The organism is Rhodopirellula sp. J20-39 (genome assembly GCF_057365095.1).
In genome coordinates this window covers 854,560-969,902 of sequence record NZ_CP195123.1, presented here as the reverse complement: position 1 = coordinate 969,902, position 115,343 = coordinate 854,560, and the positions used below count along the sequence as shown (strand labels likewise).

Sequence of the window (115,343 nt, the reverse complement as noted above, 5' to 3'; positions counted from 1 at the left end):
ACCCCACCAAGACTCCGATGATCGCTATCACCACCAGCAGTTCAACGAGAGTGAATCCAAACCTATTTCGAGAAATCTTTAACACGTTCTTCCTCTTTTATTCACTGAAAACTCAAGGTTGTTAGACAAGCATCAACTCGGATGGAAATACCGACATAGGCTTGCCGAACAGTAGGTGCCGTCTCGCATACCAAAGGAGTCGGACCAGAAGACCTACTGCACTCGTCTACATGCGCGACCTGATAGTTCTGGACAACGAAAGCAATCATTTTTTGAAAAAAGTCGGTTCAGTAGTTTTAGATATAAAGAGCAGACTGTGGCAATGTAATGTGAGATGAAATAACTCGTTAGTGGATGCCGCTTAGATTCAGTCATTGTCGCTTACGTGATCTTGCAATTTTGACAACGGAGCAACAAATCACAGGTCTTTGTTAAGCCTGACGGTCATGTCGTGGCATATGAAGTTTTGATGAATCACGTTTGAATAGGTGGAGAATTTCTTCACTGCTATCTGTATTACTGATGGCGGACGCACTTATAAGAAAACAAAGGGCAAGTCAGACAGCATTGTTTGTTTAATGGCAACGGTGTCATTATGCCGGTGGCGGCATCGCTCTCCGGTCAATCACCCACTTGGCACTCAGGTAAAAATGCCCGCAGTTCTTAACTCAAAACAGATCAAGCTTGCCGACTCGATGAAACGAAGTCGGTCGTGAACGGCACTCCGGATTCACGGCAATGACATTGACGTGTGGTGACTTTTCTATTCGTCCACATCATCGGGACATGCGACGTCATCGTTGTGATACAGAGGATCAACGTTGGGACGAGCGGCAGCCTCGAACGCGTCTCGGTCACTTTGATCGTGACGTCTTCTCGATCTAGATTCCATTTGGGATCGTCGTACAGCTCATCCAAACGGGCGACGAATTTGCCGTCAACAACTTAGAGGTGGCCGTCCTTGATCCAGATGCCGCTCTTGTCCTTGCCATCGCCCTCGTGTTCGGGGCCCCAAAGGCCGACCTGATGCTCCGTTGGAACCGTAGCACAGGGAATGACATAGCATTCCACTTCGCCACCGTGACTCAGCGTGCGCATCTTCTTGAGGATAGGCTTAACCAGATTGTCCGCATCCATGAATTCCAGTTAGAGCGACTGATCGACGTCTTGCGCAATCGTCTAGTGGAGGACGGAAAAGTACTGACATGCCCCCAAAACTTGGTGCACGGCTATGAGAGTAGGGATTGGGTAACAGGTTTCGCATTGGGCTGCATCCGCGCAGGGAGCGTAGCGACCGAAGCGGATTCAGCCCAATGCGAGGCAAACTCCGCCGGGGTAAGATCGCTAGCCTCACAGGAGTCTGCTTCGACGCAGCTCCCAATCCCAGGCGGACGGTTGGACGTACACGACGCCGCTAGAAGCGATATCCTCGATTCTGCACCGAGAGCCAATCCTTTTCGGACGAGATGTCCTTACCAGCTACGAGCTGGACCCACGGCCTCGTCCACAAAACGATTAGCAGCGTGACGGCAGCCGAAGTCACGCGACGCCGCAGTCCCGACCGTGCAACGCGGTAAGAAAATCCTTTTCGAGCCGGAATCCGCCGCCGTCACGTTCTCTGCTTCGATGACACTCACACCGCCTCGTAGGACACTCATGTTGGCGGAATGATTTCGAACTTCGCAGCCGGCCATGTGACCGCTCCAAGCTCACTGATTGAACTAACTTATAGGCTGATTCAAACCACTGCTTGGCCTGACCGAGCGGCTAAATTGTTTTCGCCATCTTTTGGTGCTCAAGCTTGATCAACTGGAAAGGTTCACCTTTGGGTTCGTACCCATGGCGTGCGTAGAACGGCACGGCGTCCGCACGGGCATCAAGTTGAAATTCGCGGTAGCCTTCTTTCACCAACTCAGCTTCCGCTTGGGTAAGAAGCTGCGACCCCAGTCCTTTTCGTTGATGGTCAGGATGGACGGCCATCTGTCGGAAATGCACGAGGCTTGAATTTTTGGGACGCGCAACCACGACAGCGATGACCGCTTCGGACCCATCAACGATGGCGTAGTGTCGCTGACTGTGTTCGCCATCTAGTTCTTCGGCCGTCAATTTCAGGCGCAACGGGGCCCGTAGCACGAGGTGCCGCAATTCCAAAGCATTCTGGTACTCTGGCGAGCACCATTCCAGTTCACTGAATTTCAAACCGTCGTCCGCCCTGGATTACAAGGTAGTGATTTTCACCCCCAAGCTAGCGAAAAACGCTCGGTAATTCGACCCGCCCTGAGTAGCGGCAGGTGGTCTTTCCTAGGACCTCAATTATCCTTGGAACCCGTCTGGGGGGACAATTAGCCTCATTTTTCACACGAGACCGGATTCCATGCAAGTCCTTAAGGCGGTCATCACCGCAGCGGCCCCAAATCAGAACACGCTTCCTTTGCAGCGACTTGTCGACCGCCATGGCGAAGAGAAGACGGCTTTGCAACTGATCGTCGAAGAAACGCTTTCCGCTGGTGTTGAAGAAATCGGCGTCGTGATCCAGCCCGGAGACGAAGAAAACTACCGCCGGGCTGCGGGAAATGCGATCGGTTCGCTACGATTTTTGCACCAGGAACGCCCGCTCGGGTACGCCGATGCCTTATTAAAAGCGGAAGAGTTCTGCGGCAATGACGCTTTTTTGCATCTCGTGGGCGATCACTTGTACCTCTCCGCCGCGACGACCAGTTGTGCGTCACAATTGGTTAGCATCGCACGCCAACATGAGTGCCCCGTTTCAGCCGTGCAGGCGACACGCGAGCATCGCTTGCCGTACTTTGGAATCGTCGCGGGTGCCAGCGTGCCCCGTCACGAGGGACTCTACGAAGTCCGCACTGTGGTCGAGAAACCCACACCAACCCTAGCCGAACAGGAACTGATCACACCCGGTCTAAGAAGCGGACATTACCTAGGCTACTTTGGGATGCACGTCCTGACACCTGCAACGTGGGGTTGTCTGCACGACCTGATGCAGGACGAAAGCTTTGAAACCCCAACCCTTTCTGATGCCGCCGCGATGTTGCCCTCCCGCGGCAAGTACCTCGCGTTTCAAGTCAAAGGCAAACGCTTCAATATCGGTGTCCAGTACGGTGTCCTGATCGCTCAACTTGCCATTGGCTTGTCCGGCCGTGACCGTGACCTATTGCTGACCGAAATGGTCGAGCTGCTTGCGACTCGCCCCGACCCAATGGTCGAAAATTGCGAGGACGAGGCAACCGATATGAATGATGCAGGTGACGCTACGACTGAATCTGCTGCCAACGGAGGCGTTCACTAATGCCGGCAACGCTATCTCAGAATCCGTTCATCGAAACCATTCTGTGCGAGGACGGTCCACAACGCGACCGCTCGTTGGAATCGCTTTGCGAAGGTTGCTCGCTTGATGCGTTGATGCAGCATGTTGAGGCCTTGGACACTTTCCGCCGGCAAGAAAGCAACTTGTACCGACGTGTTCGAGCATTGTTCTTTCTGTCGTCGATCTATCGCTATCAACTACCACCTCGTCTCGATCCCAGCTTAGCCGGCAACATTCCGTTTGATGGATACGAGCACCTGCTTGGCCGTCGTTTCCAAGAGGCAATCGATTCCTTCCTGGCGGAACAGTCAAAGTCGGGACCGACCGACTCGCTGGCCAGTGCTCTGGCACAAGCCTATCACCAACTTGGATTCCAAACGCTCGCCGATCAGGTTCGCCACAGCGTCCGGACGGTCCGCGGTAACCAATGGATGTTCCGCCTAGGCCACGTTGCCGAACACCCACTGCGGCTTCGCAAAGAGCTAATCGAGAGTACCGATAGCGAGACGCCCCAGCCGGTGCTGCGTGAGACGACTGCGGTTCGAATGGATGTATCGCATAGCGCCTGGAGCGATATCTTCTTCCTAGGGATGGACTACCCCCAGGGTGCTCGCGTGGTCAACGTATCGGTCGACCTGGGAGTCCGAGGCCGCGACGACGAAATCGTGCCACCCATCGAAACCTATCTACGTGTGATCGATCGTCCAGTGTTCCGCTTGGTTAGTGTCGACCTGGGTGCATCAACGGAAGTCACGACCGTTGCAGAGATGTTTGACTTTGCACGAGACTACCTGGGCTTGTTGAAAGCCGCCGTGATCGCCTCAGGCGTGGTGCCTCCCGGACTGGAGGGCTGCGGTTCGTCGATGGAAGCTTTGCTTGAACAGATTGTAGGACGCGGCAAGGGGCTCGAATTGGTCAGCAAGATCAATGACATCCCCAAGGGCTCCCGACTGGCTGTTTCCACCAATTTGCTCGGTTCGTTGATCAGTAACCTGATGCGAGCGACGAACCAAATTGCGTCACTCGAAGGGCCACTCACCGAACGAGATCGCCGACTGGTAGCCGCTCGCGCCATTTTGGGTGAGTGGATCGGCGGCAGCGGTGGTGGCTGGCAGGACTCAGGCGGTGTTTGGCCAGGAATCAAGCTGATCTGCGGTCAAGAAGCGACCGAGGATGACCCTGAGTTTGGGATCAGCCGTGGTTGCCTGATGCCCAATCACGAAATTCTAGAGCAGGACCAAGTGAGTCTGGAAGCGCGTCAGCGATTGCAAAATTCACTGGTATTGGTGCATGGTGGCATGGCTCAAAATGTGGGGCCCATCCTGGAAATGGTTACCGAGCATTACCTCGTCCGCGGCGACGCCCAGTGGAAGGCTCGCCAAGAAGCGATGTCCATCTATGACGATGTTGTTGACGCACTACGCCAAGGTGATATCCAACAACTGGGGGCCCTAACCACTCGCAACTTCGAAGGACCACTGCAAACGATCATTCCGTGGGCAACCAATCGCTTCACCGATCGCATGATTCAAAGTTGCCGCGACCAGTTCGGAGACCAGTTCTGGGGCTTTTGGATGCTCGGTGGGATGTCCGGCGGTGGCATGGGTTTCATCTTCGATCCTACGATCAAGCAAGTTGCGCAAGATTGGCTCGCGAAAGAGCTCGTTCAAACCAAACGCCAACTCGAAACGGCACTTCCTTTTGCCATGGATCCGGTCGTGTACGACTTCGCGATCAATGACCATGGCACATCGGCACAGCTACAGACAGGCTCCGATGCCCGGTTACCACAAAAGTACTACGCCTTGATGTTGCCACAGTGGCTTCGCACGCCACTGCGTGAATTGTCAAATCAAACTCGTAACGAGCTCGCCCGAATCGGAACATGGTGCAGCAACCCAAATGATTCTAAGGCCGATGCGGCTGTTCTACTGCGAAGCGTCCTGCCAACGGAAAACAGCGTTTCCTCAACCCAGCCGAATTCGGCGGGTGGCGGTAACAGCCTCAAAGAAATCCTGCGAGACAATGGATTCGACCGTAGCCAACACGAACAAATTCGTGACAACACTCGTTCAGGTCGATTCGGTTTGGCTTCCAATCGGTTGGCTGCGGACCTCAAGATCACTGACGTCAGCGAACACCATGTCACCGACACTCGCGGTGGAATCGACGATCGCTACAAAACAATCGGCGAACATGCGATCGCCGACGGACAAGTTGCAGTCGTGTCACTAGCCGCCGGGGTCGGAAGCCGTTGGACACAGGGGGCCGGTGTATGCAAGGCATTGCACCCATTCCACCGTTTCGCAGGCCGACATCGCAGCTTCCTGGAAATTCACCTAGCCAAAAACCGAGCCATCAGTCGGCGATACCAAGCGACGATCCCGCATGTTGTCACCACGAGCTGGATGACGGACAACGCGATTCGAAACGCACTCCAACATAACGACCAATTTGGGCACGACGGACCATTGCACGTTTCCAGTGGTCGCAACATCGGCTTGCGAATGGTCCCCATGGTCCGCGACCTGCAATTCCTGTGGGAAGAAACTTCACAACAGGTTCTCGACCAACAACAGCAAAAGATGCGTGAAAGCGCCCGATCCGCGATCGCGAACTGGGCACGCACCACCGGGGAAGGAAGTGACTATGTCGAAAACACGCCTTCCCAGTGCGTGCATCCAGTGGGTCACTGGTACGAGGTCCCCAATCTGTTTCGCAACGGTGTGCTGCTGAAAATGCTTCAGGACCAACCGTCGCTGAAGTATCTGATGTTGCACAACATTGATACGCTGGGTGCCAACGTTGACCCTGCAATGTTTGGTCTCCATATCGACTCCGGAGCCACCCTCAGCTACGAAGTCATTCCCCGACGATTGGAAGATCGCGGTGGTGGGTTGGCCCTGGTTTCGGGACGTCCACGACTCGTCGAAGGCCTGGCGATGCCAAACGAACGTGCTGAGTTCGGTCTACGGTTCTACAACTCGATGACGACCTGGATCGAGATTGACGGACTGCTGAATTCCTTTGGCTTGAATCGGCAAACACTGGCCGATCCCAATGCAGTCGACATCGCCGTCCGTGAAATGGCGGCCCGCTTACCGACTTACATCACATTGAAAGAGGTGAAAAAACGATGGGGACATGCCCAAGAGGATATCTTCCCAGTCGCGCAGTTTGAAAAATTGTGGGGCGACATGTCGGCACTTCCCGATATCGACAGCCGTTTCATCGTCGCGCCACTGCGTCGGGGTCAACAGCTTAAAGAACCCTCACAACTGGATGGTTGGAACCGCGATGGCGGTTCGGCGTACGTCGACGCGCTGTGCGACTGGAGTTAATAGACTGTGCCATACAGCGAATCGGCAAAATCGATTCGCACAATGCCTTTTTCTGGGCCTTATTCCGGTGGATCCGCAAACATCTGCGAAGCGGCTACCTGAATATCTTCCGATGACATCTCTTGGGTTTGTGTGGCGATCCCCCATTCATGCCCGAATGGATCACGGACTCTACCAAACCGTTCTCCCCAGAACATGTCTTCGGGTTCCATCAGTACAGTGGCACCGTGCTGGACCATCCTCTTGATCATGGCGTCACAATCATCGACGTACAAGTGAATCGCGACGGTCGTGCCCGCCAACCGAACTGGACTGGGCGTTCCACCATGTTCAGGAAGATCTTCACTGACGAAAAACCTCGCACTGCCGATGCGAAACTCGCAGTGCATCACCCGCCCATCTGGCATGTTTAACAACAAGTGCGGTTCGACTTCGAAAACGTCCGAGTAGAACGCAACGGCCTGACTGGCGTCTTGAACGCTTAGGTAAGGCACAAACTCACAAGTTTGCGGTGTGGGCATAGTGGTTGATGACCAGTTCTAGATGAGATAACGGAAACGATTCTTGCGCGAATCAGACTTGATTGGGCACCAGCAAGCCAGCCAACGAAGCAATGGCGAGCAGCATTACCAAAAGTGTTCCGAGTATAAACAGAATCGGTCGCAACCACTTCCCTCGATACCCGAGCCACCTTGCGTAGGACTCGACAACCGGGCCGGCAAAGTAGCAGACGTTCGCCACAATCGCGCCTTCGACAATGGTCACGAGCGTTTTAACCTGGGCCAGGTTCGGTCCACTGATAACGATCACCACGATACCTAGTACCGCGACAAACACGATACGAAGCTTTTCCCAAGCGATAAACGTGCGACGCAAGATTACGGATACCGGATCAATAGCCTCCGTCAAATCTGGCGGAATGATCTGACTGTCTGTTGAAGTGGATGCGGAATAAGGGTTTTGCACACCACGATTGTAAAACATGTTCGCATCGGAAGCACCGCCGAACGCTTCCGCACTGAAACAAACACTCAAGGTCAACGGAGTCGTCAAAAAGTGCAAACCAAAATGTTTGCACTCATTGACTCTTACCGATACCCAAACTGACTGCGATCAAACCCTACTGCGAACTAGGTGATCAACAAGTGATCGCTTGGATCAGACTCTTCCCATTCGCGACGAATTTCTCGTAGGCCGTAGGCACAGAGTTCGAATTGATCACTCAACCGATCGAGCAAATCACAAGGCGGACGATCCGCCTCCGCTTCGATTGTCGAAGCGATCTTGTACGAACGCTTGCCGTGATGGAAGTAATCGAGCAATTGATCGGGTGAGCCAGGCGCATTGCCGCGAACGCTTTCGGGAAACATGCCAGACCAAAACAAGGTCACATCACCGATGTGGCGATGGACTTCACGACGGGCGGTACCGATCCGACGCTCAGCTTCGCAAAGCATCTGGAAAACCTCGGTTGCCGGACGCCCGTCATCACGACGAACTCGCTGGATCGCATCCACGCGAGTAAACCGAATCATCAACCCGCTGACGTATTCAATCAGTTGAACATCAGCGATGCCGAGCTTCGATTGGAAGATGTATTCCGAGAGACCGCTAAGAAAACGATCCAAGGTGGAACGCTTGTTTGGTTCTTGTTCAGGCATGTTAAAAGCTCCTTTAGTCGCTTTGTTTCAAAAAACCTGAAATCCAGAGTTAGTTGCTTTCTAACCACATGTCAAGATAAATACGTGGGGAAACCAAAGTCGGTTCACCCACCCCCCTACGTCTTTTCTTCACCTAAACCAACCATTTCTAATAGTCGTAGTGCGTTCGTCGTCGGCGAGACCCCTGATTGCATTTTATAGTCAAATGTCATCCGTTCGTCCCCGCTGGCGTCCGGCGTGATGGTTTCGCGAAAGTGAACCGTGTTGGCAACTTTTAACAGCTCGGGTTCGTCCGCGAGCTCCAAATCGTGAGTCGTGATTGCTCCGATAGCACCGTTGTTGATCAACATTCCCAACACTCGCGTAACCGCAATTTGCCGCTCCCGACTGTTCGTGCCCTGCAAGATTTCATCCAACAAAAACAGCAACCGCCGGTCCGGTTCAGCCGACAACTCGCGAGCGTGCTGCACAACAGCGGCCAAACGATTCAGCTCAGCCATGTAGAACGAAACCCCTTGGCTCAAGTCGTCACTGACTCGGATGCTGGTTGCCATTTCAACAGGCGGTAGTTTCATCGCCCGGCAACAAACCGGACCGCCAGCCATTGCCAATGAAACATTCAATCCAAGACTACGCAACATCGTACTTTTGCCCGACATGTTGCTTCCGGTGACGAGCAACAACGTGCCTGTTGGACCAATCGAAACATCGTTGCAAACACGAGCGGAATCCGGCAGCAATGGATGCCCTAGACCTTCACATGTCACAATCGAGTCTGCATCGCTGGCACTTAGCCATTGGGGTGATACCCAGTCCGGATACTCATCGCAAACGGCCGCCAAAGACAACAACGCCTCCAGTTCCCCTAAAGCATGAAACCAACGTTGAGCTTGTTCGCCATGGCGTTGCTTCCAACCTTCCAACCGCCGCAAGACTTCCACATCCCAAAGCCCGAACGCTTGGAGTGGAAGATAAATCAAAAACGTAGCGGCCGAATGTTTTAGAGTCGCCGCTTTCGCGATCCCCGCCAATTCACGCATCGCAGTACTGGCCGAACCATCCTCGTTCCTTTCGGATCCCAGCAAACTTGCTCGGAGATCGGAAGCGAGATCATGTTTCGATACGACGCCTACGTTTCGTTCACCAATCTCCGGTGCATTGTTTTGTGATTCGGCATCGGTTTCGGGCAGCAGCTTCGCTGCCTCGAACAACTCCGCATAATCATCCACGCTTCGTCGAGACGTGATCGCAACACTGAAGATCTGAGCAACCGGGCCGAGCATCATTGCGGCGAGCGACAGATTGACCACCGCGATGGCGATCAAGGTAAAAAACGAGATGCGAGTCAGGTCGCGGTTCTGTGTGAGGGTGGCAAACACAAGTGCCACGATTGCAGCGACCGCAACGATTGCAGTCACACGGCCCCAAGCCAGCAACCACCATCGTGCTGGCAACCAAAGCGAGCTTCCGGCCCACTGAACGAAAGAGTCTGGATCGCCGGTTGAGGTGCCGACTTCGCGAGCCAATGTGTAAAAGCGAATCCGTTCGTCCCGGGCTGGCGCCAAAGCGGTAACGGCGGCATGCCGCTGCTGAGCAACATTGGCCAGCACAGGCTGGGTTAGCCAATCCGCAAGTGTTCGTTTTCCCGGCGTGGTCGCAGCCATCGATACGAATTGAAACAGCGACGAATCACCCAACAAATCGAGGTCGCCAGCGAGTGCCTTCTGCCGATCGTCGAGTTGTAGGATCGAGTTTTCGGACTGAGGCGAAGTCGACGCACCAATCGAATCTGACGACAGCGATTTCCAGTCTCGATCCAGGCGACGCGTTAGACGCCGCAACGTTCGCGAACGGTTCTGCAGTACCTCGATCTTTTCACGAACCGTTTCGTTGCGAACGACGACAACCAAAAATGCCAAGAAGCCGCTCGCTGCGATCACCGCCCAAAACGATTGCTGGGTAGTTATCGCGAACCCCAACCCGATCACGAATAGAAAGAACAAGCTGACTCGCAGCGTTCCCATCCGGATATCGGTGGATTGGTGCGTTAGCAGTTCCGCATCGAGACCAGCAAGGTGATCGGTATAGCGGGCACGCGCCGCTTCACAGGACGACGTGCGATCAGAAGAGGTAGGAGACATCCGTGTCAGGCTGTATCAGGTTGAATGATCGGGCGTGCGGTGGCGCTGCTATGCGCGTGTACCACTTTCAACGCAATTCGATCTTGGAGATTGGGGCGGAAGACGGTCAACAACAACAACGGCAAGAACCACCCCATATAAAGGCCGCCGCCGTAGCCGTGCCAGAACTGGGCGGCGATCATCAAGGCCGATGAACAACTAAGCAAAATGCCGAGGTTCTTTTGAGCAGGCCAAATGGCAAGGAAGATGCTCAGGATGACGAAGGCAACAATGACTGGCAGTCGCCAGATCGGATTCCAACCCAGCTCCCAGATCCCACGTGGATCTTGCGTCGGGAAGAACAAACCAAACATCCGCCGCAGGTGTTCCAGGAACGTTTCGTTGCCATCGAACGCCAATAAAACCATCAACAGACAAAGAACCGAAAGCACACCAACGGCGAACCGACGAGCACCACGTTGCCAATAGAAGCTGAACCAAAGTGGCAGCAAAAACAGCGGGTAGTAAACCAATCCAGCCGCGGCACCCACGAACAAACCGGAAAAGAACGGTCGACGATACATCAAGATCGCCCACAAGATCAAAGCCGCGGGCACAACGTGATCCACTCGTCCGGTCATTTGGGCCGTGTAAGGCATCAACAGATACAACGTGGCACATCCCGCTCCTGAGCGGAGGTTGCCGAAATGTCGATTCCCAATTAGCAGGATGCCGATCAAGACAGCCGACTGACCAATGATTGCGATAATCTTGGCAATCGCGGCGCGACGTTGTTCCGCCGGGGCAAGTTCCGCTAGGGTGGGCGGTTCGGCACCAGCGAGCCCATCGCTGACCGGACGCACCGGAATGGTTGGCAACATGTTCATCAACGCGTAGCCAGGCCCCAGTTCAGGGCCTTGTTCACGCTGGATTTCGGGAGTACTTGCGACCACATTGGCCATCATGAAGATGAACAGCGAGATCCCGATGAAGTTCAAACCACCGGTCGTCAGATTGGGGTCCAACAAGGGTCGCCGTACCATCAGCGGGTCCAGCAGCATGCGAACCAACAGCAGGACTTCAATCCCGAACAGCCAAATGAAGCCCGTTCGTCGTAGACCGATTGCCGATTCATAAGCAGCGACTTCGGCGGGTGAACGAAGCTCACCCGCTGTCGGAAAGGCAAGCACCGCAGACGCGTTCGGGGCGGCTTGGCTCGCTGTTGCCTCAACAACAGGCTGGTCATCGGTAGCGGACTCGCCGGCTACCGACTCGTCCGGTGCTTCTTCATTCTCGGCAAGTTCGTCCGACGTGCTTTCGTTGCTGGAAAGGTCATCCGCTTCGTCAGGAGATTCCTCCTCAATATCGGAATCCGATTGTGTCGGGCTGGGATCTGTTTCTTCGGGCGTCAGTTGCGTGATCCAGGTTTGGCGAGAACTGGGCGTGTAACTCGCTTGCGGATCAGCCAAGTTAGCCGCGCGAACAGTGATCGCCTTCGCAAGATCTCGGTCCAAGCGGGTTTGCCGCCGGTACCCCTCATTGACCATCAACAGGCCTGGAGCCAGCAAGATCAACAACACGATATCGAGGTTACGAATACTCCAAAATCGCCGAAAGACGAAGAACAGCCCGATCGTCAAGAACGACGACATGTAAACCCAGGTCGTCGGGTCGGGGCGGCGATAATAGAGAAGGAATTCGCTCATCGTGACAACAATTCGAACGGAATAGCGAACTACCTAGGATAAACGCGCCAAGCCGGCGAAGATATCCCTGGGTTAAATCGTGCTTTTAGAAGCGTAAAGTTCGGCATACTCGATCGCCCAGGTATCAATCAATTGAGTGAATTCGGTCGGATCGACTTCCGCGATCTTGGCGTAGTGAACTCGATTGAAAATTTCCCGGTTCATGACGGTTCCCTTGCCCTTGAGGTCCAAAACCCGCAAGTCGCTGTAAGGGCGAATCACCAATTCCAACCGGCTATAAAGATTGGTCCGACGTCCAGCATCGAGACGCAAGTCGTCTCGGTAACACGCCGTTCCCCAGCCCTCTTCGCCAAACACGGACTCGGTTCGAAAACCAGGGAAGTGGTCCGCAACTCGATGGACCGCCGTTTCGATCTGTTCAGACAACGACAATCGATACGACGTGTGCAGGCGTTTAAGCTCTTCCTCAGAGAGTTCCTTTCGTCGCTCTTCGGACGCTTGATGCTCGGCACGTTGGCGACCGCGTTGGATCGCCGACTCTAAACGTGATGTGAAGTCATCACTCATCAGGTCGCTTCTCCATCAGCTTGACCCGTCGCTTCGGACGGACTGGCTGCTTCCGGCTGACTCGACGATGCGGGTTTTACCTCAGTCGGCTCGGCAGGTGCCGCTTCACTTCCAGCAACAGCCGAAACTTCCACTGCCTCACTGACGGGCGCTGGATCAGCAACCGGCTTTTCCTTTGCAGGCTTGCTTGCCGGCGGCTTACTGGCGGGAGCCTTTTCCTTTGTGAACATCTGCATCAGGTCGCCGAAGGAACGCATTGGCTCTTTGCCTTCCTGCATTGCATCGGTCAGCGTTGGCGAATCGGGTTCCTTACCGACGACTTCGTAGACTTCTGGACGACGTGGTCCACGCGATCCGCCGCGATTGTCACGACGACCGCCGTCACGACCGCCCCGGTTGCCGCCTGTCGGTCGACCACCTCCGCGATTGCCTTGCCCCGATCCACCACGCTGCGCACCACCGCGTTGACCGGAACCCTGTTGTCCCGATCCTTGACCTGGGCCGCGTGATCCGGCACCGGCTTGGCCTGAGCGTGACTGCGGCGCACGTCCGGCATCCTGTTGACCGCGTTGGCCACCACCGCCTGGTCCGCGACCTCGCCCGCCGCCACGTGATTCCTGGCGTTCTCGTGTCAGTTCGGCTTCTCGTTCAGGCGACACGGCACTGAGTCCGACTCGACGTCGCTTGGAATCGATTCCGGTAACCCAAGCGGTGACAACATCGCCGACCTGAACCGCTTCGTGCAAGTCTTCGACATAGCCATCGCTGATCCGGCTAACGTGAATCAAACCGCTGCATTCAGGCGACAGTTCAACAAAGACGCCGAAGGGCATTACGCCAACGACAACACCGATTACGCGATCACCTTGCTTGAGGTCATTGCGACTGGGCATGGAGGTCATCACGGCGGGTGATTCCCCTTCTTGCATGCCTTCACCGAACGGATCACAAAGCCAATTCACGATCTGGTAAGAGCGGCGAACACCGACCTGCCATTCTTTGACGAGCTTATCGACCTTGGCTTTTTCAGGCTTCTCGCGTCGCACCGGTTCAAGAGCTGCCGGCACGGATGCTTCGGCGGCAGGTGCTTGGTCGGCTTCAGCTTCAGCCGCTTCGGGTTTGGTTTCCTCGCCCTCAGCAACCGGCGTTTCTTCACCAGATTCAGCAGCAGGTTGATCCGATGATGCTTCTTCCGTGGCAGCCTCGGCGGCAGGTTGCGACTCAGCCGGAGCCTCTGCACCAGTTTCTTCACTTGATACGGGTTCAGCGTTGGCTTCTGGCTCGCTACTTGCTTCCGCTTCGGGGCTAGCTTCAACCTCTGCACTGGCTTCGGTTTCGGATTCAGCGTCTACAACGTTTCCAGCGAACGCCGATTCCGTTGATTCCACCGCACCGGTAACTTCGGTTACAGCAACTGACTCCGGTGCAGTAACAGGTGCCTCAGCTTTGGCTTGCGGCTGGCTGTAATCTGGGAGCTCGTAACCGGGTGGGCATTCCGGTGGCAGTTCAATTTCCAACGCAGTGGCAAGTCGTTTCGCCAGCGGGTAATCGTCCGGGTGAATAAGTGTTCCGTCGAGTGGCTCTGCGCTAGAAAAGACTCGCAGGAACGGCAACGCTTGGCGGCTATTTACTTCCGATGGCCATGCGACTCGTCCGAGCAACTCATCCCGCGAGCCAACCAGTTTTTCACGACGCGATTGGCTGATCGTTTCAGCAATCTCATGGTTCATGCCGGGCAAACGTTCCAGCCATGACGAGGTCGTCGAGTTCACATCAACGCCACCACGCGACATCCCACTGACCAGGACGTCTTCGAGAGCAGCAAGAACAGCTTGATCCGGCAATTCACGCTGGAACGAACCCAGTCGCAACTTCAGTGGATCGACCTTCACCATCGCTTGCGAAGGCTTCAAGGTCGCGAATGCAATCCAAGCAGCCGATCGAAAACGACGCGGCGTTTGCTTCATTTCTTGGTCGCCGGCGGGACTTCCCGCGTACGCGTCCGCACCACTACGGTCGGCAAGCGTCCAGCGGACCGATTGGTCGTTGGATTGCTTGATCAATTCACCGACCGCGATCATGCAAGCACGGCGAGCCGGCCCGTTACTGATCACGATCAGGTCGACGTGATGCTTGTGAATCAACTCGCCCATCTTGGTAACCGCGAGGGTTCGCATTGCGGCGGATAGCTGGCAAGGAATGTCTTCACTATGCAGCAAACGTCCGTCTGCGGACACAATTGCCGTCGCAGCGGTGCGTGGCCCCACGGCGTCGATCGACATGACGACCTTGGCTTCAATGCCGCCGCGATTGATCTGACGGTTCAAGTGTTCGGCAGCGATCGAGACCAAACGGCCCGAAGCTTGTTCTTGAATTTCGTCCCACCAGGCACCTTCGGCAGCGTCACGAATCGCAGCTTCGTTGGCCAACAGAACGCCAGCGAGTCGCTCGCCAAGATTGCGGTTGAACCCAGAAACCGTCTTTTGCAATTCGGCAACCAACTTGGTCGCGTCGTAGTCAAACGCACATTGAGCGACTTGGCTTCGCAAAGCACGACCCAACATCACGACCTGGAACGCACTGAGTTTGGCGGCAGGCATCTTCTTGCCAGCGAGTGGCTTCAGCGTGCTAACCAACCAACGACGTCGACGTTGTCGTGGCGAGATCTTCTTGGCCTTTTTAGCCTTGGCTGCCTGCTTTTCTTTCTTGGCTGGCTTCTTGGACTTAGTCGCACCATCAGGCTTCGCGCCTTCTTCTGCCTTGGCAGCGTCTGCGGACTCAGCAGCAGGTTGTGTCTCAGCAGTAGGTTGGGCTTCAGCAGCGTCACCTTCAACAGCAGTCACTTCCGCGTCAGCAGCTTCGGTGCTGGCAGCCGGAGTCGCTTCAGCAACCGGCGTTTCACTTGCCGGCGTTTCACTTGCCGGGGCTTCACTTGCCGGCGTTTCACTTGCCGGGGCTTCACTTGCCGGGGCTTCACTTGCCGGGGCTTCACTTGCCTCAGCGGCTTGCTGAACAGGCGTGGTTTCTTCAGCGGCAGCCGTTTCGGCAGTTTCCGGTTCAGCAACAACCGCTTCGGCCGCGGGTGCAGTTTCCGGCGTGGCTTCTTCGGCAACGGCAGCTTCAGCAGATGCCGGGGCACCGTCCGCAGTTGCTGGAGTCTCAGTCGCTTCGGCAGCCGGTGTTTCCGTCGCTACCGCGTCGATTGCTTTATCAGCACCAAAAGCGGGTGCTTCAACAGCCTTCAACGGCTTCGCTTCTTCCGCTTCCGTACTGTCGCTGGCGTTATCATCGTCACCCGAACCATGTGGGTCGGAAACGTCGATGATGTGAATCTTGGCGTTGCGTGACAACCAGCGAACGGCGGCACCGATGACTCGCGGGTCACCTGAAAGCCGTCTCGCGAGAGCTTCGTCAATCTTGGCGACCGCTGCCGAAACGTCACCGGCCGAAGGGGCTGGGGCTGCTTCACTGGTCGCACCTTCTTCGGTCGCTGGTGCTTCATCGGCGGGTGATGCGGCCAGAACTTGCTGGGCCAATGCATCCAAATCGTCGCCGTCACCCTTTTGAGGATTCAGGACACGAACGGCAAGCTGGTTGCTGATGTTGTTCGCTTCACCGGACTCGTTCTTGATGCGACGGGCCAGACGGTCCAACAGACGTCGCGACTTTGCCTGCGAAACGGCTCGGCCGATCGTCGGATCCGTTAACGAGGTCGCCTGCCAGGCCGCGTGCAATTCGTCGCGATATTCTTGCAATCGCCGTTCGGTACGCACCGCGTGGGACAACGCCCACAAGCTGCTTTCGTCCAATCCACCCAGTTCATCACGACGATATCTCGCCAAGAATGGGGGAGTGTAGCCCTGCTCAATCAATGGCAGTGCTAAGCGTAAACTCGAAACCTCGCAACGCCCACGTTGGGCGATTGCGTCCAGATCAACGTTCATCAGATGTCGGTCGCTTTACTAGCTGGGGAGGGCGGCCGGTAGTCATCCGGACGCACGCGAACACGCGATAGTGATATATCCAAACAAGCGGTCGCCGTCGCGAAAAGGTGTCCCATCATCTTTGAACCAAGAGCAACTTCATTCGTTGTTTCGTTCAAAAACCATCGGACGCCGCGAGGACCAGAGGCAAACCGCTCAGCATCGAGCTTCGGAAGAATAGAGGCGACACTGGGAAACTGTCAACCGTTGAGGCACTCTCACCCTTGCAAACGCGGCATTTTTCAGGAATCGATGGGTCGTTTCGGCTCGATGTCACTCGATAGCAGCGAAATGGATGTCCATAACGCTCCAATCCGAATTAATCAGCGGTGATTCAAAGACCGCAAACCAGCGAACTGAAACCTCGTAAAAAGGACAAGGGATTGTGCCTGTGAGTGCCTGTCACCTACGATTATTGCGAGCATCCGTGACCCTCGATGAAGCTGAGTGATCCTTTGAGCGACTCGCCCTTGCCGCCTATTTTGCCCAGCACTCCGTCGCCGGGTGATGACGATCCCCATTCAGGCTCCAGGGCCAGCGGATCGAATCCATCCAACTCCGTATCCGGTCAACCTCAACCGGTGCTCTCTGAATCAGCTAGACCTGCGGCGGCTCAGCGTCCCACCGTGGATCCTGCTTTTGTCTCGATTGGGAACCTGTTCAAGAAAATCCAGGCTGAAGTCAGCAAACTGTATGTCGGCCAAGACGAACTTGTCCTGGGTACACTGACGGCCTTATTCGCCGGCGGCCACGTTTTGATCGAATCGGTCCCCGGACTGGGGAAGACGCTTTTTGTCCGAACACTGGGACGCATCTTGGGATGCGAATTTGGGCGAATCCAGTTCACCGCCGACCTGATGCCGTCGGACATTACCGGTGCACCTGTTTTCGACATGCAAAAAAGCGAATTTCGATTCCGTGCCGGGCCCGTTTTCACCCAATTGCTGCTGGCCGATGAGATCAACCGCTCGCCGGCGAAGACACACGCCGCACTGCTGGAAATCATGCAGGAATACAGTGTCACGATCGACGGAACAACGCACCCGGTACCGCGTCCCTTCCTAGTGCTGGCGACCCAGAACCCACTGGAAAGCGAAGGCACGTACAATTTGCCGGAAGCCCAGCTCGACCGGTTCATGTTCAAACTTCGAGTCGACTACCCATCGGCAATCGAAGAGACCGAGATTCTCAAACTGCATTCTCAGCAGATCGATTTCAACAAGCGACTGGAATCTGAAATCCGACCGATCACCACGCCTGACATGGTGAACAAAGTCATCGCGATGTGCGGCCGAGTGCGGGTGGAAGAAAGTCTTGTGCAGTACATCAGTGCTTTAGTAAGAGCGACCCGGACGTGGCCCGCTTTTCACATTGGTGCCTCACCTCGAGCCGGAATTTCGCTGATGCAGTCAGCCCGTACGCTCGCTGCGTTTTCGGGACGGGACTTCGCGGTCCCTGACGATGTCATCCAGATCGCGCTACCCGTCCTGCGGCACCGAGTGGCGATGACGGCGGAAGCGGAAATCGAAGGCAAGAATATCGACGAAGAACTGCGAGCCATGATGCGAGGCATCGAAGTGCCACGATCTTAGATCTGTGTAAGATAGTGGTATGAATACCGATCTCGCCTCGACCTCGCCCGCAGCATTTGATGCCGCCGTGCACGCCAAAGAACTCCTTCAAAAGCCCCAGCCCACCGGGGGCGATGGATTCTCGATGACGCAGCACCAACCGATCGAGTCCGGCGAAGCGATGACGCCTGACTTGTCGATCGTCGTCCCGGCGATGAACGAAGAAGACTCGCTGAAAACATTGCATCAGCGAGTGGTCGATGTTTGTCAGGCCAACCAAAAGTCCGTCGAGATCATCTTTATCGATGATGGCTCCACTGACTCGACCTGGGCTCAAATGTGTGAACTGGGCAGCCTCGAATCTGATGGAACGCACCTAACGCGAGCGATTCGCTTTCGGCGGAACTTTGGCAAGGCGGCAGCGTTGTCGGCTGGCTTCTCGGTTGCCCGTGGTGAAATTGTCTTGACGATGGATGCGGACCTTCAAGACGACCCCAACGAGATCCCTCGATTCATCGAAGCGATTGAAAAGGGCCCAACCGATGGACAGAACCCTGGCAAACCAGGCGATGCACCTGGGCAAGATGTCGTCAGCGGGTGGAAGCGAGTTCGGCACGACCCTTGGCACAAGGTGCTGCCCAGTCGTGTATTCAATGCAATGGTCAGCAAACTAACCGGCGTTGCCTTGCACGACCACAATTGCGGCTTCAAGGCTTATCGACGTGAGGTCCTACAAGAGGTTGACTTGTACGGAGAACGGCATCGATTCATCCCCGTTCTGGCAGCAGCCCGAGGATGGCGAGTCGGCGAAATTGAGGTACTGCATCACCCGCGAGAACACGGCGTATCAAAGTACGGCTTGTCGCGGATTGGCAAGGGTTTTCTCGATTTACTCAGCATCTACCTGGTCACCGGTTACGGACGGCGACCACTGCACCTGATTGGGTCAGCGGGCTTGGTCTGTTTTGGGCTAGGAACCGCGGGCATGTTTTACTTGAGTGCCAAGTGGGTGATCTCACGCATTGGCGAAGGCGAACCCTTGCACCTGCATGCCACCGCCATCTTTTACTACTGCATCTTAGCCGTGTTACTCGGCGCCCAGTGCGTACTAGCTGGACTTATCGCGGAACTGATCGTGTCGGCTTCAGCGGCCCGCGATCGCTCGCTGCGATGGCTACAGGTTTCCAACCATGGCTCTGACGCTGCCTCGGATCCAGCATTACCACCGGCTTCCTATAGCGTATCGGCGGTGGCAGGGTTTCAACCCAGTTCACGATCCGCAACTAGTCCCGAGCCCGCAGATACAACCAACGTGAATGCGACCTCGGAGTCAGATTCCTGATGGGATCGCAAGACAGTTCACAAACCCGGCGAGTCCAAATGCACGCGATCTTGATCTGCGTGACATTAGCCTTGGTCGCCGGGCGAATCGCGACAGTGATCAACCCGCAAGGTACCGCAGCATTCTTGAGCGCGAACGATCGCAGTCGCTGGGTTAGCGTGGCGGCGTTAGTTGAAAATGGCACCTTCGCGATCGATGATCTAATCACGTTGAAGTCATCAACCGGACACCGCTTATGGGACACGATCGACAAAGTCCGCCATGTCGGCGACGACGGGAGGCTGCACTATTTCAGCAGCAAACCGACGCTGCTAACGACCTTGATCGCGGGTGTGTATGCGTTGTTCTACAGCGTGACCGGACTGGCGATGACCGCCCACCCGATCTACGTGCCTCGAGCATTGTTGATGTTGATCAATGTGCCAACGCTGGCACTGTTTTTGATCACGATGATGCGATCGATCGAACGGCTGGACGTATCTGATTTTGCGAAACGATTTTGCGTGACCGCAGCTTGCTTCGGCACCATGCTGACTTCGTTCGCACTATCGCTGAACAACCATCTATTCGCTGCCGCCGCGACATCACTGACCCTGTATCTGTATCTGAAAGCCAGCGACCGACACGCCGAACACGTCTCGCGGGATCATTCGAATCGCTCGCGCGGTGTACCGTCATCTCATTCAATCCGAAGCGATAGGACTGACCCGAAAAACCGAACTCGAAGCCTCGGCCAACCGGGGTTTGGAACCTGGGCTTTGGCCGGCGTTGCGGCGGCGATGACGGTTGCGTGTGAACTACCTGCCTTGTCGATGTTTTGTTTGTGGGCGGTACTGTTCGCTTGGTTGACGCCGCGATCGATACCTGGGTTCATCTTAGGTGCCACACTGGTCGCAATCGGGATCTTTGGCACCAACTATTGGGCACATCAAAGCTGGAAAACTCCCTACGCGCATCGTGGGTACGGCGACGTGGTTGCTGGCTACGATTGGCACGAGGACCTGACCCAATCGGACTTTGCGAGAGCTGAATCTTTGCGAGAGGAATTGAGGAAATCCCAACCGTTCGCCGATGCCGACAAGATCCTGCTCCGCCCTCTGACGCTGGGTGGTTACGCGGTCATTGCGGAATTCGAATCCAGCAGTGGGTCGGTACGCCAGCAACAGTTCAAGTTTCAACCCAATTCGCTTGGCAAGTCACCCGCCAATTGGCAGCTCGTCGAGTGGGACGATTGGTACGAGTACCCCGGAAGCTACTGGCGAACGAACAAACGTCGGGGCGTCGACCTAGGCGAACCCAACCGTGGAACTTATTTGTTTCACGCCACGCTCGGGCACTACGGCCTGTTTTCACTCACACCAATCTGGCTGCTGATTCCAACCGGGCTCGCGTTCCAATGCGTCCGCGGACGCCACGAACATCGCCGACTGGCGGCAAGCATTTTGCTAGCAACTGTCGTTTGCATGGCGTTTTATGTCGCTCGACCGGAAATTGACCGCAATTACGGCGGCGTGAGCGTTTGCTTCCGCTGGATGTTGTGGTTCACGCCATTGTGGATCTTCGCAATCGTGCCGGAAGTGAACCAGCTAACAAAGCATGCGACGGGCCGATGGTTTGCCATTGCGCTGCTCGCGGGGAGCGTTTTTTCGGTTGCTACGAGCCTCGATTCGCCCTGGCAAAGTCCGTGGCTGTATCGTTTTGCCTCGTTTTTGGGCTGGTTGGGGTAAGAATGTTGCGAGTACCATCGACCGGCGCACACCGTCGCATCGATTGAGCTCTCAAGGACGAGAACTGCCACGTTGCCCCCCAGGGAAACTGTTTCGGATCAGACCACGAAGCCAGGACGTTTTAAATCGTTCGTGGTGCTGGTGGTTGTTTGCCTAGCAATTTTCTTCATCGTCCGAACACTCGCCCCACAAACAATCGGCGAACAAGCCCGCCGAGTTTTCGAAAAACAACTTAGCGATCACTACGCCAATTGGGACGTTTCGATCCGCCGCGGTGTCTACCGCCCCGGCGTGGGTCTGCAGTTTGAAAACATTTCGCTGAGACCCAAGCAAGGCGACTCGGTTGCCACTCGCTTAAAGGCAAAGATTGGCGACTGGGTGAAGCCCGCGCCCGTGACCGTAGATTCGATCACCGTCTTTGCGGATATCCATCCAGAAAAGTTTCTGGGCGAAGGCAGCCCGATGACAACGCGGCGTGTCGTCATCGACGGCGTCCACGCCAAAGCCGACATTCGCAACGACGGGTCTGTGTCGCTGGCTGGCCTTTGGCCTCCGCCGCAACTGGGCCCCATTTGCCCGCTCGTCGAATTGCATTCCGTTGTCGTCGACCTGGGCGTTGAAGGCGACAACCAACATCCCATTCAACTTCGCTGCCAAGACATTGCGGTGTCGTCCACGATGGGCGCCGATCCGATGCACGCGATTAAGAAGCTGATCTCCGTTCAAGGCGACGGAGATCTATGTGGCGACTTTGACCTTCAGATCCACCAGCGGGAACTTTCCACCACTCGCTCAAGTCTCTCGGTCCAGTGCTCGCTTCAGCACTGGAAGATCGACCAGACACTACTCGCACGAATCGGAAGATGGATTCCAGCAAGCGTGCTGAAATCCGGCGTGCTTTCATCCACCACCAAGTTCCAACTTCGGGGCAACAGCCAATTACGTTTCGACCGCGTCGTCGACGCCGGCCAGACCGCCGGGCTGGACTACTCGTTGGATTGTGAAATTCAAGACGGCGACTATTCGGATAACCGACTTGCCGGTGGCGTCAGTGATGTTCGAGGACGCTTCCGAGCAACGCCACAGCGTTTTGAGATCTTGCCGAGCACCGCCATGGTTGGAGACGCCCGAGTTTCCATCGAAGCGGCGACCGACATCCGGCTGAAAGTGTTACCAACGACCGTCCTCGATGTATCGAACATCCCGATTTCCGCCATTGTGGTCCCAATGGGTGAGTCCAGCGTGGTGGCTTCGGTTGAGAACTCGGACATCACCTTGGCAGCTACGGACTTCCTGATCGACGATCGATTCCGGTCGATCCTGCCTAACGCAACCGTGGTCCTGCTCGATCGCTTTCGCCCCCAAGGCCGCATCGATCTTCAATCACGGTTTCGAAACGCGACCCCAGTACGTCCGAGCAATGCAGCCGACCGTGGCTGGAACATCGAAGCCGGCGTCTTATGCAAAGGCGTTGACGTTCAGTTCGACAAGTTTCCCTATCCGGTCAAACAGCTATCTGGACGCATTGACGTTGCAAACGGAATCATTCAGTCCAGCGGGATTGTCGGTGTAGCGGGTGGCCAACGAGTTCATTGTGACTTTCGGTTGCCGCTAAAACTACACCCTGATGCCATCGTGTCGCCCGAGAAGTCGATCTTGGTACGAACCGAAGGCGGCGTCCCAATTGACAACGCCTTGGTAGCGGCACTGACACCCCGCGACATCCCAGACGCCAACTCGCCTCGCCCTCGTCCGCAACGCCTGGGGGTTGGATTCGCACAAGCGAAGCCTAACCCTGTAGTGGATGCACAAGGCCCAAAGTCAGGTCTCGAATCCTTCGTGCGGTCGCTGCAGCCCCGCGGTGCGATCGAACTGGCTTCCGCGTTAATACAAACGGATGCCAATGGCGTTACCAATCGCCAGTTTGACTTGCGGGTTACCGGTGGCACGCTGCGATACGAAAAGTTTGCCTACCCGCTGTACAACGTCGAAGGTCGGATCCAGGTTCGCGACAGGATGGTCCGCATCATTGGGTTCACAGCGAACAATGTGGGTGCCGCTCGGATTGCTTGTGACGGACTCTATGAAATGCCAACGCCTGAATCAGACGGTCAAGATTCAGAACTGAATTTGCGTTTCCGAGTCGCTGACTTGGCGATGGACCATTCGCTGCGGGTATCGCTACCTGAATCGACCCGTGCCATTTGGGACGAGATCAGTCCAGCAGGCACACTCGACCAAGTCGACGTGCAGATCCATCAGCGTGGGCGAAGACCGATTGATCTTGCCATGTCGGCGACTCAACAGGCTACCGAATCCGCCAACCCCAACTCGCTTAGCATTCGGCCGAAAGCTTTGCCGTACCGAATCGATGTCGTAGGCGGTCAGGTCAAGTTCCGTGACAACCTGATCGAAATCAAAGATCTAAAAGGCCGACACGATGCATCCCGTTTGATCGCCGACGGTCGTTGCGAACCGGATGAAAACGGTCGCTGGCAATTGTCTCTGGACCTGCACTCGGGATGCCGACTGATCCCCGATGATGAACTCATCGCAGCATTGCCAGCACAAATGAGCGACGCGATGCGAGGGCTCGATCTACGGGGGCCACTGGGGATTCGAGGACGCACTCAAATCCGTTTACCCGATCAACGTTCGGGCGAACCGGCGATCAATTGGGACGTGATCGTCCAGCTAGAAGGCAATCGAATTGGAGACGTGGGACCAGTGCATTCGTTGCGAGGTCAGGTTGAAGTTCGCGGCCTAAAAGACGGCGTTGTGCTAAAGACGTCTGGTAAGTTGGACATCGATTCGCTGCACGCATTCGGCTTCCAAATCACCGGGATCCGCGGTCCGTTTTCGATCGCTGGCGACCTGCTGCAAATCGGCACTCTTTCCAGTGGTGTTGACCCAATTGAGGGACTTACGGCGTTGCCCAATGGTGAAACAGCATCACCCGATGGTACGAACCAAAATCAAGCAAAAAGCCAACCGCCGCTTGTCGGGAGTTTATTCGGCGGCATCGTCGACGCCAGCGGCACGGTCGCGTTGTCGACCGGTGATTTCGATGTGGGTGCATCTTTAGCAAACGCAAAAATTGCGACCGTCTTAGCGGAACTGGGACAAACAAGAACCGGCATGACCGGGCGATTGGAAATGAACACTCGCCTTGAAGGCCGACTGGGCGATATTGACCTTTTGAAAGGTTCAGGAACCGGGCGGATCAGCGGCGCGAATCTGTACGAACTTCCGCTGATCGTGCAAACCCTGAACCTGCTTCGCATCACACCCACCGAAGACGTCGCCTTCACCGATGGCGAAACCCAATTCTCGCTGTTTGGTGAGGACGTGCACTTCAACCGACTGACGCTTTGGGGCGACTTGGTCGCACTGGATGGCAGCGGCACGTTGTCTCGCCAGGAGTATCTGGACCTTTCTTTCAACACGCGAGTCAGCCCGCAGAACTTGTTCAGCAAAGTGCTGCGACCTTTGCGTGACAACAGCTACACGTTCTGGACAATTGAGGTCGACGGTCCGCTTTCCGCACCGACGATCCAGCGACGGGCACTCTCGGGTGTTAGCCAAACGCTGGAAGGCATCTTCCCTGGGATGGTCCGATCCACGACCGCAGACACGTCCACGATCTCGCGTTAGCGTCGCATGCGATCACTGTCGACATCATCTTTCGGCAGAGGACCAGAAGCGGTCTTAGGTAGACGACTTACCGGATGGATGTTGATACGGCGCACGATAGGGTCGTCGCAGCTTGGCCGTTGCCTCTTCATCGCCCGGGACGGTGTGCGTTTCGGGATCAAAGGCGAGCGATCGTCCCAGGTCCAACGAGAGGTTTGCCATGAAGCAAGAAGCACTGCTGATATGACCTTGCTCGATATCAGCGACTGGTTTGGACCGTTCATCAACCGCTTTCAGGAAATCACGCATGTGTCCGCGAATGGCCGACGCGACATGCAACTCCATATTCCAATCCTTCTTGTCGTCAACATCCGTGGGATACTTATCGAGTTCTAGCAACGGTTCGCCGCTAAGTTTATTGCCACTGCCGCGTGGTATGAAATCGTATCGATTCACACTTAGCTTCAGCGTGCCTTTATCGCCATACAGGATGGCCGCCCAAGGGTATTGTGGATCAGGTGCATCGCCCCACGTTCGGTGCGTCCACACGACATCGAGTTCATTGAAGTCGAAGGTTGCTGTTTGCGTGTCGGTCGTATTGGCTATCGATTCGGTCTGAACCAAAATGCCACCAGTGCTGTGGATTCGCTGAGGCCAACCCAGCCCAAGTTGCCAGCGAACGAGATCGAGCATGTGAACACACATGTCCCCCATGATCCCGTTGCAGTACTCCATAAAGAGTCGCCACGACCTGGGATGGATAAGCTCGTTATAAGGCCGCAACGGAGCCGGACCGGTCCAGGAATCAAAGTCGAGGTGCTCGGGTGGCTGAATGGTCGGTGGATTCTTGTTCGCTCGCATGTGGTAGTAACAACAGACTTCCGCAAATGCGACGTCACCCAATAATCCTTCTTCAACAACACGCTGCTTCGCCTCGATCAAGTGCGGGGTACTTCGACGTTGGGTTCCGACCTGCACCACGCGTCCGGTAGCTCGCGCAGCATCGAGCATCGCCTTGCTTTCCAGGGTATCGACACCGGTTGGTTTCTGGACGTAGACATCCGCGCCCGCCTGCACCGCCGCGATCATCGGCAACGCGTGCCAGTGGTCTGGTGTGGCGATCAGGACGATGTCCACATCTTTCTCGGCCAGAAGTTCTAGGTAGCTCGCATAGGTACGCGGACGCTGCTTCGATCGCTGCCGACTTTGAATCAGATCGGCGCATTCGTTGAGCTGCTTCGAATCGACATCGCACAGTGAAACCACTTCCACCGGTTCAACGTTCAAGAGCTGCAACAAATCACACTTGCCGTACCAACCGCAACCAATCAAGGCCACTCGCCGAGGCTTCGACGTGCCCGCCGCGTAAGCTTGGGAATGCAACGAAGTCGCCAATGCCGTCGTCGCTGCGGATCGTGCCAGAAATGATCGTCGGTCCATGAGATTTTCAAATTGCCTAGGAAGGGATTCAAGCTAGAGGTTACTAGGATAGACTATCCGCTACCGTGAATCATGGTTTCGTCGTCTGGCGTACTCATCCTTTGGTTTTCAGATCGCCCGGTTTTCAGATCGCCCGGTTCCCTGGTCGCTTATATGCCGCTTACCCACTCGCCCAATCCGTTCGCCAGTCGCTTCGTGCGTCCAGGGCAACTGCTGTATCGGCAGTCGGATTCGCAAAGTCGGAGTGGTGATGACGTCTCGAATCATGCGAACTGGGCTCGTGGGTTGATCGCACGGTTACAGCAATCCAGTTGTGGAGCGATCGTGGGTCCGCATGGCACGGGCAAGTCAACGTTGCTGCACTGCATCGCGGCGGAACTGACAACAAGCATGCCAGGCGGGCAATGGGTTCAATTGCACCGATCCACGGATTCCAATCGTGACGGCATTTTCGGTGCAGCAGCCCGATTAGCTGAGCTGCGTGAAAACATGCTGGTGACGCTCCGTACTCAATCGGCTGTTACGCCGGGCGGTGTGCTGGTCATCGACGGTGGTGAGCAAATCCCCGCTTGGGGTCGCTGGTTAATCCGGCGGCGTGCGATCTCGCGACAACACGCATGTTTGCTAACCAGCCATCGCCCAATTCGCGGCTTTACGACGCTGCACGAAACAACACTGAATCCGCAGGTGGTTCAGTCGCTGGTCACCGAGTTGCTAGAGACGAGCGACGACGAGCCACTCAACGAGTGCATTCGCCAACACATGCTGAAGCTGGATTTCAAGAAGCTCGACAATCTTCGCGATCTCTGGTCAGACCTGTATGATCTGGCGGAACATCATCTATCCACAACCACTTTCAATTCCAATCCCAGGTAGTCCAATGGCAGTCCGAATGAATGTTTTGGTGCTGCGTCCGGGCGGCAGTGGAGGACGCTTTCATCAACAATTTGACGATGTCATCGGCCAATTGCTTGGCCGTCCAGGACTGGATGTGACGCTGCTAGAGCGACTGCCAGCGGCGGACGATACTGGCACCGAACGACTAGCACTAGAAGCATTGGGCGGTCACATCGCTTGTTTAGCTTGGGCCGAACCAGATGCCTTTCAGTCGGAACTAAAGACCGCCGGTAAACCAATGGTCCGGCGTCCACACCAGAACGATCCGGCCGCCAGCCAGGATGACATCAAAGCGTCGCAGGAGAGCTTGGCGAAAGAATGGGGTACGCCTGCCGGCCGAATGTTTTACTTCGACATGCGACAAGACGGTGCAAACACGACGATCTTTGCGTCGTTGCAAGAACTGCTAAAAACGCTCCAAACCCCGATGTTCCAAATACAATCGCTTGGAACCAGCAAGCCAGCATCACGAGCTGCGACACCCGCCAAAGAACCCTCCGGCTCAGCCGCTACCAACGGGTCACCGGTGCCAGCGATCTCAAAACCAATAGCGTCGACAACCGCTGTCACTGAGTCGGTCTCACCCAAACCGGTCTCGACTAAGCCGGTCTCAACGAAACCGGCCAGCCAGCCCAGCGTCACTCGCCAAGATTCCGCCGCTGGTGCGGACACCGTCACCAGCGAAGAGTCCGCCGTCGACAAGCATCTCGACCAGCTCGTCGACGAACTGGATGAACTGAACCTGTAACCGTTTCAGGCTACTTCCTATTCCGGACGTAGAACCGGGAACAAGATCACGTCGCGGATCGATTTCGAGTTGGTAAGCACCATCACGAGACGATCGATACCAATGCCAAGGCCACCGGCGGGTGGCATTCCGTATCGCAATGCTCGAACAAAGTCGTGGTCCATCTTGGCCATCGAGTCTTCATCATCCTGACCATCCAATTGAGTCTTGAACAACTCTTCTTGCAGGTCTGGATCGTTCAACTCGGTGTACGCGTTGGCGAGTTCCATCGATGAGATAAACAATTCAAACCGCTCAGCGATATCAGGATTGTCCGCCTTCCGCTTGGTCAGCGGACAGATGCTGGCGGGATAGTCGATTACAAAGATCGGACCTTCCAACGAGTCTTCCACCTTCTCTTCGAAGATCTCATTGCGAATCACATCCGGGTGCTTGCCCTTGGTTTCGATGCGAAGTTTACCGGCCAATTCGATGACCGCGTCGTCGTCCGCCGGATCAACGTTAGTGGCCTTTTGGAACAAGTCCGCATAGGTCGCACGCTGGAATGGCGGAGTGAAATCAACAACCTTGCCGTTGAACTCTCGCTTGTAGCCGCCACCAATCTTATCGATCGCGTCGCAGATAATCTTCTCGGTCAAGTCCATCATCGATTCGTAATCGCCATAGGCTTGATACGTTTCGAGCATCGTGAACTCGGGATTGTGTCGCGGCGATAGACCTTCGTTGCGATAGACGCGTCCCAGTTCGTAAACCCGTTCCATGCCGCCAACCATCAATCGCTTCAGGTGCAGCTCCAATGCAATCCGCATGGTCAGCTTCATGTCCAACGCGTTGTGGTGCGTTTCGAATGGACGGGCCGCGGCACCACCGGGAACGGTGTGCAAGGTCGGGCCTTCAACTTCACAAAAGCCTTGTTCGTCCAACGTGTTGCGGACACTCTTGATGATCTTCGTACGATCCAAGAACGTTTGCATGACGCCGTCGTTGAACGCCAAATCGGCGTACCGCATCCGTTGACGCAAATCGGCGTTGGTCATACCGGCATGCTTTTCCGGTGGCACTTCCAACATTTTCGTTAGCAGCGTCAGCTCTTCGGCGAAGACGGTTAGCTCGCCCGTGTTGGTGCGCCCCAAACGTCCTTCCACGCCAATCAAATCACCCAAGTCGAATAGCTTGGCGAGATCAAAATTTTCTTCGCCGACCTGCTTCTTGCCGACAAAGATCTGAATGTCGCCAGTCCAGTCGCGGATGTTCATGAAAATCAGCTTGCCAGTCGGACGGGCAAGTTGAATTCGTCCAGCGACTCGTACCTTTGGGCCGATTTCTTCCCCGGGACCGTTATCGGATTTCCATTGACGGTAGTCGACGTCGTCGGATTCCACGTCCGGTAATTCCAACGTGTTGCCGTCCGCAGTTTGGAACTGGATTTCGCCAATTCGGTCGCGGCATTGGCTGACCAGCAAACGATCATCGAAACGGCTGCCCCAAGGATCGATTCCCTTTTTGACAATTTCGTCCAGCTTGTGCCGCCGGGCCGCATGGGGGTCAGTCAGGTCGTTTGAGTTCGGATCGTTGGGTGAATCAGCCACGGCAAGGTAGGTCGCATGAAGGAAGATGGAGAGATCGTCAACGAAGATTGTGGATTTCAGGCCGAAAGCACGCAAGGCGACCACCCATGTCCCCTCGCTTTGTTTTCGGGGGAGTTGGCAGTTTCTACTGGAACTGAGATTCCCGCAGCCGTCGGCCCGGCTTCCTTAAGCCATTTTGGGCTGTCTTTGGGCCGCCTTTGCTTGGTCTAACGAGTGTTTTTGCCAACCAGACCACGGGATGGACCAAACGTGTCCGGGTACTGGCCGATAGTAGTCACGAAGCCTTCGGGTTCGCCCAATCCAAGGACGAGTCACCCGATTCCCCGCTTCTCCACTCAGATATTTTCTCCACTCAGGCAAAGCGAAAACATCATGTCGACCGCAACACTGACCCTCGATCCCGTTGATTCCGCCGCCCTTGAAGTCCGCCCTCGCCGAATCCGACGCACGATGTCGCCCCAGCATTTGCTGCGAATCGCGATGGAAGACAGCGATCAGTGGGTGGTCGAAATGGAATACTCCGACTCAAAAGGAAAACGCACCCGCCGGACGATCAGCCCCGTTCGTTTCACCGCATCGGACCGTTTCTTGGGACTTTGCCTCTGCCGCGAAGAGCCTCGCCAGTTCCATCTGGCTCGCTGCAGCGAATTCCGCCTGATTCCTGCCGGCGAAGTCATCATGCCTGTGAAAATGGTTGAACTTTCATAAGCCGCCCCATTCATGACCCGATTGGATAACTGGTGAACCAATTGGCTGAAAGTTCCAGTGTCATTGTTTCGAAACCGCTGTTGCCGGATACTTGGGGTGCCGGATCCTCAGGCCGGTCGAATGCTCTCGTTTCACTGACTTTTCACGATTTTGATCATGCTGGACTCGGCTACCTCCATCCTCGACGCTCTTCAATCCGGTGACGTGACGGCTAGCGAAGTCGTCCAGCAGTCACTTGCGGCGATCGACTCGACCCAATCAAGCATCAACGCCTACACCCACGTCGCTCACGAATCGGCATTGGCAACCGCCCAACAGGTCGATGCGGATCGCAAAGCGGGAAAAACGCTCGGCCCACTGGCTGGATTGCCCGTCGCCGTGAAAGACGTGCTCTGCACCAGCAATATGCCGACCACGTGCTCGTCGGAAATGCTGCGAGATTTCGTGCCTCCCTATGACGCCACCGTCGTTGCTCGGTTGAAAGCCGCCGGAGCGATCGTGATGGGGAAAACCAACATGGACGAATTCGCGATGGGTGCCAGCACGGAAACCAGTGCGATGGGACTGACGCGGAACCCATGGAACCCGGATTACACACCGGGCGGGTCCAGCGGAGGTGCCGCGGCGGCCGTGGCGGCTGGAACCGTGCCCCTATCAATCGGCACCGACACCGGCGGCTCGATCCGACAACCCGCAGCGTTTTGCGGCGTGACCGGTCTGAAACCGACCTACGGGCGGTGCAGCCGATACGGTCTGGTCGCGTTCGCCAGCAGCCTCGACCAAGCCGGTCCCATGGGCTGGTCCGTCGAAGACGTTGCGATCGCGATGCAAGCGATGGCAGGCTACGACCCCGCCGATAGTACCTCCGTTAACCACGATGTCCCGGATTACCGAGCTGTCTTGGCGTCGACGGATCTACGCGGAATCAAGATTGGCGTCCTCCGCGATTCCCTCAACCAAGACGGCGTTTCCGAATCGGTTCGCAAAGCGGTCAGCGATGCCGAGGAAGTGTATCGCGAATTGGGGGCCGAGATTGTCGAGATTTCGCTGGAACACAGCCCGTATTGGGTGCCCACCTATTACGTGATCGCACCCTGCGAAGCCAGCAGCAACCTGTCGCGGTTCGACGGTGCTCACTACGGATTCCGCGCCGGCAGCGAATCGGCAAGCTCCGACGAAATGGGGCCGCTGGAATCGATGTACCGCAACAGCCGAGCAGCGGGTTTTGGCAGCGAAGTGAAACGCCGGATCATCGTCGGCACCTACGCCCTAAGCGAAGGTTACTACGATGCATACTACAACCAAGCACTGAAGGTACGGCGGCTGATCCGCGGCGATTACGACGCCGCCTTCACGCAAGCCGACCTGTTGCTCGGCCCCGTCACCCCTTCGCCAGCGTTCGCGTTGGGCGAAAACGCCGACGATCCAATCGCCATGTACTTGTGCGATTTGTTCACCGTGGGCGCCAATTTGGCTGGCGTCCCAGCGATCTCACTGCCCGGTGGACAAGACGAAACCGGCTTGCCCGTTGGGATTCAGTTGCAGGCACCGGTGATGGAAGAGTCTCGGTTGCTGTTCGCTGGCAATGCCTTCCAGAGCGTGACCAAGCATCACCAAAGCCGCCCAGCCAACGTGACCGCTTAAGGCTGAGCCGTTTGTGGCTCCAATACTTCGTCCAGGCGTCGCTTGATCAGTGACGCCCAACGCTGATACCCCGCCTCGTTCTGGTGCAGCATGTCACCGCGAAAGAGGTCTCGACGGGGTTGGTCTTGAGCGTCGAGATAGAATTCGGCTGTCGCAACGAAATAGACTCCCGGCAACGTCAGTGCGACCTCACGCAACATGGCGTTGAGCTGGCGAGTTTCCGCCCAAACCTTTTGACGCGACGGCGTGGGAGTGACCTCTACCAACAAAATCGGTGCGTCACGCTGATGTCCCTGAGCCACCTGAATGATCGATCGCACCCATTTTTCGATATCGTTCAAATCATGGTCGTCGGCCGAACCGACGATGTCGTTGGCAACAAAAACGACCGCCGCCTGAAACGAATGCGGCTGGATCAATCTTGGAGCATAAAGCGCGAGATCGCTGTATTTGGCACCTCCATAGCCACGATTGATGACCGGATAAGGAGCCAACCCCTCGGCGGCGTTTGCCCATAAACGGATGCTACTGCTACCGATCAATAAAACGGCATCATCAGGATTCTGTTCGGAAAGGTCGCGTTTCTCGTACTTTTGAATGTCATTTTCCCAACGCTCCGCCGCTGCGAGCTGCTGGGGCGACAACAAGTCGATTACCGAGTTTTCACCGTCTAGCACGGCGGTCGTTGACGAATCCGTATCCTGCGAAGACGACACGGTTTCTTGGGCATCGCAGTATTGAGACTGCAATGTGCTAACCGAAATCAATGCTAGCAAAACAAGTGAATAAGAAACGGGGCGGGATTGGTGTAGGTGGGGCATGCAGTTGATACTGAATTGGGTGGGACGAAATGGTGTGATTTGCGTACTGTGTTGATACTCAACAGTAGATAATGCCGTTTTGCCCGGCCTTGTCACTTGATTGCCAATCGCGAACACTGGTACGACACCGTTCATATTAGTCGAGCGATCACTCGTTTGACCGGCTGCGTACTGACTGACTCTTTGAATTGATTGGTCATTGCGATGGCTGACCATGACACCCGTGCTTTCCCATTGAAGGTAGTTTTCGAATGTCCGATCCGTTTGGTTTTTCCTCTTTCACGAATCCTGAGTTGATGAACCCAGGACTGGCGACGTCGGGCGGCGTTCCGGATCATCAAATGTCCGCCAGCTATGCATCGCAAAGCTACCAACGCCAACGTCAAATGACGTTGGGTGACCTCTTGCTAGAAAACCGAATCGTTTTCTTGCAGGGCGAGATTCACACCGGCAATGCAAACGAGCTGGTCATGAAGCTGCTCTACCTGCAAAGCGAAAATCGCCGCAAAGACATTCACTTCTATATCAATTCACCCGGCGGCAGCGTGACTGCCACGTTGGCGATCTACGACACCATGCAAATGGTTTCTTGCCCGGTGGCGACCTATTGCGTGGGCGAAGCCTGCAGCGGAGCGGCCGTCTTGCTGGTCGGTGGAGCCAAGAAAAAGCGATTCTGTTTGCCTAACAGCCGCGTGATGATGCACCAACCCATGGGTGGCGTGTCGGGCCAGGTCAGCGACATTGAAATTCAAGCGTCGGAAATGTTCCGCTACCGCGACAAGCTGAACCAAATCATTAGCGAACACAGCGGCAAATCGGTCGATCAAATTGCCAAAGACACCGACCGTGACTTCTTCCTGTCAGCGGATGAGGCCAAAGAATATGGGCTGGTCGATGACATCCTACGAACTGAACCAATCGAAGAAGACGACGAAAAAGAAGATAGCTGATCGTCTTAGCGAACGATCACCGTCGACTGCCCCATTCAAACCACTTTATCACTGATACGAAAGCGTCTTTCCCATGCCAGTCATTCCATACGTTGTCGAGAGCAACGGTCGCGAAGAACGCACCTACGACATTTACAGTCGGTTGCTGAAGGACCGGATCATCTTCTTGGGCCAACAGGTTGATGACCAAATCAGCAACGCCCTGGTTGCTCAAATGTTGTTCCTGCAATCGGATGACCCCAAAGCGGACATCCACATGTACATCAACTCACCCGGTGGTAGCATCACCGCGGGGATGGCGATTTACGACACCATGCAGTTCCTAAGCTGCGACGTGGCGACCTATTGCATCGGCCAAGCCGCTTCGATGGGTGCGGTTCTGTTGACCGCCGGTGCGAAGGGCAAACGTTTTGCTTTGCCAAACGCCCGAATCATGATCCACCAACCGCTTGCTGGTATGCAGGGCACCGCTCGTGAAGTTGAAATTCACGTTGGTGAACTTCGCCGCATCAAGCAACGCATGAACGAAATCATGATCGAGCACACCGGTCACTCGCTTGAGAAGATCGAAGAAGACACCGATCGTGACCGATTTATGTCGGCTGCCGAAGCATGCGAATACGGTTTGATCGACAAGGTCGTCAGCAAGATTACTGACAAGTAACTCGATCACGGACAGGTAAACTGGCAAGTCACACGTTGCTTGCCGATCGAAAGCCGGGTGGATACGGAGTGCGGACTTAGCCGATTCAAAAGAATCGCCACCACGCTCTCTATCCCTGGCAATTCGCCCCCTTCGTCTAGCGGCCCAGGACATCGGTCCATCCGACCGGAAACGCTCGTTCGAATCGGGCAGGGGGTATCAACCATCGGCACGGCCACGCAACCGCGAAACCGTGCCGCATCCGTTCCTCGGATGCTTCTGTCATTCTCTGTGCAAACGCTTAGATCTCGGTCTTGATCAACTCGATCAAGTCCTGCGTTTGCAACTTAGCCGCCGCATCGGTGCCATCGAGAATCCCAGCAACCAACTCGCGTTTGTCCGCGTGCAGTTGCAAGATCTGCTCTTCAATGGTGCGTTCAGCCACCAAGCGGTAAACCGTCACCGGTCGCTCCTGGCCAATTCGGTGCGCCCGGTCGGTCGCCTGATCTTCCACGGCCGGGTTCCACCATGGATCCAGGTGAAGGACGTAATCGGCTGCCGTCAGGTTAAGCCCGGTTCCCCCCGCCTTCAGCGAGATCAGGAATAGGTCTCCTTCGCCGTTCTGGAACGCATCGACTCGCCGCTGCCGTTCGGACGATGGCGTTGAACCATCCAGGTATTGGTACGGGATCCCTCGTTTATCAAGCACTTCCCGCACAAGGCTGAGGTGCTTGACGAACTGGCTAAAGACCAACGCCCGGTGATCACCGTCACGCAACTCGTCAATCAACGAAAGCAACAACTCCATCTTCGCGGAGGTTCCCTTCCAAGTCGGCTCAACCAAGTTCGGGTGACAAGCCAATTGACGCAATCGAGTAAGCCAAGACAGCGTTTGAATACGCCGGCGACCTTCGTGCGACTTCGCTCCCTCACCAACCTGAGTCAGTTCAGCAAGAGCAGCCAAGCGAGCTTCTTCGTAAAGCTTCCGTTCCGCGTCGCTGAGTTCGGCTCGCAGCGTGATTTCAGTCCGTGGCGGAAGTTCTTTAAGCACCTTGTCTTTGGTCCGACGCAAAACAAACGGACGGACCAAACGAGCCAGCGACTCGCGCCGTTCAGGATCGTTGTGTCGTTCAATCGGCTCAGCAAACCGAGTCCGGAAACGCTGCCAAGATCCGAGCAAACCAGGGCTAAGCGTGCGGAACAAACTCCACAATTCGCCCAGGTGATTTTCCAACGGTGTACCGGACAAGCCCAATCGCCAATCCGCTTCGAGCGATCGAATCGCTTGCGAGGTTTTGGTTTGCGAGTTCTTGATGAACTGGGCTTCGTCGAGCACCAGAGTGTGCCAAGGACGCGTTGCAAAGCGTTTCGCATCTCGCTGCATCAATTGATAACTGACGATCAACACATCGCCAGGCCCCGCTGCCGCGATCACCGCGTCACGGTCACAATCGCGGTACAGCATTGGATTTAAGCTAGGCGCGAACTTCCCGGCTTCACGCACCCAGTTTTCACCCACACTGGTCGGGGCAATCACCAACGACGGACCGTCCACGGCCCGGTCGATCAAAATCCCAAGCGTTTGGACCGTCTTTCCTAGACCCATGTCGTCGGCAAGCACACCGCCCACGCCCCACTGACTCAGCCGCGACAACCAGCGATAGCCATCGAGCTGGTAATCACGCAGCGTTGCATCGAGTCCTTCGGGCCGATCGGGATTCCAGGTCGACAACGAATCCAGCCGCTCGATGGATTGGTGCCATTTCGCGGTGGCTTCCAAACTGACATCGTCGCCCAGGACTTCTTGTGCGAGCGGCACGGCGGCACCGGCAAGCTTGAGCTGTCCTTTTTCCGAAACCAGCGTATCGGCTAACTGTGTCAGACGGCGCCGAAACGCTTCGCTAATCTTAGCAAACCGACGATCACCGACGCGGACGAGCTGGCGATCTTCGCGAACCGCGACCAGCAATTCTTGCAACGGCACGTCGATGCCATCAATCGTCACGCTACCGGTCAGTCCAAACCAATCCGGTGAATCTTCGATTTGAACTCGCAATGACTTCGGCGTGATTTCGCCGCGAACACGGAACGTCTCACCTTCTGGCCAAACGATCTGGGGCGCTTCTTCGCCAGCGTCGTGCAAACGACCTAGCAAATCGAGAGCGGCGTGATCGGTCATTGCGACCCAAGCGTGGTCACCATCGCCAGACAACTTGGCAAGGCCGAACCGTTCAATGATCGCTTGGGATCGAGTGGTCTCGTCTTCCAGATTTCGCTGCAAACGAACGGGCCCTTGATCGGTTAAACAGGCGGCCAAATCTGGCGGCTGGCCCGGGACCATGTCATCGCGAAGACGAGGCTCGTGGACCCGCAGAGCGACCTTCAGGCCTGCACCGGCACGAGGCCGCATTTGCAGCACCAATTCGCTGTGAATGGGCTTAATCGGGCCGGCCAATTGCGGCGGCAAGGAAACATGAATCAGTGAATCGATCGTCCCTGCGGCCAGCGCGAGTTTAGCCGCAGACACTTCGTCCAACATCGTGTCGCGGAAATCGTCACGTAATAAAAACTGCACCAAACCGCCCGCAGCGGAATCGGCAAGCGTGCAAACCACCACCCGATCATTTTCGGCATCCGCCAAGACGATCACGGGCTCGACCGGACTGGTTTGCCCGAAGATCACATCGCAATTGTGGACATCAATATCGATGCCTTCGACCGCCAACCGAGGGCGAAACTGCACCTCGATCGATTCATCTTCCGGCCCGGCCAGAGGGTCTGCAACGGAAGGCTCGCCATTCGATTCAGCATCGGCCTCTTTCTTTTTAGCTTTAGGCTTCGGCGAGTTCTTTCCTGCACGGTCGACTTCGACAGGCTGCAAGTTCAGCGTTAACTGACTGCTGTAAACGTCCAAAGCGTCAGCACTCTGGTCATCCCAGGTCGCGTTCTCATGCCCGGCCAACAAACGCAACGCCTGGAACATTCCAAACTGATCTTCGCGGAAACCATGCGTCGGAATCGACGTCAACGACGCGATTTGGCTGTCCAGCGGATTGGTCAGTAGGTTCTGTTCCAGCAAATCAAAGCTGCGGACCTCGCGTCCCTTCGTCCAGCCCTTGCCGCCTTTGCGTTGCCGCTGTTCAAACGGCGTGATCGTCAGTGGGGTGCTTTGAGAGGCTGGATTAACTCGCAAACGCCACTGCAAACGCGTGGGCTCCACGTCCGTTGCGGGTGGACGGGCGGACTTTGCGCGTTTGAGCAGTTCGTCAACGAATTGCTTCCCAGCGGCAACGGCGTCAGCCTTCAAACCGCCCAGGAACTCCATCAATTGCCCATTGCCCCGGCGACGCGCCATTTGGCCCTGCAGCCACCAACCTGTCGCGAGCGTGTGCGAGCAGCGGAGATCCCGCCGGTGCGCCACGCAGCCGCATTCACAGGTCGCTTGAAGCTGCATCACGTCGGTGCCAACATCTTCGTCATCAATTTGCGGTGCCACCATGATGGCAACACTTTGCAAGCGTTGGCGATTGCCCTGAACTTGGAAGTCAAAACGCACGCCCTCGTCCCCCTGGGTCAAGGTGGGCGTTTTAACACTCAGCATTGCTGCTTGCTTGTCGAACTCTTGGTCGTGGGAATCCACCAAACGTTCGATTGCTTCGCCTAGCAGTAGCCCAAGCGATCCAATTTGATCCTCGGCGATCCAGTCCATGCCGTAATTAATCCAGTTGACGCGCGTCTTCGAGGGATTTGCGCGAACGAGAACGTTCGGGCAAACAAAAAAATCGAGCGAAACAGGTTACACATCATCTGGCTGAAACGCGATGGCTAACCGTATTTGTTTCAACGGTGGGGCCACTGCCGTTGGTGGCACATGCTTTGTGGGTCCATCGACAACACAAACCGAGCCCAACGAGCTACTGAGGATCAGCAGCGAATCAGCATCAACGGCAACCTTCTCTCGCTAGCAAAGCCGCGAAACTAAGCGGTTCGCTGAGTCACTTCTAGCAAGTGATAGCCAAACTGAGTCTTCACGGGACCTTGGACTTCGCCCAAAGCACAATCGCTGAACACGACCGCGTCGAATTCCGGCACCATCTGGCCAGGTCCGAAGTTGCCCAACGCACCCCCCGACTTCCCAGAGGGGCACGATGAATGTTCAGCAGCGAGTGCGCCAAAATCTTCGCCCGCTTCGATGCGTTTCTTAAGATCCAGGCAGGTTTCTTCCGAAGAGACAAGAATGTGACGGGCAGCAGCTTGAGCCATAGTGGTTACCTTTTTGTGAAGATGAAAACGGAACGCGTTTCGTTCGAATGCCGAACGACAGCGATCCCGCTCACGGGTGACTTGGACCCGATCGACAATGGGACCCCGATTTTCCAGGCTCCCGACGGATCGGGGGAGATAAGGTAACAGGCTTAGGTGCGATCCGTCGACGAGCTAGTTTTGGAAATTGACAGCCCAAACCTTGCCGTCGGCAGTTTCCCAGCGGTGGTTTGCAATTGACCTCTTGTACGACAACTCTTTACACAAACCTATTCGCTTTCTTCATTATCGATGGGATGGACCCTTTCGTTGAATCGCACCGCTAACCAATCGCTAGCTTCCCACTCGGATTCTAAAAATCCGACCGAAGCCGATTCAACGATGTGCCAGCATGGCTCAGCGAGCGAGAACTCATTCGCGCCGCCTGAACACGTCCGATTGATTCGAACTCTTGGCAATGGAAGAGCGGCCACCGCGGAACTGGTGGAAGCTTCATGGGCGGACGGACGCCGACAACGATATGTCGAAAAAGTCTTCGCTCCTGGGCTGCTAACCCGGCTGATCTACCGGATCGCCTTTGCCGCCCCGTTTGCCTATCAAACCAACCGAAACGCCATCCTGGCCAGCTTTTACCGGCGGCGAGTGGCCGCCGGCATGCTCGATGCCCGGGCGACCAGTCTGGGGCAACCAAGCCGCGTTGATGTCGCGCTACCGGCATACGTTCGCTACGACCGCCCCCGCAATGCGTGGGTTCTGGCCGCTGAATTCGTCGCTGGACGCGGGCCCATCCCAGCCTCCATCAACGCGAGTGGATCGTCGAATACCGACGAAATGGCCGACTTAGTTGGCCAAATGAAACAGGTCGAGTCGCAACTGATTGAAATGGGGCTGGTTGGATCAGGGTGGCAGGTTTCACCGGGAGCCATGGTTTCGACGGCCAATTTGCTGATTCCCACCTCTCCGAAATTGCAAGTCTTCCAGCCGACAAGCGAAGAGATCGCACCGCCGCGAGAGTCGAATCGATTCACCATCATCGATCTTGAGTCCGGGATACCAGCCATTTTGCTGTGGCGATATTTGTGGCAAAGCTGGTCACGCGGATCGCTGTTTCCGTTTGATGATCTCGATCCCCGAGAATTGCAAGTCGCCTCGGATCTAACCGCCAGTCAGCTCGATGAAATCGGGGAAGCCGAGCAAGCGGCCAGCCTTCGACGCGACGTTGCGGTACTCCTGGAACACGATCGCAAGTGGAAAACGACCGAGCTTGCTCCGTTTCGCAAGCCTTGGACCCTGCTTTCGGCACAACGATGGCGCGACTATCGATTTGCTTGCATTGATCGCTGGGCCTGCCAGGGCTCGATCGACTCACATACCCAAAACCAGCTTCAATCGAGCCATCGGCTATTTGCCACGTTGCTATTTGCCACACTTTGGATCGCCGGTCTCTGCCATCCATCGACTCTCGGTCGGTGGCTTCAGGCTTGGATCGGGTGCCAAGAACATCGGCGTCGGGCTCAACGGTTCCTGACCGATTCACGCTGCCGAACGGTCTTTTTCAAACGCTACCGAAGCAAGAAAGTTCGTCACTGGCTGCAACAGGAACGCTGCGGCCGAAACAGCACGCCCCAGTCCCAAGTTGGCTTTCTAACGCAACGCGTGCTTGGCCGAGTCACGCCCGTTCGTGTGCACCGTTACTGTGTGGACTCACGACGACGTTATCGGCAAAACCGCCAAGCGTTGGCTTTGATCACGCGAGGACGCTACCAGGCCGCCTGGGGGCAGCGAATGTTTGGCAAAACCGTCGCTCGCTGGCAGTCCCGTAAATGGATAACCGATGAACAGGCCGCTGACCTAACGCAAAACTTCAGCGGCCCGCAAATGGCGGTCTATTCGCGGGGTTTCGGCATGCACTTGGCTATCAAGTTGCTCTACCCAGTCATGGCCCCGCTCAAGATCGGCGGTGTCGCCGTGGCATTAACCGGCGGAAGCGTGTGGTACGCGATTCTGCCTCTATTCCTGCTACCTGCGATGCGAACGGCCGTCACCCTGGCCAGCATGTTAACGCACCGAGCCCCGAAAGTGCCTCACGGTCACGCGTTGTGCGTTGGCCTGATCCCCACCTTCGGATCCGCCGCCTTCATCGTGCAAATGTGGAACACCAGCCAACAGGTTTCCATTTTCCTGCTACGCGACATGGCCTCGCGACTAGCCCGAAAAATCCCCATCTACGGCGGCCCCGATTCTCGAACCGAACACGCTGTCTTACAGCTAGCGGATCGGCTGATTCAAGGTGCAACACAGCTCACCAAGATCATTCCAGGGCCTCAAAACGCAATCATTAGGCGTAAAGAGATGCACACGAGCAACAACACCTCGTCCGCTTCACCACCAACGACTCGAACGTGGTGGCCGTACCCCCATGTCATCCGCGATTCGCTGGCACTGATGGCATTGTGCTGTGGAGGGCTATGGGGCGTTCAGCATCTCGCAACCAGCTCTAGCTCGGCCCGTTGGCTTACGGGCGAGAACGGTGCCTTGGAAATGACCCAGCTCATGCTCCTGGTGGTCACCGCGATGGCCGCGATCGTCGCGTTTTTCCGAACGGAAGCCTCTAGCTGGCGAAGCATCGCCATCGGCTTGGCATGCGTCGCCCTTGCCGGTGCCGCCAGGGAGATTCCCACCCTCGAAACAAACGTAGCCGCCAACAGTTCCAGCTTAGAAGCCAACAGTTCCATCAGTTTTGTTCTGCCACGACTATGGAAACACGCCGCTATCCTAGTAGCCGGCTTGATCTACTTCTCCCGAGCCGCGTACGGATGGCTGAAGTTCCCACAGGACCGCAAATTGTGGCTAAGCCCTTCCTTCATCTGGCCAGCCATTCCGTTTGCTAGCAGTTTCATTCTGGCCGAACTATTTGAACGTGCAGATTGGGTCATCGCCGAAGAGAGCATCGAAGTATTCGCTTACGCAATGATGCTACTCTCAGCCATCTGGATCGGATGGAACGCAAAACCCCTCAACGAAACTGCCACCGATGGCGTGGATCTTCATGAAGCAAGCACGAATTTGGTCGTAGTCGACCAGAGCGACCTAGACCACGTTGGGAAAAAAGTTGTGCACCGAGCCGCGTAAAGAGGCTTAAACGATTCGTCTTCCTAACCAAGCATTCCCATTTAGGGAACAAGGAAAGAAAACGGGTAAAAGCGAGCCGCTCACACCCAAAAGCTTCGCATTCAAAAGAGAGTGCAATTGATCTAGATCGACGCACATGAGAAGAATCGTAGTTCTCGAGTTTAGATTTTGATAATGCTAGCAAATTGCACACGCCCCTTCCGGCGTATTCTGCGATTTTGAAAATCGCCTGCATCGCCGCCGACCAATGACGAAAGCGGAAGTTAACCTTGTGCTGCCGATCGTCTACTGACTAAATCCAAAGGTTGCTTAGCAATTTTTTTGTCAGTAAGAAGTACGATTCAATGAAACACTCAGCTTCGCGTCGGAAGGTTGACGATTTACTCAGCTCAACTGTACATCAAGCACGTAAGCTGAGTCGTCGCCTCAGTCTCAAAAGACTCGCACGAAACGTCTGGCCTTCAAAACGTAGAAAAGGTGTCCGACGGTTTGCGGATCCTTCACTCGGTCGTCAGGGATTGTTCCAAGCACTGAACGACCGCAACGTCAATTATGTCGTCTTGCGTTGGTTCGAAAATGTACCCGAATGGCCTGAAGGGGAAGACATCGATCTGTTGATTGATGTCGCTGACTTGCATTTGGTCGACGATCTATTTGTCACCAATAGCCGAGAAATCCCATGCGACGTCTACGGCACTGGACCAGCCAAAAACGCATGCTGGAAAGGTTTGTCGTACTACCCTCCCTACCTTGCTGAAGAGATCATCCAATCTCGAACCTTCCACCGGGACCTCTGCTACATCCCGAACGAAGAACATTACTTCTTATCGCTGGCGTACCATGCGATTTACGCGTCAACGTGCATACCGAATATCGGCTAGATCGTCGGAGTAAAAAACAGCCATTTCGACGCGTTTTACTGGCGTAAGAACAGCGTCACTGTCAGATTCCACCCATAGAGTTCAGCGTGAATATCCCACTCGTTTCAACGTTGCCTCAACAGCACGCACCAAACCTGCAGAACAACATTAACACCGACCCCATCTCCCACCAGCATCTCGAACCGATCCAACACTCCTATGCAATCGATCAGTCCGCTGCACGCCGACTTCGGCGAGTCCCGCGTTCGATCCTGCACTGGCTAACCGGCGGCTCTCTAACCCAAGCGTGCCTGAATCGCACCGCAATCGTGTCACAAAGATTGATGGGGATCGGCGCTGGCGCTGGCGTCTCATCCAGTGGAGAAGCCGCAGTGTTTCGGCTACTGCCACGGGTACCAGACGCCCCAATTTGCGTTTTCGATGTTGGCGCAAATCACGGACAGTTTCTGGACCTATCTTTGCACCATTTGGCCAAGAGAAATCTACAGATCCACTGCTTTGAACCCGGGGCCCGGACTTACCAATCGCTTGCAAATCGCCCACTCGACCCACGCATCAAACTCAACAACTTGGCTGTCGGAAGAAGCAAAGAGACCCGAGTTTTGTACTACGACAAATGCGGGTCCGGCATGGCTTCGCTAACCAAGCGTGAACTGACCCATCGGAACATCCAATTCGATCAGTCGGAAGAAGTTTCCGTCACGACTATTGATGCTTATTGTGAAGAGAACAACGTCCAAGAGATTGATCTCTTGAAAATTGACATTGAAGGACACGAACTGGACGCACTCAATGGCGCCGTCGACATGTTCAACAAGAATGCAATCAAAGTCGTGATGTTTGAAATGGGCGGCTGCAACATCGACACGCGGACCTTCTTCCGCGATTTCTGGGGCTTTTTCACAGACCGGAAGATGTCGCTGCACCGAATCACTCCATCAGGGAGTCTGATTGAAATCCGGCGGTACAAAGAGTCGTTAGAGCAGTTCCGGACAACCAACTTTGTCGCCCAGCTGAAAACCTCCCGATAGTTCGTTGCAACGCTTTTCTAGGCGAGCCCCAACACTGACTTGGCGTTCAGCTGGCATCAGTACTTCGATCCTAAACGCTTCGCCGAGCGGCCCATTTCTTAAGAACGATTCTCAGCCAAAGGTCGCCAACTGATCTTGCATCAAGCCAAAGGGATGGGGTACTTCAAACACCTAGTTTGATCAAACCGACCCATACCACCCAGTTAGCAGACCCAAGCAGGCACTTTCAATGATCGGTAAAACCAAGCGTTTTTTGCGACGAAAAGCTGATCCTGTTGAGCTACTGGAAAAACTTCGCCCAGCCGATTGGGCACCAAATTCATTGATTCACGTCGGGGCACACTACGGCCAAGAGCGTCATCAATACGAAGCCTTAGGTTACCAACGCATTTGGTGGATCGAAGGAGCCTCGGCAACGTTCCAGGGACTCCAACGCGTACTCGCAGAGCACCAAGGTCCAGCAACTCACCGAGCCGATCATGCTCTGCTGACCGACCAGGACGACCAACAAATCGAACTGAACCTCTACTCAAACAAAGGTGCATCGAATTCGATTTTTCGTTCCACCGAACAACTCAAAGATCGATGGCCAACCGTCCAAGAGACTGGTGAAACGGAGACCGCTATCACAGCAACTCTCGACACGCTGGCACGCCGACTGGAACAGCAAGAGAGTGAATCCGCTTCGTCAGGTTGGGACGTCCTAGTGGTCGATGTTCAAGGCGCTGAACTCCTGGTGCTTAAGGGCGCTCAAGAAGTGCTGCGAAATGCACGCGCTGTCATCTGTGAAGTATCCACCGTTCCCTATTACGAATCCGGCGTTCAATTTGATGAACTCAATGAATACCTGATGAGTCATGGGTTCGAAGCGGTCATGTCGCCACGCCGCCACGGAGACGTGCTGTTCATGAAGTCTGAGGATTTGGCAAGCTCCACTTCGCTGTCAACGAACCTTTACGAAAAGGCACGCTACGCCGGAGCACTCCTTAACGGCTTGCGATGCAGTGCGATCGGAAGATTGACCGGGCGTCCGCCATCATCAACTTGCCAAGTGAACGAACTAGCCGACCTCGTTCGTGAACACCTTGGTTATGACCTGCATGACACTCGTGATCAGGCGAAGCAGCGTTCTTTCGTCGAAGTGGGAGCATACGACGGCGAACGTTTTTCAAACACATCATGGCTAGCAGACAATGGCTGGAAAGGCATTTATGTCGAAGCTTCGCCGTATTTTGCGATGCGTTGTCGTGGTCGCCATCGCTTCAATGACGTCGACGTTATCAATGTGGCGGCGGGCGAAAGTGATGATCATGCCCACTACACACAGATCGGCAGCCTGACTTCACTTTGCGAAGAAACTCTCCAGCAATACGACGACCTCGACTGGAAGGAAGGTGCCGTTGGCGACAACTCTGATCGACATCGCGTGACGATACGCCCCTTGAACAGCCTGCTGCATGGGCTTCAGATTTCTCCGAACTTCGACCTGCTAGTGGTCGATGTGGAAGGCTTTGAAGAAAAAGTGTTCGCTGGGTTCGATCTAGCTCACTGGCGTCCAAAGATGTTGATCGTCGAGCTTTGTGACGTACACCCACGGTTCAAAGACAACCCCAAACTCGCTGAGCCGGCCGCCCGTGTTCGCCAAACGATCCTGGCCGAAGGCTACGAAGTCGTCTACCAAGATAGCATCAACACCGTGTTTCGTTCAAAAGAAGCCGCTGCGGCTAGTATCCTAAACAGTAGTCAAAAGGCTGCCTAAAACGTCGCTTGGATCGATGTAGCGGATCGCGTCGATTGACGGGCATCGAACTCTGACGAATCCGGCAGGTTATGAATGCAAACCATCTGCCTGCTCACCTTCGGGCGAGCGTTGAACTGGTCTAGAGTGGGTGCAGATAACCAGCCCTTCGCAATCAAGTCCGCTGCCAGGATCCTAAAACGTTGCGACGATTGACTGAAGCAATTCGCAATCGATGAACTCTTCGCGACCGTCCACCCGCACCATTCGCAATAGCGGGACGCGGCCCATGAACGAGGCCCACCCAGAGAACGTGCTTGGCGGTCCAACGATCATGTCGGTTTCCGCAAGACTATACATGTCTTCGATCAAGTGCCCGGTGGAAAAGTGGACTGAAAGCCCCTCGAAGTCAGCTTGTTTTAGATCCGCGTTACCACAGACCAGAAACGCCGTTTCAAAACCAGCGTTCTCTTTGGCAATCCGCTTCATGATCTGGACGTACTGCTCGGTTGAGAAAAAGTGCATACCGCCCTTCCAAGTCTTGTAGTCGCCGTGGCGAATGTGAACACCGACAATCTTCACGCCGGGACGTCGTAGCGGTTCAACGGTCGCTTGCACGTTTTGCTCATGAACCGGCAGCACGCGAAAATGCTCCCGGACGGCCGCGGAATGTTTCTCCAGCAATTCATCGCTGCGAAAGTTCCAGCCCGCCAATAACAAAGGGCGTTTCGACTGGGCGCGTTTGCGAATCTCGTTTGTGTGTAAGTCGCAGGACTCACCGTCGACCACGCGGATCACATAGGCCGGGAACCGAGTGCATCTCAGGTGACTCAACGTTCGCCCGGCCAAATAAACCTGTTTGCAAAGTATCCAGCGTTGAAACGTCTCGAACTTTGACTCTGACGATGTGACACCCAACTTGCTGGCCATCAACCCAGCCCGCTGCGGGTAACGGCACCAGATGTCATGACGAACGCTCGGAAAGTAGCGTGCATACTCCCGCAAATGAGGGAAGTACAACGTCACGTCATACTCCATTGCCGCAGCCATCAAGTGAGCGTAAAGCCGCAACTGATTTCCCAATTGGCCGTAGGTACGCGTCGCAACGATCACGCAATTACTCCACGATGCCCAACACCGTCAGCTTCTTTCATCAGCACGTCCCAGCTCTGAAATGTCAAGTAACTCAAGCGGTTCATCATGCCTCATCCGATAAACGAGCGACGCCGTCTCTCCCGACGTTTTCAATCCTACAGCAACGGGATTCTGAAACGCTACTCGAAATGCCCCCCAATCGATCTAAAGCGTAACGGATGTGCAGCGAACTGACATTGACCCCCTCAGACTGGTCCTGTTATATCGCCCAGACTACCACACTAAGAACGCTAGAAATGATCATGCAGTTTCTGAAACGCCTTTCCAAAAAACGTCGCCGCGCGAAACGACCGCCCAGTCTGATTCAGAATGTCGCAAGGTTCGTCGCATGCGAAATGATTGAAGGCGACTACATCGAGTTCGGGGTGTATCAGGGCAACTCATTCATGGCTTCGTTTCAGGCACTCAACGAAGCGTTCAAGAGCCGAATCGCGGACGCAGGTGGCGACAACTCCACATCGGACCAAGCCGCTGAGAGAACCGCCATTCTCAACAAGATGCGATTCTTCGCGTTCGATTCGTTCGAGGGACTCCCTGAACTCAGCGGTGTAGATAAAGACACGAAAGACTTTCGGCCCGGTCAGTACCGGTTTGAGGAAAGTCAATTCTTGAATCGCATTGAACGCAAAGGCGTCGACCTAGATCGCGTTGTGACCGTCCCGGGTTGGTTCGACCAAACATGCAGTCCCGAAACAAGAGACCAACACAAGATCACTGCCGCGAGCGTCGTTTGGGTTGACGGAGACCTTTATGAATCAGCGGTTCCGGCACTCGATTTCGTCACACCGCTCTTGCAGGACGGCACCGTAGTCATCTTTGACGACTGGTTTGCGTTTCGCGGGAACCCTCGCCGTGGCGAACAACGGGCATTTTATGAATGGATCGATCGCCTCGAAGATTTCACGGCGACGGAGTATCAGCGAGAAGGTGTTTGGCGAAACAGTTTCATCATGAATCGAAAATAAGATCGCACCACAAGGAGGATAGATCGTGAGTGTCTCAATTGAGAATGCGCATCCCAGCAAGAAGATCAACCGGGCTGCATCAAAACCTGCTGGTGCCGCTGACTCCGGTATCCTCACCGAGCGTGCTGAACTTGTCGGGGAAGTGATTCGCAAACGCCGGTCGACTCGACGTTTTGCTGACACACCGATCGCAAGCGATTGCCTGGACCGATTGATCACAGCAGGTGTCTATGCTCCCAGTGGATCGAATTGGCAAAACCAACGCTTCATCGTCATCCAAGACCAAGACGAGATCCAAGAGATCGGCCGGCAACGATGGGTGTGGCCGTATCGCGTTGCCGCGAAAGACCGAAACCCAGCGGGGATCATTGGCAATTCGACTGCCTTGATCATCGTGTTCGCCGACGCCGCAGCAAACGATTTTCGAGGGCGAGGTGAATATCACATTTGGGAATCGCTTGAAATTCAAAATGCCGCAGCGTCGATTCAAAATATTTGCCTGATGGCGACAGCGGAGGGAATCGCAAACTGCTGGGTCTCTGCGTCTGAACCGATGAGCAACACTCGCCTTTTATCAAAAAAGCACTGGCGAGAGGTTCTCTCAAGCTATGACATCCCCAGCACATGCAAGATCCAAGGCATCGTCTGTTTGGGGCATCCCACCAGCGTTGACGAACATGGCTTTCCCGTTGGCGAGAAAAAGCACGGCGCGACCGTTTGGAGTTCCACCGAACGAGAGCCAAACTCTCATTATCTCATCGAAAAGCGGACTGCTCCTGAAACCACGCACATCTCGGCATTCAATTGGGGACGGCTACGCCTGCTGGCCTTCCTCGCGAAATCCTTGAAAGCGGTCTTGAGACGCGTTGACAAGAGCATTGAGAAAGTGGAGCGTCGTTGCCTAAAGATCAATTACAAGCGAGACAAAGAAAGCAAAACAGCCTAATTATGTTGAAACACAACTTTCGATTGGCCATCACCGGCAGCTTTGGCGCCAAAGACATTGGTGACGAAGCCATGCTCACCGAAGACCTCGATTACGTGTTGAATGTGGTCGGCTTAGAACGAAAGCAGGTGTTTTTGTTTGGCTGGAACCGAGATTACATGTCTCGCTATCACTCTCATCCGATTGAGAACTGCTTTCCCTCCGCCCACCTGGAACTCGCTTGCGCAGAACGAGGAATGCTTGACCCTCGCATTGCAGGGAAACTGATCAAACGACGCAAACAGATCAAAGAGATCCGGGCTGTTGTTCAATCGTGCAACGCTTTGTTGGTCACTGGTGGCGGAACGATCAACACCCGCGACAGAAAGGGTGCAAGTGTCCGTCGGATGCACAACATGGTGAAAGCATTCAGTCAACGAGGCACACCGATCTTCCTGAGTGGACAAACCATTGGTCCTCTCGCACTGTACCCCGATCACGACCGAATGGCAAAGTATGTCGTTGAAGCGGTCGACTGTTTGACAGTCCGAGACGCTCACTACTCGCGTCGCTACATGGAACTGATCAACGCGAAACCAAAAGAGCTGATTGAAACATTTGACGATGCCTACACTCTCCCCCACGAAGAGGTTCAACTTCCTAGCGACGTCGAAGCCTTCTTGCAAAACGGGAACTGCTTTGCCGTCAATGTAACGGACTACACATCAGACACGCCCGAAAAGCGTGCCTACATGGCAAAGGTCTGCGAAGCCGTCATGCGACAATACGGCGTCAACGTGGTTCTCGCATCACACTCTCCTTCTGACCTAACGTCGCTGTGGATGATCCGTGATTCAATCGACAATGACCTGAAGCCTCGCGTCATCGTTCCTGACACGAGGGAATGGCATGACAAGAAGCTCAAGAAATTGATTGCATCCTGTCAACTCGCCATCGGAGGCCGGTATCACTTCATCGTGTTTGCCGGGACATCAAACACGCCTTTTGTCGGAATGGCGGGAAACCATTATTCCTATATCAAGCAAGATGGATTTGCGCACATGGTCGGCCAGGAACGATACATCCTTACCGAACACCAGACTTGGGATCTTGATCTCTTGTTGGAACGAGTCGCTGAGCGAGTCGGACAACAGCTGAACCTAAGCGATCGATTTGAAAGACCATCGGTTTCCATGCGACGTTTCAGCGAATGGCTGAACGAAAAGTTTTCGCTAAACGACCCAAACAAGCCATGATCGTAAATGGCGGAAAAGCCACTTCCCTGCGCAGGCGACTTTTCGCGACGACCAAACGTTTCATGCCGCGCATTGCGACAACCAATGAGGTCAAGGGCGTTGGCATTGGCGGCTGGAAGAGGAAGCTAGCAAGCTCAGGACTCGTGCCCGTTCGCCTGCCAAAAATCTCGAACGACCGATCACATTCGACGCGTGAGACACAAGCGAGTGAACGACCGGTCTCTGAGATGCGCGATTTTGAACGCTATCTGTGCTGCGTCCAAGCACAGTGCCAACTATCGGACCTGTCGTCGGGCTCAAAAGCGGTTTCCGAGGCAATGTTGAACCAGTTGTCCCGCGTGGAACTGGGCCTAGAACAGACACGTCAGCTGTTTACAACATATTCACCGCGAATGGCGTTGGTTGCCCAAGGATATCGCTTTGAAAGCGCGTTGATTCGTCAGGTATCCATCGAACGAAATGTTCCCTTGCTGGCCATCGAGAACACAGCTTTTCAAGATCGCTTCCTCTGGGATTCATTATCCGGCATCACAACCAATTTTAACCTATCCAAGAATTACTACTGGCGCTGGCGGGAACATCTCGACCCCGTGGTCGTAGAGAGCTATATCACACAGTTAACGGCCAACACAAGAAAACTGAAACGTTCAGAACACGAATCTCCTTCAGCAACCTACGGAAAATCGGGACGCCCATACTTGCTTTTTCTTGGCCAGGTTTACACAGATTCCGCGGTTCTGTTCGGTCTTGGACATTGGCATTCGCCAGAGAAGTTCATTTCCGCTGTCCTAGAACAAGGACGTAAACGCAACATGGATGTCGTCATCAAGCTGCATCCCAAAGAAAGCAATGGTAGCGACCCTGTATGCAATCGCCCCTATGACTATTTGACCTATCGGAAGTTGAACGAACAGTCGTCCATAGGAGATTTATTGAACGCCCCTGGCGTGATCGTCGACCATGACAACCGGTTGGACACCTACGACCTGATTGATCAGGCGGCCGTAGCAATTACCTTGACGTCCCAAGCTGGCCTGGAAGCATCCTTTCGAGGTGTTCCCACTGTCGTCGGTGGCCCTGCATTTTATTCCGGTCTCGGATTTACTTTTGACGCTTCCGACGAAATGACCCTCGACCTAGCGGTCGATCACGCATTGTCAGAATCGCGGGATTCCGAACGCACCCAAACCGCCAAAAACTTCACCTACATCCATTTCGAGAAATACTGTCGTCCCAAAACATTCAAATCGCTTCGAGACATCATTCGATTCGCAAAAGCAGAGCCGATTTCATGACCGACCTGCGAATTATCGTCGTTACATCCGGAGAATCGCCAGGGTTAGAACAAACCCTGAACAGCATCAAGCATTGCCGTGGATCCGAAAAGATCTCAGAACTGGTGGTTGCGGAGAACGGGCCCAAACAATGCTCACAGTCATTGGTGATGTCGTTTTCGAAGGAACTTCCTGTTCGGTACTTCTATACATCGACACCCGGGAAGTGCCGCGCACTAAATCTAGCAATAGATTCGATGCCCGATGATTGCTTAGTTCTATTCGCCGACGACGATATCGAGTGTTCAGAAGACTGGGTTCTTCAATACGCCGATGCGTCTTTGCATCACCCCAAAGGTTACTTTTTTGGTGGACCAACCACGGCCAAATATGAGAAACCACCTTGCGAATGGTTACGTCAACATCTTCCGTTATCGGCCACTGGAATGGACCTAAAGCCGTCATCGGAGTGTTCGAAAGTCAACTACTTTATGGGCTTCAATTGGGCGGCCTATTGCAGCGACATACGAAAAATTGGCTTGTTTGACGAGCTCATCGGTCCGGGCGGGCGTCTTTGCAGTTTGGGAGACGAGGTCGATATCCAGCGACGACTGGTGGCCGCTGGACTCCAGCCGAAATACGTCGAAGGTGCGATTGCCGAACACTACATCCCCGAAAGCAAATGCGGACCAAAGTGGTTGGTTGCACGGTCACGACAAAACGGTCGTGCGGTTGGGTACCTAGCGATGAAACAGGGCCGAAAAATGATTCGAATTCGATCGATCGGCAGTCGTTTGCGCCGATTGTGGATTCAATTTCGACTGGCTATTTCCTGTCGCAATCGCGACAAGCGTTTGGCCATGCAGTGCAAACTGGAACGACTTAAAGGCTGGCGGGAAGGAGTGGTCGTTGGTGAATCGCTGCGAAATCGCTAAACAGACATTCGATCGTCAGTGTGATCTTTTGGTCCCAGGATCACTCGGAGCCATCACCCAAAGTTTCAAGCTCGGATGCTCGGATGCAATGAACGCTTCACGGTTATTGCTGTGTTCGGCCTCACGAGATTTCAAGACGCGGTGCTAGAACACTTTGCCCGATTGTCATGTTCAGCCAACACAACAAGATTGCGTTAGGGTTCGGTTCGCCGAAGTCAGGTGACATCGTCTATAGCATTGGCGAAAGACACTGGACAAATTGCCTCGGCACAGCTGACCCTTCGATGGTCAATAGATCGCTGGTCGGTCTTGCCCTCAAGGACTGTTTTTCGCTACGAACAGTTGATTCTTCCACTCGCCAGAATGCACTGCGGACCAAGATAGCATGGCAAGACTTTCCGACCCGAAAATTAGCGTCATTATCACCACCTACAACGCCCCAGAGGAACTCTGGCTGGTGCTGGTCGGCTATCAGATGCAAACGCGGGACGATTTTGAGATTCTGGTTGCAGACGACGGATCGGACCAGCGAACAGCTGAAGTGATCGAACGCTTCCGACAGATCGCTAGCGTCAAGGTCCACCACGTCTGGCATGAAAACGATGGTTTTCGCAAATGTGAGATACTGAATCGTGCCATTGAACAAGCCAATAGCGACTACCTCTTGTTCACCGATGGCGACTGCATTCCAAGACCAGATTTCCTGGATGTTCATTTGCGCGAAGCTGCCCCAAATCGGTTCCTTTCGGGAACCTACAACAACTTGCCAGAAACGTTCAAAGACGTTTTCACGGAAGAGAACGTGCGATCCGGCGACGCGTTTCGTTTAAACTGGCTTCGAAAACATGGTCTTCCCTGGACAGCAAAATGTCTACGGCTTTTGCCAAGCCGATTTCTTACCTCGGTCCTAAATCGTCTCACCACGACACGCCCCACCTGGAACGGTTGCAATGTATCCGGTTGGAAATCCGACATAGAGGCGGTCAATGGCTATGACGAACGCATGCGTTACGGAGGCCTGGACCGTGAAATTGGGTTGCGTCTGAACAACCTCGGCGTTCGTGGAAAACAGATTCGTTTTAAGGCCATTTGCTTGCACGTGGATCACCCACGCGGCTACATGAATGACGAGGATCTGCAACGGAACATGACGATTCGCAAGGAAACCATTCGCAACAAATCCACCCGAACACCTTACGGCATCCGACGTGCTGCATGATGAGCACATCACCTCGATCCACATTTGATGCTGGCGAATCTGACGTCAAGAATAATTCAGATGTTCCAGCAGGAGACCTGTCGCCAAATTCTTCCGATTCTAAAGACCTTGCTTTCACGGTTTCGATCATCGGAGGTCTTGGCAACCAAATGCTGCAATACGCCGCCGCACGTGCACTGGCGATTCATCACGATTGCTCGCTTCAACTTGACTTGAGCTTCTATTCCAGCAAACGGCACCGGGCCTACGAATTGAATTCATTTCCGATTCACGCGACACCGTATATTCGACCCAACTTGTTCCGTCGCCTGTACGACAAAGTATCCGGCAACGTCCAACCTGTACCGACCTACCAAGAAACTTCCAAACGGTTCGATCCTTCGTTTTTCGATACTGCTCCGCCGGCAAGGATCCGCGGCTACTTTTTCTCCGAGAAGTATTTCCTCGCGTACTCTGACCAGATCCGGTGCGAGATGACTCCACCAATTCCGCCCGATCAACCAGCCCGTGATATGGCTGCGAGAATAAGTGGTACATCGTCGGCGTCATTGCACGTTCGGCGTGGTGACTACGTCAGCAATTCCAACGCACGTGAACGTTTCTGGAGTTGCACAACAGACTACTTCGAATCAGCGATTGAAATGCTTCCCGCTGATGCAACAGTGTTCATGTTCTCCGATGATATTCAGTGGGCCAAACAAAACATCCGCTCTTCCCGTCCAACCGTTTACGTTAATGATGAACTCAACCGAGCGGGTTCTCCCGAAACAGGCCTGCGAGACATGTGGCTGATGGCTCATGCAAAGTCGCATATCATCGCCAATTCGTCATTCAGCTGGTGGGGCGCTTGGCTGGCAGGAGACCAATCCAATCTGACGATCGCGCCAAACAAATGGTTTAACGATCCTCAAATTGATGACTCCGATATCATCCCATCCAGTTGGAAACGAATTTAATCAGCCCGAACTCGCTTCAGCGTGACCCACGGACATTTGCAACATCCAGCTAGGTCCCTCTTTCGCTGTTTGCAAAATGCAATCGCTGGCCATTGGAATCAATCTCGCAGCAATCGAAAAGGCGCAACTCCGTTGTGAACTTGTCCAACCAGGCTTAGCCGGTGATCAGATTCCAGTCCGATGTTGACTTTACCGCCTCGGTCAACGACACGTCGGCAAAGCTAGAAAGAATCGATCGATCCCGTGCATTTCGAAGACGATCCTTCGACGACAGTGTCGCCTTGAAACGCTGCCAAGCGGATGGTGAAACCGCTCGATGCAAATCGACTACGCGATCAGCGGATGCTCGATTCGAGGCAACTGTTTTAAGCCGCTTGGCGTATCGGCTGTTTGGATTCTGATCGAGTTCGTAGTTCCCGAAGCCGTGATCGGGTTTCAAGTACTTCAAATGCCAATACAAAAATCCGACGTAGCGTCGCGAAAGATTGCCTCGTTGGAATCTCTCAAATCGTCGATCGTGCGTGAAATAGGTTTCTTCGCTTACCGGGAAGAAACCAATGTCACCGCCACCTGAGACCGGATCGTCAAGCGGAGACGACAGCTCACCTTGTTCGTTTAGAACAAGGTTTAATCCTGAAAAGCAGTGCATTTCCTGGAACGCGTCCCCCAAACTTCGAATCGAATCCGTCACCTCTTTGGTTGTTCGCCCAATCGCAAGATGATCGTCATCCAGTTTGGTTGCCACTTGGTAGCGGGTCGCCGCCAGAGAAAAGTTGTAGTAATTCACGAGGCTGTTGGGCGAGTCTCCAGGCGTCTCGATATGCCCAGTGCTGCCGGGTGGGAACACGCGATCGACATAATGAATCACACGCAATCGCTCGTCCCCAAACTCCTCTTGTAGACGCTCAAGTATGCCGACCGAATCATCGGTGCATTGATTGTGCACCGCAACTATCTCGTCGAAGTATTCGATGTGACTTCGGATGGTCGCCTCAAGAAAGGCGTCACCATTGCGAATCCGCATGAATGCGGATATGCCCGGCAAGCGATTGGCAACATCAAGATGCTGCCGCTCGAATCGATAGCCTGAAACCATTGGCCCCAGCCTGCTAATTGATGTCCTGTTGTCAGCCAAGCTTTCGTACCGCGTGCATGTTGTCACCGAGAGGTGCTTTGTTTTCGATTCATTGTCCAGGCAACCGACATCCCCTTTCGCTTGCCAAGCGATTCAAGGTTCTTCCGGGTGACGAACTATCGTGATCCACCATAGCCAATTCCGCTCTACTTTCGCCCAAGCAAGATTCTATTCTGCCGGTTTTAGTTTGGCACCTTCAACACGATCACACCATCGGGGGTCATCAGGCTCACGATACCTTCCCAACCTTGATCAAGGTTCCAGACAATGAATGATCGACGACTCACTGAGCTAACCGAACTCACCGCAATGCCGACAAGTACTCAGGCTTAAATCCGTGCCCAGTGGACACTGAAGCGGATTCTATTACAGATTTATCGCTGACGGGATTTTGAACTAGGTTCACTTCCCGCAAGTCGAGCTGCGATGACATTCTGAAGATCTAACCGCTCAGTCCGGGGTAGCGTTTTTGGAGTTCGCCTCGGGCTTCGGCGGCTCGGTCGGGTTTGCCGACTTTGGTCCAGAGTTGGGCCAGTTCTTTCAATGCCTCTACGTGGGTGTCGGCCTGCATTGAGTACATGAGTTGAGTGTGGAGGTAAGCCAAGATGGCATCTTCCTCTTTTCCTGCGGCGGCATAGCTGGCCCCTAAAGCGTTGTAGATGCGGGCAGCGGTAGCGGTGTCGACTGGATTCAGCGTTGCGATTAGCTCATTAGCCATCTCAATCGCTTCTTTGGCTTTCCCTTCCTTGGCGGCAACCACGGCAAGCGAAGCTTTTGAAAGGGTTTGAAGGCGTTTGGATTCCACCGTGGTTGGATTCATCCCAGCCACTTTCGCTAAATCTTCCTTCGCACCAGCTAAGTCGCCTTGAGCGAGTTTCACAAGCCCCCCCTGGTAAACCGATTCGACCTTCATATCCACCGAAGGTGCACCACGCATGTAGCCATAAAACTGCGCGGCTTTCTCATAGTTGCCCATCGCTTTGGCGAGATCCCCCAGCAAACGGGTCGTGTCGTAAAAGTGCCATGACTGGGAATTCTGCTTAACGAACCCCAACGCAGCCTGGGTTGCCTTTGCCAAATCACCTTGTCCCGCAAGGGCCATCTCGCCTTGCGATAACGCCAGATAGAACTGCGCATCGCTACGGATGTCGTCACGGCTGATCTTTTCCAGATCGAGCTGTTTGAGCTGATCGAAAGCCTGGTCGTACTGGCCATCCAAAATGAAATCGCGACCGCGGGTCAACTCAGGTGGGTCGCCTTGAAAAAGCACACGCTGGATATCGCCAGCCGAAAAGGTTTGATCCTTTCCGCCCGCTGAAATGATGACGCCTTCCTTGCTGATCGTCTTGATCTTCCCAATCACCACTTCACCGTCTGTGGGATAGAGACGGTCCGTTTGAGCCGAAGCCGTGCCGGAAACCAGTGAAACGGCAAGGCAAATCGCCGCAGCGATCAAAGTGCGAGTAGCAGTCATGAATCGGTAAACTTCAAAGGTTGAAAAGGGATCTGTAGGCAAAAGGTTCAAGCAGCGTCGCCCACTGCGTCGGCCGCAGGCAGGGGAGACAAACCAGTCACTGGTTCGCCAGCAGCTTTTTGCACTTCCTTGAGCAGGGCATCAAACTTGGCTCGTTGTTCAGGTCCGCCCATGTCGGGGTACAGTACAACCAGCGACGTGATGTCCTTGATCGCTTGCTTGATCACGGGCTCACTTTGGGACGTCTTGCCTTGCAAGAATCGACAGAGTGCAACGTGGTAACGAGCGTTAAAAAAGCGTTCTCTGAAAGCAGGATTTCGCTGCGACGCCTGACTGATCTTGCCCCATCCCCAAACGATCTGCTCTTTCCCACCCGACAACGCCGAACGGTAGGCACTGGGTGCGTATTTAGCTGGCAAGGTGGCAGCCCACTGTTCGTAAGCAAGTGCCGCTTCCTCTTGAGCATCGATCATGGTGGGTTTCTCTTTCAGAATCACTCGCAACTCTTTCAGCGAATTGGAATAGTTCCCACGCAAACGCTCTGCTCGCCCCAACAAAAATCGAATCGTGTTAGGCGAATCCGGCTTTTCTTTTAGCTCTTCAAACGTCTTCACTGCGGTATCAAGCAATGAAGCGGCTTGCCCGCTGGCTTTCGATTGGCCCGGTGGGATCGCCGTTTCCGCCATTCCCATCAGCGTTTGTCCCACCCACTGAAGCGTGGCACTATCGTCACTGATTTCGGATATGCGTGCCAAGAACACGTTGAATGCATCGATCAATTTGACTTTGCGATCCGGCGGCACACTTTCAATTTGGCTACGAATATCCGATGCCAGTAAACGAAACGTGCTAATCAATTTTTTCTTGCCCGCTTCATCTTTTGCGGTGGCCCGAAGTTGATCAATCGTGGAAGAAGCTCGTTTCAGCAATTGTTCGTTGTTACCGCTTGCTGACGTCATCTGCCCAACGACCGCCTGCAGTTCGGTGCGATACAAATCAAAGGCGAAGTCATCCGACTCGTTTTTCAGTTTCTTGGCGAGCGTGATTGCTCCGTAGTTCTTGTTGTCGAGAACCTTGACAGCGTCGTCCGGCTTATCTTGTCGCAGGTTGATTTTGGCCAGCACGAGAGCTGCACGCATGGCTTCTTCGCCGACCAAGCCACCCGAAATTCCTTTGAGGCCTAGGGTCAGTTGCTTCGCAGCGAGTGGCAGCACGGCATCCGCCTCTTGGTCCCGCTTCTCGCTGCGCAACTTCAGCGACTCATTCCAATAAAGCTGGCCGAGCAAACGCTGGTACTTCGCTCGGTCGGCTCCTTCGGGCATCTCGTTAACCAACGTCTCGGCTTGCTTCAAATCCCCTTTTTCCATCACCATGACAATCATGATGCCTTGAGCCGATGCTGCCTTGGGATCGTCTGGCCAGGTCTTTACCAAATAGGCACCTAAACTCTTCAGTTCAGAAACCCAGAAATCATTATCAGCTTCACCGCCGGCAATGATCTGCTGCGCAGAACTTAAAGCGATCAATCCGCCACGCAGGCCAACGTCGGTCCCCGGTGCAAAACGAGCTAGCACTTTCCCCACCACGTAGGCATCTCGAAACTGCTGCTCTTGCAGTAACAGGAACGCCAGAAACTGGCGGGCTTCGTTTGTTTGAGCGGTGTCGGTATCCGAACGTATCATCGCAATTCCACGACGCAGAATTACCACACCGGTCTGGCGAGCCTGAGCGACAGATTCTTCGACGGCTTTCACCTCTTCTTCCTTACCGCTCTGCTTCTTCAATTCTTCCAGTTGCTCCGTCATCGTCTGAACGGTTTGCACCAGTTGCCGCGATGACGAGAATGCCTCATCGAAGTTCGTTGGATCTTCGGCTGTGGGGATCTCGGCGATCTCTTCAGCCGCGTTGGCATCCACACCTAAGTCACTAAGCAAGTCATTTACTTGGTCGGTGTGGATTCCCGGAATCTTGCTTGCATCGATCAAATGTTTTCGGGCCGACAACTCTGCTTTTGTGGCGTCGTTTTTCTTAATCGACTTATCTTTGCTTTTTGCAATCAACGCCCGTGCGAGTTCGACGCGAAGCTCCTGTGCTACCTGCATGCGAACTTCGGCGGGCCGTAACGTCTTCAGCATATCTTCGCCTGCTTTGACGGCCGCATTCACGTCCGGCTTCTTGGCGGTTAGATGCAGACGGATCATACCGACCGTGGCTCCCACCTTAGCTTCTCGCAACTCATCGACCTCAGACTGTTCCAGCATCTGTGTAAAGCTGTCGAGGGCCTGATCTCGCTTGCCGAGCATGTTTTCCACTCGGCCACGCGAATAAAATGCCGTCGCACCTTGTACATAAGCCTCGTACTTGTCACTCAGATCGGTGTAGATCGCGAGTGCTTCTTCGAGTTGCTTGGTGGCTTGCTTAGCGGGATTGTCGAAGGTCTCCGCATACATCAGACGAGCTTCACCAGCGTTGTGTTTCGCCATCAAAAACTCGAACCGATATTGATCGCGTTGAGCGGCTTTTTCAGGATTCTTTTTCGCATCGATGCGAGCACCTTTCATCGACTCCAACTTCCCTCGAAGAATTTCAATGATCTCGTCGAAGGTTGCCGCAGCCGATAGGTAAAGCTCGCGAGCCTTTTTCTTTTTCGATTCGTCGACATCGCCAATCAAAAATTGCGACGCGCGAAACATTCTCAGTTTGCCCAACTGTGCACGGGCTTCACTAGCGCGGCCATGGTTAGCGTGATTCTTTAAGAACGCCTGCAACTGTTTTTCGGCTGATTCAAATTTCCCATCTCGCTCGGTAGCGGTCCGAGCGACTACGGCCGCATCGATGTAGGTTGTCGCCTTTTCCAGCGGCACCGAAGTAACGAAGTCCGAATCGACCCCGGGGTACTGATCAACCCGATCAAGGTAAACAATTGCCAAATCGAAATACTCTGCGGCTCGCAATTGCTTGATGAACTCAGCCGCCGGCTCACCCTGGGCAAAGACGCGGGTATCCGTCATCAAAGACGAAAGCACCGCCACGGTAACCAAACAGTGCCGCAACCAACTAATCTGCCGCAATTCGCTCGCAAGTTGGCAAAGTGGCGGAGCAACCTGTAAAAAGTTCAATCGCGACATGTTGAGCTTCGAAGGGAATGACGATCCAAAAAAGGCCACAATTTAACCAACTAAACCTTTAGCATTTTGTGGCGAAGCTCTAGGTTAAGGTCAGTTTGATCTCGTAGCAACCTTTTACGGGTAATCCCATGCGAATCCCCACTCAACTTCATCGCGACCCGCTTTATCGTCGCAACGGTAAAGGCGGAACTGGCGCGACAATGGTACCGCCGGATCAATCTTGGCGGCGTGTGGTGCGACTGGGTGTTGTCCTCGCGTTGGTCCTCGTTCTGATGCGGCAAGCCGCAAAACCAGTCGTCTACGAAGTGTTCTTTCCGGCGCAAGCACAGTCGGTGGTACCAGAGCGATCCCCCTTGATGGGTGCCCAAACGGTAGACTTGCGATCACCAAATGCGGATCCATCAATAAGCCAAGCCGTACCGACACCTCCCTTCGATCCAGAACGCCAAGCCGCAGCCGATAAGCAGGTATCACAGTGGACCACCCAACAAGCGATCGACTTCCTGGCAAATTGGCTCTCAGGAGAATCCGAAGAGGTGAGTTTGCCAACGCCGACCTCGGATTCCGATGATCCCCCACAGGCCGACACACAATGGGACGCTGTCTATTTGGCCATGGCTTGCCGCTCACACTTGATCATGGAGTCCAAAGACGGAACGGTTTGGCGTTCCGCCGATGCACCAGGTCTTACCGCCACTCTTGCGATGCATCATTCAACCGGAAGCCGGTTCCATTTACTTCGGTCCATCAATTCAAAAGGTCGGGTCGCTGGCGTCTTGCCGCTGCTTCAACAACCCAACGTCTACCGCGGCCGCAGCATGATTGTTCAGGGTGACGTTGTGCGGATCCAGCGTGTAACCGCCAGTTCGAATTCGTTCGACATCGACCACTACTGGAATCTCTGGTTAATGCCTAAGGATGCCAGCGCGCGGCCGTGGTTGGTCGCTGTCGCAACGCTGCCTGCCGAAATGCAGGGCCTAATATTACCATCCAAGGAGTCACCCAACGTTTCATCCAGTGAAAACGTAACGCAAGACGAAACACCTACCTGGGAAGTCAAGTCTCCATTGCCGACAGCCACGATTCATGGTGAATTCTTAAAGCGTCTGTCTTATCAATCTGCGGCTGGACCGGAACTAACTCCCGTGGTCGTCGGGCATGTCGAATCCATCCAATCCAATGGAAACCTCGCTATTTCGGTATCGCAGGGTTCTGTCCAGCATTCCTCCAATGCGGCGGCGGAAGCACAGCCATCGCTGGTTTGGCTTATGCTAGCAGCGATCGGCATGGGAGGTATTTTTTCGGCCTGGGTGATGTGGCGAACGACAACGCTCAATCGCCAGTTGCGTCAGCGTCGATCCAAACGCTCGGTGACCTTGGAAGCCGGACTGATCGCCTTAGTGTGCTGCTTGCCCGCAAACTCCTATGGCGAATCCATGGTGGACCTATTGCCAGGATTCGATCAATCCAGTTTGAGATCGATCACTTGGTCGAAGGACGCCGAACCGGCCGAAGTTTCAAGTCTCAACCAACTGAATTGGGACAACGCGTCGCTAGCTAAGTTGATCTATCGCCTCAACCGGTTGAGCGAAGGCATTTTATTGCAACGCCAGAATGACGCTCATTCACAAGTCGGATCGAACGCAGATACAGAGATCCAGATTGGCGAGGCAATCGAGATCGACGGAACCATTGTCGAACTGCTGTCTCAGCCAGTCCCAAGCGAACTCAATGAAATGCTTGAACTGCAGGACATTCAACTAGCGAAACTGCAACGAGAGGATGGAACCTTCACAATCGTCGCTTTTGAATCGCTTCCCGTCGAACTCGACGCGGGCGACCGCCTGACCGGCTCCGGTGTATTGATTGGCAACTACCCTCAAATCGACGTTCGAGCCGCTGGACGGTTGCACTGGTCACCCGCTCGTCCAATGTCCCCAGCCGGCGACTTCCTATCCGCGTCGGGAGTCGACTTGAGCCGATTACCGGAGATCACACGACTGGACCGTCAACCGTTATCGTCCAGCGACTCACCGGTATTCTTCCCAGCCATTGGTGCCGCTCGACGAGTCACGATGAACCGGGAATCGATTGAGGTTGAACGACTGCGGGGGAGTGTGATTGAGGCGTCACCGGTTGACCTGTTGAAATCACCCGGCGAGTTCACCGGACAATGGATCCGACTACGCGTTGAAACCGTTCGAGCGACCCAAGTTGCGGTCGAGTCCGAAGAACGTCGTAAGCAGATCGGTGGAAACTTCTATTACCAAATCGACGCGATTGGCGATTTAGGAAACGTTCAATTGAAGCTTGAAGTCCCCGATGGAGAGCCGATCGTAATGGAAAACCGGTACCCGGTGACCATTGTCGCCGCGACATTGCCCGACTTCCTGCGTGACGTCCATGACGACTCTCTCGTGGAAACCAAAACCATTATGGTTCAGGTAGAGGGTTTCTTCTATCGTCTCTGGAGCTACGAGTCGGACCTGATGTCGGCTCATGGCGGAAAGCAATTCGCCCCGCTGATCGTCGCCGGGGTGATCGAAGACCTCAGTCCACGATCTGCTGATCCAATCGGCGTGAACCTCATCGGTCGGGTTGCTGCGATCGGCGTCATCGCCGGAATCGTCGCAGTCATCCTTTTTGGCTGGATCACGCGACGTGGCGATCGCGAATCACGAGAACGTCGCTACGGAAACGACATTCAAGACGAAGGAAGACCGCCGGCGTAGCGTCACAATGACATTCAGCGCCGGCCTAAGAATAGCTTGGCAAAGTACAACGCCTGGACGATCGCCCCCAGTGCGGCCACCACGTAAGTCATGGCTGCCCAAAACAAAGCGTTACGTGCACCAGCGTACTGATCTCCGGCGGCAATCCCGACCTCTTCGAGCCAGTTCAGTGCTCGGCGGCTGGCATTGAACTCCACTGGCAACGTCACCAAGCTAAACAAAGCTGGTAGCCCCAATGCAAACAGACACAAGATTGCGGTCCCGTGATTACCAGCAAATTGAGAGATACTGGCGCCGCCGAACGCTAACACGGGCAGTGCCACGTTGCTAAGTTTCAACAGTGGCACCATCTTCGACCGCACCGTCAACATCGGATAGCCTGTCGCATCTTGAACGGCATGCCCACATTCGTGCGTGGCCACGGCTACAGCCGCAACGTTGCTTTCGTTATAGACCACCTGGCTCAGGTTCACCGTCTTGTTGCGAGGGTCATAGTGATCAGTCAACTTGCCCGCGGTCGAGATCACTCGCACATCCATAATTCCTTTTTCCAGCAACATTCGTTCGGCCGCCTGTCGGCCCGTCAACGGCATCGGCTCACGGGAAAATTGCACAAACCGCTTACGCATCTGTGATGACACGATTTGGCTAACGACCGGAATGCCGAACAGAATCAGCAAGAAAAAGGGATCGCTCATTATTGAGGAAGCCGTCCCGTTTCAATGACCGGGAATTCACTTGTTAACCCCTCAACCATAAACGCGACCAAGTCCGCTCGCTCTGACTCGGACAGGTTCAGCTTTTTCATCTTGTCGCTAAGCCACGGGTTGGGGTGGCCACCTCGATCATACCACTCGATAACTTCTTCCAGCGTTTTCTGGCTTCCGTCATGCATGTAAGGTCCCGAGTCGACAACGTTCCGCATCGTTGGCGTTTTGAACGCACCTTTGTCTTTTTCGTCGCCGGTTACCACAAACCGCCCCAGATCAGGATCTTCCGCGGTCATGCCCACACCCAAATTGTGAAACTGCTCGTCAGTGAAGTTGGCACCCGCATGGCAAACTGTGCAGTTGGCCTTTCCAAAGGTCAATTCCATGCCACGAATCGCTGATTCACTCATCGGATGCTTTGCTGCCGCTGCTTTCAATTCTTTATATTGCTTAGCCAGTTCGGGGTCTTCTTCGTCTAGGTATTCCAAGTCGTCGGCAAATGCCTTTTCGAAGTTGGCCAGCGGAGCGTAGTAGTCGTACGGAGCCGGCCCGGTCACGATGGCCCTTTCAAACGTGGCAATTGCCTTTCCCACGTTGTTGATATTGACGCCGTCACCAAAGATCTTTTCGAACTGCACACGATACACCGGAATCTTCGCTAACGTCTCGACACAGCTTTCGTGTGTGTTGGACATTTCGATGGGGTTGGCAATCGGCCCGACAGCCTGTTCTTCCAACGACGCGGCTCGACCATCATGAAATTGATGCCGGCTCAAAATGCGGTTGAACGATACAGGAGAGTTTCGGTTACCGGTCTGGCCATCAACGCCCTCGCCAAACTGCGTGTTGGCTCCCCATCCTTGGTCGGGAGCGTGACAGGTCGCACATGAAACAGTGTTGTCGGACGAGAGTCGGGTATCGAAATAGAGCTGACGTCCCAGTTCTATTTTCGCACGGGTCATCGGATTGTCTTCCGGAATATGGATATTTGCCTTGGCAGCATCGATCCCGTAGGGCAAGGAAACTTCAAGCTGCTGATGATTCGCGGGATTATCCAACCACTCGGTAACCTCGGTGATGGTTAAAGGACCTTCCCCTGGAACACCCGAAGTAAGGGTCGAATCACCCAGCGTCACGACAACCGATGCGGTGTCCTGACCAGTCTCTGCTGCAGAAACCGCGCCCGTCGGGGAAATAGCCAAAACGGTAGCGACCATCGCGAAAGGCACGAAAACAGAAGATGACATTGATTGCCAAATTGAATTCCGAAACGAAGGGTTGGGTAAGCGCATTGTCATGAGGTGGGCACCGGTAGGGAGGAAAGGCAGGACTCAACATCAGGCGTGATCCGAAAACCATCAAGATTCGAACCACGGCTACCATTGTAGATCGGGAATCAACGATTCCATTCTAACTGCCAAATCGCCGCTTCCAAAGGGTTAGCCAATGCGGCAAATCGGCCACCCACCATTTCATGGCCAAGGCCCTCGTGGCTAACTGTTGATTTCCGAGTTATTCGGCAACCAAGCGCACTCATTTGCTAAGCAGCGCCTTTGTTGGCGAATCAGCGTTCCAAATTAGCCGGGCAGCGTCTCGGCATCGGAGTACTCATCGGGTAAGCCCCCCGGATCGGATAGCAGATTCCGCAAATCGAGCTCATCGTCACGCTTGGACCGAGCAGTCAATTGTGCTCGGTCGGGCTTGGCGACAATGACCGTGATATTATCTTCACCACCAGCTTGGTTGGCGAGATCGACCAGCCGTTGGCACACCGATTCCAACTTGCTGGTTCCCTCGGCAATCACATCCGCGAGAGCCGACGCGGACAAATAGCGGCTAAGGCCATCGCTACACAGCAACACGGTGTCGCCTTCAAGCAAGTCCACTCGTCGTACTTCTGCAGTCAACTCGTGCTCACCGCTGCCGCCCAAAACGTTCCAAAGCACATTGCTCCACCGACTATCGGCTTCGTCCTCTGGTTTCAGTCCACCCGCTTCCACCAATTGATGTGCCAAGGTGTGGTCGGTGGTCAATTGCTCACAAACCCCGTCGCGAACCAAATAACAACGACTGTCGCCGACGTGAATCACATACATTCGCGGCCAGACAACGTACGCCATCGTCAGCGTTGTTCCCATTCCTCGCTGGGATTGGTCGTTTTCCGCTTCCGACAAAATCTCGTCGTGAGCGACGTGTAAAACTCGTTGAAGGGAGCTGACAAACTCCGCCTCGTCACCACGATGCCCTTGATCGGATTGCAAAAACCAGTGCACCGTGTTGAGCAACTGTTGAATCAATTGATCCATTGCAACGCGACTGGCTCGTTGTCCGGCCGCATGCCCGCCCATCCCGTCGGCGACAATCCACAACTGGCCGCGCACATCGCCAAACAAGTCGGTCTGCGCCTCAAAACTAAGACTGGATGCTTGCACCTGCATCGACTTTCGAAGCTCAGCGATCAAAAACTGATCCTGGTTCTGACTGCGACGAAGGCCAACATCGGTTAAACCACAAGCCACTCCGCATTCCCCCGAGTCGCCAGACCCAGGTGAACAGGACTCGTAGGATGGATCGTTCATCGGACGGCCTTATATCGTTATTCTGGAAGGTGCCCCCGATTATAGCCGATCGAGAACTAACGACGGACCATCACCTAAAGAAATTCCGTTCAGAAGGCTGCCTAGAACGCTTCTTGGATCAATTCACGCGAAGCTCGCGTGCCCAGTGCGCCCCACAGCCCATAGGGACTCCGCGAACCGGCTGGCAACGCACTGTCGTCACCTGAACTAGTCGCATCGCAATAAACGCAGGCACTCTTCGAGTTCCCGGCCTCGATTGAATCGGTCACAAATTTGACGGCGCCGTCGGCTAACAAGATATGCACCCCGCCCAGATGACGACTGCTGCTGGGGAGGACTCCATAACGTTCTGAAGTTGACACCGTACACACCTCGGAATTCGGTGGCAGGATCGTGTTGAACTGAGTGTGCATTGGGTGGTAATCTGCCCAGCGGAAACCACGCTGAGTCACGGACGAGGTGTTTGTGTCGCCGGTCCAGAAACCGGGCCGAGAGGGGTCCAGCCAACCATCATCCAGAGCAACCTCTTCGCACAGCTTAGGATTGTTCAGCATCTTCAAAGTCGTGCTGCCGTGCTTTGTATTGTCGAACCCAACCGCTCGGATATCGTTGTCTTGTAAACCGGTGATGATTTCGCCTACGGCAATGGTGTTGGACAACCCATCGGTGATATCACGAAACCGCATCGTCTTACGAGTAACAAACGCACCACGCAATCCACAACGTGCACGCATCACCGCCTGGGAATCCGTTTGATATAACCATTTTCCACTGCTAACCGAACCTGTCCATACGGTGACGCCTTCCATCGCATGATAGAAACCGTCGCCAGTGCACGCGGCATAATTGGTGCGTCCCAACGCTGGCAAACCGTTACCCGGATCACTTGGGCAACGAAACGTCGTGATGTTAGTTGCCCATGGCGGATACTCTCCCACGATCGGTCTCGGCCCATACGCTGGCCAGAGATCTCCGTCCTCTTCGACCATTGGATTGCTAATTTGTTCCCAAACCGCTTGTTGTTCCACAAACGGTAGAAGTCCAACCAAGTACGACAATTCCAAACGGGTGAAACCAGTCCCATCATCATCCTGGGCTGCTGTCGAACTGTTGTTTGCTTCGTTGGTGGCACCAGTCCCGTGGATCGGCATCTGGTTGTACGCTGCATGGTAGTTGTGGAACCCCAAGCCAATCTGCTTAAAGTTATTGCCACAACTCATTCGCCGCGCGGCTTCCCGTGCTGCTTGTACCGCCGGCAACAACAAGCCCACCAGCACACCAATGATCGCGATGACGACCAATAGTTCCACTAAGGTGAAACCTGCCGGTTGTCGCTTGGCCGGTTGTCGCTTGAACAGAAAACGAACCGAAGGAGTTGGCTTCGCGCTATAACTCATCTCATCGCTCCTGGTCGGTGGCTGATTCTTCCGCTTGAATCTGGGCCGCGACATCATCGAAGGTGTACTCCCCCGACTCCTCCACGGTCGTATTGCCACCCGATCCACAACCGTTGATCGAAACCAATCCGATAGCCACAAATAGAACAAGCAAAGCTCGCAGTGAGGCAAAAGTGATGTGACTCATAAACGACACATACCGTTGAAAGGCTACATTCCAGAGTCGTAACTTTCCCGCAATCCAACACCCGCCATTTCGATAGGTTACCACCGAACGAAGGGGTCGGTCAGGAAAACTGCGTGGCGCGTACAACACACCTTGGTAATTAGATTGATATGGGGGAGACTCGACACATTCAAGTTAATTTTTGATGTGCTCCGGATTACAGCCTTCAAATCCTGTTCAACATTCGCATCGCCAAACGCCAAAGTTTCAATTTACCGCAACTTCAGCTTCCCCGAGCTATCTGGAACGGCACCGAAGTTGCCAAAGGCGCATCCCTCTATTGAGTCGCCCACCCAGATTCACGTCCACTAAAAAAGTTGAACAAAATATTCCCGCTATCAATCAGCCATGCCGTTGACGGCCCACTACAGCATCCCATCATCTAACTCGACTTCGCGTAGTAGTAGCCAACGACGCCAGATTGGTCACAAGCCCGATCGATCACACTTTCAACCGATCACATGCCCGATTGGCCTTGTTCGACGAGCCAGCTTCCTTTCCAAATTCTCAACCCACCCAGGGTTACGTTGCCGCCCCGAACGGCATTCAGGTAAACAGTCAAGATGCCCATCCAACCCAGTCGCCTTCGATTCGACGACTATCGACAAACCGTCCGCAGCCGCAACCGCGATTCCAAGAATCAACGTGGTCATGGTTCGGGGCACGGTTCCACCGACCGCAGCTCCAAGAAGATTGGTGACCGGGAACGTTCATTCTGGGAACTCTTTCGTGAGTTCTGGGGATTGATCCAAGGACATCGCGCCACCATCGTGGCCGCGTTGGGCTTCCTGACAATTAGCATCGCACTAAGACTGGTACCACCTCTGGGTACCAAGCTCGCGATTGACTCTGTCTTGACTCGCCCGGCACAACCTCTGCCTGGATGGATGTCCCAATTCGAAAGCGTGCAAGCGATCCTTGGCGATCCCGTTTCTAGCCCGATGCGAACCCTTGTCGGGATCGCTATTGCCGTCACCGTGATCACCTTAATCGGTACAGTTGCCAACTTGGCCGGCCGATGGCTAGCAACCAAAGCGGTAAACCAATCGCAGGTATCCATTCGTCGCCACGTCTTCGATCACGCCGTTCGGCTTCCTCTTCATCACGTCTACTCGATGAAAAGTGGCGGAGTGGCAAGCTTGATTCGCGAAGACGCTGGTGGTGTTTCGGAGATGATTTTCAGCATGCTGTACAACCCCTGGCGGGCGGTGGTGCAGTTCATCGGGTCGCTGATCATTTTGATGTTTGTGGATTGGAAGTTGATGCTCGGCGGGCTCGCTTTGCTACCGATCGTGTGGCTGACGCACCGCACCTATATCAACCGCATCCGGCCATTGTTTCGTGATGTCCGCAAACAACGTCAACGGATCGATAGCGGCGCAACCGAAACGTTCGGCGGCATCCGAGTGGTACGCACGTTTTCGCGCGCCGCAGCGAGTCGTCTCGCTATGTTCGCGAAGGCGACTTCCTGGTCCGCCAACAACTCTTCACATGGTGGTGGATGCGAATCATCGAAACGATTTGGGAAGTCATCATTCCCTTGGCTTCAACCGGTCTGCTGCTCTACGGCGGGTTTCAAATTATCGAGGGTGACTTGACCCTTGGTGATTTAATGATGTTCCTGGTTTACTTAACGATGCTGTTGGATCCGCTAGCCACCATCGCCGGTAGCGCCGTGACTTTCCAGAACAATCTGGCCGGGCTCGATCGCATTTTGGATGTACTGGACGTCGAGGAAGAACTCCCTAGCCGCGAAGGGGCTTCTCGTTTGTCGACAGAGGTACGAGGCGGCGCGATTGCGATGCAAAATGTCTCCTTCGCCTACCCTGGCTCAGACACTCCCGTCCTTCGAAACGTGTCGCTGAACGTCCAGTCCGGTCACACAGTGGCGATCGTGGGACGCAGCGGCGCCGGCAAGACGACGCTCACCAATTTGATCGCTAGGTTCTACGATCCCACCGAGGGAGCCGTGTTCTACAACGGTGTCGACCTGCGCGACATTCAATTGTCGAGCTATCGATCGTTGTTAGGGATAGTCGAACAGGATGTCTTCTTGTTCGACGGTAGCATTCACGAAAACATCGCCTACGCTCAACCACGTGCCGATCGCGGAATGGTCATCCAAGCGGCCAGAGCGGCAGCGGCGGACGAATTCATTTCGAAATTCAAAGAAGGCTACGACACGCTTATTGGCGAACGCGGTGTCAAACTTTCCGGTGGACAACGACAACGATTGGCTATCGCTCGTGCGATCCTAGCCGACCCGCAAATCTTGATCCTCGATGAAGCGACCAGCAATCTCGATAGCGAGAGCGAACGTTTGATCCAGGGCAGCCTGGAAGAGCTACTGCAGGACCGAACCGCTTTTGTCATCGCACACCGTCTCAGCACAATCGTGGGTGCAGACCAGATCGTGGTGCTTGAGGACGGTGAGGTCAGCGAGATCGGTACCCACCAAGAATTGCTTCAGCGGGGCGGTCGGTACCGCGACATGATCCAGTTACAGATGAATGATCAGCCGCAAACGGTCAGAACCTAAAATTCAACAATTTGAGCATCGACGCTTTCTCCTTTTGCGTCCCATACTTCATTCCAACTATTGAATCCACCACTGGCCTCTCTACGTGTTTTGACGGTCAGTACGCCAATAAACTGGACAGGAGTGCGAATTTTGAAGCGCAAGTGCAACCGTCGAACTGCGTTGAAGATGTGCGCTGCCTCACTTTCGCTTGCATCGCTGCCCGTCGCAAAGGCCCAATCTGGAGTCGTGATCCACACACCCAAAAAGTGGAAACTGCGGGTCCTCGGCACCCATGTGACACTTCAGGAAGAGTTGCGATTGAAGGCGCAACAAGATCTAGGCATCGAACTGGAGTTCGCCCCTGGCGGAAGCGCGCAAGTGCTTCACAAAGCGTCCACCCAACCAAAATCGTTCGACTTGTATGAACAGTGGTCCAACAGCATCCGGGTCCTCTGGCAGGCACAGACAATCCAACCGATCGATTCGACACGAATTCGCAATTGGTCTGAAATCAATCAACTGACCACGCAAGGTCGTCTCACACCAGATGCTCGGCTGGGCGCTGGTGACGCACCCAACCAGATTCTTTACGTCCAAAACGATCTTTCACTTGGCAGCCGGGTTTCCGATAAGGTCAGTTACCTGCCTTACGTCCACAATGTGGATTCGTTCGGGTACGACGCAAGCAAAATCAAACGTGGAGTCCCTTATGAAACGGAAAGCTGGAGTTGGTTGTTGGACGATGCCTATCACGGCAAAGTTGCGATTGTCAACGAACCGACTATCGGTCTTTTTGACTTGGCCCTGGCCGCCCAAGCGAAAGGGCTAGCACAGTTCCGTGACATCGGGAACATGACACGTCCAGAACTCGACCAGCTATTCACAGTGCTGCTGAAGTACCGAAAGTCCGGTCATTTCCGAGGCGTCTGGAGCAGCGTGCCGGCTTCAGTTGAATTGATGAAGCGGGGCGAATCAAGCATCGAAAGCATGTTCTCACCCGCCGTCTACCAACTGCGTGGACAAGGTATCGATTGCGTCTACGCCTCTCCCCGTGAAGGGTATCGTGCATGGCACGGCGTGATGTGCCTTTCTGCTGCCGCGACCACTCAGGCTCAAGACGCCGCCTACGAGTACATGAACTGGTGGCTATCGGGATGGCCCGGCGCGTTTATCGCTCGACAGGGCTACTACATCTCCAATCCCAAACGTTCGCAACCCTTTCTTAGCGATGCGGAATGGGATTTCTGGTATCGAGGCAAACCCGCGACCGAAGAACTGGTCGGCACCGACGGATCCAAAGTCGCCAACAAGGGCCAATGCCGAGATGGCGGCTCATACGAAAAGCGTTTTTCCAATGTCGCGGTCTGGAACACCGTGATGGAAAATTACGAATACAGCCTGATGCGATGGAACGACTTTCTTTCCAGTTAGAACATCCTCCTCGACAACGTTTCGCGTTGTCCGAACTTGAATTCAGCCCATCGAGAATTTACCGTGATTGACTTCGCTCTCCGCTATTCCCTGCGACAACGCATCTACGCGATGTGCGCTGTTTTAGTGGGTGTGTGTGTCTTCAGCACGGTCGTCGTTTGGGTGAACCAAACTCGCTGGTCCAACAACTTTAAGGTCTACGAGCAATCCGAACGCACCGCGTCTTCGATCCGTGAGATTGACCGTGATATCCAAGAACTGAAGGCCAAAGCCGAAAAGCATTTGCAGACTGGGGGCACCGCCCAGCTCGAAGGGGCGATCTCGATCAAGCTATCGTTGCTTAACCAAATCGACAACGTCATTGTCCAGGACGACGTCAGCGACATGCGAGAGTTGCTTCAGCGGATGCGTCGCTCGTTGATGACCTTCGGCGATCAACTGGAACAAGCCACCGAAGAACGTAAGCTGCGAACTCAATTGGTGCAGATTGATTTGCCAGAACAAGACGTGAAGGTCAACCAAACCATCGACGAATTGCAAGAACAGGTACTGTCTAACACAACGAATCGTTCTGTCATGATCGACAACCAATTGATCGACGGAGTTCAAGCGTATCTCAACGCTCGCCAATCATTGCAGCAGTACTTCATCAACCCGCGATCTAGCGACTTCGCATCGGCGATTAGTTCCGTTGCCACCATCCGCCGACTCATGAAAGACGTTGCTGATCAGGCGGACCGGGAGGAAGTCACCGCCATCCAAGGAAAGCTGGATCAAGAACTCGCCAAGTTCATTCAGTTGGGCACGCGGGCATTCCAGGCAACCCGCAGCTACATGTTCTATTCCAATGTGGTCATGGCCGGCGAGATTTCAGAGTTCACCTATTATTCCAATCGCCTAAAAGACAAGGTCGAGCTTCAACGAGACCAAAATCGAATGGCGCGGCGTGCATCGAACCGCAATATTCGAATCGTTGCCATTTTGACTTCGATCGCCGCGATCGTACTCGCCGCGGCACTCGCGGCTCGATTGTCCCTGACAATTATTTCGCCGCTATCATTGATTACCGAAACATTCCGGCGTCTGGGTGCTGGCGAAACGATGGAAACCATCCCCGCGTTAGACCGCAATGATGAGATTGGCCGAATGGCACAAGCGGCGCAGGTGTTCAGCGACAGGAACCGAGAAACGAACGAGTTACTCGTTGATTCCGAACGGTTGCGAAAAGAGGTTTCAGAGAAAGCCGTTGCACTAGAGAGCGTGAACGAGGAACTTGATCACTTTGCATACGTCGCCTCCCATGATCTGAAAAGCCCGCTGCGCGGACTCAATCATCTTGCTACCTGGGTCCGCGAAGATTGCGGTGACTTACTGCCAAGCGAGTCGCAAAAGCACTTGGTCTTGATGCAGGAACGCGTTAACAAGATGGAAAACTTGCTGGACGACCTGCTAAATTACTCGCGGGTTGGACGCACTGAAAAAAACCCCGAGGCGGTCGATGTCGGAAATCTTCTGGCTGAAATCATATCGATGCTGGATTTCCCCGAAGGTTTCCGCATCACGGCAGCGAACCGTTTGCCCACCATCGAGACCCTTCGCACGCCGCTCCATCAAGTCTTGCTGAACCTGATCAGCAACGCCATCAAGTACAACGACAAAGGTGGTGAAGGTACGATCGAAGTGAAAACTTCGCGGGAAGGGGACCAATGCAAGTTCACCGTCACCGACAACGGCACTGGGATCGACCCTCGGTTCCATCAAAAAGTGTTTGAGATGTATCAGCGCATCGCTACCGATGTCGACGGCACCGGTATGGGATTGGCAATTGCGAAGAAGCAGATCACCAGCCTGGGCGGCGACATTTGGATTGAATCCGAAGTGGGTAAAGGAGCGTCCTTCATCTTCACTTGGCCGGCAAAGTGGGACAGTCCCAAAAGCGATCCTCAACCTGCAGACGTAACGGGCTAACGGCACCCAAATGAGTCTTGCAGATAGGCTCGATATCTCGTCCGCTGCGAGCACAAGAACCAAACAAGGCGTGAGCAATAACCAATCGATTGGGCTCCACGCGTGCTGTTAAAGATTGCCGGTTAGGCAGTCCCTAGGACCAGCAAATCTTTTTGGCAACTTTCCTTGCTGCGATTCCGATACTACTTGTGCGGCGTCGGATACTCCGCATGGAATAATACCGCCAGCCGGTTTCGTCAGTGAAGTTTTGCACCTCGTGCGATCCCTCCTCGAAACCCGCTAGCACTCAGGCCAGGGAAACGGCCCACTTTCCGTTCCCTTACCACTTGTGAATTGCATCCGAGCAATTGATGAGTGATCAATCTCTGCCTGAGGTGCTTTCAATGAACGTTGACGCAGTCCACACCGCATTCGGTGTCGCTTTCACTTTTGTCTGGTTACTCGTCGGTCAAATCATGGTGGGCGGTCGCTAAACCGACTGAGCGTCTCTTCAGATCAATGCAGGAAGTTGCATTTCGATGATGCCAGTGACCCAAATGACGGCGCTGCAAACCGTCAGCCCTGATTACTGTCAGTCAATCGCTTGACCAGTATTCGTTTGACCGGAATTCACGCAATCAAGTTTCGTACTGAATCTTGCCGTGTTTTTGTGAGCGGCTGATCTTATCGATACTGTAGAGCCCCGCCAGAATGAACTCGACGCATGAGGCACGCATTGCTTCGTCCTCACTTGCGTTGACTTCAAAAGCCCGATCCCAAGCAGGCGGAACATGCTGCAAACGTTCGGCATACACGCTACTAGGAAGCAGATCGCCTACTTCCACTCGCACGCCGCCACGGAAAATCTCCGCGATCTCAGCCAATCCATGTTCTTCGATATACTCGCTGAACACGGTCTGAATGGCCTCAGCGATCACAGCATCAATGACCTGCTTTTCGCTCATCTGATGCGTGCCCATCAAGTCGAGCTCCAGCTTGCCCAGCGAACTCGAATAGAGATGTCCTAGATCACTAATTCGGGGCACCGCTGGCTTTTCGTCACAAACGATGCCTCGTTGCCGAGCCGACGCGACGATGGTGCGAAAGTTCGCCAACGAAAATCGCGCCGAGACGCCGGACGCTTGATCGATGTACTTGCTCTGACGAGCACGGTTGGTGATCTCTTCGATGATTTGATACATGAAGTACGGCACATGGACGGGATAATCCCCGCCCAAATCCTCCCCGACTTCTTGTTGCAAGATCTCAATGCCCTGGTCGCGTTCGCGGGGATAGTGAGTTTGCACGATCGTGCCGATGCGGTCCTTCAATTGCGGAATGACCTTACCGCTACGATTGTAAGTAGCTGGGTTCGCCGAAAACAGGATCATGACATCGACATCAAACTTGATCGGATAGCCACGAATTTGAACGTCGCGTTCTTCCAGAATATTGAACAAGCCAACCTGGACCAAGTCATCTAGCTCCGGCAATTCGTTCATCGCAAAGATGCCACGATGCATTCGCGGGATCAATCCAAACGACAACGCTTCCTCGGAACTCATACTGACGCCACCGGTCAACTTGGCCGGATCAATTTCTCCGATGATGTCAGCGAACTTGGTTCCCGGACTCAAACGCTCAGCATACCGATCTTTGCGAGGCCACCAAGCGATTGGGATGTCCTTCGGTGCGTTCTCTTGAACGAGACGTCGCCCCAGCGATGAAATAGGCTTCACCGGGTCTTCGTGAACCGGCAATTCGGGATGATCGATGTACGGCACGAACGGATCTAAGAACTGCACCAACTGGCGCATCAAACGGCTCTTCGCCTGACCTTTTTCACCCAAGAACAACATGTCATGCCCGGCGAGCAGAGCCAGGTTAATCTCAGGAATGACCGTATCTTCATATCCTACGATGCCCGGGTAGAGCTCTTCGCCGCCGGCAAGCATTCGCGAGAAGTTGTCACGGATCTCTTGTTTAACGTTTTTCGATTTCCAGCCGGAATCAAGCAGCTCTTGCAGGTTGGCAATCGTCGGACAATCCATATTCGTATTCACGAGGGGGCTCCGTTGGTGTCGCAACGCATTCACTGCACGTTGAGACAAGAGTTTATGTAAAACAGCTTTCAACCCAGATATGGGTTCAAGCTTAGCTTCTTATGGTGCCAATCAAAGTCTGGTTCGCAATTGAGAGATTAGCCTGAGGTCAAGCGAAACCAGGATCGAATGGTCGTTAAACGGAGATGGTGGTGCATAGCAACTGAAATGCCGACCAACGCGTCCCACTCCGCCGAACATCTTACGGTGTTGACTACCCTGGTCGGGTCTCTTCTTCCTGACCGCGGACGTAATTGGTTGGCCCGGTCGAATTAACTGGAAATGACTTGGTTATGTTGACTCGGGTTCATCATCCACCAAACCGCCGATTCGGTCGCCGGCCCCATTCCATTTGGGGGTCGGGTGATCAATCTCTCCTTTTCGCACACGGCGTTTCTCGGTCAGTAATCTCAGGTGCTCACGAACGTAGAGCCGACCAATTGTTTGGTTTCCACGCCGAAGCCGGTACAGGATGCGTCCCTTGCGACGAACGTAATACATCCCCGTCACCACACCCACAAACAATTCACGTTCCATTCCCACGCCGGTGGTTTCCACTTCATCGGCCAAATCCAAACCTTCGCCTTCGATCGGCAACCACATGCAGGGCCGCAATCGGAACGCGAGATCACCATAGCGATAGTGGTAATACGTTCCATCATAGGAATCGCGGCGCAAGACACGCTCACTCGGAATCAACCGCGCAACCAGCGACACATCGTCGGGGTGAATGAACGCTTGCCCGTTTTCAGGCCAACGCGGCATCAATCCGTATTGTGGAAAGACAATCACAGACAAATTTCCTGCTAGAAACGGGAATTCGAAACGCCGCTAGGCTACCATCTTGGTTCGCTCGATTCCCAAGTTCAATCCCACCCTTTGTTATCCGCACCCAATCCACCCGCCTTTTTGCCCCCATCGATACAGGCCAGTGAATCATGCCCCGATTGTGCTCAACGTTACTACTTCTTTGTGCGACATGTTTACCAACCGCGTTTGCAGAGCCTCGTTCCCCCAACGTGCTACTGATTTGCGTGGACGATCTGCGGCCTGAACTGGGATGCTACGGAAAGGATTACATCCAATCGCCTCACATTGATGCACTCGCATCCCAGGGCCGACTCTTTCAACGTCACTACGTCCAAGCTCCGACCTGTGGCGCATCCAGGTTTGCATTGCTGACGGGGCGATACGGGCCATCCAATAACAATGCGATCTTCAGTCGAGCAGACGCAATTTCCAAATCCGCCGAAGTACCCCCTAGTCTTCCTGCGTGGTTTCGCCAACACGGCTATACCACTGTATCGGTTGGGAAAGTTTCCCATCATCCGGGCGGAAGCGGCGGGAAAGACTGGAACGACGAATCTAAACTCGAAATGCCTCATTCCTGGGATCGACATCTCCTGCCGGCCGGACCTTGGCAACACCCGCGCGGTGCAATGCATGGCCTAGCGAACGGCGAAATCCGAAATGACGCCAGCACCATGGATGTGTTTCAGTCAGCTGAAGGTCCCGACTCGATCTATCCCGATGGTCTGATCGTTGACCAGGCACTGGGGCAACTGGATCTTCTTGCCGCTGATGAATCGTCACCATTCTTCCTAGCCGTTGGCATCATCCGGCCTCACCTGCCGTTTGGCTCACCAGCCAAATACATGCAGCCCTATGAAGACGCGACGTTGCCGCCAATTCCCCACCCCGATCGCCCCCAAGGCCTCTCGACTTGGCACAAGTCAGGCGAGTTCAATCGATACAATCGATGGGGCAAGAACCCCAACGAAGATCATGAGTTTGCCACTCTCGTCCGCAAGCACTACGCCGCCTGCGTTAGCTACGCTGACGCCATGGTCGGACGAGTACTCGATCGACTCGACCAGCTCAAGCTTCGCGATGACACGATCATTGTTCTCTGGGGCGATCACGGATGGCATCTGGGCGAACACGCGGTGTGGGGAAAACACACCCTCTTTGAAGAGTCACTGCACTCACCGCTGATCATCAGCTACGACGGCATCCCCAGCCCAGGCGAGCCTTCAGCATCGATCGTGGAAACCATCGATTTGTTCCCCACGCTTTGTAGTCTCGCCGAGCTACCCAAACCCGAGTTCGTGCACGGCGTCTCGATCGAGCCGATCCTAAAAGCCCCATCAGCCTCCGGGCATACTGCCGTTGCGTATGCCAAAGCGACGACCATTCGTGACGATCGACATCGATTGGTGCTGCACCCCAATGGTCAAGCCGAGCTTTATGACTTTGACGCCGATCCAGCCGTCAACTTGGCGTCGCAGAATCCAGCCGTCGTATCACGGTTGATCGAACGTCTGAAAGCACGTACTAAGTTGCGTGAGCAATAAGCTCTGCAACCGATCTAGCAGCGCGGCGTCCGTGATCAAACGCTTCTTCGAACAAAGCGATGCCGCTCAAATCCGTACAGGCAAAATGCACGTTGCCTCGGGGAGTTGACGCTTTTTGCCGCGACGGGTGATAGATCGTACCGACACGAGGCTGCACCATTGCATGTCCCCACAACATCACGTCGATCCGGGAAATGAATCCTCGGATATCCGGATGCATGGTCTCCAAATCGGATATCACCGCCTCGGCGGCCTCCGCCCACGTCAGTCGCAACATCTGCTCTCGAACGCCCTGGGGCGTATCGCCGGGAATTGCGGAGTACCACGTCAGTACCGTCGCCCCATGGTCACGGCCGATTTGATGAACGGAATTCACGTAGCCTAACGACGTCCCGCCAAACGCGACGTTGTCCCACGCCATCGGAAACGTTGTCTCCGCCGGTCGGTCCGTCAGATGGACGTTCGCCACCCACCAAGTTCCATACTGAAATGCTTGCCTCGCGTCTGACCACGATTCCATCCGTAGGTTTTCCGATAACACTTCGTTGGCCACAAATTGCGGCAAGGCCATGACAACTTGATCCGCATGAAGCACAGTCTTGGTTTGTTTCAAAGTATCAAAGGCCTGCACCCGCAACGATCCATCGTCCAACTTGATCACCTCCATGACCGCTTGATTTACGCGAACGCGATCGCCGATCGGATGTCGCAACTGATCGACTAAAAACCCGTTGCCCTCCGGCCACGTCAGTACTTCCTGAGTTTCACCTGAATCGCCTCGCATCCGAGCGACGAAATAGAACAAGCCTGCCCATGCACTGGTTAGATCCGCCGTTAATCCGTAATCATCTCGACAGGAATAATCCACCAACCACGCCAACACGTTCGACTGAAAACCTTGGCTCGCTAGCCATTCGGACATCGATAACTGATCGAGTGACTTCGCTTCCTGATCGGTGCTGCACGTCGACGTGGGAAGAGAGAAGAAAGGTTTTCCATCACTTCCCTTCCGCTGCGACCAACCGATCATTAAGTCCGTAAAACGACTCAGCTCATCCTGGTCGGCCGTTGTCAAAACGCCGTTTGGAATCAATCCTTGCCACCAACGTCCTTGTGCGAACACACGTTCTTCGGGATCGCGACATAAGAACTGTTCTGAAGCAATGACATGGTTTTCCTGAACCGAATCTACCACCCCACATGACTGTAAAAAGCGGATCAAATCTTGGTTATCGGCTTGGGGAACCGGCAAGTAATGCGCTCCCCATGGATAGCGAAAACCATCCGTCTGCCCACTGCGAGCGGTCCCGCCCACAACCGATTCCAGCTCAAGAACAACAAAGTCCTCGATGCCTTGATCCATCAAATGCCACCCTGCGGACAACCCCGCAACACCGGCACCGATGATCACGCACTGATGGCGAGCAGGCGAATGATCACTTGGCAAAGCTTGGATCGATGCCCAACGTTCTTCACTTGGCAAACGCAAGCGGTGGCCCGCTTCACGATTGGGTGACAACAGTTCGCCCGCGGCGGGCAACGCTCCGGAGACGAATCGCTGAAGCGAATCACAACCGGCGGGAATGGCCGATAAAGCCGCACTCCCACCGATCATCTGAACCAGTTGACGACGCGAGTAGCGAAGACGTTCAATCCGGCTCATGGGATCACCAAGGAGTTGAAATCGCGTCGTTGGCAATCAACAGATAAACGATGTAAGCACAATACAGCAGTACTAAAAAGACGCCCTCGTACCGAGTCACTACGTGACTGGTCCGCAGCACAAGCCAGCTCAGAATAGCCGCTCCAATCATCACGGGGACGTCGATGATGGCGATCGAACGCAGCACGTTGATGCCAACCGGCGACACCACCGAAGCAACGCCCAAGACCGCAAGGATATTCAGAATCGTGCTTCCGACGGCATTGCCGATCGCGATGCCTCGCTCGCCTTTCAAAGTCGCCGCAACGGACGTGACCAGCTCCGGTAGCGACGTGCCTACCGAAACGATGGTCAAACCGATCACGGCTTCAGACAAACCAAAGTGACGTGCAAAAGTGACCGATCCAGCCACGAACCATTCACAACCTAAGATCAATGCACCGATGCCCAAAGCCAAAATCAACAATTGAAGTAGGACCGCAACCGCTTTTTTGCCAAGAGAATCCGATTCAATGGGAGAGCCCGCGACATCCTCAACGAACTCCTTCATGTCCTCCGATGGCTGCTCCTTTCCCAATCGATACGAGATCGCGAAGTACGCAAGCATGGCGATCAACAAGATGATCCCATCGATCCGGTTGATGTTGCCGTCGTAGCCAAGCACTCCCATCGCAACACAAGCCGCGATCATGACTGGAACATCAAAACGTGTAATTTGTCGATCCACCGGAAGCGCCGCAACAATCGCGCTGAAGCCGATGATCACCAGCATGTTAAAGAGGTTGCTGCCCACCACGTTGCCAATCGTGATGTCTGCTTTACCTTCCAGCGCGGTCGAGATGCTAACCGCCATTTCAGGTGCGCTGGTCCCCAGCGAAACCACCGTCAATCCAACAAACAGAGGACTCAATCGGGCCAGGATCGCCAGTCGCGAGGCACCGCGAACGACGCCTTCCCCGCCGATCAACAACAACAAGGAACCAGCGATTAACTGTCCGATAGCAAATAGCATGAAGTGAGCCGAGAGGCATGGGTGGGAGGTGGAGAAACGATGCGGGGCCGAGGCAAACCGCGGGACACGTGGTGTCGATCCGGTCTTAGTCCTGAGGCTGATTCTGACGACCGCTGGGGCGCACGTCCCGGTTACCGCAAGGAACTGAGACAAGCGTGCAATCGGCTAGCCCAAAATCCAACTCGGGCCATCCTCCAAGACTCACTGCCAATTTGTCGACCATGGGTTAACCCTCGATCGTCGGACAAACGGAATACCAGATATTCGACTCGTGCCAGAGTAGCAGAGCCAACGCGGGCCGTCATCGGCTCAATCGCGTGCCGTGAAGCCACGGTCAAGATGATGGGGGCGGCCACAGACACCACTTCCATCCCATGACCGCCAGCGCAATAAAAAACCTGCCTGCTGAGACCAAGGTAACCATCTCAACAAGCAGGTAAGTCTCGCGTTATTCTCAGTCGAGAAATTAAGCCGCAAGGTGCTTAATTCCCATCATGAAAGTGATCGCGAGTGGGGTGGCCGACCCAAGCGTCAGCCCGCCGACTTTCGTCAAGGGTTTCCACCCCGTTGGCTAGTACAGCAATAATCCACTTGATCACCTCCTTTCAAAATGATTTGACGCCGACACGCCCAGGTGCCAACCAGAACGGGCGTATGCAACGTACGGGAGTTCTGCCACGACGCGTATCGCGGCCCGATGACGACATTATCGTCAAGTGTCAAGACGAGGGCAATATCGATCAGGTTCGCGATTATCTCCGATTTTCATTTTTCGAGGGTTCCGCCAATCCGTCCGCAGGCACGGGGTATTTCACCGCATTACGAATCATTTTGGCTTTCAACGTGGTCGCCAGGTCAATTTCCAACTTCGACGCAATCGCCAACAAATACGCTAGGCAATCAGCGACCTCTTCGCCAACCGCATGCTTTTGAACGGGATCATCTTTGACAACCAATGCCTCTTCTGGCGTCAACCACTGAAAATGCTCCATTAACTCGGCCGTTTCGATCGCCAACGACATGACTAGGTTTTTCGGGTTGTGAAAGGACTGCCAATTCCGCTCGTCCACAAATTGCTGGACGACCGCTTTCAGTTCCGTCACTGAGGTTTGGTCGTCGGCGAGGTCGGTTTCAGTCATGTCGATTGCTCGGGTTGTACGTGACAGTTGGTTTCGACTCGTCTAATCAGACGATCAAGTCGATTCCAAACGATGTGACCTATCATGCCGACGCGCCAAGGAAACGGCAACGTTGTCGGAAATTTCAGCCGAAGAACGGAATCGAAATGTTCGGTATTGCTGCTCGCTGTGACAATCGAAACACCCAATTGCTTGGGATGGTGACGATTGGCCTATTCGTCATGTTCGTATCCGGTTGCCAACATCCCATTCGTGCGTTGGTTGGCGGTAAGATGAACTTGGGCGGCAAGATGGGCGTCGACGGAGACATCCGCATGACTGGCCAAGTCGCAACGGTCTCACGTAGCGACAACACCGCAACACCCATTCGGTCCGTCGTGGTCGATGGCAACCAACACTCCGCCGGCGGGCGGATCGCAGTCGTCGACGTGGACGGATTGATCGTCAACCGCAACTTCAGCGGCCTCAACACGATGGGCGAAAACCCGGTCGCTTTGTTCCGTGAAAAGATGCGGCGGATCGAGTGCGACGGTTCCATCAGCGCCGTCGTCCTGCGCATCAACACTCCCGGTGGCGGAGTTACCGCGACGGATATCCTGGCCAACGATGTTGCCCGACTGAAGAAGTGTCGAGACATTCCCGTGGTCGCTTGCTTGATGACCACAGGCTGCGGCGGTGGATACTACCTCGCAACCCATGCCGACCAAATCGTGGCCCACCCCACATCCGTTGTCGGCGGCATCGGTGTGATCCTGAACAGCTACAACATGGAAGACACTCTAGGGCAATACAACATCGTTCCCGTCCCCGTGAAGGCAGGCGAAAAGATTGACCTTGGATCGCCTGAACGCGCAATGGACGAAGACGAACGCGATATCTTGCAAGAGATGGCGAACCAATTCCATGAACGCTTCATCGCCCAAGTCAAACGCACCAGACGATTAAACGTGCCGGCGACAAACGACCTGATTGAGTCGGACAAAATGGCCTTGGACAACGAAGACTCCCAGGACGACGAGTCCAAAACAGCCAACTCGCCTATCTTCGATGGACGCGTTTGGACCGGAAGCCAAGCTGTCGAATTAGGTCTGATTGATTCAACCGGTTATCTCGATGACGCTATCGACATCGCCGGTCAAATGGCGGGGCTTTCCAGCGATGCACCCGTCGTGTTGCTGCGACGCAGCAACGATCGTGCACTTAGCGAATTCGACGTCACCCCGATCATGCCCACCGCATCTCTGTTACCCCTGAGCGTCCCCGGCATGGATCGATCGATGATGCCAACGTTCCTCTACCTCTGGCAACCCGAACCCAAGTTCGTAACCGCCGGCGGCTGAGATCGCGATGGATCACCTTTTTACCGACGTCGAATTGAAGGTGATCGAGCGCATACTTCATCGCCTGCGTCCTCGAGCCCGGTGCAGGAAGTCACCTCACCGGCAACCGAACACTTAGAATGAGAGCATTCGAGCTTTGGGCAATTGAGGTTCAAGGTGAACTAAAAGAGTACGCGTTGATTGTGGGAACGCCAGCCTGACTGTGGCCGCCCGACATGCATCGCAATCCAGTGCTCGGCCCACACCTCGCATTCGCCTAAACGGCTCTGCTCGCCCCCTTTCGCTGCGCGGGCTGGGTTCTCCAGGCGTTATTGGCACAGCACTTAATAACTGCACGACCTCTGCGCCGGGAGAGGTTTGGGTGTGATTTCCTCGCCAAAATGTGAGATCAAAAGCTCCCTGGGAGGAGTCGAACGAGGGGAAGGGGAACCAGCCAGAAAGCCGAAATCAGTCAGCTTGCGCAACAGAATCGTTGCTTTCTTTCAGCTTGGGCGAGCCGCCCAATCGATAGGCGGCTGCTTGGGCTTGGCGACTGTAGTCAATCGACTCGCCTAGGATGCGTGCCGCTTCTTGGTCAGCGTGGAAGCCTTTGGAGTTTTCACTGCTGATGTAATCCAATCGCCACATCGCTTTGCGTTGCAGTTCGCGAATCGGTTTCAAATCATCTTCGCTGGCTCCGGCTTCTTGGGCCGAGACGATCGCGTCGAGCATGTCGGTCATGGCGGAAGCAGCACGGGCCATCAACGCTTGCGTGCGGCCTTGGATCGTATCAACGCGAGCTTGCAGCTCACCTTCGGATACATGGTGACACGTTTGGCACGCTTTGTTGATATTCAACATCGGGCTGCGAACCCAGTGGCTGCTAACCTTGGTGGCACCTTGGCGTTCGTAAGGCATGTGGCAATCACTGCAACTGACTCCGGCACGAGCGTGAATCCCTTGACTCCACAATTCAAACTCAGGGTGCTGCGCCTTGAAGACTTTGGTGCCGGTTTCTTTGTGCACGTAGTCATAGAATTCGCCGCCGGACTTACCATCTTCACCGTCGGGGAACGTCGTGTCTTCCCATTCCTTTTCTAGGTCTTCGACCTTCAGGCCATTACCCCAAGGGAACGTCAGCGTCATTTTATTGGCACAGTAGTACTCGACGTGACATTGGCCACAAACGAACGATCGCATTTCTTGACGGGTCGCATCGACGTTGGGATCGTACGGTTTTTTGGACTTCGAATCACGCCACTTTTGGATGCTAGGCAAATGTGGCACCGGATCGTCGGACTCCGCCAATTTGGCGATGCCGAGGATGAAGCCTGGACGGGTGACACGAATCGACATCGTTTCAGGATCGTGGCAATCAATGCAGGAAACCGGGTGTGCGTCACCCAGGTGCGGATCCCCTTCAGCCGCTTTGACAACACCATCGGGCGTCTTAGTCAATTCAGCGTGAACGTCTTCATACTTCATTTGGCTAACCGCCTTGAAGCCTTCCATCACGGCTTCTTGGTCGAATGATTCGCCGAGCGATGCTTCGCTGGCGTCTTTGCCCATCTTTTCCAGCCCGATGCGGCGATAGGTCGGGGCGATCGATGCGTGACAGTGCAGGCAAGCACCGGCTTGCTGGACTTCGGTGACGCGCTTCGTGACCTCTTGGTCGCCCAGCATGTAGGCGTGACCACGGGCCTCGCGGTATTCGATGCTAAACGCATATCCAGCGTAAAGCCGTTTCAACCACGGGAACTCTTTCAGCTTGCTCGGCGACATCGCATGATTGCCACCGTAGGTCGTTCGCTCGGTATCGGCGGTACGAAGATAGCTTTCGTATTGCAGCGGAAAGTTGACGCCCCACGGCTTGGGATCGGTGCTGACTTCGTTCACTTCCACCAAACGCACAAACGGCTTTCGTGCCTCTTGCTTGCGTTCGAAGATATTGACCAGCAAGGCAACGACGCCAAAGGTTGCGAAAGCGACCAAAGCGATCAACGCAAAAAGCCAGCCGAAGCTACGTTTCGAAGGAGTTGCCATGTTAGAAAAAGCTTGAAGTGAAGAGATTCAGGTGAAGAAGGTGTTAACGGCCGGCATGGCCGACGCTGCTATGACAATGCACGCACTGTTGCATGTCTTGACCAGTAACGGCGGGCAACATCGAGTGGACAAAGTCCTGGTGACACGACACACACGTACTTTGGGTGACCCGTTTGTTGCGAGGTTTGATTTGGATTGGATCTTTGTAGTTGCCTAGCGTGAACGCCAACGAGTGAAAGAATCCGTTGTCCGCCTTGGTGATCCATTTGCCGATTGGATGGTGCGGCAGATGGCAATCGTTGCAAACTGCGACGTGGTGGTGGCTGCTTTTTTGCCAGGAATCCATGTGTCCCTGCATCGCATGACAGTTCACACACGTTTGCGGGTTATTGCTCATGTAGCTGGCACCTTTGCCGTAGCCAAACGTGAACGTGCCAACTCCAGCGAACATGCCAATCCCCACCACCAAAGCGATCGCACCTTTCCCCAAACGCGGTGCCTTCAGCTTGCCAAAAAGAAAGCCCCTGTCAGCCGAAGCGTCGTTGGCGTGCGGGTCGTCGCCCGCTTGGGTCTCAGGATGGCTAGACCCGGCATCTGGATCCCGAGAATCACCTGCCGCTTCCGAATTCCGGGTGTGTGACGTATCCTTCGGCACGCGAATATCCGCAGGTAGAGCGCCGGATCATGACGCGGTTGAGATGGAAAAGTAGAGCTCTTAACGACGACGCTTATGATGCGGAGTGTCGCACCCCGACCAATCTAGCGATCCTTCAGGGGGTCGTGTGGCTTCATTCTGAGGAAGTCTCACTTCGCATGCATTGACTTAGATCAAGTACTGCCTAGTTCGATGAAAGAAAAATCCGACATGTCCAGCGTCTCCGCGACGATCCATCGCTGCCCCTTGCTAAGCCGATTGAACGAGGCAAACCGCGGCATCTTGGAATCGGTTGCGGTAATGCGTGAATACCAAGCGGGACAACGCATTTTTGACCAAGGCGACCCGTGTCCAGGCATGTTCATCGTCGAGCAGGGGTTGGTGCGCGTCTATCGAGCGGGCGCGAATGGCCAACAACACGTGTTGCACCTTTGCGGTCCTTTGGAGTCGTTCGCCGAGGTTGCTGTATTTGCCAATTCAACCACGCCAGCGAACGCAGAGGCGATTCGAGCGACCCGGTGTGTCCTGATTCCGCTGGACGGCTTCCAAAAAGCACTCGCCGAGAATCATGAATTGTGTTTGGAAATGCTTGCAGGGATGGCTCGTTGGACACGTCACTTTGTTGACTTACTCGACGACATCGTGCTGCGGGACGCCCTGACACGGGTCGCCAACTATTTGCTCGGGCTGCCTATGGACGCATCCGGAGTTTTGCAGTTGCCAGGCCCCAAGAAAGACATCGCCAATCACCTGAACGTGACCAGTGAAACCTTTTCCAGAACACTGCGGCGACTGATCCAAGACGGTGCGATCGAAACCAATGCGGGCCGGAAGATTCGTGTCATGGATCCAGAACGTCTGCAACAAATTGGTGAACACTAATCAAACGTGTTGGATACCCATACTTAAAGATTCGAAAACCGCATTCTCAGGGTGATGGACAACCGAAAAGCATTTGGGGTGCGAGCATTCATTCTCTGACCTCAGCCTGAAACCTCGACCTTTCACATCAACAATCGCACCCTCCGGTTTGGAACGTCATAGTCAAAGCAGTTAAACTGCTAACCGGCCCTGCGACGATCAACGATTCAGCGACCGACGTTCATGGGGTTCACCGTCGACTCCCACATTCTCTTTTGTCTCTTACACCCACAATTTGGTGAACCATGTCAGCGGACCGTCATCAACAGACTCGTCAGCTATTCAACGAGGCCGTTAGCATGGAAGGAACCCAACGTCGTTGGTTCTTGCAATCAATCGAAGACCGGGCGTTGGCCGCGGACGTGGAACGTTTGCTCGAATCGTCGGCTTGCTGTGGTGCGTTTGGCGATTGCGACAAGCCGTCCGAGCCAAAGTAGATCGGCTCGGATAAGACCCTATCCAAAACAACCGACCGAATCAGGATGGAGCATTTCTCCAACACGGACTCGATCGGTATCGTGCACCGGGTCTTCCAGGTGTCTGAATGCAGTTACCGGGGTAACGCTCGTTTTAAGCGACCAAGTGTGAGGTCAGCACCACCGGCTTGTCTTGCACCTGCTCGGCAACCGCCAATTCTTGCGGCGTCCCAACGGGGAACGGAAACTCGCCGGGTACGAAATCAATTTCAATCTCACAATGTGATGGCTCGATCCGATTGAGCTTCCAATCCAAACGTCGCCAGAACGGAAGCGTGGCCGCCCAGTCATTGATCGCCTTGTGAATCTGATTGGCGGATACTGTTTTGGGATGTCCCATCTCGCTTAAGATCTCCAGTGCGCCACTGGGCAAACCTGACAACATTAAAGCGGTTGCGTAATTGGTTAGCAGCAACTGATCGATGTCGGGCCGTGTGATAGTCGACCCTGGGGCGAGAGCTAGGCCACGAAACAAAGCAACGGCATCCGCTGCTTTCCCGAATCGGATTGCACAAACGCCCATCGCATGAGTGGACAAGGAGGAACGCGGAAGCTTACGCAACGCCTCGTACGCCTCAACATACTCGTGAGATCGAATCAACGAGACGATTGACTTTGGAATCGCGTCGTTTTTCGTCTCGACACTCGGAGCATCCGAAGAGACAACGCGGCGAGGTTTCTGTTTTGAAATAGGTTTGGTCATGTGAGAACTCAATGGGATACCGGATCGACATCGAGAGACGCCGGCCGAAGGAATTGTTGCAAAAGGACTTTCAAATCAACGTGAGTTCACGCAGACCTAAATTTGCAACCGTATCCCTAACATCACCAAAGAATCCGAACCCGTTGCCTCACCCGCATGCAACGAAGAAGCTCGTCGTGTCAGCCCGTCTTCGCCGACGCGGCACACATCTAAAGAAGGTGTTGCCGCCTTGAACTGCAACTCGTCGACGACACTCAAACGAGCTTGATTGACCGAACTGGTGTGCAGTGCCGATGCGTCATGAACTTCGGCACCCATGCAGGTCCGTCCGTCGTTCAACGCGGCCGAAGCCAAGACCGGCGTTACGAAAAGATGGATCGCCATTCCCACGACGACACCCCAGAGCATAAGCCCTTGGAGGAAAAAGCCAACGGAACGCTGACGACGTCGCATGAAGTGATTGTCCGAGACGGTGGTAGTTAACTAACGAGTATTCGAACCGAGCGAGATTCTGTCAATAGAATTCTTGCAAAGCTAAGCCAAAGGGAAAAACCGGTAGATTGCACGGCCAACGAATTCGTCATCTCGTAATTCTGCCGAGGACTCACGTTCCTGGATTATCCAACCTGAACTATCGACGCTGGCTTTCTGACTTTTCCGGCCACCTACCTTTCCATGTCGCCTAACTGCAGATTCAGTGCCACTACTGACATCAAGATCTCCCAAAGTGAAATCGTTAGGGACCCCGCCATTAGCAGCAAGCTGAGTCCGAAGACGATTTCGCCCGCCGCATTCAGACCGGCGAACAGCAGGCCCATGCAGATCGTGCACGATAACAAGCTGGTCACGCCAAGGGTTTGCATGTTGCGAATCAGGTTCACCCGTTTTCGCAGGTTGGCGATCTGCGCCGCCGCGACCGGATCGGCCGTCGTTTGATATTCCCGGTGGAGAGACCGAATCACCGTCGCCAGCGCCAGAAAGCGATTCGTGTAGGCCAACAGAAGCAGCGAGATGGTCGAGAACAACAATGCGGGCGTGGTGAGGTTGATCGTCATGGCTGAACAGGCATTGGAATGCGGAATAGCGGCAGGTAATACAAAGACGATTGCATGCCGGAAAGAAGTTTGGAACTTCGTTCTACAACGCGAACCGGTCGCCGGCGAGAGCGAATCCCCTGAGGCGAATGCATGCTCTCGGCGGGTAACGCATCTGACCATTCTCTGAAGTATCCCAAAAATGGCTTGGGAAACCGCCTGAACGGAAAACGGCTCCGTGCCCCACACGTCAACACGCGTTCTGGTACCCAGGCCTGTCCAATGTTAAACAATAGACTGCGACTGAATCGGTTGCATCTCCGTTCATTGACCCCCAAACTGAAAATACAACCATGGTTCGTACTGCTTCGACGATGATGCCTTTGGGCACTTCAGCCCCTGACTTTTCACTTCCCGAAACCGGTGGCGAGACGGTTTCACTATCGGATTTCAGTGATCACAAGGCGTTGTTGGTGATCTTCATGTGCAATCACTGCCCCTACGTAAAACACGTCGCCGAACAACTGAAGTTATTGACCGACGAATACATGCAGCATGGCGTCGGCATCGTCGCAATCAACAGTAACGACGTCGAGAAATACCCAGATGACAATCTCGAAGCGATGACTCAGGAAAAAGAAGATCGCGGCTATGGATTCGCTTACGCCTTGGATGAAGGCCAATCCGTCGCGATCGCCTACGGCGCGGCCTGCACGCCTGACTTCTTTCTATTCGGGCCTGACCACAAATTGACCTACCGCGGTCAACTCGATAATAGCCGCCCGAAGACAGACTTGCCCGTCACAGGCGCCGACTTGCGAGCCGCTCTGGACGAAACACTTGCTGGACGAACTCCGCCCCAAGACCAAAAACCTTCGATCGGCTGCAACATCAAGTGGAAGCCCGGCAATGAACCTGGCTATTTCAACCCAGCCGGCATCAGCTAACGCTAGGGAATCTGAGTCAGCGTGACGGTTGTGCGATAACGCTTTCCGCCACGCAAGATGACCATGTCGATCGGTTGATCCGTAGGTGCCATCCCAACGCGAGCGACCAGATGGTCGTCATCGTCAATCATGTGGCCATCAAATTGCAAAACAACGTCGCCGGTTTGCAACCGAGCCGCTTCGGCAGGGGAACCAGCTCGTACGTTTTTAACCCGAGCGCCGCCGAGCTTCATTTCTTCGTCGCGGAAATCATCCGCGTCGGGGTTCACTTTCATCGAAGCATACTGCCCCGAGAACGACGACAGTTCAGCAGCGGCAAACTCAGGATCCAACGTGACACCCAGGTACCCACGTCGCAACTTGCCGTGCCGAATCAGCTCTTCGGCAACCCGAGCGGCCATATTGATTGGAATGGCGAACCCGATCCCTTCGCTACCACCACTGCTGCTGGCGATGGCGGTGTTCAAACCAATCACTTCACCGCGAAGGTTCAACAACGGTCCGCCGCTGTTGCCTGGATTGATCGCCGCATCGGTTTGAAAGAAATCTTGCAAGTCGATCCGTTCCTCACCCAGCGAAAGATCGCGGCGTCCCTTGGCACTCATGATACCGAACGTGACGGAGTGACTTAGGCCAAACGGACTGCCAATGGCGATCACGAAGTCACCGATTTGAACCTGATCGCTATCTGCAAGGCGAGCTGCCGGTGGAAGCGTTTGAGGCGACGGCAATGGACGCCGGCCTCGCTCACGCACCGATGCGAGTTCAGGGATGATCTTCATCACGGCCACATCGGTACTCGGATCCTTCAACACCCGCTCAGGAACCCATTTCCGACCATCGCTGGTCCGCATCAGGATCTGATCTATCGAAGCACCATGAATGACGTGCCGGTTGGTAAGCACCCACGCTTCCCCGGCGACGTCCAACACAACGCCACTACCGGCTTCGTCGTAAGACTCAGCCGACGCGCCTTTGCCCTGAATCTTGTGAGCTTCAATATGGATGACGCTTGGTTTGACCAAATGCGACACGCGGCGAACAAGATTGCCAAGCCGATCGAATTGTTCAAACTCTTCGGCCAACTCGTTGAACAACCGCTCACGCCGAGCATCGATCTGCGGCCGGGTCGGCATGCCGCCCAGCGTGATCCGTGATTGGCTCGACCGGGATAGCTCATCGGCCGAAATCGGGGCCAAGGAATCCTGTGCATGCACGCTCGCCATGCCGACCATGGTGGTCAGCGTGCACAAAGCGGTCAGCACAACCCAAGTTCGGATTTTGGAGCCACGAGCAGCCTTGATCGAGACAGCGACCTGGTCAGGAGAAAATGTATTCTCTGATCGGTCGTTTGTCCGATTCCGTTGCATTTGAATCAAGCTCGCCATCGAGACCCTTTCTCACCAGATTGACGCCGACCCACCAACGGAGTCTAGACAGCACGATCTTAGGCATCGTCCATGTCACCGGGCTACCTTTGAAGTCTCCACGGGACCACTTGCGACTGACAAAACCTGACTAACCGGCCCCCCAACCAAAGTCCGGTTGTGCGGCGATTAACGATCATTTGCGTTGTATCTGGAACCCAAACCCGTTGCGGCCAGAATCGACCTACTTTTCTCTCGTTGATTGATACGGAATCCGCGGAAGGATCGCTTTGCGGCGACTGTGCAGGCCACCGCCAATTCAGCTCGGCGTGCCAATGGTGAAAGCCAAGTTGGCAACCTCAACGTGAAAGATCGAAGTGATCGTTTTGTGACCGACACGTAGTTCCAGTCTCTAGTCGGACGGCATTGAATCCTTCGACCGAAGCCGACCTACAACAGATATTCAGTTCCAAAATTCCGCGATGAGACTTTGGAGTAGAATCGATGTCAGCAAGCGATTCTGATTGCAATTCGCCCCCCTCCGCCCAGGTAAGTTGATGCACCCGCGTTTCCACATTCATTCCATCACCCTGTTTCTAGTTCTGGCGTCTGGCACTGGTGTGTTAAGCAGTTCCACCGCCATGGCACAATCGGCCAGGGCGAAGCTGCAGAAGCAGGCCGAAGAATCCAAGAAACAACAAGCTGAACTGCAAAAGCGATTGCAGCAAATCGCATCTGGCAATGCCGGGATGCCAACCGATCCGCAACTGCAAAGCTTGCATCGCGACTTCATTTCCAAAACTGAAAAATTGGCAATGGAATACGAACGCAAACGCCAGTTCGACAAAGCTCGCGAAGCGTACCAGTCAATCGTACGTTTGATTCCGGACTATCCCGCTGGCAACCAAGGGTTGGCTCGCGTGCTGACCTACCAATCGGCACAAGACAAAAAGGTCTTCAAGGTCCAAGCGGACAAAGGGTGGCAGGATTCTGGCGCCGCCCTGGTTCAAGGAATGCCCGTGAAGATCGACGTCAAAGGTAGTTGGAAGGTGACCGTCTCGTCTGGTCCCGAAGGCATTGAATTGCCTAAAGAAATGCGTCCTCGCGATAGCCGAATCCGCTGGGGAACATTGGTCGCAACGATTGCCGAAAACGCTTCCGAGCTGGACGACGCAAAAATGATTCGGCTGGAATCAGGCAAGGAGTTCGTGGCCGCTTCATCCGGGCGATTGTACCTGCGAATGTTTGACGAAGATCCCGATGACAACCAAGGCGAAATGATGGTGCTAATTCAAAGCACGTTCGCTAACTGAACGCGAATCACAGTGGTGACATGATCGCATCGGTTCTTTCAAGGCGTCCGCATCAACTAGCGTGTTTGAATCAACTCGCACGCTACATTTACACGCCACACTTAGCTGGACTGGGGCGTGTCAAAGATCCGATCCCCCGCATCGCCAAGGCCCGGCACGATGTACGACTGCTCATTGAGCGACGGGTCGATCACGCCGACGTGTACTTTGACATCGGGGAAGTCTCGCGCAACTCGGTCGACACCCACTTGCGATGCGATGATGCTCAAGACGCGAATGTCAGGCACCCCCCACTCCTGTAACCGTCGCACGACCAAGTCGATCGAACCGCCCGTTGCCAACATCGGATCAAGCACCAACGCAACATCCGATGCTCCGCTACAGGGCAGTTTGTCATAGTAGCCCACCGGCTCGGCGGTTTCTTCGTTGCGGTACAAGCCAAGGTGCCAAACGGAGGCGTCCGGCAACAGATCCAGCAGCGGGTCGACCATACCCAAACCCGCTCGCAGAATCGGCACGATGCTGATCGAAGCGTCCAGACACACGCCTTCGGTTTGCGTGATCGGAGTCTGGATGGTGACGCCGCGTGTTTTCAGGTCCGCGGTGGCGTACACGCCAATCAACATTGCCAATCGGCGCACCGCCGCGCGAAACTCACACGGACGCGTTCGCTGATCTCGCAATAGGGTCAGATGATGTGCCACAACGGGATGATCAACTACGGAAACTTGGCTCATCAATCACGCACTCTCGATTCTTCGTTGGTTTGGTAGACTACGGCCATCGTAGCACAGGTGGCGTGCTGATTCCGACCGCTTTTAGGTACTAAACTTCGATGCCTCAACGCATGATTTGCCCTGTTCGGCTTGTTACACCCGGACTGAGGATGTTACCGCTTCTGTTTTTCGCTTCCTGCCAAGTATCCACCGCGTTCGCTCAAACGATGAACTACCCGCAAACGATTCAGCAAGATATCACTGACGACTATCACGGACGAATCGTCGCCGATCCCTATCGCTGGCTAGAAGATGTCGAAAGCGAGCAAACCGAAGCCTGGGTGAAGGCACAAAATGAACTCACCCAAAGCTATTTGAGCACGCTGGCGTCGCGTGAGCCGATGCGAAACAAACTGGAAGAACTGTGGAACTACGAACGCACCGGTTTGCCGGTCCATCGCGGCGATCGATACTTCTTCACGCATAACGACGGCCTACAGAACCAAAGTGTGGTGTACACCGTTGCCGATTCCACCACACCGGACAATTTGGCAGCCGAACGGAAGGTTTTAATTGACCCCAACACGCTGTCGGAAGACGGCACGATGGCCTTGGGATCTTGGATCCCAAGCGATGATGGTCGACTGATAGCTTACAGCATTGCCGATGGCGGCAGCGACTGGCGAACGTGGCGTGTCCGCGACGTGGAATCGGGTCAAGACACCACCGACTTGATTCAGTGGTCCAAGTTTAGCGGTATCGCATGGACGCCTACGGGCGATGGCTTCTATTACGCACGCTATGCCGAACCGCAAGAGGGCGAGGAACTGACGGGAACCAACGACAACCAGATGCTGTATTTGCATCGTCTCGGTACACCGCAATCCGAAGACAAATTGGTCTTCCAACGTCCCGATGAACCGCAATGGGGGTTTTCCCCCACCGTCACCGAAGACGGTCGCTATCTGATCATCCAAAACTGGAAAGGAACGCAACCAAAGAAACAAGCGTTCATCCAAGATCTAACCCAACCGGACAGCGAAATCGTTCCGCTGATTACCGGGTTCGACGCCGACTATGAATTCATCGGTTCGATTGAATCAACGCTGTACTTTTTAACCGATCGCGATGCCCCCAAACGCAAACTGATCGCGGTGCCCTACGCTCCCCAAGCATCCGCCGATCAAAATCTGGCCGATCAAAGCCCAGTGGATCGCTCAACTTGGAAAACAATTATCCCCGAGAGCGCGGACCTGCTGGAAGACATTTCTCTGCTTGGCCAATCGTTTTACGCCAGCTATCTCAGCGACGCACTTAGCAAAGTTCAACGTTGGTCCATCAACGGCGAACTGCTGGGCGACTTTAACCTGCCAGGCAAAGGTAGCGTTAGTGGTTTAGGTGGCCGACAAGACGCCACAGAGACCTTTTTTAGCTTTAGCAACTACGTCACACCGCCCAGTTTGCACCGAGTCGACGTGGCTACCGGCAAAAGTGAACTATGGTTGCGTCCGGAGGTTCCCTTCGACGTCGACGCTTATCAAACCGAACAGATTTTTTGTATCAGCAAAGATGGCACACGGATCCCGGTGCTGGTGACTCGACACCGTGATTCCAAGAACGACGGTTCCAATCGAACACTGCTTTACGCGTATGGCGGCTTCAATATCTCACTGACCCCTTCTTACTCGCCCGCAGTCGCAGCGTGGCTTGATTCGGGAGGCGTTTACGCGGTGGCCAACCTACGTGGCGGTGGAGAATACGGCAGCGAATGGCACGAAGCGGGTACCCGATTGCAGAAACAAAACGTCTTCGATGACTTCATCGCTGCCGCTGAACACCTGATCGATACCGGTGTGACATCTCGATCAAAGCTTGCGATTCGCGGTGGCAGCAATGGTGGATTGCTTGTCGGTGCCGTCATGGCCCAGCGGCCAGACTTGTTTGCCGCTTGCTTGCCCGCCGTCGGTGTCATGGACATGCTTCGCTATCACAAGTTCACAATCGGTTGGGCATGGGCAAACGAGTTCGGCAGCAGTGATGAAGAAGATCAAATCGACAACCTGTTGTCGTACAGCCCACTGCACAATTTGAAACCTGGAACGTGCTATCCCGCGACCTTAATCACGACAGCGGATCGTGATGACCGCGTTGTACCCGGCCATAGCTTCAAGTTTGCCGCCGCATTACAAGCGGCCCAGTCCCAAGCGGTTGATTGCGGTGCGCCCACGCTAATTCGCATCGAAACGCGAGCCGGCCACGGTGCCGGAACCCCAACAAGCAAGAAGATCGACGAGTACGCCGACCTTTGGGCGTTCTTGATCGAAAACCTGGGTGCCGATTCGCCAGTTCCGTCTCGCTAAAACCCACCCGACATCACTTTTTCGTTTACACGAACACACCAACATGCTGCTTCAAGAACCCGACCAATCCCCCTACGATTTACACTTCCAAGTGCTCGGATTCCCCGTTCGCATTGCATGGACGTTTTGGATCGGGGCGGTGGTGTTTGGATACCATCTCGCACTAGGCCTCGACAAAATAACTGGGCCTGCCAGCCCGGGTGTCTTACCGTTGATGATCTTATGGTCGGCGTGCCTGCTTCTGTCGATTTTGATCCACGAACTCGGTCATGCGTTAGCATTTCGCTATTACGGCATCGAAAGTTCGATCGTGCTGTACCACTTTGGTGGACTCGCGAAACCAAATTCACGCGGCGGCAACGTCAGCTTTTCCAACAGCATGACGTCACGCCGGATGGATGAAAAAGGTGAACTGTTGATTGCCCTTGCTGGACCGCTTGCGCAGCTCGCATCGGCATTCGTCTTGGTGGCCGGTGTCGTTGCAGCGGGATACGAAGTGAAGGCGTTTCAATGGATGCCCAATCCGATCAATCAATTGAGCGCATGGACGCAAGGTGAACCCATCGGTAACGCGACTTTGTTAGCGTTGGTTGTATTCTACGTGCTGCCAAGTGTCCTGTGGGCGTTGTTAAACTTGCTACCGGTTTTTCCACTCGACGGTGGGCGCATCATGCGCTCGCTAGTGATGCTTAGTGGTGACCGTAGCGACACATGGATATGGGTCAGCATGGTTTGCGGTGGCGCGGTTGCGTTCCTTGGCTTAACGCGTGGCCAACCCTTCATGGGTTTGATGTTCTTGTCGTTAGCGTTCGGTAACTACCAAATGCTTCAACAACCTTATCGCTAAACGATGTCGAAACCGACCAAATTGCGCTTGCTCGTAGCAACATTTTTCTTTGACGCAACCGCTTTTTTCACAAAAAGATGTTGCGGAATTTGTGGAAGCGCGTACAGTTACGCGCATGTGTTAACGATTGTTTTTGCTTGCATGGTCGATGTGGAACATCGAAGCAAGCGGAATCGATCACGAACGAGTGTTGATGAGCCGTGGCCGGTGGCTTTCAAAACCAATCGAACGAGTGTCGCTTAGCGAACTGTTGAGTGCTCAAACGACGATTGATCTTGCGTAAGTCACAATGACTCATTAACCGTTTTCTTTCTCGCGGAGGAAGTTATGGCCAAGAAAAAAGCAAGTGCTAAGAAGAGCGTTAAAAAACGCGCAGCCAAGAAGTCGGTGAAGAAACGCGCCGTCAAGAAGGCAACCAAGAAGGTTGCAACTCGTAAGGTTGCTAAGAAGAAGGTTGCCAAGAAGAAGGCAACGAAGAAGAAAGCAACCAAGAAGCGTGCAGCTAAGCCAGCTACCAAGCGAACTGCAACCAAAAAGACCGCCGTCAAAAAGAAGGCTGTCAAGAAAAAGGCCGCCAAGAAGAAGCGTCGCTAGGGCCTTTTTTCTTTGGATCGACCCGCTCCGGCGAGTCACAAGCCATTCAATTGCCAAGCCATGTGAGTCATTTTGGACAACCGTGGCTTTTTTTGTGCGCCAATCGCACTAAATGCACCGCAAACGGCTTCAAATCACCTCCAGACGCTCGACACCGCCTCCAACCGCATCAATAGCGTGAATGCACGAACGGGCGCCTAATCGCTGCACGGGGGCGACTGGTCAGGATCCAGCTAGCTACGATGAAGGTGAAGCCGATTCAGGAGGATCCAATTCAGCCGACATCGCTGCTTTTGCACCGGCAACTACATCCTTAGACGCTTCATTGGCAGTTCCATTACCCTCAACGGGGTCCTTCTCAACGGAGTCGCTTGCTCCGTCGCCGCTTTGGGTCGCAGCACACAACGCCGCGTCTTCGTCGGACTGCCAAGGATTGTGCCAGTCATCCCACTTGTCGAGATAGTCAGCACACGCTTGGCAGGTCTCTTGTTGTGATTCAATCCACTGCTTCGCGATCGCAACCAATTCCGTCTCGCGAGCCAGATCGATCTTGCCCGTCATCACCATGCTGCGCAAGAAAACGAAGTACGTATCCAATACATCGCATCGGCAATAGTCGCTGATCGCCATCAGTTCACCGCGATCGTAGTACGACTGCACCTGGTCCCCGCTCAACCCCATCTTTCCGGGCTTGCCGAGCACCTGTGCGGCTAAGTTCAAACCACCGTTGAACCGAGCGGCCGAAAAGTTGGTCAACAACTCCTGCAGGTCCAAGTGCGATGCAGTACTGAACCGATTCCGGCGGGACTTGTATCCGCTGTCATCGAACCATTTGGGAACGGACAACCCAAATCGAAACGCAGCAAGTTCCATCAACGGAATGTCGAACGTCCGCCCATTGAAAGTGACCCACTGTGGCATGTGATAGGCTTCCCAGCCCTGCCAAAAGTGCTTGGTCATCATGTGAGGCCGGAAGGCGGGCTCATCCAACGACTTGATGTCCAGCAATCGAAAATCTTCGCTGACTTTCGCAATCACGACCGCGATCGGAACCATGAACGTGTGCGGGATGAATGTGGATCCTGTCTGTTCCAGTCGTTCGTCCTGGTACTTTTTAACGGCCTCTTCCGGAGTCAGGTTTTCTTCGCCGTAGCGTACCCGAGCAATCAACTCACCATCGGCGATGCTCTCAACATCGAAAATGAGGTGGGCGACGGCGTCACTCATGGACGTGCTCCTGATAGAAACCACTGGACATGCTGCTGGGAAGAACCGGTAGCCACCAACATACCACATCGTTCTCAACCCGGCCCCTGCGCTAACGCAGACGACGAGCGGAACCGGCACGGCTTCCGAAGGACGGAATCGAACCGCTGCCGCCGCACTCAATCGTTGAATCGGCTACCCGTTCGGCTCGCTCGCAGACAAGCGATTGCTTGCTTTGGGGCCAACCACCGCCCACAATAAGTCGTCCCACCGACGAGGTTGCGAGCGAACCGGGATGCAATCAACTTCTCTCGCGTCCCCATGTGAAATTTAATGAACGATCCGACAAGCGTTCCGCAGCTTGAGGCAACCGACGAACTGGGCAATGCTTCCCATGCTGCTCCAGTCGACGCGACGACAGGTAACCGTCCGTTGACCTGCCGCGATGTAGCGGTGGTGTGTCTCGCGATGCTCGGCACCTGGATTGTGCTCATGGGCATCGCGATAGGATTCACAACCGGCCCATGGATTGCGACGACCGCGACTGTCGATTCGACCAATATTGAATCCAGTCGTCCGGGGACACCAGCTTGGTCTCTGTTGGTCGACTTCCATTACACCGTTGACGGGCAACGCTTCGTGCAACAAAACGTCTCGGTCAAACACAATCGCGAACGACCGGACACCGTGCAGAATCAAAAAGGCTGGCCGCCGGGGCGGACATTCACGATCTACCACTTGGCGGGCCAGCCACAAACGTTCGCATTGCAGGCGGATGGCAATCGGGAAGTTTCGATCGTCGTCGCAACAATCATGACACCACTGGTCACGCTATGTTGGTTGCTACCCTGTGTGCTGATCCGGCGCATTTTCCGTTCCGCCAAGCAGCGCGAAGCTCACTCCCGACAAACTGCCGCTGCGACCGCATCACGCAGCTAACTTGGCAGCCCGCTGAAACGCGAATTTCTTCGACGACAGTGAACCTGATCCGGTAGGGTGGATCCGAGGCATCGGGGAACGCCCAATCACTTCGGCAACACCCCCCCATACCTGTCATAGGAATCCAAAACATCGCTGCGTTCATCCGAGAATCACCCATCGCTGGGCGACGGTGGTTACTGCCAAAGCGGATGCGTTTTAGCCTTTCGCGAAAGCTCGCTTCAGTTCATCTAGGCTGGTCAGCCCCCGCGCGACACACAACACCGCTTCCGCTTGGATACCTCGGTGACCTTCCGCCTTGGCGATCGAAAACAATTGGCTGGCGTCATTTGTCTTTGCCAACGCGGCTCGGAATTGTGGTCCAGGACGCAACAATTCAAAGACGCCGATGCGACCAAAGTAGCCACGCCCGCCACACACATGGCAAGGTGTGATCGGTGCAGGTTGCCCGTTCTCGTCAACTTGTTGTTCGATCGGCGGTGGAATGAACGGCGCAAACATGACCGGCACTCGACCAGCCGGAATGCCAAGCTGGGCAAGCAATTGTGGCGGTGGCTCGAATCCCACTTTGCAATTGTCACAAAGTCGGCGAATCAATCGCTGATGAATGACCGCACCGATCTTCTCAATCATTAGCTTGCGGCTGTTAGGATACCGCTGAAGGAACGACAACAACGCTCCAATTGGGCTGTCGGCGGCCATCCGGTGGATCACTTGGCGATCTTCTTCGACGACCTTTTCTAAACAAACCTGTAGCGCCTCGGGATCTGGAGGGTTGGGGAACATCAACACGTCTGGTTCCCGCAGCACCATCCGGTTGACCACCTCGAGTTCTGTCTTGCCAGTGTCGCCGCCATAAAGATTGGGCGAGATATTGATGATCTCGGGCTCAGGCGCCTCCGCTGGCTCGAAAGATTGAAAGTCACGCACCAAGCGGTCGGCGGAGTTGATCGCGATGTTCCATAACGTCGTAACGCCTTCCCCTTTCTTGGCAGTGATCATGATCACGTTGCCTTCGCTGTTGAGCTGTTCTTTGAACTGCTCAATCATCTTGTCTCGCATGCCTAAGTCTGCGAGTCCGCCGAAAGGTAGCTTTTCAGCTTCGATGCGACAGATAACACGTTCACCGGTTGGCACGCCTTGTGACTGAATCGACAGGTCGTACTTTTCCTTGGCGATTTTCAGCCCCAGCGATCCTTTTTGTGAGCCGCGACGATCGGCCGGATTCATCAACGCGAGCTGCTTCATCGCGTAGAGCATCGCGTCACCGGTCTCGCGATCCAGCGGCGGCAGTTGTTCCCAGTTACCGTCAATTTGGTAACGAATCGAACACGCGTTTTGGGAAAAGTCCAATAGGATATGCGTCGCACGCGACTGAATCGCATGCGCAAGCTGTCCGCCAGCAATCAAGTAGCCGGGCCCTTGTCGCGTACTGATCAACAACGATTGTGCTTCGTTGCGATTCTCGACCTTCGGGACGTACTCAACGGGGGCGACCGTTTGCCAGAGTTGAACTTCGGTGATTTCCTGAGCCATGTTGTTATTCCTTTGGATGATCCCAGCCTAGACAAATCCAGCCTAAATAATTCCGGGAGCTTTCACATCGATGCCCTTCAGGGCCATCTTGAGGGCGTCTTTGTTAGGTGCGACAGCGAATGCCGTCGGGCGATCGATCAGGTCATCATCAATTAGATTTTGCAGACTCATCGTGAAGTCTTGCATGCCGTCTTCGGCACCGATTCGAATCGCGTCGGGAAGCTTGTTGTCTTGCCCTTCAAGAACCAATTTTCGGATCATAGGACTGAAGGTCATCACTTCACAAGTTGGCACACGCGGTACGCCTGGGCGAATGCTCTTAAGCAGTTTCTGGGCGACGATGCCTTTCATATTGAACGCAATCGCGCTGCGGATAGCTCGGTGCATCTCTTCGGGGAACAAGTCCAAGATCCGTCCGATGCAAGTCGATGCACTCGCAGCGTGAATCGTCCCAAACACCAAGTGCCCGGTTTCAGCGGCGTGAATGGCCGTCATAAATGTCTCTTCGTCGCGAAGCTCACCCACCAGGATAATATCGGGGTCTTCCCGCACGGCGTGCTTCATTCCGATCGAGAAGTCCACCACGTCTTGACCGATTTCGCGTTGGTTAATCAACGCCTTGTCTTCGGTGAAGATAAACTCGATTGGATCTTCAAGCGTCAAAATGTGCTTGCGGTAGATACTGTTGATGTAATTCAACATCGAACCGATCGTGGTACTCTTGCCCGACCCGGTCACACCCGCGAGCAATACCATGCCCTGTTCGTAGTGGCACAACTGTTCGATCGAATCCGGCAAAAACAAGCCGCGGAAATCGGGAATGAAATTACTGATTCGACGTGCGACCAACCCGATGTTGCCTAATGATTTCAGCATGTTGACCCGAAATCGCCAACGCACTCCATCGACTTCACAACCATACGAAAAGTCAGCCCCACCTTCCTCTTCAAAGATGATCAAGTTCCGCTCATCCATCATCGGCAGCAGCAACCGGACCATCTCCTCGCTTTCGATCGGTGGACGGTTTAGCGGCTTCAGTTCACCGCGGACTCGCACCATTGGTGGTTGCCCCACTTTCAGGTGAAGGTCGGAGCCCTCCAGTTTGACGAGAGCCCGAAAGATCTTATCGACTTCCAACTCGCCTCGAGTTTGAAGCAGTGAGCTTTTCAGCCGCGCTGCCACCGCATCGGCGGACATATCGCGAGCGGGACCGGAAGGAGCCGACTTGGCAGGTTTACCGTGGGACATTAACGAAGACTTCCGAGGGAAATTGGGCCGCGAACGAAGCCCCTGGGCACGAGACTGACTCGAGCGTGAATAGAAGAGGTGATTAGCTTACTCAATCGGCGAACGTTGTCGAATGTCTTCGGCCCAGACGACCGGTGATCAAGAAAGCTGACTGGCTAGCACGATCAACCGGTAGAATCCGAGCGAAAACCCCACCAACAACCCCACAATGGCTAGGTACGGCGTCTCGAAGCCAAGCCACTGATCGACCAAATAGCCGCCGCCACCCAACAACAACGAAAAGCTGGCCAACTCGAAGCCAGCCGATGCCAATCGCAGCAGAATCTGCCGCTCCTGTTTGGTCTGAACCGGTTGGCCAGAATCCTCACCGGAGCGATTCTTATCCTGCACGCGATAACGCCGCCGTAAATCATCCAGCCGAGGATCGCGTTCGGCAGGCGAGTCCGCCGCTAACTGCGAATTTGGCACGGCCCCCGCCGATTGGCCGGAATCAGGCGATCGGTCAGCCTCCTGTGATGGATCGGAATCAGGCGATCCTTCGGGTTCGGTTCCCGAACCTGGGCCGGATGTGGGTGATGGGGACATTTGGCGATCCGAGCCTGAAAAGACAGGGGTTAGGCAAGAAAGAACAGATGCACCGAACAGGTGCCGTCAAAATGATACGCTTTTTGGTCGAAGTTGGTCTATTTTGGAAGCCAGCCCTAGAACCATCGTTGGTCCCTTGCAATAATACTTCGGCAGCGAATTCCCCCATTAACTGGCGATTTCGGGACAATCCTCGATTTAGCAATCGGTTTTTGATGCGAGCTCGACTGAACCTGAACAAATACTCACGACCCGAACGCCGTTTTCGGTCGTTTTAACGAGGAACCACCATGATTTCCAACGCCGATCTAAGTTTACAGACTCGTAAAGAACTTGCTGAACTGGCGAAAAATTATGGGGTGGCAGGTTGGCATTCCATGCGAAAAGACGATCTCGTAACAGAGATCAAAAAGGTACAGCGTCGTTTGCGACGCAAAGCCGCTGCCACTACGAAAGAAAAGGTCACAGCCAAGAAGCCTGCCTCCAGCACCGCCAAACGGGCGACACGAAAGTCAGCAGCTCCCACGTTGAACAGCGATTCAACGGTTTCCGCCTCCCGAGGCACCTCCTCAACGCGTGCTGCCTCGACCACTCGTTCGAAAGCACGCAAAACCCCGTCTCGCAACGACATTCCGCTGCCTGAATTGTCCGAACCTAAGGTTTCGGCCAAAACGCTTCGTATTCGCGCTGAAATGCGTCGTCGTCGCGAATTGATGCAAAAGCACAAAGACCTGTCGACCAGCACGCTTGTCGGCGGAACGGCAATGTCCGGCGGAACCAGCACGCATCGCAGCAGTTCACCCCATAGTGATCGCATCGTTTTGCTTGTTCGTGACTCGTATTGGTTACAAACGAGCTGGGAAATCACCCGAAACAGCGTCCAGCGTGCCCAATCAGCTATGGCTGAGCAGTGGCACACCGCAGTCCCCACACTGCGGTTGCTGGCGATTGGCGACGTTGCCTGCAATCGTGCGGAAACGGTTTCGCGTGATATTCCAATCCACGGCGGGGTCAGCAACTGGTATATCGACGTCCAAGATCCACCATCTCGCTACCGCGTGGCAATCGGCTACCTCGCCGCCGACGGTGATTTTCACTGCCTATGCCGCAGTAATGTGGTCGAAACCCCAGTCCCCGGCGATTGCGAACGACTCGACGAGCATTGGGAAGACATCGCCGAAGATTACGAACGTATCTACGCTCTCAGCGGCGGACTAGAATCCGGCAGTGCCGATTTGCAGGCAGCCTTCGAGGAACGTTTACAACGACGAATGCCGCACGTGAACGAATCGGGCAGTACCACGGGCGATCCATCCTTGTTGCGGCAATCCAAGCTTCGACTCGATGTGGACGCAGAATTGATCGTTTTCGGCAAAACCGACCCCACCGCGTCAGTCATGGTCTCAGGGCATCCTGTTAAGCTGCAAGAAGACGGTGCGTTCACGGTCCGCATGGAGTTGCCGGACAAGCGTCAAGTGTTGCCCGTCACAGCCGAAACTCGCGACGGGTTGCGACAACGCACGACGGTGATCGCGGTGGAGCGAAACACGAAAGCGATGGACACCGTCGAACTGCACGAAAACAACTGATCGTTGATTTCGTCTTCCAATCACCCGCAAAGCCGATCACAATCGTGATCGGCTTTTTTGCGTCTACGAGTCCCACTTCAGAGAACCCAATTGATGATCAACTTGCTTACTCGCTTCTTCGCATTCACTGCCATTGCGGTGTGTACCACCGCTTTCACCGTTAACGGACACGCCGAAGAAGCAAAGCCTCTAAATATCTTGTTGATCACGAGCGGCTGTTGCCACGACTATGACTTCCAAGCCAAGGCGATCCAATTGGCAACTGAAAAGGCGGGGATCAAAGCCGCTTGGACAGTTGTTAACGATGGCGGGAAGGGCACCGACGCGGAAATCGATTTCTACAGTTCGAAAGATTGGGCAAAGGGCTTTGACGTCGTTGTCCACAACGAGTGCTTTGCCAAGACTGCCAACCCGGAATACATCCGCAGTATCACCAGTGCACATAAAGCTGGCGTCCCGGCCGTTGTGATTCACTGTGCTATGCATACCTACCGCAACGCGGAAATTGACGACTGGCGAGAATTCCTTGGCGTGACCAGTCGTCGCCATGAACATCAAGCTCACTACGGTGTCACGATCGCCAAAGCGGAACACCCCATCATGCGAGATTTTCCCGAAGCCTACAAAACGCCGATGGATGAGCTCTACGTGATCGAAAAGGTGTGGCCCAATACCACCGTATTGGCAACATCGAAGAGCGAAAAAACCGGTGATACCCATCCTGTCTTTTGGACCAATCAGTACGGTGATGCTCGCGTCTTCGGAACCACCTACGGACATTCACGCGATACCTTTGGCGATGACATTTATCTTGAAACGCTGACCCGAGGAATGCTTTGGGCCGCTGGGCGTCTGGAGTAATCCCCATGCAATTGGCCGACCACAAACTGAAGATGGCGAGATTTCTCGTTTACGTGTTTTCGTTGGTCGGCGCTACCGCCATTGCAGAGGAGAAAGCCACCGTTGAGGTCAACTCGACCCGAGTGGCTATTGCGGCCGTAAAGTCAACGTCATCGACGGAACTCGCCACGGCTCCATCGACCGATCTCAGTATTGATTTCCGGCGAGATATCCGCCCGTTGCTGTCGGACCACTGCTTTGCCTGCCACGGTCCTGATGCACAAGAGCGACAAGCGGATGTTCGCCTCGATACCGCCGAAGGCATTGATGCAGTTGTCGATCGCGGTGACTGGACGGACAGTTCAATTCTGGAGCGAATCCGCTCTACCGACCCTGACACGGTCATGCCACCGCCGGACTATCACAAACCGCTCAAGCCTCAAGCAATCCGCTTGATCGAAACGTGGGTCAAAGCGGGTGCGGGCTTCGAAGATCACTGGGCGTTCGTTCCTCCAATACGAAGCAACCTCGGACCCGAATCCAAAACTCCGAGCGGTGTGTCTTCTGGATCACCGACAACTGAAACGTCGGACCGAATTGACAGGTGGATCAACCAAGCGGTCACCCAGCAAGGACTACAACTCAATGGTCCCGCGGACCGCTACACGTTAGCGCGCCGCGTTACCTTGGATCTGACTGGATTGCCACCAACATGGGCCGACGTTCAGTCGTTCGTCAACGACAACTCCCCCGGTGCCTACGAAGCCTTGGTGGACCGCCTATTGCGTTCACCTGCATACGGCGAGCACATGGGGCGGTATTGGCTTGATCTTGTTCGCTATGCCGACACTCACGGTATGCATTTTGATAACTATCGCGAAATGTGGCTCTACCGTGACTGGGTCATCAAAGCGTTCAATGACAACAAGCCGTTTGATGAATTCATCACCGAACAAGTCGCCGGTGATCTGCTACCCAACGCCACTCTCGAACAAAAAATTGCCAGCGGTTTCAATCGGCTGAACGTCACCACTAACGAAGGCGGTTCTATCTACGCCGAGGTGTTTGCACGTAACGTGATTGATCGAACCGATGCGTTTGGCACCGTGTTCTTAGCACTGACCACGGGATGTGCAGTTTGCCACGATCACAAGTTCGATCCAATTACCCAGAAAGATTACTTTGCTCTTTCTGCGTTCTTCAATTCACTCGATGCCCGTGCGTTGGATGGGAACAAGAAGGATCACGCGCCGATCGTTTCCGTCCCTTCAGCGCAACAACTTGATGAACTGAACGAAGTTCGATCAGAGATCAAGCGACTTGGCGAAGAAGCACAGGGGCCAATTAAAGAAGTCGACACCGCCCAGCGACAATGGCAACGATCACTAGGACCTTTACCGAAGCGATTGACGGTGAACCTCCATCCTATCGAAGCCAAGAGCCAAGGGGATTCGATGGTGGCGATCGTGGGTGACGATGTCATTGTCAGCGAGCCTGCAGCAAAGGACGTCATCGAGATCTTGCTTCCGGTACCCCCAGGAAACTGGCATGCACTGGAATTGCAAGCAACCACCGACAAAGAACACCCCCGGGTCGGCGCTGCGGATAACGGGAACGCCGTACTTAGCGAAATCACTATCCAGCACACCACTCTCGACTCAGATGCTTGGACGGACATTCCGATCCAATCGGGATCGGCTAGCGTCCAGCAAAACGAAGCCGGTTTCGCGATCGAGAAAGCTTTCGACGGTATCGTTAATGAAACCGAAGGGTGGGCCGTTGGCGGACACCAATCACCTGGCCGGCGATTCGCTGAGTTCCGATTTGCCGAACCACTGATCATCACCGAAAAGTCAGACGTCACCGATCAACTAGAAACATCCACCGGCGTTGAGTCTTCTGAATCGACGGAGCGGTTGCGGATTCGATTGAGTTACCAAACGATGCACGTTCATCATCTATTGCGGAGCGTTCGCTTTCGTTTACTCGACGCATCCGACCAGGACATTGCTTGGCAACGAATCGAATTGAGCGACGTCCACACGGCGGGACCATTTCCCATTGATGATGTTGATGCTGCCTATGGCAAAAAGCTCGGCGGCGAGCACAAACCAAAATTTGACCCGCAGTCGCTGATACGACACCGAGACCAAGACTATCCATGGCGACTACGAGACGATGTGGCACCGATCTTAGTCGGTCGTCTAGGCCATAATAGCAACCAGCCGTCCGTAACGATCATGCATCAAACGGTGCATAGTCAGGTTGCCCAGCAGGTGGATCTGTTGGTCGGCAGCGATGAAGGTCACGTTGTGTATTTCAACGGCAAAAAGGTCGGCTCCAAGAAAGGACCAAGGGACCTTGGCAGCTTGCCGCAGTCCTATTCGTTGAATCTTGTCGAAGGCGACAACCATCTGTTCATCCAAACGATTCATCATCTCGATGAGCAGTCCGTCCCAAACAAACGTACCGGGCAAAGCAACACGAACGGTGGACGATTGGCTTATGCCTTCCAGTCGAAACACGTCGAATTGCCTAACCGCGTTTTGGCTGAATTGCGCATCCTTGCCGACATCCCGGTTGATCAACAAAACGCGGATCAAGCGAAAATCGTTCAAACATTCTATCGGGCCGCCATTTGTGACACCCCCGCTTGGCTTGCGTTGCAGGACATGCGAAATGGAATGCTGAAGTTCGAAAAAGAGTTGCTTAAAGAAGTCCCCACGACTTTGGTTTGGAAGGAAACCGATCAACCGCGTGACGCCTTTATTTTGCAAAGAGGCCAGTACGACGCCCCTGGCGAAAAGGTCGAACGACAAACTCCTAGTTTCCTCCCACCGCTGGCTTCCTCCGCACCTCGAGATCGACTTGGTCTGGCGCAGTGGTTAACCGATGCAGAAAACCCACTAACAGCTCGGGTCGCTGTCAATCGCTTTTGGCAACAACTCTTCGGCACTGGCTTGGTCAAAACAAGCGAGGATTTCGGTAGCCAAGGTTCGCCGCCGTCGCACCCGGAATTACTTGACGAATTAGCCATTGATTTTCGCGAGAGCGGATGGGACGTGAAAGCGTTAATGAAGCGGTTGGTGATGACCGATGCCTATCGCCGCGACAACCAAGCCACGGCTCACATGCTGGAAGTCGATCCCAATAACCGCCTACTTGCTCGCGGCCCACGTTTTCGTCTAGACGCCGAAGTGTTGAGAGACCAGATGCTAGCGGTTTCGGGTTTGATGGTCGATCAACGAGGTGGGCCCAGCGTGAAGCCGCCTCAACCGGCTGGACTATGGGCCGCGGTGGGTTACACCAGCAGCAACACGGCGACTTTCGTCCCTGACGAAGGAGATAAGGTTCACCGCCGAAGTGTCTATACGTTTTGGAAACGGACCAGTGCGCCGGCAGTCATGTCAACCTTTGATGCACCCAGCCGCGAGTCTTGCACGGCGCGGCGAGAAAGAACCAACACGCCGCTTCAAGCACTGCTATTACTAAACGAGCCTCAAACGCTGGAAGCTTCCAAGCAACTGGCAACCAACACGCTGGCGGCTGAGAATGACACTCACCTACGACTTCAGCATTTGTTTAAAACTGTGACACTGCGAAAGGTTACGCCCAGCGAACTGACAACGTTGACAGATTTGGTCGCTGATTTAACCAGCTACTACTCGAACAACCTTGATCAATCCGCTGCCTTGTGTGGCAACAGCGATGCCGACTTGGCCGCGTGGACCATTGTCGCTAATACGCTACTGAACCTGGACGAGGTGGTCTGCAAATGAACCGTTCATCATTCTTGAATGCGGCGGAGGTCCAAACTCGTCTTTCCGAACTTTCCCGGCGATCTCTGTTTTCCAAAGCAAGTGCCGGGTTGGGTGCAGCCGCTCTTGCTTCCCTCGAAAGCAAAACGCGATTGCTTGGGCAAGATGATATCACCGCGACATCGGCTGCAACGTCATCGACGACCGAATCTCACGTTACTGGGCAACCTGGTTTACCCCACCACGAACCGGCGGCAAAGCGAGCGATCTATTTGTTCATGGCGGGTGCCCCTAGCCAGATGGATATGTGGGATCACAAACCAGCGATGGGGGAATGGTTTGACAAAGACCTTCCCGAAACCATTCGTCAGGGGCAACGCTTAACGACAATGACCAGCGGTCAAGCTCGTTTCCCGATTGCACCAAGCATCTACTCGTTTTCGCCCCATGGGCAAAACGGAACGATGGCAAGCGAGCTAATCCCGCACATGGCGGGCAAAGTCGACGAGATCGCGTTGGTGAAATCCATGTGGACCGAAGCGATCAACCATGACCCCGCGATCACCTACATCTGCACCGGTAATCAACTACCCGGCAAAGCATCCTTGGGATCATGGCTGAGCTATGGTCTGGGCACCGAAAACGAAGACCTCCCCGCCTTTGTCGTGATGACGGCTTCTTGGAGCGGACGCAAGGAAGCCCAAGCTCTTTACAATCGTTTGTGGGGAAGCGGATTTTTACCCAGTAAGTATCAAGGCGTTGCACTGCGAAGCTCCGGTGATCCGGTACTATATTTATCCAACCCCAAGGGAATTGATGCGACGGTTCGTCGACGAATGCTTGATTCCTTGGCCGCACTGAACCAGGAAACGTTCAAACGGATTCGGGATCCGGAAACGGATGCACGCATCGCCCAGTACGAGATGGCATTCCGGATGCAAACGAGCGTTCCGGAACTGACCGATCTTAGCGGCGAGCCACAACACGTACTCGACCTGTATGGTCCCGACGTGCTGAAACCGGGAACCTACGCCAATTGCTGTTTAATGGCACGACGAATGGCGGAACGCGGTGTCCGCTTCACCCAAATTTTCCACCGCGGCTGGGACCAACACACGGTCCTTCCCAAAGATCTTCCAAATCAGTGCCGCGACGTCGATCAACCCTCAGCCGGCCTGCTGACGGACCTGAAACAACGCGGCCTTCTCGATGACACGCTCGTTGTTTGGGGTGGCGAATTCGGACGCACGATCTACTGCCAGGGAAAGCTATCCAAGTCAAACTACGGCCGGGACCACCACCCAAAATGCTTTTCCATTTGGATGGCGGGTGCGGGAATTAAGCGTGGCGTCGTCCACGGCGAGACGGACGAGTTCAGCTACAACGTTGTTGAAAACCCAGTTCACATCCGTGATCTCAACGCGACCATTCTCGATCAACTTGGGATCGATCACGAGCGATTCTCTTATCCCTTCCAAGGCCTCGACCAGAAAATCACTGGCGTCGAGGAGAGCCGCGTCGTTCGCGAAATCCTGGCCTAAGCCAGGCGCTGCAATGCTGCACACGGCCGCATCAACCGGCGAATTAACTGGCGAGTCAACTGACAAACCAATCGGCTAACTTCGGTTTCTGTACAGCGCAATAAAAACGCCGGCCTCATTGAGACCGGCGTTCGAGAATTAGCTTAGAGAGAAGCCAGATGGCTTCAGGCTATCTAGCAGCCACAACCGCAACCACAGTCGCTCGATACTGCTTCGCCACATCCGCAGCCACTTTGGCTCGAACCGGCAGCAGCACCAGCAGTCGACGATCCACATCCGCTTTGGACGGGAACTTCAACCGTTTGAGGAACCATGATGGTCTTGGTGACTTGAACTTCTTTTTCAACCTGAACTGGCACGCAAACGGTGTAGTCTTCGGTCTTGGTTTCAGGAACTCGGTCCATGACGGTAACGGTGTAAGGAACTTCTTCTTGAACTTGTTCCATGACGGTTACGTTGTAGGTACGAGTCTTTTGCTCTGGAACCATAACCGTAACGTTACGCTCACGAGTTTCAGTCGTCATCGTGGTTTGTGGAACCATACGAGTACGAGTTTCAGCAACTTGGCTGCACACTTGCTTCGTACGAGTACGTGCTTCCGTTGTGTAGCTAGTACGCGATTCGGTGCGGGTACGTTGTTCGGTGCGAGTCTTGCAAACTTGGTACTCTTGCGTGCGTTGCTCTTGGCGGCAACGACGAACGGGAACCATACGAGTGCGAGTTTCGCGAGTGTACTTGGTCACAGGCACGCTCTTGGTGCGAACTTCAGTGCGGCACTTACGAACGTTGACCATGCGAGTACGAGTTTCGCTACGGCACTTAGTCACGTTAACCGTACGAGTACGGGTTTCGCAGCGGCTCTTGTTCACGGTGTATGTGTAAGGCTGCTCAACGCTTTGCGTGGTGTAAGCGGTGTATGCAACTTGCTCGCTCACCACGTTAGGAACCCAAACCTTCTTAGTTACAGTAGTCGTGCAACCACCGCCGCATGATCCACAGCTATCGCCACAACCACATGAGTTGCTGCAGCAACCACAGCTTCCACATCCGCCACAGCTCGAAGAGCCACAACCGCTAGCGGCTGGAACTTCTTCGGTGACGCACTGGTAGCTGCCCATGTCTTTGCTAACGGTGCGGTACTTTGTTACCGGTACGCGTTGGCAAACCGTTTTGGTTGCAGTCATGGTTTCGGTGTAAGGAACGTTAACGGTGTAGCTAACTTCCTTGGTTTCGGTGTAAGGAACCGAAACGCTGTAGGTTTGCGAAACTTGTTCGGTATAAGGAACACGAACGCGGTACGATCGTTCAACGTTAACCGTGTGAGGGACGCAAACGGTGTAGTTTTGCGCGACCATTTCGGTGTAAGGAACGTTGACGGTGTAAGTGCGAGTCGCGGTTTCCTTGTAGGGAACCGAAACGGTGTATGGCACTTCTACTTGAGTCGTAACAGGAACTTGAACGCTGTACTGTTCTTCAACAGTCGACGTCTTAGGAACCATGACAGTGTATTCCTGAGCGACTTGAGTCGTGACAGGAACTTGAACGGTGTACGATTCCGTTTTGGTCGAAGGAACCATGACGGTGTAGTTTTCAGTCTTGGTTTCTGTACGTGGAACCGACTTGGTTACCGTACGCGTACGAGTTTCAGTACGTGGAACGCACTTGGTAACGGTGTAAGAACGCTGACGCGTTTCTTGCTTCATTTCAGTCACAGTGACCATTTTGGTCTCGGTAACTTGTTGTGGAACCATGACGGTTTGAGTCGTCATCGCTGGGCCACAGCCAGCACCATCAGCAACAACGCTACCGGCAGCGCTAGCACCCGCGAGGGTGTCGGTGCATCCGCCGCATGGTGCGGCAACAGGAGCAGGAGCAGCGTCGCCACAGCATTGAGCTTGGACGGATTGGCCACAAGTTGCCGCGACAAGGGCAAACGTGGTCGATAAGAACATCTTCTTCACAGAAAGAACCTTAAAGAGAGGGTGAAAGGGCGGACGTTCATTTACGTCCACCAACCAGTTGGAAGGGTTAGCTAGTTAGAAGAAGCTACTTTGCTCCAACAATGGTTCCACGTTTGTCCACCCATTTGTGTGGTACTTTTAGAGGATCACGTACGCTCTGGCGGTTGTGCCGAATCTGCCGATTTACAGCGTTTTACGGAGTCGCCCCAAGTAGCGAAATGAGCACGTTTTGTCTCGCGTGGAGACACTAAAAAAGGCCGGCCTCAATGAGGTCGACCTTTTTATGAATTGAAACGAAGGGTGTCAGTAACTTCCGTTAGCTTTTCTTCTTTGGCTTATAGATTTCCGTTGCGGTACCAAAGTAGACCTCACCTGCGTTCATCAATGTTTCGCTCAACGTGGGGTGTGCGTGAACGGTTTCGGTGATGTCAGCCACTTCGCAACCCATCTCGATGGCCAGAGCCGCTTCAGCGATCAACTCGCCCGCACCACTACCAACGATGCCACAACCAAGTACTCGGTTCGTCTTGGGATCCACCAGCCATTTGGTCAAACCGTTGGTAATGTCCAGTGCTTGGGCACGACCGCTGGCCGCCCAGGGATACATGCTGACGGTGACTTCACGACCATCACGCTTCGCCTCTTCCTCAGTCAAACCGGCCCAAGCAATCTCGGGATCGGTGAACACGACCGCTGGGATAGCGATCTTGTCGAATTCCGCCGACTTGCCCGCGATGACTTCCGCGGCAACGCGGCCTTCGTGAGTTGCCTTGTGAGCGAGCATGGGATCGCCCGCCACGTCACCAATCGCAAAGATCTTTGGATCCGCGGTGCGTTGTTGTGCATCGCAAACCACAAACCCGCGATCGTTGACAACGACTTGAGTATTTTCCAAGCCGAGTCCGCGGGTCACCGGACGACGACCAACGCTGACCAACACGCGGTCAAACTGCTCATGTCCGAATTTGCCTGGGCCTTCAAAAGTCACTTCGATCTTTTCATCAACCGCGCCAATCGATCCGACCTTCGTGTTCAAGAAAACGCGACCTTCACACAGGGCGTCGATTTTCTTAGCGAGTGGTTTGACAAGGTCACGGTCCGCACCGGGAAGCAAGCCTTCGGCAAGTTCAACAACGCTCACTTTGGAACCCAAAGCAGCGTAAACCGACCCCATTTCCAAACCGATGTACCCACCACCGATTACCAACAGGGTTTCGGGAATATCTTTCAGGTTCAACGCCCCGGTGCTGTCCATCACTCGGTCGCTGCCGATGTCGAACGCAGGCGGCATCGCTGGAACACTGCCGGTCGCCAAAATGCAGTGGTCAAACGTGATCGACTTACCTTCGGGAATCGACTCGTGATCGCCTTCCAGTTTGATTTCGCCTGAACTGGCAAAGGTTCCACGGGCCTGGATCACCTTCACGCCCCGTCGCTTCGCAAGATTGCCAAGTCCGCCGGTTAGGTTCGAGATGACCTTGTCTTTACGAGCCCGAACGGTATCGATGTTGATCGAAGGTTCGCCAGCGTACTCGACGCCCCATTCCTTTTTCAGTTCGTCGACTTCGCCGATGACTTTGGCAACGTGCAACAAAGCCTTGCTGGGGATACAGCCTCGCAACAGGCAGGTCCCACCCAGACGAGGTTCGGCTTCGACGATCGCAACGTCCAAACCTTCGTCGGCGGCCAAGAAAGCAGCGGCATAGCCACCAGGACCACCACCGAGAACAACGACTGAAGCGTGCATGGTTAATTCGTAATTAGAAGTTGAGGCGATTTCAAAAGTGGCGGCAACTTGCCAAAAGTTGGGTCCACAAACGAAGACGGCCCGATTCTAAATGAACCGAGCCGTATGAGAATGCTTCGAAAGCGATTATCGGGACAAGAATTCCACAACGCTGTTAGCGTCGACGGGAAGACTGATATCGACAGCACTGGGCAGGCTCAAGACCGTTGCTCGCAGGCCTTCGCTGTCAAACGAAACCCAATCAAGTCCGTCTGGTGGGGAGTTAGCGATCACGCCACGGTAAAGGTTCTTCAGGTTTTCGCGACCACGAACTTCGACGATATCGCCAGTACGCAGCATGTAGCCTGGCTTGGTGACCTTCACGCCATTGACGCAGAAGTGACCGTGCACGATGCCTTGACGTGCTTGTGGGCGAGTCTTGGTGAAACCGACGCGGCGAACCACGTTGTCCAAACGACGCTCACACATCAAAAGCAGCAATTCACCGGTGTTACCGGACTTACGGCCAACCAAATCAAAGTAACGACGAAGTTGACGTTCGCCCAAACCGTAATAGTGCTTGATTTTTTGCTTTTCCATCAACGCCAAGCCGTAGTTACTTGGACGTCGTCCGCGGGTGTGCATCCCTGGCGGTGTGTTGCGGCGATCAAGAGCGCGGGCAGCACCCGATGTTTCGTAAAGTAAAGTTCCTAAACGCCGGTTAATACGGGCTTTAGGGCCAGTGTAACGTCCCATGGAGATCTTTCAAAAGTGACGGTGGGCGGTGGAATCCGGCACCGGAATCGACATTGATTCGGGTGCGTTTCTACCTAAAGTCAGAAAATTCGAGCGGGGATTGTGGACACTTTGGGCAAAATCCGCAAGGGGAAACGCCTGCATCCAGGCATATCCGTGTGTATCGGCCCTAAGCCTGCGTTCACCATGGCTCAATACAGCGTAAAAACGCGAACCACAGCAAAACGTCAATACAGACGTCGTTGGAGGCATAACACGAGCGGGACAGACCAATTTGCCCCCCGCTGAAGCGATGGCCCGCCGGAATTGCTTCTTTCCAGCAAGTCCGATCGCTTCGATTGACACGGCGAGAAGCAGATCGCATGACGCCTTCAAGATCGACTCGGCAGCGCGACTCAGGGACGATCTCAGTCCGACGGTCTTACTCCTTGATCTGCTAAACTTCTTCGGCACCAACATCCAACGATTGAGGACACACACAATGCACCGAAGAAGCTTCCTCGTCCTCACATCCGCTTTGGGATGTACGGCCAGTTCATCGGCTCTGGAACCTCTCCAAAGGATCAACCCAAGAATTAAAGGCGTCAGCTTGGCGGCATATTCACTGAAGAGTGAAATGACCTGGTTCAAGGGAAAGCGGACTCAGGGGAAGATGGGCATCCTCGAT

At 54.5% G+C, this 115,343-nt stretch carries 87 protein-coding genes and 3 pseudogenes (2 of these 90 only partly in view); 44 read left to right on the top strand and 46 right to left on the bottom strand.

Annotated elements, in window-relative coordinates; translation table 11 throughout:
* The 5 genes from ACR3ZL_RS03285 to ACR3ZL_RS03265 form a co-directional block, all read right to left on the bottom strand.
* On the bottom strand, positions 1-85 hold the beginning of the coding sequence (locus ACR3ZL_RS03285; protein ID WP_473649315.1) for a DUF1559 family PulG-like putative transporter. It extends 1,136 nt beyond the left edge of the window; only the first 85 of its 1,221 coding nucleotides appear in the window; the start codon lies at positions 83-85; its stop codon lies beyond the left edge, outside the window.
* A 678-nt stretch (positions 86-763) separates the two neighbouring features.
* Positions 764-892, bottom strand: coding sequence for a hypothetical protein (locus tag ACR3ZL_RS03280; RefSeq protein ID WP_473649316.1), 129 nt, complete (start codon positions 890-892; stop codon positions 764-766).
* A gap of 53 nt (positions 893-945) precedes the next feature.
* Positions 946-1,137 (bottom strand): hypothetical protein, encoded by a 192-nt coding sequence (locus tag ACR3ZL_RS03275; protein ID WP_473649317.1) that lies wholly within the window; start codon positions 1,135-1,137, stop codon positions 946-948.
* Between the two features lie 335 nt (positions 1,138-1,472).
* Entirely contained in the window at positions 1,473-1,658 is a 186-nt protein-coding gene (locus ACR3ZL_RS03270; RefSeq protein ID WP_486173201.1) for a hypothetical protein, read from the bottom strand.
* 109 nt (positions 1,659-1,767) lie between these two features.
* Positions 1,768-2,199, bottom strand: a complete 432-nt coding sequence (locus tag ACR3ZL_RS03265; RefSeq protein ID WP_473649318.1) for a GNAT family N-acetyltransferase — start codon at positions 2,197-2,199, stop codon at positions 1,768-1,770.
* A 175-nt stretch (positions 2,200-2,374) separates the two neighbouring features.
* Between ACR3ZL_RS03265 and ACR3ZL_RS03260 the strand changes: the two genes are divergently transcribed.
* Positions 2,375-3,307: a sugar phosphate nucleotidyltransferase gene (locus ACR3ZL_RS03260; RefSeq protein WP_473649319.1), complete on the top strand. Its 933-nt coding sequence runs from the start codon at positions 2,375-2,377 to the stop codon at positions 3,305-3,307.
* Positions 3,307-6,666 carry a UTP--glucose-1-phosphate uridylyltransferase gene (locus ACR3ZL_RS03255; RefSeq protein ID WP_486173200.1) on the top strand — a complete coding sequence of 1,120 codons (3,360 nt, stop codon included), beginning with the start codon at positions 3,307-3,309 and terminating at the stop codon, positions 6,664-6,666. Before ACR3ZL_RS03260 ends, ACR3ZL_RS03255 begins: the two co-directional genes overlap by 1 nt.
* 59 nt (positions 6,667-6,725) lie before the next feature.
* Here ACR3ZL_RS03255 and ACR3ZL_RS03250 read toward each other — a convergent pair whose 3' ends face one another.
* The 7 genes and pseudogenes from ACR3ZL_RS03250 to ACR3ZL_RS03220 all read right to left on the bottom strand — a co-directional run.
* Complete coding sequence (locus ACR3ZL_RS03250) at positions 6,726-7,187, bottom strand: VOC family protein (RefSeq protein WP_473649320.1); 462 nt, start codon at positions 7,185-7,187, stop codon at positions 6,726-6,728.
* A 52-nt stretch (positions 7,188-7,239) separates the two neighbouring features.
* Positions 7,240-7,701, bottom strand: coding sequence for a hypothetical protein (locus tag ACR3ZL_RS03245; protein ID WP_473649321.1), 462 nt, complete (start codon positions 7,699-7,701; stop codon positions 7,240-7,242).
* A gap of 95 nt (positions 7,702-7,796) precedes the next feature.
* A complete protein-coding gene (locus ACR3ZL_RS03240) occupies positions 7,797-8,327 on the bottom strand; it encodes a hypothetical protein (protein WP_473649322.1) in 531 nt (176 codons plus the stop codon).
* Positions 8,328-8,443: 116 nt separating this feature from the next.
* Positions 8,444-10,468: a MutS family DNA mismatch repair protein gene (locus ACR3ZL_RS03235; RefSeq protein ID WP_473649323.1), complete on the bottom strand. Its 2,025-nt coding sequence runs from the start codon at positions 10,466-10,468 to the stop codon at positions 8,444-8,446.
* A 5-nt stretch (positions 10,469-10,473) separates the two neighbouring features.
* Complete coding sequence (locus ACR3ZL_RS03230) at positions 10,474-12,153, bottom strand: hypothetical protein (RefSeq protein WP_473649324.1); 1,680 nt, start codon at positions 12,151-12,153, stop codon at positions 10,474-10,476.
* A 72-nt stretch (positions 12,154-12,225) separates the two neighbouring features.
* Positions 12,226-12,720, bottom strand: coding sequence for a hypothetical protein (locus ACR3ZL_RS03225; RefSeq protein WP_473649325.1), 495 nt, complete (start codon positions 12,718-12,720; stop codon positions 12,226-12,228).
* Positions 12,720-14,999: pseudogene (locus tag ACR3ZL_RS03220) on the bottom strand (S1 RNA-binding domain-containing protein); the annotation flags it as partial. The pseudogene ACR3ZL_RS03220 and the gene ACR3ZL_RS03225, both read right to left, overlap by 1 nt.
* A gap of 346 nt (positions 15,000-15,345) precedes the next feature.
* Between ACR3ZL_RS03220 and ACR3ZL_RS03215 the strand changes: the two are divergent.
* Complete coding sequence (locus tag ACR3ZL_RS03215; protein WP_486173563.1) at positions 15,346-15,732, top strand: pentapeptide repeat-containing protein; 387 nt, start codon at positions 15,346-15,348, stop codon at positions 15,730-15,732.
* 734 nt (positions 15,733-16,466) lie between these two features.
* Here the strand turns inward: ACR3ZL_RS03215 and ACR3ZL_RS03210 are convergent.
* Positions 16,467-16,664 (bottom strand): annotated as a pseudogene (locus ACR3ZL_RS03210) (Tex-like N-terminal domain-containing protein); the annotation flags it as partial.
* Positions 16,665-17,158: 494 nt separating this feature from the next.
* Between ACR3ZL_RS03210 and ACR3ZL_RS03205 the strand changes: the two are divergent.
* The 4 genes from ACR3ZL_RS03205 (at position 17,159) to ACR3ZL_RS03190 (ending at position 24,997) form a co-directional block, all read left to right on the top strand.
* Positions 17,159-18,295: an AAA family ATPase gene (locus ACR3ZL_RS03205; RefSeq protein WP_473649326.1), complete on the top strand. Its 1,137-nt coding sequence runs from the start codon at positions 17,159-17,161 to the stop codon at positions 18,293-18,295.
* Between the two features lie 124 nt (positions 18,296-18,419).
* Positions 18,420-19,616 carry a glycosyltransferase family 2 protein gene (locus ACR3ZL_RS03200; protein ID WP_473653416.1) on the top strand — a complete coding sequence of 399 codons (1,197 nt, stop codon included), beginning with the start codon at positions 18,420-18,422 and terminating at the stop codon, positions 19,614-19,616.
* A complete protein-coding gene (locus tag ACR3ZL_RS03195) occupies positions 19,616-21,343 on the top strand; it encodes a hypothetical protein (RefSeq protein ID WP_473649327.1) in 1,728 nt (575 codons plus the stop codon). The genes ACR3ZL_RS03200 and ACR3ZL_RS03195 overlap by 1 nt, the downstream gene beginning before the upstream one ends.
* Positions 21,344-21,415: 72 nt before the next feature.
* Positions 21,416-24,997 (top strand): hypothetical protein, encoded by a 3,582-nt coding sequence (locus ACR3ZL_RS03190; RefSeq protein WP_486173199.1) that lies wholly within the window; start codon positions 21,416-21,418, stop codon positions 24,995-24,997.
* A 54-nt stretch (positions 24,998-25,051) separates the two neighbouring features.
* On the opposite strand, the gene ACR3ZL_RS03185 is transcribed toward ACR3ZL_RS03190, so the two are convergent.
* On the bottom strand, positions 25,052-26,416 hold the full coding sequence (locus ACR3ZL_RS03185; protein WP_473649329.1) for a Gfo/Idh/MocA family protein: 1,365 nt from the start codon (positions 26,414-26,416) through the stop codon (positions 25,052-25,054).
* A gap of 153 nt (positions 26,417-26,569) precedes the next feature.
* Between ACR3ZL_RS03185 and ACR3ZL_RS03180 the strand changes: the two genes are divergently transcribed.
* Entirely contained in the window at positions 26,570-27,292 is a 723-nt protein-coding gene (locus tag ACR3ZL_RS03180; protein ID WP_473649330.1) for an ATP-binding protein, read from the top strand.
* Positions 27,293-27,296: 4 nt separating this feature from the next.
* Positions 27,297-28,061: a hypothetical protein gene (locus ACR3ZL_RS03175; protein WP_473649331.1), complete on the top strand. Its 765-nt coding sequence runs from the start codon at positions 27,297-27,299 to the stop codon at positions 28,059-28,061.
* A 17-nt stretch (positions 28,062-28,078) separates the two neighbouring features.
* On the opposite strand, the gene lysS is transcribed toward ACR3ZL_RS03175, so the two are convergent.
* Positions 28,079-29,650 (bottom strand): lysine--tRNA ligase, encoded by a 1,572-nt coding sequence (gene lysS / locus ACR3ZL_RS03170; protein WP_473653417.1) that lies wholly within the window; start codon positions 29,648-29,650, stop codon positions 28,079-28,081.
* A gap of 372 nt (positions 29,651-30,022) precedes the next feature.
* Between lysS and ACR3ZL_RS03165 the strand changes: the two genes are divergently transcribed.
* Together ACR3ZL_RS03165 and gatA are read left to right on the top strand one after the other, a co-directional pair.
* The gene (locus ACR3ZL_RS03165; protein ID WP_473649332.1) at positions 30,023-30,358 is read left to right on the top strand and encodes a hypothetical protein; all 336 of its coding nucleotides are present in this window, start codon (positions 30,023-30,025) and stop codon (positions 30,356-30,358) included.
* A 156-nt stretch (positions 30,359-30,514) separates the two neighbouring features.
* Positions 30,515-32,002 carry an Asp-tRNA(Asn)/Glu-tRNA(Gln) amidotransferase subunit GatA gene (gene gatA, locus ACR3ZL_RS03160; RefSeq protein WP_473649333.1) on the top strand — a complete coding sequence of 496 codons (1,488 nt, stop codon included), beginning with the start codon at positions 30,515-30,517 and terminating at the stop codon, positions 32,000-32,002.
* On the opposite strand, the gene ACR3ZL_RS03155 is transcribed toward gatA, so the two are convergent.
* On the bottom strand, positions 31,999-32,823 hold the full coding sequence (locus tag ACR3ZL_RS03155) for a GDSL-type esterase/lipase family protein (protein WP_473649334.1): 825 nt from the start codon (positions 32,821-32,823) through the stop codon (positions 31,999-32,001). The two genes, gatA and ACR3ZL_RS03155, sit on opposite strands and share 4 nt — an antisense overlap.
* A 341-nt stretch (positions 32,824-33,164) precedes the next feature.
* Between ACR3ZL_RS03155 and ACR3ZL_RS03150 the strand changes: the two genes are divergently transcribed.
* Positions 33,165-33,773, top strand: a complete 609-nt coding sequence (locus ACR3ZL_RS03150; protein ID WP_473653418.1) for a ClpP family protease — start codon at positions 33,165-33,167, stop codon at positions 33,771-33,773.
* Between the two features lie 73 nt (positions 33,774-33,846).
* Positions 33,847-34,437 (top strand): ATP-dependent Clp endopeptidase proteolytic subunit ClpP, encoded by a 591-nt coding sequence (gene clpP / locus ACR3ZL_RS03145; protein WP_473649335.1) that lies wholly within the window; start codon positions 33,847-33,849, stop codon positions 34,435-34,437.
* Between the two features lie 280 nt (positions 34,438-34,717).
* Here the strand turns inward: clpP and ACR3ZL_RS03140 are convergent, their stop codons facing one another.
* Both ACR3ZL_RS03140 and ACR3ZL_RS03135 read right to left on the bottom strand, forming a co-directional pair.
* Positions 34,718-38,125, bottom strand: coding sequence for a DEAD/DEAH box helicase (locus ACR3ZL_RS03140; RefSeq protein ID WP_473649336.1), 3,408 nt, complete (start codon positions 38,123-38,125; stop codon positions 34,718-34,720).
* 269 nt (positions 38,126-38,394) lie between these two features.
* A complete protein-coding gene (locus ACR3ZL_RS03135) occupies positions 38,395-38,679 on the bottom strand; it encodes a peptidylprolyl isomerase (protein ID WP_473649337.1) in 285 nt (94 codons plus the stop codon).
* 309 nt (positions 38,680-38,988) lie between these two features.
* On the opposite strand from ACR3ZL_RS03135, the gene ACR3ZL_RS03130 reads away from it, so the two are divergent.
* The 4 genes from ACR3ZL_RS03130 to ACR3ZL_RS03115 all read left to right on the top strand — a co-directional run bounded on the left by ACR3ZL_RS03130 (position 38,989) and on the right by ACR3ZL_RS03115 (position 45,482).
* The gene (locus tag ACR3ZL_RS03130; RefSeq protein ID WP_473649338.1) at positions 38,989-41,811 is read left to right on the top strand and encodes a hypothetical protein; all 2,823 of its coding nucleotides are present in this window, start codon (positions 38,989-38,991) and stop codon (positions 41,809-41,811) included.
* Positions 41,812-42,329: 518 nt separating this feature from the next.
* The gene (locus ACR3ZL_RS03125; protein WP_473649339.1) at positions 42,330-42,692 is read left to right on the top strand and encodes a hypothetical protein; all 363 of its coding nucleotides are present in this window, start codon (positions 42,330-42,332) and stop codon (positions 42,690-42,692) included.
* Between the two features lie 86 nt (positions 42,693-42,778).
* Entirely contained in the window at positions 42,779-43,723 is a 945-nt protein-coding gene (locus ACR3ZL_RS03120; RefSeq protein ID WP_486173198.1) for an FkbM family methyltransferase, read from the top strand.
* 229 nt (positions 43,724-43,952) lie between these two features.
* Complete coding sequence (locus tag ACR3ZL_RS03115) at positions 43,953-45,482, top strand: FkbM family methyltransferase (RefSeq protein WP_473649341.1); 1,530 nt, start codon at positions 43,953-43,955, stop codon at positions 45,480-45,482.
* Positions 45,483-45,656: 174 nt separating this feature from the next.
* On the opposite strand, the gene ACR3ZL_RS03110 is transcribed toward ACR3ZL_RS03115, so the two are convergent.
* Complete coding sequence (locus tag ACR3ZL_RS03110; protein WP_473649342.1) at positions 45,657-46,574, bottom strand: O-fucosyltransferase family protein; 918 nt, start codon at positions 46,572-46,574, stop codon at positions 45,657-45,659.
* A gap of 278 nt (positions 46,575-46,852) precedes the next feature.
* On the opposite strand from ACR3ZL_RS03110, the gene ACR3ZL_RS03105 reads away from it, so the two are divergent.
* From ACR3ZL_RS03105 to ACR3ZL_RS03075, 7 genes are all read left to right on the top strand, one after another.
* Positions 46,853-47,581: a TylF/MycF/NovP-related O-methyltransferase gene (locus tag ACR3ZL_RS03105; RefSeq protein ID WP_486173197.1), complete on the top strand. Its 729-nt coding sequence runs from the start codon at positions 46,853-46,855 to the stop codon at positions 47,579-47,581.
* A 25-nt stretch (positions 47,582-47,606) separates the two neighbouring features.
* Positions 47,607-48,527 (top strand): nitroreductase family protein, encoded by a 921-nt coding sequence (locus ACR3ZL_RS03100; RefSeq protein WP_473649344.1) that lies wholly within the window; start codon positions 47,607-47,609, stop codon positions 48,525-48,527.
* A 2-nt stretch (positions 48,528-48,529) separates the two neighbouring features.
* Entirely contained in the window at positions 48,530-49,762 is a 1,233-nt protein-coding gene (locus ACR3ZL_RS03095; RefSeq protein ID WP_473649345.1) for a polysaccharide pyruvyl transferase family protein, read from the top strand.
* A gap of 227 nt (positions 49,763-49,989) precedes the next feature.
* Entirely contained in the window at positions 49,990-51,057 is a 1,068-nt protein-coding gene (locus tag ACR3ZL_RS03090; RefSeq protein WP_473649346.1) for a capsular polysaccharide export protein, LipB/KpsS family, read from the top strand.
* The gene (locus tag ACR3ZL_RS03085; protein WP_473649347.1) at positions 51,054-51,971 is read left to right on the top strand and encodes a glycosyltransferase family 2 protein; all 918 of its coding nucleotides are present in this window, start codon (positions 51,054-51,056) and stop codon (positions 51,969-51,971) included. The genes ACR3ZL_RS03090 and ACR3ZL_RS03085 overlap by 4 nt, the downstream gene beginning before the upstream one ends.
* 385 nt (positions 51,972-52,356) lie before the next feature.
* Positions 52,357-53,190 (top strand): glycosyltransferase family 2 protein, encoded by an 834-nt coding sequence (locus ACR3ZL_RS03080; RefSeq protein WP_473649348.1) that lies wholly within the window; start codon positions 52,357-52,359, stop codon positions 53,188-53,190.
* A complete protein-coding gene (locus tag ACR3ZL_RS03075; protein ID WP_473649349.1) occupies positions 53,187-54,146 on the top strand; it encodes an alpha-1,2-fucosyltransferase in 960 nt (319 codons plus the stop codon). The genes ACR3ZL_RS03080 and ACR3ZL_RS03075 overlap by 4 nt, the downstream gene beginning before the upstream one ends.
* A gap of 154 nt (positions 54,147-54,300) precedes the next feature.
* Here the strand turns inward: ACR3ZL_RS03075 and ACR3ZL_RS03070 are convergent, their stop codons facing one another.
* The 3 genes from ACR3ZL_RS03070 to ACR3ZL_RS03060 all read right to left on the bottom strand — a co-directional run bounded on the left by ACR3ZL_RS03070 (position 54,301) and on the right by ACR3ZL_RS03060 (position 59,883).
* Positions 54,301-55,308 (bottom strand): glycosyl transferase, encoded by a 1,008-nt coding sequence (locus tag ACR3ZL_RS03070; protein WP_486173196.1) that lies wholly within the window; start codon positions 55,306-55,308, stop codon positions 54,301-54,303.
* A 415-nt stretch (positions 55,309-55,723) separates the two neighbouring features.
* Positions 55,724-56,755 (bottom strand): tetratricopeptide repeat protein, encoded by a 1,032-nt coding sequence (locus tag ACR3ZL_RS03065; RefSeq protein ID WP_473649351.1) that lies wholly within the window; start codon positions 56,753-56,755, stop codon positions 55,724-55,726.
* Positions 56,756-56,802: 47 nt separating this feature from the next.
* Positions 56,803-59,883 (bottom strand): tetratricopeptide repeat protein, encoded by a 3,081-nt coding sequence (locus ACR3ZL_RS03060; RefSeq protein ID WP_473649352.1) that lies wholly within the window; start codon positions 59,881-59,883, stop codon positions 56,803-56,805.
* 128 nt (positions 59,884-60,011) lie between these two features.
* Between ACR3ZL_RS03060 and ACR3ZL_RS03055 the strand changes: the two genes are divergently transcribed.
* Positions 60,012-62,615 (top strand): hypothetical protein, encoded by a 2,604-nt coding sequence (locus ACR3ZL_RS03055; protein WP_473649353.1) that lies wholly within the window; start codon positions 60,012-60,014, stop codon positions 62,613-62,615.
* A 14-nt stretch (positions 62,616-62,629) separates the two neighbouring features.
* Here ACR3ZL_RS03055 and ACR3ZL_RS03050 read toward each other — a convergent pair whose 3' ends face one another.
* From ACR3ZL_RS03050 to ACR3ZL_RS03030, 5 genes are all read right to left on the bottom strand, one after another.
* On the bottom strand, positions 62,630-63,313 hold the full coding sequence (locus tag ACR3ZL_RS03050) for a zinc metallopeptidase (RefSeq protein WP_473649354.1): 684 nt from the start codon (positions 63,311-63,313) through the stop codon (positions 62,630-62,632).
* Positions 63,313-64,572 (bottom strand): cytochrome-c peroxidase, encoded by a 1,260-nt coding sequence (locus tag ACR3ZL_RS03045; protein ID WP_473649355.1) that lies wholly within the window; start codon positions 64,570-64,572, stop codon positions 63,313-63,315. The genes ACR3ZL_RS03050 and ACR3ZL_RS03045 overlap by 1 nt, the downstream gene beginning before the upstream one ends.
* 330 nt (positions 64,573-64,902) lie before the next feature.
* The gene (locus tag ACR3ZL_RS03040) at positions 64,903-65,904 is read right to left on the bottom strand and encodes a PP2C family protein-serine/threonine phosphatase (protein ID WP_486173195.1); all 1,002 of its coding nucleotides are present in this window, start codon (positions 65,902-65,904) and stop codon (positions 64,903-64,905) included.
* A gap of 101 nt (positions 65,905-66,005) precedes the next feature.
* Positions 66,006-67,301: a DUF1559 family PulG-like putative transporter gene (locus ACR3ZL_RS03035; protein ID WP_473649357.1), complete on the bottom strand. Its 1,296-nt coding sequence runs from the start codon at positions 67,299-67,301 to the stop codon at positions 66,006-66,008.
* Between the two features lies 1 nt (position 67,302).
* Positions 67,303-67,488 carry a hypothetical protein gene (locus tag ACR3ZL_RS03030; protein WP_473649358.1) on the bottom strand — a complete coding sequence of 62 codons (186 nt, stop codon included), beginning with the start codon at positions 67,486-67,488 and terminating at the stop codon, positions 67,303-67,305.
* Positions 67,489-68,090: 602 nt separating this feature from the next.
* On the opposite strand from ACR3ZL_RS03030, the pseudogene ACR3ZL_RS03025 reads away from it, so the two are divergent.
* The 4 genes and pseudogenes from ACR3ZL_RS03025 (at position 68,091) to ACR3ZL_RS03010 (ending at position 73,920) form a co-directional block, all read left to right on the top strand.
* Positions 68,091-70,066 (top strand): annotated as a pseudogene (locus ACR3ZL_RS03025) (ABC transporter ATP-binding protein).
* A 168-nt stretch (positions 70,067-70,234) separates the two neighbouring features.
* On the top strand, positions 70,235-71,479 hold the full coding sequence (locus tag ACR3ZL_RS03020; RefSeq protein ID WP_473649360.1) for an ABC transporter substrate-binding protein: 1,245 nt from the start codon (positions 70,235-70,237) through the stop codon (positions 71,477-71,479).
* A gap of 63 nt (positions 71,480-71,542) precedes the next feature.
* The gene (locus tag ACR3ZL_RS03015; protein WP_473649361.1) at positions 71,543-73,447 is read left to right on the top strand and encodes a sensor histidine kinase; all 1,905 of its coding nucleotides are present in this window, start codon (positions 71,543-71,545) and stop codon (positions 73,445-73,447) included.
* 350 nt (positions 73,448-73,797) lie between these two features.
* On the top strand, positions 73,798-73,920 hold the full coding sequence (locus ACR3ZL_RS03010) for a hypothetical protein (RefSeq protein WP_473649362.1): 123 nt from the start codon (positions 73,798-73,800) through the stop codon (positions 73,918-73,920).
* A gap of 144 nt (positions 73,921-74,064) precedes the next feature.
* On the opposite strand, the gene ACR3ZL_RS03005 is transcribed toward ACR3ZL_RS03010, so the two are convergent.
* On the bottom strand, positions 74,065-75,477 hold the full coding sequence (locus ACR3ZL_RS03005) for a magnesium chelatase (RefSeq protein WP_473653419.1): 1,413 nt from the start codon (positions 75,475-75,477) through the stop codon (positions 74,065-74,067).
* Between the two features lie 342 nt (positions 75,478-75,819).
* On the bottom strand, positions 75,820-76,320 hold the full coding sequence (locus tag ACR3ZL_RS03000) for a hypothetical protein (RefSeq protein WP_473649363.1): 501 nt from the start codon (positions 76,318-76,320) through the stop codon (positions 75,820-75,822).
* A 146-nt stretch (positions 76,321-76,466) separates the two neighbouring features.
* Between ACR3ZL_RS03000 and ACR3ZL_RS02995 the strand changes: the two genes are divergently transcribed.
* Complete coding sequence (locus tag ACR3ZL_RS02995; RefSeq protein ID WP_473649364.1) at positions 76,467-77,882, top strand: sulfatase; 1,416 nt, start codon at positions 76,467-76,469, stop codon at positions 77,880-77,882.
* On the opposite strand, the gene ACR3ZL_RS02990 is transcribed toward ACR3ZL_RS02995, so the two are convergent.
* From ACR3ZL_RS02990 to ACR3ZL_RS02980, 3 genes are all read right to left on the bottom strand, one after another.
* The gene (locus ACR3ZL_RS02990) at positions 77,863-79,545 is read right to left on the bottom strand and encodes a flavin monoamine oxidase family protein (RefSeq protein ID WP_473649365.1); all 1,683 of its coding nucleotides are present in this window, start codon (positions 79,543-79,545) and stop codon (positions 77,863-77,865) included. The two genes, ACR3ZL_RS02995 and ACR3ZL_RS02990, sit on opposite strands and share 20 nt — an antisense overlap.
* A gap of 4 nt (positions 79,546-79,549) precedes the next feature.
* Positions 79,550-80,557 (bottom strand): calcium/sodium antiporter, encoded by a 1,008-nt coding sequence (locus tag ACR3ZL_RS02985; protein WP_473649366.1) that lies wholly within the window; start codon positions 80,555-80,557, stop codon positions 79,550-79,552.
* 752 nt (positions 80,558-81,309) lie between these two features.
* Complete coding sequence (locus tag ACR3ZL_RS02980) at positions 81,310-81,696, bottom strand: nucleotide pyrophosphohydrolase (protein WP_473649367.1); 387 nt, start codon at positions 81,694-81,696, stop codon at positions 81,310-81,312.
* A gap of 197 nt (positions 81,697-81,893) precedes the next feature.
* On the opposite strand from ACR3ZL_RS02980, the gene ACR3ZL_RS02975 reads away from it, so the two are divergent.
* Positions 81,894-83,036 carry a S49 family peptidase gene (locus ACR3ZL_RS02975; protein WP_473653420.1) on the top strand — a complete coding sequence of 381 codons (1,143 nt, stop codon included), beginning with the start codon at positions 81,894-81,896 and terminating at the stop codon, positions 83,034-83,036.
* A gap of 447 nt (positions 83,037-83,483) precedes the next feature.
* On the opposite strand, the gene ACR3ZL_RS02970 is transcribed toward ACR3ZL_RS02975, so the two are convergent.
* Together ACR3ZL_RS02970 and nrfH are read right to left on the bottom strand one after the other, a co-directional pair.
* Entirely contained in the window at positions 83,484-85,058 is a 1,575-nt protein-coding gene (locus tag ACR3ZL_RS02970) for an ammonia-forming cytochrome c nitrite reductase subunit c552 (RefSeq protein WP_473649368.1), read from the bottom strand.
* Between the two features lie 43 nt (positions 85,059-85,101).
* A complete protein-coding gene (gene nrfH, locus ACR3ZL_RS02965; protein WP_473653421.1) occupies positions 85,102-85,563 on the bottom strand; it encodes a cytochrome c nitrite reductase small subunit in 462 nt (153 codons plus the stop codon).
* A gap of 342 nt (positions 85,564-85,905) precedes the next feature.
* Between nrfH and ACR3ZL_RS02960 the strand changes: the two genes are divergently transcribed.
* Together ACR3ZL_RS02960 and ACR3ZL_RS02955 are read left to right on the top strand one after the other, a co-directional pair.
* Positions 85,906-86,595 carry a Crp/Fnr family transcriptional regulator gene (locus ACR3ZL_RS02960; protein ID WP_473649369.1) on the top strand — a complete coding sequence of 230 codons (690 nt, stop codon included), beginning with the start codon at positions 85,906-85,908 and terminating at the stop codon, positions 86,593-86,595.
* Positions 86,596-86,879: 284 nt separating this feature from the next.
* The gene (locus tag ACR3ZL_RS02955; protein ID WP_473649370.1) at positions 86,880-87,071 is read left to right on the top strand and encodes a hypothetical protein; all 192 of its coding nucleotides are present in this window, start codon (positions 86,880-86,882) and stop codon (positions 87,069-87,071) included.
* A gap of 133 nt (positions 87,072-87,204) precedes the next feature.
* Here ACR3ZL_RS02955 and ACR3ZL_RS02950 read toward each other — a convergent pair whose 3' ends face one another.
* From ACR3ZL_RS02950 to ACR3ZL_RS02940, 3 genes are all read right to left on the bottom strand, one after another.
* A complete protein-coding gene (locus tag ACR3ZL_RS02950) occupies positions 87,205-87,813 on the bottom strand; it encodes a tetratricopeptide repeat protein (protein ID WP_473649371.1) in 609 nt (202 codons plus the stop codon).
* 96 nt (positions 87,814-87,909) lie between these two features.
* Positions 87,910-88,266: a hypothetical protein gene (locus tag ACR3ZL_RS02945; RefSeq protein WP_473649372.1), complete on the bottom strand. Its 357-nt coding sequence runs from the start codon at positions 88,264-88,266 to the stop codon at positions 87,910-87,912.
* Between the two features lie 212 nt (positions 88,267-88,478).
* The gene (locus ACR3ZL_RS02940; RefSeq protein WP_473649373.1) at positions 88,479-88,868 is read right to left on the bottom strand and encodes a DUF2721 domain-containing protein; all 390 of its coding nucleotides are present in this window, start codon (positions 88,866-88,868) and stop codon (positions 88,479-88,481) included.
* 332 nt (positions 88,869-89,200) lie between these two features.
* On the opposite strand from ACR3ZL_RS02940, the gene ACR3ZL_RS02935 reads away from it, so the two are divergent.
* Complete coding sequence (locus ACR3ZL_RS02935) at positions 89,201-89,794, top strand: thioredoxin family protein (protein WP_473649374.1); 594 nt, start codon at positions 89,201-89,203, stop codon at positions 89,792-89,794.
* Between the two features lie 2 nt (positions 89,795-89,796).
* Here ACR3ZL_RS02935 and ACR3ZL_RS02930 read toward each other — a convergent pair whose 3' ends face one another.
* Positions 89,797-90,930 carry a S1C family serine protease gene (locus ACR3ZL_RS02930; protein ID WP_473653422.1) on the bottom strand — a complete coding sequence of 378 codons (1,134 nt, stop codon included), beginning with the start codon at positions 90,928-90,930 and terminating at the stop codon, positions 89,797-89,799.
* Positions 90,931-91,718: 788 nt separating this feature from the next.
* Here ACR3ZL_RS02930 and ACR3ZL_RS02925 point away from each other — a divergent pair.
* Positions 91,719-92,474, top strand: coding sequence for a tetratricopeptide repeat protein (locus tag ACR3ZL_RS02925; RefSeq protein WP_473649375.1), 756 nt, complete (start codon positions 91,719-91,721; stop codon positions 92,472-92,474).
* Between the two features lie 101 nt (positions 92,475-92,575).
* Here the strand turns inward: ACR3ZL_RS02925 and upp are convergent, their stop codons facing one another.
* Complete coding sequence (upp, locus tag ACR3ZL_RS02920; protein WP_473649376.1) at positions 92,576-93,211, bottom strand: uracil phosphoribosyltransferase; 636 nt, start codon at positions 93,209-93,211, stop codon at positions 92,576-92,578.
* Between the two features lie 206 nt (positions 93,212-93,417).
* Between upp and ACR3ZL_RS02915 the strand changes: the two genes are divergently transcribed.
* The 3 genes from ACR3ZL_RS02915 to ACR3ZL_RS02905 all read left to right on the top strand — a co-directional run bounded on the left by ACR3ZL_RS02915 (position 93,418) and on the right by ACR3ZL_RS02905 (position 96,991).
* A complete protein-coding gene (locus tag ACR3ZL_RS02915; RefSeq protein WP_473653423.1) occupies positions 93,418-95,550 on the top strand; it encodes a prolyl oligopeptidase family serine peptidase in 2,133 nt (710 codons plus the stop codon).
* Between the two features lie 43 nt (positions 95,551-95,593).
* Positions 95,594-96,397: a site-2 protease family protein gene (locus tag ACR3ZL_RS02910; RefSeq protein WP_486173194.1), complete on the top strand. Its 804-nt coding sequence runs from the start codon at positions 95,594-95,596 to the stop codon at positions 96,395-96,397.
* Positions 96,398-96,724: 327 nt separating this feature from the next.
* Complete coding sequence (locus tag ACR3ZL_RS02905; protein ID WP_473649380.1) at positions 96,725-96,991, top strand: hypothetical protein; 267 nt, start codon at positions 96,725-96,727, stop codon at positions 96,989-96,991.
* Between the two features lie 237 nt (positions 96,992-97,228).
* Here ACR3ZL_RS02905 and ACR3ZL_RS02900 read toward each other — a convergent pair whose 3' ends face one another.
* Positions 97,229-98,218, bottom strand: coding sequence for a 3'-5' exonuclease (locus ACR3ZL_RS02900; RefSeq protein ID WP_473649381.1), 990 nt, complete (start codon positions 98,216-98,218; stop codon positions 97,229-97,231).
* 312 nt (positions 98,219-98,530) lie between these two features.
* Between ACR3ZL_RS02900 and ACR3ZL_RS02895 the strand changes: the two genes are divergently transcribed.
* Positions 98,531-99,136: a hypothetical protein gene (locus ACR3ZL_RS02895; RefSeq protein WP_473649383.1), complete on the top strand. Its 606-nt coding sequence runs from the start codon at positions 98,531-98,533 to the stop codon at positions 99,134-99,136.
* 198 nt (positions 99,137-99,334) lie between these two features.
* Here the strand turns inward: ACR3ZL_RS02895 and ACR3ZL_RS02890 are convergent, their stop codons facing one another.
* The 3 genes from ACR3ZL_RS02890 to ACR3ZL_RS02880 all read right to left on the bottom strand — a co-directional run bounded on the left by ACR3ZL_RS02890 (position 99,335) and on the right by ACR3ZL_RS02880 (position 102,505).
* Positions 99,335-100,672, bottom strand: coding sequence for an ATPase, T2SS/T4P/T4SS family (locus ACR3ZL_RS02890; protein WP_473649384.1), 1,338 nt, complete (start codon positions 100,670-100,672; stop codon positions 99,335-99,337).
* A 42-nt stretch (positions 100,673-100,714) separates the two neighbouring features.
* On the bottom strand, positions 100,715-101,920 hold the full coding sequence (locus tag ACR3ZL_RS02885) for a type IV pilus twitching motility protein PilT (protein WP_473649385.1): 1,206 nt from the start codon (positions 101,918-101,920) through the stop codon (positions 100,715-100,717).
* 138 nt (positions 101,921-102,058) lie between these two features.
* On the bottom strand, positions 102,059-102,505 hold the full coding sequence (locus ACR3ZL_RS02880; RefSeq protein ID WP_473649386.1) for an AtpZ/AtpI family protein: 447 nt from the start codon (positions 102,503-102,505) through the stop codon (positions 102,059-102,061).
* A gap of 290 nt (positions 102,506-102,795) precedes the next feature.
* Here ACR3ZL_RS02880 and ACR3ZL_RS02875 point away from each other — a divergent pair, with 290 nt between their 5' ends.
* The 4 genes from ACR3ZL_RS02875 to ACR3ZL_RS02860 all read left to right on the top strand — a co-directional run bounded on the left by ACR3ZL_RS02875 (position 102,796) and on the right by ACR3ZL_RS02860 (position 110,233).
* Entirely contained in the window at positions 102,796-104,094 is a 1,299-nt protein-coding gene (locus tag ACR3ZL_RS02875; RefSeq protein ID WP_473649387.1) for a DUF4912 domain-containing protein, read from the top strand.
* 93 nt (positions 104,095-104,187) lie between these two features.
* A complete protein-coding gene (locus ACR3ZL_RS02870) occupies positions 104,188-104,955 on the top strand; it encodes a ThuA domain-containing protein (protein WP_473649388.1) in 768 nt (255 codons plus the stop codon).
* A 5-nt stretch (positions 104,956-104,960) separates the two neighbouring features.
* Positions 104,961-108,713, top strand: a complete 3,753-nt coding sequence (locus tag ACR3ZL_RS02865) for a DUF1553 domain-containing protein (protein ID WP_473649389.1) — start codon at positions 104,961-104,963, stop codon at positions 108,711-108,713.
* Positions 108,710-110,233, top strand: a complete 1,524-nt coding sequence (locus tag ACR3ZL_RS02860; protein WP_473649390.1) for a DUF1501 domain-containing protein — start codon at positions 108,710-108,712, stop codon at positions 110,231-110,233. The genes ACR3ZL_RS02865 and ACR3ZL_RS02860 overlap by 4 nt, the downstream gene beginning before the upstream one ends.
* A 173-nt stretch (positions 110,234-110,406) precedes the next feature.
* On the opposite strand, the gene ACR3ZL_RS02855 is transcribed toward ACR3ZL_RS02860, so the two are convergent.
* The 3 genes from ACR3ZL_RS02855 to rpsD all read right to left on the bottom strand — a co-directional run bounded on the left by ACR3ZL_RS02855 (position 110,407) and on the right by rpsD (position 114,676).
* Entirely contained in the window at positions 110,407-112,194 is a 1,788-nt protein-coding gene (locus tag ACR3ZL_RS02855; protein WP_473649391.1) for a hypothetical protein, read from the bottom strand.
* A 316-nt stretch (positions 112,195-112,510) separates the two neighbouring features.
* The gene (gene lpdA / locus ACR3ZL_RS02850) at positions 112,511-113,941 is read right to left on the bottom strand and encodes a dihydrolipoyl dehydrogenase (protein WP_473649392.1); all 1,431 of its coding nucleotides are present in this window, start codon (positions 113,939-113,941) and stop codon (positions 112,511-112,513) included.
* A gap of 126 nt (positions 113,942-114,067) precedes the next feature.
* Positions 114,068-114,676 (bottom strand): 30S ribosomal protein S4, encoded by a 609-nt coding sequence (gene rpsD, locus ACR3ZL_RS02845; RefSeq protein ID WP_473649393.1) that lies wholly within the window; start codon positions 114,674-114,676, stop codon positions 114,068-114,070.
* A gap of 616 nt (positions 114,677-115,292) precedes the next feature.
* Between rpsD and ACR3ZL_RS02840 the strand changes: the two genes are divergently transcribed.
* Positions 115,293-115,343, top strand: the 5' portion of a protein-coding gene (locus ACR3ZL_RS02840) for a sugar phosphate isomerase/epimerase family protein (RefSeq protein ID WP_473649394.1). Its footprint extends 708 nt past the window's final position; only the first 51 of its 759 coding nucleotides appear in the window; the start codon lies at positions 115,293-115,295; the stop codon falls past the right edge of the window.

Excerpts from the sequence above, each read along its gene's own strand:
- ACR3ZL_RS03280 (WP_473649316.1), bottom strand. The coding sequence starts at position 892 with ATGGAATCTAGATCGAGAAGACGTCACGATCAAAGTGACCGAGACGCG.
- ACR3ZL_RS03275 (WP_473649317.1), bottom strand. The coding sequence starts at position 1,137 with ATGGATGCGGACAATCTGGTTAAGCCTATCCTCAAGAAGATGCGCACG.
- ACR3ZL_RS03270 (WP_486173201.1), bottom strand. The coding sequence starts at position 1,658 with ATGAGTGTCCTACGAGGCGGTGTGAGTGTCATCGAAGCAGAGAACGTG.
- ACR3ZL_RS03260 (WP_473649319.1), top strand. The coding sequence starts at position 2,375 with ATGCAAGTCCTTAAGGCGGTCATCACCGCAGCGGCCCCAAATCAGAAC.
- ACR3ZL_RS03255 (WP_486173200.1), top strand. The coding sequence starts at position 3,307 with ATGCCGGCAACGCTATCTCAGAATCCGTTCATCGAAACCATTCTGTGC.
- ACR3ZL_RS03250 (WP_473649320.1), bottom strand. The coding sequence starts at position 7,187 with ATGCCCACACCGCAAACTTGTGAGTTTGTGCCTTACCTAAGCGTTCAA.
- ACR3ZL_RS03240 (WP_473649322.1), bottom strand. The coding sequence starts at position 8,327 with ATGCCTGAACAAGAACCAAACAAGCGTTCCACCTTGGATCGTTTTCTT.
- ACR3ZL_RS03235 (WP_473649323.1), bottom strand. The coding sequence starts at position 10,468 with ATGTCTCCTACCTCTTCTGATCGCACGTCGTCCTGTGAAGCGGCGCGT.
- ACR3ZL_RS03230 (WP_473649324.1), bottom strand. The coding sequence starts at position 12,153 with ATGAGCGAATTCCTTCTCTATTATCGCCGCCCCGACCCGACGACCTGG.
- ACR3ZL_RS03225 (WP_473649325.1), bottom strand. The coding sequence starts at position 12,720 with ATGAGTGATGACTTCACATCACGTTTAGAGTCGGCGATCCAACGCGGT.
- ACR3ZL_RS03200 (WP_473653416.1), top strand. The coding sequence starts at position 18,420 with ATGACGCAGCACCAACCGATCGAGTCCGGCGAAGCGATGACGCCTGAC.
- ACR3ZL_RS03195 (WP_473649327.1), top strand. The coding sequence starts at position 19,616 with ATGGGATCGCAAGACAGTTCACAAACCCGGCGAGTCCAAATGCACGCG.
- ACR3ZL_RS03185 (WP_473649329.1), bottom strand. The coding sequence starts at position 26,416 with ATGGACCGACGATCATTTCTGGCACGATCCGCAGCGACGACGGCATTG.
- ACR3ZL_RS03180 (WP_473649330.1), top strand. The coding sequence starts at position 26,570 with ATGCCGCTTACCCACTCGCCCAATCCGTTCGCCAGTCGCTTCGTGCGT.
- ACR3ZL_RS03175 (WP_473649331.1), top strand. The coding sequence starts at position 27,297 with ATGGCAGTCCGAATGAATGTTTTGGTGCTGCGTCCGGGCGGCAGTGGA.
- ACR3ZL_RS03165 (WP_473649332.1), top strand. The coding sequence starts at position 30,023 with ATGTCGACCGCAACACTGACCCTCGATCCCGTTGATTCCGCCGCCCTT.
- gatA (WP_473649333.1), top strand. The coding sequence starts at position 30,515 with ATGCTGGACTCGGCTACCTCCATCCTCGACGCTCTTCAATCCGGTGAC.
- ACR3ZL_RS03155 (WP_473649334.1), bottom strand. The coding sequence starts at position 32,823 with ATGCCCCACCTACACCAATCCCGCCCCGTTTCTTATTCACTTGTTTTG.
- ACR3ZL_RS03150 (WP_473653418.1), top strand. The coding sequence starts at position 33,165 with ATGTCCGCCAGCTATGCATCGCAAAGCTACCAACGCCAACGTCAAATG.
- clpP (WP_473649335.1), top strand. The coding sequence starts at position 33,847 with ATGCCAGTCATTCCATACGTTGTCGAGAGCAACGGTCGCGAAGAACGC.
- ACR3ZL_RS03140 (WP_473649336.1), bottom strand. The coding sequence starts at position 38,125 with ATGGACTGGATCGCCGAGGATCAAATTGGATCGCTTGGGCTACTGCTA.
- ACR3ZL_RS03135 (WP_473649337.1), bottom strand. The coding sequence starts at position 38,679 with ATGGCTCAAGCTGCTGCCCGTCACATTCTTGTCTCTTCGGAAGAAACC.
- ACR3ZL_RS03115 (WP_473649341.1), top strand. The coding sequence starts at position 43,953 with ATGATCGGTAAAACCAAGCGTTTTTTGCGACGAAAAGCTGATCCTGTT.
- ACR3ZL_RS03105 (WP_486173197.1), top strand. The coding sequence starts at position 46,853 with ATGATCATGCAGTTTCTGAAACGCCTTTCCAAAAAACGTCGCCGCGCG.
- ACR3ZL_RS03095 (WP_473649345.1), top strand. The coding sequence starts at position 48,530 with ATGTTGAAACACAACTTTCGATTGGCCATCACCGGCAGCTTTGGCGCC.
- ACR3ZL_RS03090 (WP_473649346.1), top strand. The coding sequence starts at position 49,990 with ATGCGCGATTTTGAACGCTATCTGTGCTGCGTCCAAGCACAGTGCCAA.
- ACR3ZL_RS03085 (WP_473649347.1), top strand. The coding sequence starts at position 51,054 with ATGACCGACCTGCGAATTATCGTCGTTACATCCGGAGAATCGCCAGGG.
- ACR3ZL_RS03080 (WP_473649348.1), top strand. The coding sequence starts at position 52,357 with ATGGCAAGACTTTCCGACCCGAAAATTAGCGTCATTATCACCACCTAC.
- ACR3ZL_RS03075 (WP_473649349.1), top strand. The coding sequence starts at position 53,187 with ATGATGAGCACATCACCTCGATCCACATTTGATGCTGGCGAATCTGAC.
- ACR3ZL_RS03065 (WP_473649351.1), bottom strand. The coding sequence starts at position 56,755 with ATGACTGCTACTCGCACTTTGATCGCTGCGGCGATTTGCCTTGCCGTT.
- ACR3ZL_RS03060 (WP_473649352.1), bottom strand. The coding sequence starts at position 59,883 with ATGTCGCGATTGAACTTTTTACAGGTTGCTCCGCCACTTTGCCAACTT.
- ACR3ZL_RS03055 (WP_473649353.1), top strand. The coding sequence starts at position 60,012 with ATGCGAATCCCCACTCAACTTCATCGCGACCCGCTTTATCGTCGCAAC.
- ACR3ZL_RS03050 (WP_473649354.1), bottom strand. The coding sequence starts at position 63,313 with ATGAGCGATCCCTTTTTCTTGCTGATTCTGTTCGGCATTCCGGTCGTT.
- ACR3ZL_RS03045 (WP_473649355.1), bottom strand. The coding sequence starts at position 64,572 with ATGTCATCTTCTGTTTTCGTGCCTTTCGCGATGGTCGCTACCGTTTTG.
- ACR3ZL_RS03040 (WP_486173195.1), bottom strand. The coding sequence starts at position 65,904 with ATGAACGATCCATCCTACGAGTCCTGTTCACCTGGGTCTGGCGACTCG.
- ACR3ZL_RS03035 (WP_473649357.1), bottom strand. The coding sequence starts at position 67,301 with ATGAGTTATAGCGCGAAGCCAACTCCTTCGGTTCGTTTTCTGTTCAAG.
- ACR3ZL_RS03030 (WP_473649358.1), bottom strand. The coding sequence starts at position 67,488 with ATGAGTCACATCACTTTTGCCTCACTGCGAGCTTTGCTTGTTCTATTT.
- ACR3ZL_RS03020 (WP_473649360.1), top strand. The coding sequence starts at position 70,235 with ATGTGCGCTGCCTCACTTTCGCTTGCATCGCTGCCCGTCGCAAAGGCC.
- ACR3ZL_RS03010 (WP_473649362.1), top strand. The coding sequence starts at position 73,798 with ATGAGTGATCAATCTCTGCCTGAGGTGCTTTCAATGAACGTTGACGCA.
- ACR3ZL_RS03005 (WP_473653419.1), bottom strand. The coding sequence starts at position 75,477 with ATGGATTGTCCGACGATTGCCAACCTGCAAGAGCTGCTTGATTCCGGC.
- ACR3ZL_RS02995 (WP_473649364.1), top strand. The coding sequence starts at position 76,467 with ATGCCCCGATTGTGCTCAACGTTACTACTTCTTTGTGCGACATGTTTA.
- ACR3ZL_RS02990 (WP_473649365.1), bottom strand. The coding sequence starts at position 79,545 with ATGAGCCGGATTGAACGTCTTCGCTACTCGCGTCGTCAACTGGTTCAG.
- ACR3ZL_RS02985 (WP_473649366.1), bottom strand. The coding sequence starts at position 80,557 with ATGCTATTTGCTATCGGACAGTTAATCGCTGGTTCCTTGTTGTTGTTG.
- ACR3ZL_RS02980 (WP_473649367.1), bottom strand. The coding sequence starts at position 81,696 with ATGACTGAAACCGACCTCGCCGACGACCAAACCTCAGTGACGGAACTG.
- ACR3ZL_RS02975 (WP_473653420.1), top strand. The coding sequence starts at position 81,894 with ATGGTGACGATTGGCCTATTCGTCATGTTCGTATCCGGTTGCCAACAT.
- ACR3ZL_RS02970 (WP_473649368.1), bottom strand. The coding sequence starts at position 85,058 with ATGGCAACTCCTTCGAAACGTAGCTTCGGCTGGCTTTTTGCGTTGATC.
- ACR3ZL_RS02960 (WP_473649369.1), top strand. The coding sequence starts at position 85,906 with ATGAAAGAAAAATCCGACATGTCCAGCGTCTCCGCGACGATCCATCGC.
- ACR3ZL_RS02955 (WP_473649370.1), top strand. The coding sequence starts at position 86,880 with ATGTCAGCGGACCGTCATCAACAGACTCGTCAGCTATTCAACGAGGCC.
- ACR3ZL_RS02950 (WP_473649371.1), bottom strand. The coding sequence starts at position 87,813 with ATGACCAAACCTATTTCAAAACAGAAACCTCGCCGCGTTGTCTCTTCG.
- ACR3ZL_RS02945 (WP_473649372.1), bottom strand. The coding sequence starts at position 88,266 with ATGCGACGTCGTCAGCGTTCCGTTGGCTTTTTCCTCCAAGGGCTTATG.
- ACR3ZL_RS02940 (WP_473649373.1), bottom strand. The coding sequence starts at position 88,868 with ATGACGATCAACCTCACCACGCCCGCATTGTTGTTCTCGACCATCTCG.
- ACR3ZL_RS02935 (WP_473649374.1), top strand. The coding sequence starts at position 89,201 with ATGGTTCGTACTGCTTCGACGATGATGCCTTTGGGCACTTCAGCCCCT.
- ACR3ZL_RS02930 (WP_473653422.1), bottom strand. The coding sequence starts at position 90,930 with ATGCCGACCCGGCCGCAGATCGATGCTCGGCGTGAGCGGTTGTTCAAC.
- ACR3ZL_RS02925 (WP_473649375.1), top strand. The coding sequence starts at position 91,719 with ATGCACCCGCGTTTCCACATTCATTCCATCACCCTGTTTCTAGTTCTG.
- upp (WP_473649376.1), bottom strand. The coding sequence starts at position 93,211 with ATGAGCCAAGTTTCCGTAGTTGATCATCCCGTTGTGGCACATCATCTG.
- ACR3ZL_RS02915 (WP_473653423.1), top strand. The coding sequence starts at position 93,418 with ATGAACTACCCGCAAACGATTCAGCAAGATATCACTGACGACTATCAC.
- ACR3ZL_RS02910 (WP_486173194.1), top strand. The coding sequence starts at position 95,594 with ATGCTGCTTCAAGAACCCGACCAATCCCCCTACGATTTACACTTCCAA.
- ACR3ZL_RS02905 (WP_473649380.1), top strand. The coding sequence starts at position 96,725 with ATGGCCAAGAAAAAAGCAAGTGCTAAGAAGAGCGTTAAAAAACGCGCA.
- ACR3ZL_RS02900 (WP_473649381.1), bottom strand. The coding sequence starts at position 98,218 with ATGAGTGACGCCGTCGCCCACCTCATTTTCGATGTTGAGAGCATCGCC.
- ACR3ZL_RS02895 (WP_473649383.1), top strand. The coding sequence starts at position 98,531 with ATGAACGATCCGACAAGCGTTCCGCAGCTTGAGGCAACCGACGAACTG.
- ACR3ZL_RS02890 (WP_473649384.1), bottom strand. The coding sequence starts at position 100,672 with ATGGCTCAGGAAATCACCGAAGTTCAACTCTGGCAAACGGTCGCCCCC.
- ACR3ZL_RS02885 (WP_473649385.1), bottom strand. The coding sequence starts at position 101,920 with ATGTCCCACGGTAAACCTGCCAAGTCGGCTCCTTCCGGTCCCGCTCGC.
- ACR3ZL_RS02880 (WP_473649386.1), bottom strand. The coding sequence starts at position 102,505 with ATGTCCCCATCACCCACATCCGGCCCAGGTTCGGGAACCGAACCCGAA.
- ACR3ZL_RS02875 (WP_473649387.1), top strand. The coding sequence starts at position 102,796 with ATGATTTCCAACGCCGATCTAAGTTTACAGACTCGTAAAGAACTTGCT.
- ACR3ZL_RS02870 (WP_473649388.1), top strand. The coding sequence starts at position 104,188 with ATGATCAACTTGCTTACTCGCTTCTTCGCATTCACTGCCATTGCGGTG.
- ACR3ZL_RS02865 (WP_473649389.1), top strand. The coding sequence starts at position 104,961 with ATGCAATTGGCCGACCACAAACTGAAGATGGCGAGATTTCTCGTTTAC.
- ACR3ZL_RS02860 (WP_473649390.1), top strand. The coding sequence starts at position 108,710 with ATGAACCGTTCATCATTCTTGAATGCGGCGGAGGTCCAAACTCGTCTT.
- lpdA (WP_473649392.1), bottom strand. The coding sequence starts at position 113,941 with ATGCACGCTTCAGTCGTTGTTCTCGGTGGTGGTCCTGGTGGCTATGCC.
- rpsD (WP_473649393.1), bottom strand. The coding sequence starts at position 114,676 with ATGGGACGTTACACTGGCCCTAAAGCCCGTATTAACCGGCGTTTAGGA.